This window comes from Erythrobacter sp. S227, from assembly GCF_057364925.1.
Genome location: NZ_CP200280.1, coordinates 2,125,941 through 2,237,778, shown reverse-complemented (window position 1 = coordinate 2,237,778; position 111,838 = coordinate 2,125,941). Strand labels below are relative to the sequence as shown.

Annotated in this window: 117 protein-coding genes and 1 tRNA gene (2 of these 118 only partly in view); 74 read left to right on the top strand and 44 right to left on the bottom strand. The window is 58.7% G+C overall.

The features are described 5' to 3' along the window. Nucleotides 1–1,618, bottom strand: partial view of a [protein-PII] uridylyltransferase gene (locus AC0V6Q_RS10540; protein ID WP_486168336.1) — the 5' portion only. Its footprint begins 1,157 nt before the window's first position; the window shows 1,618 of its 2,775 coding nt (coding positions 1–1,618); the start codon lies at nt 1,616–1,618; its stop codon lies beyond the left edge, outside the window. 33 nt (nt 1,619–1,651) lie between these two features. Further along, entirely contained in the window at nt 1,652–3,373 is a 1,722-nt protein-coding gene (locus AC0V6Q_RS10535; RefSeq protein WP_486168335.1) for a class I adenylate-forming enzyme family protein, read from the bottom strand. 234 nt (nt 3,374–3,607) lie between these two features. Here AC0V6Q_RS10535 and lgt point away from each other — a divergent pair, with 234 nt between their 5' ends. From lgt to AC0V6Q_RS10520, 3 genes are read left to right on the top strand one after another with little or no spacing between them, the layout of a single operon-like run. Further along, complete coding sequence (gene lgt / locus AC0V6Q_RS10530) at nt 3,608–4,543, top strand: prolipoprotein diacylglyceryl transferase (RefSeq protein ID WP_486168334.1); 936 nt, start codon at nt 3,608–3,610, stop codon at nt 4,541–4,543. Then, nucleotides 4,447–6,660, top strand: a complete 2,214-nt coding sequence (locus tag AC0V6Q_RS10525) for a class I SAM-dependent methyltransferase (protein WP_486168333.1) — start codon at nt 4,447–4,449, stop codon at nt 6,658–6,660. The genes lgt and AC0V6Q_RS10525 overlap by 97 nt, the downstream gene beginning before the upstream one ends. Nucleotides 6,661–6,719: 59 nt before the next feature. After that, nucleotides 6,720–7,151 carry a DUF2147 domain-containing protein gene (locus AC0V6Q_RS10520; RefSeq protein ID WP_486168332.1) on the top strand — a complete coding sequence of 144 codons (432 nt, stop codon included), beginning with the start codon at nt 6,720–6,722 and terminating at the stop codon, nt 7,149–7,151. Here the strand turns inward: AC0V6Q_RS10520 and AC0V6Q_RS10515 are convergent. The 3 genes from AC0V6Q_RS10515 to AC0V6Q_RS10505 all read right to left on the bottom strand — a co-directional run bounded on the left by AC0V6Q_RS10515 (nt 7,148) and on the right by AC0V6Q_RS10505 (nt 9,985). Next, complete coding sequence (locus AC0V6Q_RS10515) at nt 7,148–8,686, bottom strand: ABC transporter permease/substrate-binding protein (RefSeq protein ID WP_486168331.1); 1,539 nt, start codon at nt 8,684–8,686, stop codon at nt 7,148–7,150. The genes AC0V6Q_RS10520 and AC0V6Q_RS10515 overlap by 4 nt on opposite strands. Continuing rightward, complete coding sequence (locus AC0V6Q_RS10510) at nt 8,683–9,414, bottom strand: ATP-binding cassette domain-containing protein (protein ID WP_486168330.1); 732 nt, start codon at nt 9,412–9,414, stop codon at nt 8,683–8,685. The genes AC0V6Q_RS10515 and AC0V6Q_RS10510 overlap by 4 nt, the downstream gene beginning before the upstream one ends. Before the next feature lie 103 nt (nt 9,415–9,517). After that, on the bottom strand, nt 9,518–9,985 hold the full coding sequence (locus tag AC0V6Q_RS10505) for a hypothetical protein (protein ID WP_486168329.1): 468 nt from the start codon (nt 9,983–9,985) through the stop codon (nt 9,518–9,520). Between the two features lie 142 nt (nt 9,986–10,127). On the opposite strand from AC0V6Q_RS10505, the gene AC0V6Q_RS10500 reads away from it, so the two are divergent. The 9 genes from AC0V6Q_RS10500 (at nt 10,128) to AC0V6Q_RS10460 (ending at nt 16,565) form a co-directional block, all read left to right on the top strand. Further along, the gene (locus AC0V6Q_RS10500; protein ID WP_486168328.1) at nt 10,128–11,297 is read left to right on the top strand and encodes an isovaleryl-CoA dehydrogenase; all 1,170 of its coding nucleotides are present in this window, start codon (nt 10,128–10,130) and stop codon (nt 11,295–11,297) included. Next, entirely contained in the window at nt 11,294–11,776 is a 483-nt protein-coding gene (locus AC0V6Q_RS10495; RefSeq protein ID WP_486168327.1) for a hypothetical protein, read from the top strand. Before AC0V6Q_RS10500 ends, AC0V6Q_RS10495 begins: the two co-directional genes overlap by 4 nt. Further along, nucleotides 11,773–12,090, top strand: coding sequence for a DUF1330 domain-containing protein (locus tag AC0V6Q_RS10490; protein WP_486168326.1), 318 nt, complete (start codon nt 11,773–11,775; stop codon nt 12,088–12,090). The genes AC0V6Q_RS10495 and AC0V6Q_RS10490 overlap by 4 nt, the downstream gene beginning before the upstream one ends. A 14-nt stretch (nt 12,091–12,104) precedes the next feature. After that, on the top strand, nt 12,105–12,473 hold the full coding sequence (locus tag AC0V6Q_RS10485) for a hypothetical protein (protein ID WP_486168325.1): 369 nt from the start codon (nt 12,105–12,107) through the stop codon (nt 12,471–12,473). Continuing rightward, nucleotides 12,470–12,832, top strand: a complete 363-nt coding sequence (locus AC0V6Q_RS10480; RefSeq protein ID WP_486168324.1) for a hypothetical protein — start codon at nt 12,470–12,472, stop codon at nt 12,830–12,832. Before AC0V6Q_RS10485 ends, AC0V6Q_RS10480 begins: the two co-directional genes overlap by 4 nt. Then, the gene (locus tag AC0V6Q_RS10475; protein WP_486168323.1) at nt 12,829–14,436 is read left to right on the top strand and encodes a carboxyl transferase domain-containing protein; all 1,608 of its coding nucleotides are present in this window, start codon (nt 12,829–12,831) and stop codon (nt 14,434–14,436) included. Before AC0V6Q_RS10480 ends, AC0V6Q_RS10475 begins: the two co-directional genes overlap by 4 nt. Before the next feature lie 38 nt (nt 14,437–14,474). After that, on the top strand, nt 14,475–14,945 hold the full coding sequence (locus AC0V6Q_RS10470; protein WP_486168322.1) for a hypothetical protein: 471 nt from the start codon (nt 14,475–14,477) through the stop codon (nt 14,943–14,945). Between the two features lie 194 nt (nt 14,946–15,139). Further along, nucleotides 15,140–15,769 (top strand): lysophospholipid acyltransferase family protein, encoded by a 630-nt coding sequence (locus AC0V6Q_RS10465; protein ID WP_486168321.1) that lies wholly within the window; start codon nt 15,140–15,142, stop codon nt 15,767–15,769. Nucleotides 15,770–15,923: 154 nt separating this feature from the next. Then, nucleotides 15,924–16,565: a hypothetical protein gene (locus AC0V6Q_RS10460; RefSeq protein ID WP_486168320.1), complete on the top strand. Its 642-nt coding sequence runs from the start codon at nt 15,924–15,926 to the stop codon at nt 16,563–16,565. Between the two features lie 36 nt (nt 16,566–16,601). Here the strand turns inward: AC0V6Q_RS10460 and AC0V6Q_RS10455 are convergent, their stop codons facing one another. The 4 genes from AC0V6Q_RS10455 to AC0V6Q_RS10440 all read right to left on the bottom strand — a co-directional run bounded on the left by AC0V6Q_RS10455 (nt 16,602) and on the right by AC0V6Q_RS10440 (nt 22,360). Next, nucleotides 16,602–17,393: a M50 family metallopeptidase gene (locus tag AC0V6Q_RS10455; protein WP_486168319.1), complete on the bottom strand. Its 792-nt coding sequence runs from the start codon at nt 17,391–17,393 to the stop codon at nt 16,602–16,604. A 3-nt stretch (nt 17,394–17,396) separates the two neighbouring features. Then, nucleotides 17,397–18,602 (bottom strand): AI-2E family transporter, encoded by a 1,206-nt coding sequence (locus AC0V6Q_RS10450; RefSeq protein WP_486168318.1) that lies wholly within the window; start codon nt 18,600–18,602, stop codon nt 17,397–17,399. Between the two features lie 104 nt (nt 18,603–18,706). After that, on the bottom strand, nt 18,707–21,274 hold the full coding sequence (gene gyrB, locus AC0V6Q_RS10445) for a DNA topoisomerase (ATP-hydrolyzing) subunit B (RefSeq protein ID WP_486168317.1): 2,568 nt from the start codon (nt 21,272–21,274) through the stop codon (nt 18,707–18,709). 84 nt (nt 21,275–21,358) lie between these two features. After that, nucleotides 21,359–22,360: a PIG-L family deacetylase gene (locus AC0V6Q_RS10440; protein ID WP_486168316.1), complete on the bottom strand. Its 1,002-nt coding sequence runs from the start codon at nt 22,358–22,360 to the stop codon at nt 21,359–21,361. Between the two features lie 111 nt (nt 22,361–22,471). On the opposite strand from AC0V6Q_RS10440, the gene AC0V6Q_RS10435 reads away from it, so the two are divergent. From AC0V6Q_RS10435 to AC0V6Q_RS10410, 6 genes are all read left to right on the top strand, one after another. After that, a complete protein-coding gene (locus AC0V6Q_RS10435) occupies nt 22,472–24,049 on the top strand; it encodes a class I adenylate-forming enzyme family protein (protein ID WP_486168315.1) in 1,578 nt (525 codons plus the stop codon). Between the two features lie 1,035 nt (nt 24,050–25,084). Beyond that, complete coding sequence (guaA, locus tag AC0V6Q_RS10430) at nt 25,085–26,659, top strand: glutamine-hydrolyzing GMP synthase (RefSeq protein ID WP_486168314.1); 1,575 nt, start codon at nt 25,085–25,087, stop codon at nt 26,657–26,659. Between the two features lie 112 nt (nt 26,660–26,771). Next, the gene (locus tag AC0V6Q_RS10425) at nt 26,772–27,389 is read left to right on the top strand and encodes a YceI family protein (protein ID WP_486168313.1); all 618 of its coding nucleotides are present in this window, start codon (nt 26,772–26,774) and stop codon (nt 27,387–27,389) included. A 9-nt stretch (nt 27,390–27,398) separates the two neighbouring features. Beyond that, entirely contained in the window at nt 27,399–27,926 is a 528-nt protein-coding gene (locus AC0V6Q_RS10420) for a metal-dependent hydrolase (protein ID WP_486168312.1), read from the top strand. Beyond that, on the top strand, nt 27,904–28,611 hold the full coding sequence (locus AC0V6Q_RS10415) for an endonuclease III domain-containing protein (protein WP_486168311.1): 708 nt from the start codon (nt 27,904–27,906) through the stop codon (nt 28,609–28,611). The genes AC0V6Q_RS10420 and AC0V6Q_RS10415 overlap by 23 nt, the downstream gene beginning before the upstream one ends. Before the next feature lie 14 nt (nt 28,612–28,625). Continuing rightward, nucleotides 28,626–29,273, top strand: coding sequence for an endonuclease III domain-containing protein (locus tag AC0V6Q_RS10410; RefSeq protein WP_486168310.1), 648 nt, complete (start codon nt 28,626–28,628; stop codon nt 29,271–29,273). Between the two features lie 15 nt (nt 29,274–29,288). Here the strand turns inward: AC0V6Q_RS10410 and gloA are convergent, their stop codons facing one another. Together gloA and AC0V6Q_RS10400 are read right to left on the bottom strand one after the other, a co-directional pair. Next, nucleotides 29,289–29,777 carry a lactoylglutathione lyase gene (gene gloA / locus AC0V6Q_RS10405; RefSeq protein ID WP_486168309.1) on the bottom strand — a complete coding sequence of 163 codons (489 nt, stop codon included), beginning with the start codon at nt 29,775–29,777 and terminating at the stop codon, nt 29,289–29,291. A 34-nt stretch (nt 29,778–29,811) separates the two neighbouring features. After that, nucleotides 29,812–30,792 (bottom strand): oxidoreductase, encoded by a 981-nt coding sequence (locus AC0V6Q_RS10400; protein WP_486168308.1) that lies wholly within the window; start codon nt 30,790–30,792, stop codon nt 29,812–29,814. 168 nt (nt 30,793–30,960) lie between these two features. Between AC0V6Q_RS10400 and AC0V6Q_RS10395 the strand changes: the two genes are divergently transcribed. Next, nucleotides 30,961–31,935: an NAD(P)H-dependent flavin oxidoreductase gene (locus tag AC0V6Q_RS10395; RefSeq protein ID WP_486168307.1), complete on the top strand. Its 975-nt coding sequence runs from the start codon at nt 30,961–30,963 to the stop codon at nt 31,933–31,935. 144 nt (nt 31,936–32,079) lie between these two features. Here AC0V6Q_RS10395 and AC0V6Q_RS10390 read toward each other — a convergent pair whose 3' ends face one another. From AC0V6Q_RS10390 to AC0V6Q_RS10375, 4 genes are all read right to left on the bottom strand, one after another. Then, complete coding sequence (locus AC0V6Q_RS10390; RefSeq protein WP_486168306.1) at nt 32,080–32,529, bottom strand: hypothetical protein; 450 nt, start codon at nt 32,527–32,529, stop codon at nt 32,080–32,082. Between the two features lie 129 nt (nt 32,530–32,658). After that, nucleotides 32,659–33,204 (bottom strand): DUF4402 domain-containing protein, encoded by a 546-nt coding sequence (locus AC0V6Q_RS10385; protein WP_486168305.1) that lies wholly within the window; start codon nt 33,202–33,204, stop codon nt 32,659–32,661. A gap of 128 nt (nt 33,205–33,332) precedes the next feature. After that, complete coding sequence (locus AC0V6Q_RS10380) at nt 33,333–33,563, bottom strand: zinc-finger domain-containing protein (protein ID WP_486168304.1); 231 nt, start codon at nt 33,561–33,563, stop codon at nt 33,333–33,335. 92 nt (nt 33,564–33,655) lie between these two features. Further along, entirely contained in the window at nt 33,656–34,237 is a 582-nt protein-coding gene (locus tag AC0V6Q_RS10375; protein WP_486168303.1) for a DUF4402 domain-containing protein, read from the bottom strand. Between the two features lie 150 nt (nt 34,238–34,387). On the opposite strand from AC0V6Q_RS10375, the gene AC0V6Q_RS10370 reads away from it, so the two are divergent. The 6 genes from AC0V6Q_RS10370 to AC0V6Q_RS10345 all read left to right on the top strand — a co-directional run bounded on the left by AC0V6Q_RS10370 (nt 34,388) and on the right by AC0V6Q_RS10345 (nt 40,922). Further along, complete coding sequence (locus AC0V6Q_RS10370) at nt 34,388–35,338, top strand: ABC transporter ATP-binding protein (RefSeq protein ID WP_486168302.1); 951 nt, start codon at nt 34,388–34,390, stop codon at nt 35,336–35,338. 11 nt (nt 35,339–35,349) lie between these two features. Continuing rightward, a complete protein-coding gene (locus tag AC0V6Q_RS10365) occupies nt 35,350–36,369 on the top strand; it encodes an MBL fold metallo-hydrolase (RefSeq protein ID WP_486168301.1) in 1,020 nt (339 codons plus the stop codon). Between the two features lie 114 nt (nt 36,370–36,483). Next, complete coding sequence (gene nadB, locus AC0V6Q_RS10360; protein ID WP_486168300.1) at nt 36,484–38,097, top strand: L-aspartate oxidase; 1,614 nt, start codon at nt 36,484–36,486, stop codon at nt 38,095–38,097. Beyond that, nucleotides 38,094–38,837 (top strand): hypothetical protein, encoded by a 744-nt coding sequence (locus tag AC0V6Q_RS10355; RefSeq protein ID WP_486168299.1) that lies wholly within the window; start codon nt 38,094–38,096, stop codon nt 38,835–38,837. Before nadB ends, AC0V6Q_RS10355 begins: the two co-directional genes overlap by 4 nt. A 75-nt stretch (nt 38,838–38,912) precedes the next feature. Beyond that, nucleotides 38,913–39,914, top strand: a complete 1,002-nt coding sequence (locus AC0V6Q_RS10350) for a TraB/GumN family protein (RefSeq protein ID WP_486168298.1) — start codon at nt 38,913–38,915, stop codon at nt 39,912–39,914. Nucleotides 39,915–39,992: 78 nt separating this feature from the next. Then, nucleotides 39,993–40,922, top strand: coding sequence for an alpha/beta fold hydrolase (locus AC0V6Q_RS10345; protein ID WP_486168297.1), 930 nt, complete (start codon nt 39,993–39,995; stop codon nt 40,920–40,922). Here AC0V6Q_RS10345 and AC0V6Q_RS10340 read toward each other — a convergent pair. Beyond that, complete coding sequence (locus AC0V6Q_RS10340) at nt 40,919–41,191, bottom strand: hypothetical protein (protein WP_486168296.1); 273 nt, start codon at nt 41,189–41,191, stop codon at nt 40,919–40,921. The genes AC0V6Q_RS10345 and AC0V6Q_RS10340 overlap by 4 nt on opposite strands. Nucleotides 41,192–41,703: 512 nt before the next feature. Between AC0V6Q_RS10340 and AC0V6Q_RS10335 the strand changes: the two genes are divergently transcribed. From AC0V6Q_RS10335 to AC0V6Q_RS10320, 4 genes are all read left to right on the top strand, one after another. Continuing rightward, nucleotides 41,704–43,725: a ribonucleoside-diphosphate reductase subunit alpha gene (locus AC0V6Q_RS10335; RefSeq protein WP_486168295.1), complete on the top strand. Its 2,022-nt coding sequence runs from the start codon at nt 41,704–41,706 to the stop codon at nt 43,723–43,725. A gap of 156 nt (nt 43,726–43,881) precedes the next feature. After that, on the top strand, nt 43,882–44,241 hold the full coding sequence (locus AC0V6Q_RS10330) for a PilZ domain-containing protein (protein WP_486168294.1): 360 nt from the start codon (nt 43,882–43,884) through the stop codon (nt 44,239–44,241). Nucleotides 44,242–44,321: 80 nt separating this feature from the next. After that, entirely contained in the window at nt 44,322–44,507 is a 186-nt protein-coding gene (locus AC0V6Q_RS10325; protein WP_486168293.1) for a hypothetical protein, read from the top strand. 22 nt (nt 44,508–44,529) lie between these two features. Continuing rightward, nucleotides 44,530–44,817, top strand: coding sequence for a hypothetical protein (locus AC0V6Q_RS10320; protein ID WP_486168292.1), 288 nt, complete (start codon nt 44,530–44,532; stop codon nt 44,815–44,817). A 13-nt stretch (nt 44,818–44,830) separates the two neighbouring features. Here the strand turns inward: AC0V6Q_RS10320 and AC0V6Q_RS10315 are convergent, their stop codons facing one another. From AC0V6Q_RS10315 to AC0V6Q_RS10300, 4 genes are read right to left on the bottom strand one after another with little or no spacing between them, the layout of a single operon-like run. Next, entirely contained in the window at nt 44,831–45,382 is a 552-nt protein-coding gene (locus AC0V6Q_RS10315; protein WP_486168291.1) for a hypothetical protein, read from the bottom strand. A gap of 12 nt (nt 45,383–45,394) precedes the next feature. After that, nucleotides 45,395–46,354, bottom strand: coding sequence for a phosphatidate cytidylyltransferase (locus tag AC0V6Q_RS10310; RefSeq protein ID WP_486168290.1), 960 nt, complete (start codon nt 46,352–46,354; stop codon nt 45,395–45,397). Next, on the bottom strand, nt 46,351–46,989 hold the full coding sequence (locus AC0V6Q_RS10305; RefSeq protein WP_486168289.1) for a lysophospholipid acyltransferase family protein: 639 nt from the start codon (nt 46,987–46,989) through the stop codon (nt 46,351–46,353). The genes AC0V6Q_RS10310 and AC0V6Q_RS10305 overlap by 4 nt, the downstream gene beginning before the upstream one ends. After that, nucleotides 46,986–47,669, bottom strand: a complete 684-nt coding sequence (locus tag AC0V6Q_RS10300; RefSeq protein ID WP_486168288.1) for a CDP-alcohol phosphatidyltransferase family protein — start codon at nt 47,667–47,669, stop codon at nt 46,986–46,988. The genes AC0V6Q_RS10305 and AC0V6Q_RS10300 overlap by 4 nt, the downstream gene beginning before the upstream one ends. A 221-nt stretch (nt 47,670–47,890) precedes the next feature. Between AC0V6Q_RS10300 and AC0V6Q_RS10295 the strand changes: the two genes are divergently transcribed. The 5 genes from AC0V6Q_RS10295 (at nt 47,891) to AC0V6Q_RS10275 (ending at nt 51,466) form a co-directional block, all read left to right on the top strand. Further along, nucleotides 47,891–48,931 (top strand): ribonucleotide-diphosphate reductase subunit beta, encoded by a 1,041-nt coding sequence (locus tag AC0V6Q_RS10295; RefSeq protein WP_486168287.1) that lies wholly within the window; start codon nt 47,891–47,893, stop codon nt 48,929–48,931. 63 nt (nt 48,932–48,994) lie between these two features. Beyond that, complete coding sequence (locus AC0V6Q_RS10290) at nt 48,995–49,948, top strand: DNA cytosine methyltransferase (protein WP_486168286.1); 954 nt, start codon at nt 48,995–48,997, stop codon at nt 49,946–49,948. After that, nucleotides 49,948–50,526 carry an HNH endonuclease gene (locus AC0V6Q_RS10285; protein ID WP_486168285.1) on the top strand — a complete coding sequence of 193 codons (579 nt, stop codon included), beginning with the start codon at nt 49,948–49,950 and terminating at the stop codon, nt 50,524–50,526. Before AC0V6Q_RS10290 ends, AC0V6Q_RS10285 begins: the two co-directional genes overlap by 1 nt. 376 nt (nt 50,527–50,902) lie before the next feature. Further along, nucleotides 50,903–51,157 (top strand): HP1242/YdcH family protein, encoded by a 255-nt coding sequence (locus AC0V6Q_RS10280; RefSeq protein WP_486168284.1) that lies wholly within the window; start codon nt 50,903–50,905, stop codon nt 51,155–51,157. 48 nt (nt 51,158–51,205) lie between these two features. Further along, on the top strand, nt 51,206–51,466 hold the full coding sequence (locus AC0V6Q_RS10275) for a hypothetical protein (RefSeq protein ID WP_486168283.1): 261 nt from the start codon (nt 51,206–51,208) through the stop codon (nt 51,464–51,466). A 21-nt stretch (nt 51,467–51,487) separates the two neighbouring features. Here the strand turns inward: AC0V6Q_RS10275 and AC0V6Q_RS10270 are convergent, their stop codons facing one another. After that, nucleotides 51,488–52,180: a hypothetical protein gene (locus AC0V6Q_RS10270; protein ID WP_486168282.1), complete on the bottom strand. Its 693-nt coding sequence runs from the start codon at nt 52,178–52,180 to the stop codon at nt 51,488–51,490. Nucleotides 52,181–52,260: 80 nt separating this feature from the next. On the opposite strand from AC0V6Q_RS10270, the gene AC0V6Q_RS10265 reads away from it, so the two are divergent. Beyond that, nucleotides 52,261–52,665, top strand: a complete 405-nt coding sequence (locus AC0V6Q_RS10265; protein ID WP_486168281.1) for an HP1242/YdcH family protein — start codon at nt 52,261–52,263, stop codon at nt 52,663–52,665. A gap of 87 nt (nt 52,666–52,752) precedes the next feature. Here the strand turns inward: AC0V6Q_RS10265 and AC0V6Q_RS10260 are convergent, their stop codons facing one another. From AC0V6Q_RS10260 to AC0V6Q_RS10250, 3 genes are all read right to left on the bottom strand, one after another. Continuing rightward, nucleotides 52,753–53,133: a DUF4870 family protein gene (locus tag AC0V6Q_RS10260; protein ID WP_486168280.1), complete on the bottom strand. Its 381-nt coding sequence runs from the start codon at nt 53,131–53,133 to the stop codon at nt 52,753–52,755. 109 nt (nt 53,134–53,242) lie between these two features. Then, nucleotides 53,243–53,806, bottom strand: coding sequence for a hypothetical protein (locus AC0V6Q_RS10255; protein WP_486168279.1), 564 nt, complete (start codon nt 53,804–53,806; stop codon nt 53,243–53,245). Nucleotides 53,807–53,921: 115 nt separating this feature from the next. Continuing rightward, the gene (locus tag AC0V6Q_RS10250; RefSeq protein WP_486168278.1) at nt 53,922–54,266 is read right to left on the bottom strand and encodes a BufA1 family periplasmic bufferin-type metallophore; all 345 of its coding nucleotides are present in this window, start codon (nt 54,264–54,266) and stop codon (nt 53,922–53,924) included. Nucleotides 54,267–54,496: 230 nt separating this feature from the next. Between AC0V6Q_RS10250 and argB the strand changes: the two genes are divergently transcribed. From argB to AC0V6Q_RS10220, 6 genes are all read left to right on the top strand, one after another. After that, complete coding sequence (gene argB, locus AC0V6Q_RS10245) at nt 54,497–55,402, top strand: acetylglutamate kinase (protein ID WP_486168277.1); 906 nt, start codon at nt 54,497–54,499, stop codon at nt 55,400–55,402. Between the two features lie 151 nt (nt 55,403–55,553). Then, the gene (locus AC0V6Q_RS10240) at nt 55,554–55,841 is read left to right on the top strand and encodes a YggT family protein (protein WP_486168276.1); all 288 of its coding nucleotides are present in this window, start codon (nt 55,554–55,556) and stop codon (nt 55,839–55,841) included. Nucleotides 55,842–55,845: 4 nt separating this feature from the next. After that, nucleotides 55,846–56,739: a bifunctional methylenetetrahydrofolate dehydrogenase/methenyltetrahydrofolate cyclohydrolase FolD gene (gene folD, locus AC0V6Q_RS10235; protein ID WP_486168275.1), complete on the top strand. Its 894-nt coding sequence runs from the start codon at nt 55,846–55,848 to the stop codon at nt 56,737–56,739. 27 nt (nt 56,740–56,766) lie between these two features. Next, nucleotides 56,767–57,534, top strand: coding sequence for a hypothetical protein (locus tag AC0V6Q_RS10230; protein WP_486168274.1), 768 nt, complete (start codon nt 56,767–56,769; stop codon nt 57,532–57,534). 15 nt (nt 57,535–57,549) lie between these two features. Continuing rightward, on the top strand, nt 57,550–58,176 hold the full coding sequence (locus AC0V6Q_RS10225; protein ID WP_486169295.1) for a MarC family protein: 627 nt from the start codon (nt 57,550–57,552) through the stop codon (nt 58,174–58,176). Between the two features lie 87 nt (nt 58,177–58,263). Continuing rightward, entirely contained in the window at nt 58,264–59,298 is a 1,035-nt protein-coding gene (locus AC0V6Q_RS10220) for a serine hydrolase domain-containing protein (RefSeq protein ID WP_486168273.1), read from the top strand. A gap of 5 nt (nt 59,299–59,303) precedes the next feature. Here AC0V6Q_RS10220 and AC0V6Q_RS10215 read toward each other — a convergent pair whose 3' ends face one another. Beyond that, nucleotides 59,304–59,915 carry an LON peptidase substrate-binding domain-containing protein gene (locus AC0V6Q_RS10215; RefSeq protein WP_486168272.1) on the bottom strand — a complete coding sequence of 204 codons (612 nt, stop codon included), beginning with the start codon at nt 59,913–59,915 and terminating at the stop codon, nt 59,304–59,306. Between the two features lie 9 nt (nt 59,916–59,924). Then, nucleotides 59,925–60,851, bottom strand: a complete 927-nt coding sequence (locus AC0V6Q_RS10210; RefSeq protein ID WP_486169294.1) for a tetratricopeptide repeat protein — start codon at nt 60,849–60,851, stop codon at nt 59,925–59,927. Between the two features lie 256 nt (nt 60,852–61,107). On the opposite strand from AC0V6Q_RS10210, the gene AC0V6Q_RS10205 reads away from it, so the two are divergent. Both AC0V6Q_RS10205 and AC0V6Q_RS10200 read left to right on the top strand, forming a co-directional pair. Next, nucleotides 61,108–61,182, top strand: a tRNA-Gly gene (locus AC0V6Q_RS10205). A 199-nt stretch (nt 61,183–61,381) separates the two neighbouring features. Further along, nucleotides 61,382–63,535 (top strand): TonB-dependent receptor, encoded by a 2,154-nt coding sequence (locus tag AC0V6Q_RS10200; RefSeq protein WP_486168271.1) that lies wholly within the window; start codon nt 61,382–61,384, stop codon nt 63,533–63,535. 100 nt (nt 63,536–63,635) lie between these two features. On the opposite strand, the gene AC0V6Q_RS10195 is transcribed toward AC0V6Q_RS10200, so the two are convergent. From AC0V6Q_RS10195 to dcd, 3 genes are all read right to left on the bottom strand, one after another. Continuing rightward, a complete protein-coding gene (locus AC0V6Q_RS10195; protein WP_486168270.1) occupies nt 63,636–64,811 on the bottom strand; it encodes a saccharopine dehydrogenase family protein in 1,176 nt (391 codons plus the stop codon). Nucleotides 64,812–65,129: 318 nt separating this feature from the next. Beyond that, complete coding sequence (locus AC0V6Q_RS10190; protein ID WP_486168269.1) at nt 65,130–66,299, bottom strand: hypothetical protein; 1,170 nt, start codon at nt 66,297–66,299, stop codon at nt 65,130–65,132. A 142-nt stretch (nt 66,300–66,441) separates the two neighbouring features. Then, nucleotides 66,442–66,996: a dCTP deaminase gene (dcd, locus tag AC0V6Q_RS10185; protein WP_486168268.1), complete on the bottom strand. Its 555-nt coding sequence runs from the start codon at nt 66,994–66,996 to the stop codon at nt 66,442–66,444. Between dcd and AC0V6Q_RS10180 the strand changes: the two genes are divergently transcribed. After that, the gene (locus tag AC0V6Q_RS10180) at nt 66,995–67,117 is read left to right on the top strand and encodes a hypothetical protein (protein ID WP_486168267.1); all 123 of its coding nucleotides are present in this window, start codon (nt 66,995–66,997) and stop codon (nt 67,115–67,117) included. The two genes, dcd and AC0V6Q_RS10180, sit on opposite strands and share 2 nt — an antisense overlap. A gap of 75 nt (nt 67,118–67,192) precedes the next feature. Continuing rightward, a complete protein-coding gene (locus AC0V6Q_RS10175) occupies nt 67,193–67,831 on the top strand; it encodes a class I SAM-dependent methyltransferase (protein WP_486168266.1) in 639 nt (212 codons plus the stop codon). Between the two features lie 29 nt (nt 67,832–67,860). Here the strand turns inward: AC0V6Q_RS10175 and AC0V6Q_RS10170 are convergent, their stop codons facing one another. Both AC0V6Q_RS10170 and putA read right to left on the bottom strand, forming a co-directional pair. Beyond that, on the bottom strand, nt 67,861–68,400 hold the full coding sequence (locus AC0V6Q_RS10170; protein ID WP_486168265.1) for a hypothetical protein: 540 nt from the start codon (nt 68,398–68,400) through the stop codon (nt 67,861–67,863). A 46-nt stretch (nt 68,401–68,446) separates the two neighbouring features. Beyond that, on the bottom strand, nt 68,447–71,632 hold the full coding sequence (putA, locus tag AC0V6Q_RS10165; protein ID WP_486168264.1) for a bifunctional proline dehydrogenase/L-glutamate gamma-semialdehyde dehydrogenase PutA: 3,186 nt from the start codon (nt 71,630–71,632) through the stop codon (nt 68,447–68,449). 242 nt (nt 71,633–71,874) lie between these two features. Here putA and AC0V6Q_RS10160 point away from each other — a divergent pair, with 242 nt between their 5' ends. Beyond that, a complete protein-coding gene (locus AC0V6Q_RS10160) occupies nt 71,875–72,168 on the top strand; it encodes a YciI family protein (RefSeq protein WP_486168263.1) in 294 nt (97 codons plus the stop codon). Between the two features lie 3 nt (nt 72,169–72,171). On the opposite strand, the gene AC0V6Q_RS10155 is transcribed toward AC0V6Q_RS10160, so the two are convergent. Genes AC0V6Q_RS10155 through AC0V6Q_RS10145 form a run of 3 tightly spaced genes read right to left on the bottom strand, consistent with a single transcriptional unit; the run spans nt 72,172 to nt 75,074 of the window. Continuing rightward, nucleotides 72,172–73,431: a M24 family metallopeptidase gene (locus tag AC0V6Q_RS10155; protein ID WP_486168262.1), complete on the bottom strand. Its 1,260-nt coding sequence runs from the start codon at nt 73,429–73,431 to the stop codon at nt 72,172–72,174. A 10-nt stretch (nt 73,432–73,441) separates the two neighbouring features. Beyond that, nucleotides 73,442–74,317: an S-methyl-5'-thioadenosine phosphorylase gene (mtnP, locus tag AC0V6Q_RS10150; RefSeq protein ID WP_486168261.1), complete on the bottom strand. Its 876-nt coding sequence runs from the start codon at nt 74,315–74,317 to the stop codon at nt 73,442–73,444. Nucleotides 74,318–74,357: 40 nt separating this feature from the next. Then, entirely contained in the window at nt 74,358–75,074 is a 717-nt protein-coding gene (locus tag AC0V6Q_RS10145; RefSeq protein WP_486168260.1) for a glutathione S-transferase family protein, read from the bottom strand. A gap of 190 nt (nt 75,075–75,264) precedes the next feature. Between AC0V6Q_RS10145 and AC0V6Q_RS10140 the strand changes: the two genes are divergently transcribed. The 4 genes from AC0V6Q_RS10140 to AC0V6Q_RS10125 all read left to right on the top strand — a co-directional run bounded on the left by AC0V6Q_RS10140 (nt 75,265) and on the right by AC0V6Q_RS10125 (nt 79,536). Further along, on the top strand, nt 75,265–76,692 hold the full coding sequence (locus tag AC0V6Q_RS10140) for an aldehyde dehydrogenase family protein (protein WP_486168259.1): 1,428 nt from the start codon (nt 75,265–75,267) through the stop codon (nt 76,690–76,692). Between the two features lie 202 nt (nt 76,693–76,894). Next, nucleotides 76,895–77,632 (top strand): M48 family metallopeptidase, encoded by a 738-nt coding sequence (locus tag AC0V6Q_RS10135; RefSeq protein ID WP_486168258.1) that lies wholly within the window; start codon nt 76,895–76,897, stop codon nt 77,630–77,632. A gap of 12 nt (nt 77,633–77,644) precedes the next feature. Continuing rightward, a complete protein-coding gene (locus AC0V6Q_RS10130; protein WP_486168257.1) occupies nt 77,645–79,015 on the top strand; it encodes a phosphotransferase family protein in 1,371 nt (456 codons plus the stop codon). A gap of 164 nt (nt 79,016–79,179) precedes the next feature. Continuing rightward, a complete protein-coding gene (locus tag AC0V6Q_RS10125; RefSeq protein WP_486168256.1) occupies nt 79,180–79,536 on the top strand; it encodes a hypothetical protein in 357 nt (118 codons plus the stop codon). Here the strand turns inward: AC0V6Q_RS10125 and AC0V6Q_RS10120 are convergent. The 7 genes from AC0V6Q_RS10120 to AC0V6Q_RS10090 all read right to left on the bottom strand — a co-directional run bounded on the left by AC0V6Q_RS10120 (nt 79,533) and on the right by AC0V6Q_RS10090 (nt 85,952). Then, nucleotides 79,533–80,495: a bile acid:sodium symporter family protein gene (locus AC0V6Q_RS10120; protein ID WP_486168255.1), complete on the bottom strand. Its 963-nt coding sequence runs from the start codon at nt 80,493–80,495 to the stop codon at nt 79,533–79,535. The genes AC0V6Q_RS10125 and AC0V6Q_RS10120 overlap by 4 nt on opposite strands. A gap of 32 nt (nt 80,496–80,527) precedes the next feature. Further along, the gene (locus tag AC0V6Q_RS10115; protein WP_486168254.1) at nt 80,528–81,289 is read right to left on the bottom strand and encodes a sigma-70 family RNA polymerase sigma factor; all 762 of its coding nucleotides are present in this window, start codon (nt 81,287–81,289) and stop codon (nt 80,528–80,530) included. Next, entirely contained in the window at nt 81,286–83,397 is a 2,112-nt protein-coding gene (locus AC0V6Q_RS10110; protein WP_486169293.1) for a flagellar biosynthesis protein FlhA, read from the bottom strand. Before AC0V6Q_RS10110 ends, AC0V6Q_RS10115 begins: the two co-directional genes overlap by 4 nt. Nucleotides 83,398–83,456: 59 nt before the next feature. After that, complete coding sequence (locus tag AC0V6Q_RS10105) at nt 83,457–84,512, bottom strand: transglycosylase SLT domain-containing protein (RefSeq protein WP_486168253.1); 1,056 nt, start codon at nt 84,510–84,512, stop codon at nt 83,457–83,459. An 81-nt stretch (nt 84,513–84,593) separates the two neighbouring features. After that, nucleotides 84,594–84,983, bottom strand: a complete 390-nt coding sequence (locus tag AC0V6Q_RS10100; protein WP_486168252.1) for a flagellar protein FlgN — start codon at nt 84,981–84,983, stop codon at nt 84,594–84,596. Beyond that, nucleotides 84,983–85,303, bottom strand: coding sequence for a flagellar biosynthesis anti-sigma factor FlgM (gene flgM / locus AC0V6Q_RS10095; RefSeq protein WP_486168251.1), 321 nt, complete (start codon nt 85,301–85,303; stop codon nt 84,983–84,985). The genes AC0V6Q_RS10100 and flgM overlap by 1 nt, the downstream gene beginning before the upstream one ends. 88 nt (nt 85,304–85,391) lie before the next feature. Further along, entirely contained in the window at nt 85,392–85,952 is a 561-nt protein-coding gene (locus tag AC0V6Q_RS10090; protein ID WP_486168250.1) for a flagella basal body P-ring formation protein FlgA, read from the bottom strand. Nucleotides 85,953–86,180: 228 nt separating this feature from the next. Here AC0V6Q_RS10090 and AC0V6Q_RS10085 point away from each other — a divergent pair, with 228 nt between their 5' ends. Further along, a complete protein-coding gene (locus tag AC0V6Q_RS10085) occupies nt 86,181–87,317 on the top strand; it encodes a GGDEF domain-containing protein (RefSeq protein ID WP_486168249.1) in 1,137 nt (378 codons plus the stop codon). Between the two features lie 82 nt (nt 87,318–87,399). On the opposite strand, the gene AC0V6Q_RS10080 is transcribed toward AC0V6Q_RS10085, so the two are convergent. Then, nucleotides 87,400–87,846: a hypothetical protein gene (locus tag AC0V6Q_RS10080; RefSeq protein WP_486168248.1), complete on the bottom strand. Its 447-nt coding sequence runs from the start codon at nt 87,844–87,846 to the stop codon at nt 87,400–87,402. Next, nucleotides 87,843–88,523 (bottom strand): MotA/TolQ/ExbB proton channel family protein, encoded by a 681-nt coding sequence (locus AC0V6Q_RS10075; protein ID WP_486168247.1) that lies wholly within the window; start codon nt 88,521–88,523, stop codon nt 87,843–87,845. The genes AC0V6Q_RS10080 and AC0V6Q_RS10075 overlap by 4 nt, the downstream gene beginning before the upstream one ends. A gap of 249 nt (nt 88,524–88,772) precedes the next feature. Here AC0V6Q_RS10075 and flgB point away from each other — a divergent pair, with 249 nt between their 5' ends. The 15 genes from flgB to AC0V6Q_RS10000 are packed head-to-tail and all read left to right on the top strand — an operon-like array spanning nt 88,773 to nt 102,108. Continuing rightward, the gene (gene flgB, locus AC0V6Q_RS10070) at nt 88,773–89,129 is read left to right on the top strand and encodes a flagellar basal body rod protein FlgB (RefSeq protein WP_486168246.1); all 357 of its coding nucleotides are present in this window, start codon (nt 88,773–88,775) and stop codon (nt 89,127–89,129) included. A gap of 2 nt (nt 89,130–89,131) precedes the next feature. Beyond that, the gene (gene flgC / locus AC0V6Q_RS10065; protein WP_486168245.1) at nt 89,132–89,542 is read left to right on the top strand and encodes a flagellar basal body rod protein FlgC; all 411 of its coding nucleotides are present in this window, start codon (nt 89,132–89,134) and stop codon (nt 89,540–89,542) included. 2 nt (nt 89,543–89,544) lie between these two features. Beyond that, on the top strand, nt 89,545–89,937 hold the full coding sequence (locus tag AC0V6Q_RS10060; protein ID WP_486168244.1) for a flagellar hook assembly protein FlgD: 393 nt from the start codon (nt 89,545–89,547) through the stop codon (nt 89,935–89,937). Between the two features lie 30 nt (nt 89,938–89,967). Continuing rightward, nucleotides 89,968–90,780 carry a flagellar hook-basal body complex protein gene (locus tag AC0V6Q_RS10055; RefSeq protein WP_486168243.1) on the top strand — a complete coding sequence of 271 codons (813 nt, stop codon included), beginning with the start codon at nt 89,968–89,970 and terminating at the stop codon, nt 90,778–90,780. Between the two features lie 22 nt (nt 90,781–90,802). After that, nucleotides 90,803–91,564 carry a flagellar basal body rod protein FlgF gene (locus AC0V6Q_RS10050; protein ID WP_486168242.1) on the top strand — a complete coding sequence of 254 codons (762 nt, stop codon included), beginning with the start codon at nt 90,803–90,805 and terminating at the stop codon, nt 91,562–91,564. An 18-nt stretch (nt 91,565–91,582) separates the two neighbouring features. Then, nucleotides 91,583–92,374, top strand: coding sequence for a flagellar basal-body rod protein FlgG (gene flgG / locus AC0V6Q_RS10045; protein ID WP_486168241.1), 792 nt, complete (start codon nt 91,583–91,585; stop codon nt 92,372–92,374). Between the two features lie 15 nt (nt 92,375–92,389). Beyond that, the gene (locus tag AC0V6Q_RS10040) at nt 92,390–93,085 is read left to right on the top strand and encodes a flagellar basal body L-ring protein FlgH (RefSeq protein ID WP_486168240.1); all 696 of its coding nucleotides are present in this window, start codon (nt 92,390–92,392) and stop codon (nt 93,083–93,085) included. Between the two features lie 15 nt (nt 93,086–93,100). Next, a complete protein-coding gene (locus AC0V6Q_RS10035; RefSeq protein WP_486168239.1) occupies nt 93,101–94,204 on the top strand; it encodes a flagellar basal body P-ring protein FlgI in 1,104 nt (367 codons plus the stop codon). Continuing rightward, on the top strand, nt 94,201–94,500 hold the full coding sequence (locus AC0V6Q_RS10030; RefSeq protein WP_486168238.1) for a rod-binding protein: 300 nt from the start codon (nt 94,201–94,203) through the stop codon (nt 94,498–94,500). The genes AC0V6Q_RS10035 and AC0V6Q_RS10030 overlap by 4 nt, the downstream gene beginning before the upstream one ends. Then, complete coding sequence (locus AC0V6Q_RS10025; protein ID WP_486168237.1) at nt 94,500–95,858, top strand: flagellar hook-associated protein FlgK; 1,359 nt, start codon at nt 94,500–94,502, stop codon at nt 95,856–95,858. The genes AC0V6Q_RS10030 and AC0V6Q_RS10025 overlap by 1 nt, the downstream gene beginning before the upstream one ends. Then, the gene (locus AC0V6Q_RS10020) at nt 95,858–96,775 is read left to right on the top strand and encodes a flagellin N-terminal helical domain-containing protein (protein ID WP_486168236.1); all 918 of its coding nucleotides are present in this window, start codon (nt 95,858–95,860) and stop codon (nt 96,773–96,775) included. The genes AC0V6Q_RS10025 and AC0V6Q_RS10020 overlap by 1 nt, the downstream gene beginning before the upstream one ends. A 50-nt stretch (nt 96,776–96,825) precedes the next feature. Beyond that, nucleotides 96,826–97,689, top strand: a complete 864-nt coding sequence (gene motA, locus AC0V6Q_RS10015) for a flagellar motor stator protein MotA (protein WP_486168235.1) — start codon at nt 96,826–96,828, stop codon at nt 97,687–97,689. 14 nt (nt 97,690–97,703) lie between these two features. After that, nucleotides 97,704–98,642, top strand: coding sequence for a flagellar motor protein MotB (locus AC0V6Q_RS10010; RefSeq protein ID WP_486168234.1), 939 nt, complete (start codon nt 97,704–97,706; stop codon nt 98,640–98,642). A gap of 50 nt (nt 98,643–98,692) precedes the next feature. Continuing rightward, nucleotides 98,693–101,293, top strand: coding sequence for an HAD family hydrolase (locus AC0V6Q_RS10005; protein ID WP_486168233.1), 2,601 nt, complete (start codon nt 98,693–98,695; stop codon nt 101,291–101,293). Next, on the top strand, nt 101,290–102,108 hold the full coding sequence (locus tag AC0V6Q_RS10000) for a class I SAM-dependent methyltransferase (protein ID WP_486168232.1): 819 nt from the start codon (nt 101,290–101,292) through the stop codon (nt 102,106–102,108). The genes AC0V6Q_RS10005 and AC0V6Q_RS10000 overlap by 4 nt, the downstream gene beginning before the upstream one ends. 124 nt (nt 102,109–102,232) lie before the next feature. On the opposite strand, the gene AC0V6Q_RS09995 is transcribed toward AC0V6Q_RS10000, so the two are convergent. Further along, entirely contained in the window at nt 102,233–103,051 is an 819-nt protein-coding gene (locus AC0V6Q_RS09995; RefSeq protein WP_486168231.1) for a flagellin N-terminal helical domain-containing protein, read from the bottom strand. Between the two features lie 466 nt (nt 103,052–103,517). On the opposite strand from AC0V6Q_RS09995, the gene AC0V6Q_RS09990 reads away from it, so the two are divergent. From AC0V6Q_RS09990 to AC0V6Q_RS09955, 8 genes are all read left to right on the top strand, one after another. Next, nucleotides 103,518–104,837, top strand: coding sequence for a sigma-54 interaction domain-containing protein (locus AC0V6Q_RS09990; RefSeq protein ID WP_486168230.1), 1,320 nt, complete (start codon nt 103,518–103,520; stop codon nt 104,835–104,837). Then, nucleotides 104,834–105,220 carry a flagellar hook-basal body complex protein FliE gene (gene fliE, locus AC0V6Q_RS09985; RefSeq protein ID WP_486168229.1) on the top strand — a complete coding sequence of 129 codons (387 nt, stop codon included), beginning with the start codon at nt 104,834–104,836 and terminating at the stop codon, nt 105,218–105,220. Before AC0V6Q_RS09990 ends, fliE begins: the two co-directional genes overlap by 4 nt. 14 nt (nt 105,221–105,234) lie before the next feature. Further along, nucleotides 105,235–107,022, top strand: coding sequence for a flagellar basal-body MS-ring/collar protein FliF (gene fliF / locus AC0V6Q_RS09980; protein WP_486169292.1), 1,788 nt, complete (start codon nt 105,235–105,237; stop codon nt 107,020–107,022). Then, nucleotides 107,022–108,071 (top strand): flagellar motor switch protein FliG, encoded by a 1,050-nt coding sequence (locus AC0V6Q_RS09975; RefSeq protein ID WP_486168228.1) that lies wholly within the window; start codon nt 107,022–107,024, stop codon nt 108,069–108,071. The genes fliF and AC0V6Q_RS09975 overlap by 1 nt, the downstream gene beginning before the upstream one ends. After that, nucleotides 108,055–108,882, top strand: coding sequence for a FliH/SctL family protein (locus AC0V6Q_RS09970; protein ID WP_486168227.1), 828 nt, complete (start codon nt 108,055–108,057; stop codon nt 108,880–108,882). Before AC0V6Q_RS09975 ends, AC0V6Q_RS09970 begins: the two co-directional genes overlap by 17 nt. A gap of 10 nt (nt 108,883–108,892) precedes the next feature. Beyond that, entirely contained in the window at nt 108,893–110,260 is a 1,368-nt protein-coding gene (locus AC0V6Q_RS09965; protein ID WP_486168226.1) for a FliI/YscN family ATPase, read from the top strand. Next, nucleotides 110,253–110,714: a hypothetical protein gene (locus tag AC0V6Q_RS09960; protein ID WP_486168225.1), complete on the top strand. Its 462-nt coding sequence runs from the start codon at nt 110,253–110,255 to the stop codon at nt 110,712–110,714. Before AC0V6Q_RS09965 ends, AC0V6Q_RS09960 begins: the two co-directional genes overlap by 8 nt. A gap of 93 nt (nt 110,715–110,807) precedes the next feature. Then, nucleotides 110,808–111,838: the 5' portion of a hypothetical protein gene (locus AC0V6Q_RS09955; protein WP_486168224.1), read on the top strand. 862 nt of this gene lie beyond the right edge of the window; 1,031 of the gene's 1,893 nt are visible here — the first part of the coding sequence; it begins with the start codon at nt 110,808–110,810; the stop codon falls past the right edge of the window.

The following is a 111,838-nucleotide window of genomic DNA, read 5'->3' as shown; positions in this document are numbered from 1 at the left end:
GGAGCAGCACCGCCACATAAAGCGCACGGCGCGAGCCCACCTTGTGGATCTGTTTGGTGGCGCGCGGGTGATCGGCTTTCAACTGGCCGCGCTCGATTTGGCTGAGAAGGCCAATCGCGCGGATGGTGTGTTCATCCACGGTATAGTGGTGATACATGTCGAACTGCATTTGCGCGTTCACACGGCCAAAATCAGGCACGAACCGGCCAAACACACCCGCTTCATTCATCCATCTCAGAGCGCTTTCGGGGTCTTTGCGTCCACAAAGCACATCGAGGAACATCGCATTGGCGCGCGGGTCCGATTTGACGTCCTTGTCGATCAGTTTTGCATCACGGTTCGCCTGCCGCATGGTCTCCGGGTGAATTTCAACCCCTTGATCCTCTGCGATCTTGAAGATTTCGATCAGGCGAACCGGATCTTCGATAAACCATTGGTCGCTCGGCGCTTTGATCTTGCCTGCATGGATGCGGTAGCCTTTGTGCATGCGCGGCTTTGAGGACCATCCGGCGAAGAAGCCTTTGGCAACGCGCTTCCTGGCAAGTTTCGCGTCCAGTTGTGACAGGAAAACACCGGTCAGGTGGCCGACCCGTTTCGCTTGCAAGAAGTAGTATTGCATGAAGCGTTCGACCGCGCTTTTGCCGGGGCGGTCGGCGAAATTCATGGCGGTCGCAACCTGGCGTTGAAGATCAAAGGTCAACCGGTCTTCGGCCCGCCCCGTGATGGAATGCATGTGGCAGCGCACCGCCAGCAAGAACCCTTCAGCGCGGCGAAAGCTGCGATATTCGCTCTTGGTGAAAAGCCCGCCATCGACCAGCTGCGATGCGCTTTCCACCCGGTGCACAAATTTGCCAATCCAATAGAGCGTTTGCAGATCGCGAAGGCCGCCTTTGCCCTCTTTGATGTTAGGCTCCACCACATAGCGGCTGTCGCCCATACGTTTGTGGCGGGCGTTGCGTTCTGCCAGTTTCTCGGTGTGGAATTGTTGTTCGTTTCCGCGAACCACATCGGCCCAGAACCGGTCACGCAATTCCTCGTAAAGCTCTTTGTCCCCCCAGATCAAGCGCGCTTCAAGCAGAGCGGTGCGGATCGTCAGATCCTCTTTCGCCATGCGCATCGTGTCGTTGATCGTGCGGCTGGAATGGCCAACCTTCAGCCCCAGATCCCACAGGAGATAAAGCATCGCCTCGATCACCTGTTCGCACCAGGGCGAGCGTTTCAGCGGTGTGATAAAGGCAAGATCGATATCGGAATGCGGCGCCATCTCTGCCCGGCCGTATCCGCCAACCGCCAGAACCGAGAGGCGCTCTGCCGTGCTGCGATTGGCAACGGGGAAGACGTAAGAGACGACATAATCATGGATGACGCGGATCAGTTGATCGGTCAGAAAGGCGTAGCCAAGCGTGATCTCATGCCCTGCCGAGGGCTTTTCTTTAAGCCGCGTTTCAAGCTCGGCGTGCCCCGCTTCCAGAGCTTGCTTTAGCTCGGCCAATATATGCGGCCGGGCCAAATCGCGGTGTTCGTCAACGAGCTGATCGAGAGCAGCGGCAAGCGCGCGCCGATCGAGGATTGCACGTTGACGCGGGACGCGCCGACTGGCTTCAGCCCAGTAGGTCATGGCGCGTCCCCCACATCACAAGATGCGGACGTATCAGGCAGCAGCGGCGACCTGTTCGGTGTAGTGCGCGCGCAGGGTTTTCTTGTCGATTTTCTGCGTACCAAGGCGTGGGAGTGCTTCATCGACTACCCAGATATGCTCTTCCAAGGGAACCTTGAAGGGGGCAATGTTGGAAAGCAGGAATTCGCGAAGCTGCGCAGCGCTGATCGGATCGCGGCCTTCTTTGACGTTGAAGACGCAGGCGGGCACTTCGCCCATGCGTTCATCCGGCAGGCCAAAGACCGAACATTCGGCAATATCGCTATGCGCGTAAATCGCGTCTTCGACCTCGATACAGGTGATGTTTTCACCGCCGCGGATGATGATGTCCTTCTTGCGGTCGACGATATAAAGATAGCCGTCTTCATCGACATAGCCGAGGTCACCCGTTCGGAAATACTGGTCGTCGGTGAAGGCAGCTGCAGTTGCCTCTTCATTGCGCCAATAGCCGCGGAAATTGGCAACCGAGCGGATGCAAACCTCGCCAATGCCGCCTTGCGCGACAGGATTGCCATCGTCGTCAAGGATCGCAAGATCCACCAGCGGCTTGGACGCTTTGCCGGTTGAATTGGGCTTTGCGAGATAGTTTTCGTTGAAGTTCCCGCAGCCCACCGCATTGGTTTCGGTAAGGCCGTAGCCCAGAAGCGGAAAGCCGCCAGGCAAAGCTTCTTTGATGCGGGTGACGTGCTCCACCGGACGCGGCGCACCGCCAGCGGCAAAGCTCTTACATGCGCTCAGGTCATAGTCCTTAAGGTCGGGATGTGTCGCAATCTCATAGCTCATAAGAGGTACACCTACGAAATAGGTGACCTTTTCTGCGTCCATCAACTGGATCGCGTGGAGCGCATCCCATTTGGGCATCAGGACGAGCTTGCGCGCAATTGCATAGGATTGCAGGAACAGCGGAATAGCGCCGGTCACATGGAACAGCGGCACAGCAACCAAAGCACATGGCTGCGCGCTCATGTCTTCGCCTCTACCTTCCATAAGGACCTTGGCCATCGCGCTTTGGGCGACGTAATTCATAACGCCGGACACAACGCCGCGATGGTCAGAATAGGCGCCTTTGGAATTGCCGGTCGAACCCGATGTATAAAGGATGGTGGCAAGGTCATCCGGGCCGATTTGGCCCAGCATTGCCATCGCAGCCGATGCCTCAAAGCTTTCCGGTGCGCGCCACACATTGGCAAGACCTTCGTGCGGAGCATTGTGATCCATCATCACCAGCTTTGCCGAGTGATCGGTGCCCTCAAGCCGCTTTGCCCGGCCTGCATCGGCAAGAACGATTTTGCACTCTGCCAGACGGATGCCGTAAGCAAGCTCGTCGCCTGACCAAAAGCCATTGAGCAAGGTCACACAGCCGCCCGCCATAGCGATGCCCATGTAGGCGATCATCCAATTGGCCGAGTTGCGCGCCGCAATCCCGATCCGGTCGCCTTTTTCAACGCCGTGGTCTTTCGCAAGGCTTTCCGCAACGCAAACAGCGGCCTGATAGGTCTCGCCAAAGGTCAGCCGCAATTCGCCATCGACTATAAACGGCACATCTTTGTGTTCGTTACAAAAGTGCGCGAAATAATGCGCCAAGGACGGCGGAGCGGTCGTGAACGCAGGGATTTGCGTACCCTCACGATCAATCGGCGTGGTGTGAAATGGCTGACCTTCTTTGGTCAGCTCGATCATGATTGCGTCCAGGGCATTGTCCAGCTCGGTGGCCATGCGAATTTCTCTCCTCACTTCGCTCCTTTGACAGAAGCGTTACTCGATCCCGCCTATTTGTCGATTCGTTATCGACCGGGCAATAGGCCATATGGCGCAAATGCCACGATGTTCGACCAAGGTGATTGCCGGGGCGTTCGGCAAAGCCCTTTGCGCGCAGCCACAGGCTGTGCCAATAGCGTCGGAAACATCGTGTCGTGGCCGACACGCACACAGCTTTAAGAGGTTCCCTTCGTGCTGTCACTACTTGCTGCAAGCAGCGTTCTAAATCTTGCTGCCGTGAGCAGCGCTGCCGCCGATCCGATTTATTGGTCTGACCTCGGCATGCGCCCCTATCTCTTCGAAATCGGCTCGTTCCAGCTGCGCTATTATTCGCTCGCCTATCTGATCGGCGTAATCTTTGCATATTGGCATACGTCCAAAGCGATCAAGACACCCGGCGCGCCCATGGCGCAGCGTCATGCGGATGATCTGTTCTTCTACTGCACGCTCGGTGTGATCCTTGGCGGGCGGCTTGGATATGCGGCATTTTATACCGGCGGCGATACGGTCGAGCCGAGCCTCTTCACCGACTTCTCTGGAGATGGCTTTGTTAGCTGGAAGCTGCTGCGCATGTGGGATGGCGGCATGAGTTTTCATGGCGGCGTGCTCGGCGTGCTTGCGGCAATCGCATGGGTGACATGGCGCGATAAGTTGAACTTCCTGCGTGTCTTTGACTACGTCGTTGTCAGTATCCCGATGGGTATGCTGCTTGGCCGCCTTGCCAATTTCAACAATGGTGAATTGTGGGGCCGGGCAGCCGATGTACCATGGGCGATGGTGTTCCCGGACGCACGCGCAGGCGAAATCGCGCGCCACCCAAGCCAGCTTTATCAAGCCGGGCTCGAAGGCCTGCTCCTGCTTGTCGTCCTGATGCTGCTTTTCTGGAAAACACGCGCACGTTTTCGCCCCGGTCTTTTGGTGGGTGTTTTCACTTTCGGAATGGGCTGCGCGCGGTTCTTCAACGAATTTTTCCGGCAACCTGACGAACAATTGGCTGACTTGGTGGCACAAACTGGTTTATCCATGGGTCAATGGCTAAGCATTCCCATGATACTGACCGGATTGATTGTCGTGATTTACGCCCTGACGAGGGAGCCGGTGGGCTCGGGGGCGAAGGCGGCGGCCTGAACGGGTTGGGGGTTATTACCCTGCGCACCGCGCGCGCAGCGACCCTTCGATTGATCGAGCCGGACGGCAGCATGGCAGTTGTCCTGACCAAGGCGCCTGTTGCCCCCGTCGCACCTGCGCCACAGGCGAAACCGGATGCGGACAGCGCTTCATCCGTAGAAGCGGCTGCTCTGGTAAAAGCCCTCAAAGAGGAAGAAGACGCCCGGATCGCCGAAGAAAAGGCGCAGGCGAAGGCGGACGCCGAGAAGAAGGCGAAGGCCGAGGCGGCGCAAAAGGCCAAGGAAGAGGCCGAGGCTAAGGCCGAAGCAGAGGCCGAAGAACGGGCTAGGGCCGAGAAAGAGCGTAAGGCGAAAGAGGCCGCTGAGGCAAAAGCACGCGAACTCGCCGAGGCAAAAGCGCGCCAGGAAGCCGAAGAAAAAGCGCTCGCGGAGGCTGAAAAGAAGGCTCAGCAAGAGGCTGCGCGCAAGGCAAAAGCCGAAGCGGAAGCCCGCGCCAAAGCTGAGGCAGAAGAAAAGGCCCGCAAAGAGGCGGAAGCCAAAGCAAAGGCCGAGGCCAAGAAGAAGGCTGAAGCCGAAGCAAAGGCCAAAGCAGAAGCAAAGGCCAAAGCAGAAGCAGAGCGCAAAGCCAAGGAAGCAGCGGCCGCCAAGGCCAAAGCCGAGGCAGAAGCGGCTCGTAAAGCCAAAGAAGAAGCCGAGGCGAAAGCGAAAGCGGCAGCAGAGGCCAAAGCCAAGCGCGAAGCCGAGAAGAAGGCGAAGCTGGAGGCTGAAAAAAGGGCAAAGGCTGAGGCTGCTGCCAAAGCCAAGGCCGAGGCAGAAGCGAAGAAGAAGCGCGAGGCAGAGGAAAAAGCGAAGCGTGAGGCTGAAGAAAAAGCGCGGCTAGAAGCGGAGAAGAAGGCCAAAGCTGAGGCCGAGCGCAAAGCTAAGGAAGAAGCAGAAGCCAAGGCCAAAGCGGACGCGGCGGCCAAAAAGAAAGCCGAGGCCGAAGCCCGCAAGAAAGCGCGCGCAGAGCAAAAGGCCAAAGAGAAAGCACGCGAGAAAGCCCAAGCCAAGGAGCTTGCCGAGGCGGCAGAGAAGGCCAAAAATCTTGGGGCAACCTTCCGCCGCCTGATCCGCGAAACCGGACCGATCAGCCTTGCGCACTACATGGCCGAAAGCAACGCGCGCTATTACACCAGCCGCGATCCTCTGGGCGAGGAAGGCGATTTCATCACTGCACCCGAAGTCAGCCAGATGTTCGGTGAGCTTATCGGTCTTTGGTTTGCCGATCTCTGGGTCAAAATGGGCGCGCGCAAACATATACATTACGTTGAGCTTGGCCCGGGCCGCGGCACGCTTTCAAAAGATGCTCTGCGAACCGCGGCGCGCTATGATTTTGCGCCTGTCGTGCACTTTGTCGAAACATCGCCAGCGCTTCGCAAAATCCAGAAGGAGGCGTTCCCGGACGTCATCCATCACGATGATATGTCCACTCTACCCGATGATGCGCCTTTGTTGATCGTGGGCAATGAATTTTTCGACGCGCTGCCGATCCACCAGCTGATCCGCTCTGCCAATGGCTGGCACGAACGAATGGTTGGTCTTGATGGCGATGACTTTGTTTTCGTTGCCGGCGATAAACCGATGGATGCGATCGTCCCCAAAGGCTGGAGAAGCGCAAGTCAGGGCACCATGATCGAGACAAGCGCGGCGGCATCAACCCTGATGGGCGAGATCGCCACACGGTTGAAAAATCAGGGCGGGGCTGCGCTGATCATCGATTACGGCCCGTTCGAGGCGCGTTCGGGTTCAACCCTTCAGGCATTGAAATCGCACGAGAAGGTCGATGTGTTCGACTATCCCGGACAAGCCGACCTCACGGCCCACGTCGATTTTGAAATGCTCAAAGATGTGGCTGATGCCCAAGGCGCCGATGTGATGGGCGTTGAAATGCAGGGCGAATGGTTGAGGAAAATGGGCATCGATGTGCGCATGGAAGCTCTCCAGCGACAAAACCCGGGCGAAGCGGACAAGATCAAACGGCAATACGACCGCCTTGTCGGTGACGGCGAGATGGGCCTGTTGTTCAAAGTGCTTGGCGTTTGCGGGCGAAGATGGCCCGACGGCGTTGGTTTTGATTGATCGGGGGTAACTTTCGCAGGTCCTTGCGCGAACCCTAAATGACCCTCAGGAGAAATTGCATGGCCCAGCGCTTGATTTTGTCACTTTCAATGGCCGGAGCCGCCTTGCTCGCTCTTCCTGCACAGGCTTTGGCGGCCGATTCCATTGCTGGCCGCTGGATCACCGAAGACCGCGATGCCGTGGTTGAGATCAAGCAATGCGGCAATGTGACTTGCGGCCGGATCGCGCGTTTCCTGATCACGCCTCCTGACGGCGCGGACCAGCGCGACATCAACAATCCCGATGCAAACTTGCGCAAACGCAAGCTTTTGGGCCTGCCGATCCTAACCCAGTTTCGCGAAGATGGCAGCAAATGGCGCGGGCGAATCTATGATCCCAACAACGGGAAGAGCTACCGTTCGGTTATTGAGCGAAAAGGTGCCAACACCATCGAGGTGAGCGGCTGCATCGGACCGTTTTGCCAGACTCAAACCTGGCGCCGCGCGCGTTAGAGCCCGATCTTTTTCGCCAGTTCTTCAGCCGCTTCTTTCGGGCTAAGCTTGCCCTCACCCTCACGGTCCACGGCGTAGTTCGCCTCTCGCATTGCCTCGACGGAAATCGCTCCGATTAAGGGCTGAAGCGCGGCGGCAATTTCTGCATCATCAGCGATGCGCGGGCTCATCATCAGCATGGCATCATAGCTGGGCAGGGCTTCGCGCGGGTCTTCGAGCACCACCAGATTGTCCGCCGCAATCCGCCCGTCTGATGTGTAGGCGCTGATCGCGTCGGCCTCGCCGGATTTCAGCGCATTGTACATGAAGGTGGGTGAGAAATTGCGGGTCTCGCCCACGCGCAGGCCGTATGCCTCGCGCACCGCGATCCATTCGGGCCGCTCGAAAAATTCAGGGTCCCCGCCAAGGGTCAGCTGCGGCGCGACCGCGACCATGTCCTCTAGGCTGGTGATGCCCAGTTCCGCCGAACGATCAGCACGCATCGCAAAGGCATAAGCGTTCTCGAACCCAAGCCGCCCGAGCACGCGCACGCCGGTGTTTTCGCGCTCCCATCCGACGATGGTTTCATACATCACCTCGCGCCCCGGATTGTCGGTGCGCTCCAGCTCATTGGTCCAGATCGTACCGGTGTAATCGACCGAGATATCGATGTTGGAGGAGGCAACCGCGCTGTGCACGACGGCGGACCCCAAACCATCGCGGTAAGCGACTTGGTAGCCCGCTTTTTCCAGCTGCGCGCCGATCAATTGGGCTAGGATATATTGCTCTGAAAACTGTTTCGAGGCGATGATGATGGTGTCGTCATCCTCCCCGCCGCCTTGCGCAAACAGCGCCGCACCAAGACCAAGCGCGACCGCCGCAAGGCCTGCGCCCCATTGCCATTTGCGCCGGTTGGCAATGCCATTTTCGATCATGCCCAAAAGCGCATCGACGACCAAGGCAAGCCCCGCGCTCGCGATACAACCTGCCACCACCAGCGCCCAGTTCTGGGTTTGAAGTCCGGCAAAGATCGGATCGCCAAGGCTGGGTTGTCCGATAGTGGTCGAGAGCGTTGCTGCGCCAATGGTCCAAACGCTAGCCGTGCGGATGCCTGCCATCACGAAGGGCGCGGCAAGAGGCGCTTCGACAAGGCGCAGTTTTTGCGTGGCTGTCATGCCAACCCCGTCGGCGGCTTCGAGCACTTGCGGGTCGAGATTGGCCTGCGCTGTGACGGCGTTTCGAAGGATTGGCAGCAAGGCGTAAAGCGCAAGAGCCAGCAATGCGGGTAGGAAGCCGAGCGTCGGGAGGTCTTCTCCAAAGACTGCTCTGAGACTTAGCAATATCGGGAAGAACAGGGCCAGCAAGGCCAGCGCTGGAATGGTCTGAACAAGGCTCGCGAAGCCGAGGGCAAAACGCGATACGGTTTGAGACCGGCTGGCCCACACGGCGAGCGGCAATGCCACCAAAATGCCAAGCCCAATCGCGCTTGCAGCAAGCACAATGTGGCTGGCAAACTTGTCGCCAAGGCCAAGCAGAATGTCGAAGATCTCGCTCACGCTGGACCCGCTTTTTGGGGCGCATCTTCCATATGCGCCAAGCGTTCGGCTTGTTCCCGGGGCACCGCGACCAACCCTTGCGCAATCTCTCCGCCATCGCCTTTCAGAAGAGCGCGGGGGCTTTCGTCTGCGACCAAAGCGCCGCTGTCCATCACCAGAACCCGGTCCGCCAAAAGCAGCGCTTCTGCCATGTCGTGTGTGACCATAATGGTGGTGAGACCAAGCTTTGCGTGAAGCTCGCGCACTTTCTCGCCCAAGGCATCACGCGTAATGGGATCGAGCGCCCCAAAGGGTTCGTCCATGATCAGCAGTTCGGGGTCATTCGCGAGTGCCCGCGCAACGCCAACGCGCTGACGCTGACCACCTGAAAGCTCATCCGGCATCCGGCTGGCCATATCAGGCTCAAGCTCGACCAGTTCGAGCAATTGCGTGATCCGCTCTGCAGGCAAAGTCTCACCCGCAAGGCGTGGCCCGATTGCGATGTTCTCGCCCACGGTGAAATGGGGGAAGAGACCGATCCCCTGGAACACGTAGCCCACCCGGCGGCGCAGTTTCGCCTGGGGCAGGGTCGTCACGTCATCGTCGCCAAACAGCACCCGGCCACCGGTAGGCTCGACCAGCGTATTGACCATCTTCAGAAGTGTTGATTTGCCGGACCCCGATGACCCGACAAGCGCCACAAAACTGCCCGCCGCAATATCGCAGGTGACACCGCCCACAGCGATCACATCGCCATAGTGCCGCTCTGCCGCTTCAAAGCGGATAAGCGCTTCGCCCGCGCTGTGATCGGATGCGTCTGTTTGGATGGCCTGCCCCTAACCCTGTCCGAGCTCAGCTGCTCTCGCTAACGTCTTCGTCCGCAGGTGGCGGCGTGTAGGTAATGGGCTTGATCTCGACCCGCTTGCCACTGGCGCTTGTCACGATGATCGACCCGTCTTTGTCCGGCCGGCCCGCCGACCAGCACCGTCCTTGTCCAGCATCAGGCGAAAAACACACGGAACCATCGGGACGCCGTTCCCAATCGCCCGTGTCCATCGCAGTACCATTGCGAAAATCGCGGTAGCGCCCGCCGGTATCGAGGAAGGTCGTCTGCACCGACCCGTCACTGCCAACGCTAAGCCAACCGGTATCCGCCATCAGCATCGGTTCTGCCGGTGTTTCACTTGCCGCAGCAGTGCTTTCGCCCTGCTCTTCGGCTGCCTCCGCATCGCCCGAACCATCCTCGGCTGGCGCACAAGCGGCAAGAGCCAGAATGCCAAGGGGAGCGAGAAGGCGGATGGGGGTAAAACGTAAAGCCATGATGAGACCAGCCTAGAGCGCAAATCGTCTCAGGCCAAGCGCTGTGCTACGATCCGCATGGAAGCGCGTCACATCATTGGCCTTTGCCAACAAGATTGCTAATGCGCGCAACAAATGAACATGTCTGTCTGAGAGAGCACTGATGCGAGCTACCCCTGATTTCGATTTCCAACTGGGCGAAAGCGCCGAGATGATCCGCGAAAGCGTCGGCCGTTTTGTCGATGAACAGCTGATGCCGCTGGGCGATAAAATCGACCGCGAGGATTATTTTCCTCGCGATGAAGTGTGGAAGGCCATGGGCGATCTTGGGATGCACGGGATCACCGTGGACGAGGAAGATGGCGGGCTTGGCCTCGGCTATATCGAACACGTGATCGCGGTCGAGGAAGTCGCGCGCGCGAGTGCTTCGCTTTCGCTATCTTACGGCGCGCACTCCAACCTTTGCATCAACCAGATCCGCCGCTGGGCGAATCCCGAGCAGAAGGCGAAGTACCTCCCCAAGCTGATCAGCGGGGAGCACGTGGGCAGCCTCGCCATGTCAGAAGCAGGCGCAGGCTCGGACGTTGTGTCGATGAAGCTCAAAGCCGAGGCGGTGCAAGGCGGCTACGTACTCAACGGCACCAAGTTCTGGATCACCAATGCGTCGGAAGCCGACACTCTGGTAGTCTATGCCAAAACCGACGGCGCGGCGGGTTCGCGCGGGATTACAGCGTTTCTCATCGAGAAAGACATGCCCGGCTTCTCCATCGGTCAGAAAATCGACAAAGTCGGCATGCGCGGCTCTCCCACGGCAGAGCTCGTCTTCGACAATTGCGAAGTGCCCGAGGAAAACATCATGGGTCCGCTGAACGGCGGCGTGGGCGTGCTGATGAGCGGTCTTGATTATGAGCGCGTGGTGCTCGCAGGGCTTTCCATCGGCATCATGCAAGCCTGCCTCGACACCGTCATTCCCTACGTGCGCGAGCGCAAGCAATTCGGCAAACCTATCGGCAGCTTCCAGCTGATGCAGGGCAAGATCGCCGATATGTACGTCGCGCTGCAAACCGCGCGCGCTTACGTCTATGCCGTCGCCAAAGCGTGCGACGCGAACCAGACCACCCGCTTCGATGCGGCTGGCGCGATCCTCTATGCGAGCGAAAATTCGTTCAAGGTTGCAGCCGAAGCTGTCCAAGCACTGGGCGGCGCAGGCTACACCACCGATTGGCCGGTGGAACGCTACATGCGCGATGCAAAACTGCTCGATATTGGCGCTGGGACCAATGAGATCCGCCGGATGCTGATCGGGCGCGAATTGATTGGGGCTGGGGGGTGATGTGGTTCTGGAGAAAAAAGTCGAGGCAAGAAACAGCGGCGTCTCCAACTTTCAAAATTGCGATCGAGCCAGACGACTATCATGCACAACACGTTGGCCACACGTCTGATGGACGGCTGTTTTTCCTAACCACGCCATTTGTCCCGGCACTTTCCGAGGAATCCGGGTGCGAGTATGTGGCTCTCTACATCTTTTCATCAGAGGGTGTTCTTGAGGAAGCTAGAATCGACTCGTTCGGACCGCGTGCAACAATGGACAAAGGGGGGCGAGAGGCGCTTTTGAAGAAGCGACTACAAGAGATAGGTGGAACTCCGGCAAGGATTGAGATTGCGCCCTTTTCGCATCTTCATGAAGGCAAGGAATTTGGGCTGGTTTATCGAGAGGCTGAAGATGAAGACGATTTGCCAGCCGTTGAAGCCCAACCGGGTAACTACATGGCCTTCTTTGAGCCTTGGGACAGCGGAGAATACGATACATGAGCGCACCCGTTTACATGATTAGCCGCATGACCATTCATGACCGTGCGCAATACGATAAGTATGAAGAGCGCTTCATGGAAATCTTCGAGAAATTCGAAGGCAAAATGCTCAGCGTCGATGAAGAACCGCAGGTCGTCGCTGGTGAGTGGAACGCCACCCGCAGCGTCCTGATGGAATTTCCCGACAAGCCCAAGCTCTTTGCTTGGCTGACCTCGCCCGAATATCAGGAAATCGGCAAATTCCGCGATGCTGGCAGCACGGCTGAGGCGATTATCGTCAAGGGGCTTGAGCCCGGCGATATTCCCGGAACGTAAGGCCCGCCCGCCTGATGCCAACTATTGCGAAAATCATCTGGTCGCTGGGATTTGTCATCGGGACGATTACCCATTCGCTTGACCTGTTTCACCTGGGGTGGCTGCCCTATGATTTCAGGCCCTTGCCGTGGAACATCTACTGGACTTCGCTGACCTTCCTGGACCCGTTGGCGGTTTTGCTCATCTGGGCGCGCGAGCGTTGGGGTGTGTGGTTGGGGCTAGCCATTATGGCCTCCAACGTCTTGGTGAATGGCTACACTTACGTCATCGGCTATGAAGAGTTCCTGTTCGGCCTAACGCTACAGACCCTGTTCGCCGCATTTGTATTTTTCGCGAGCTGGGAGCATTGGAGGGCCTCAAAGGAGGGGGATGAGCTGGCATGATGGGAATGTCGATCTGGCTTTGGTTGTCCGCTGCGGTGATGGTGCTTACTGCCATCGCTCACTCCACGGGCGGCGCCACTTCGGTACTCGGGCCAATCTTGTCGCAGGGTAATCCGCATCCCGACATGGAGATTGCCCCCGCGCTTCTCGGCTATCTCTGGCATGCCGTGTCCGCCTTTATGATCCTGAGCGCTGTAGCAATCGTCTGGCCGGAAACCCCGCGCGGCCTCATCATAGTGATCGGATTGTTCTGGATCACCCTTGGCCTCGCCGATATTGCGACGTCTCATTTCAAACACCCCGGCTGGATCCCGATGGGAATTGCCGGCATTCTTGCCTTGATAGGGGCCTATCGATGACCGCACCTGTTCTCACCACAAAGCTTGATAGCGAAGCGCCCGAGGCCAAAGCCCGCGCGCAGCACAACAAAGCTCTTGCCAATGACCTGCGTGAGGCGGTGGCTAAGGCATCCCTTGGCGGGCCGGAGCGTAGCCGCGAGCGCCATGTCTCGCGTGGCAAGCTGCTGCCCCGTGAGCGGGTGGAGCGCTTGCTTGATCCGGGCTCTCCCTTTCTCGAAATCGGCCAGCTTGCCGCCAATGACATGTATGAGGGCGACGTGAACGCGGCCTCCATCATTTGCGGCATCGGGCGGGTTTCGGGGCGCCAGGTGATGATCGTTTGCAATGATGCGACGGTGAAGGGCGGCACTTACTATCCGATGACGGTGAAGAAGCACCTTCGCGCGCAAGAGATTGCGATGGAGAATCGCCTGCCGTGCATCTATCTGGTCGATAGCGGCGGGGCGAACCTGCCGCATCAGGCCGAGGTCTTCCCCGACCGCGATCACTTTGGGCGCATCTTCTTCAATCAGGCGAATATGTCGGCGCTTGGCATTCCGCAGATCGCCTGTGTGATGGGCTCTTGTACGGCTGGCGGAGCCTATGTGCCTGCCATGTCCGATGAGACGGTGATTGTGAGGAACCAAGGCACCATCTTCCTCGCTGGCCCTCCGCTGGTGAAGGCCGCGACTGGCGAGGAAATCACTGCCGAAGACCTTGGCGGGGGCGACCTCCATGCCAAGAAATCCGGCGTGGTCGATCACCTCGCCGAGAATGACGAACACGCGCTGACCATTGTGCGCGATATTGTCTCTCAGCTTGGCACGAACACCGGGGCTGCGAAAGACATTGCCCTCAAAGACCCGCGCCCGCCCAAGTTTGATGCGGATGACCTTTATGCAATCGTGCCCGACGATGTGCGCGCGCCTTACGATGTGAAAGAGGTGATTGCGCGGCTGGTCGATGGCAGCGAGTTCCACGAATTCAAGGCGCATTACGGCTCGACGCTGGTGTGCGGCTTTGCGCATATCTGGGGGATGCCGGTCGGGATTATCGCCAACAACGGCGTGCTGTTCTCAGAGAGCGCCCAAAAAGGCGCGCACTTTATCGAGCTTGCGTGTCAACGGCGCATCCCGCTCCTTTTCCTGCAAAATATCAGCGGCTTTATGGTCGGCGGTAAATATGAGGCAGAGGGCATAGCCAAGCACGGCGCAAAGCTGGTCACAGCCGTTGCCACTGCCACGGTGCCCAAGATCACCGTGGTCATCGGCGGCAGCTTTGGCGCAGGGAACTACGGCATGGCGGGCCGCGCCTACTCCCCGCGCTTCCTCTTCACCTGGCCCAACGCGCGCATCTCGGTGATGGGCGGAGAGCAAGCGGCATCCGTGCTAGCTACCGTCCACCGCGACGCCGACAAATGGAGCGAGGAAGAGGCCGAGGCCTTCAAAGCCCCGATCCGCCAGAAGTACGAGGACGAAGGCAACCCCTATTACGCCACCGCAAGGCTGTGGGACGACGGGGTGATTGATCCGGTGCAGACGCGCGATGTGTTGGGGCTGGCCTTTGCTGCGACGCTTCAGGCTCCGATTGCTGAGCGGCCCGCGTTTGGTGTGTTTAGGATGTGATGATGATTTTGGAATTCGAGCGAGGCGATCGAATTCAAGTGACTCAGTCATGGCAACTTGACGAGTTGCTTGATGAGTTGGACTCGAAGACCAACTCGTTCTTTATTCTGACAGCGCCCAACGGGCATTTCTTGCAGGCAGCGATTGGCGGCAAAGGGCACATCATAGAGAAGCAATTGGGTTCGCTTTCAAAGCATTATCGTGCGACGCGGAATGGTCGATACGACCGATTCTCGCTTGATGATGTGAAAGCGGCGGGACGTGGCTTCTACGAGGATCAATCAGGCGATGCGGGCGTCGATTGGGAAGAATGCGATCTGAAGCAGGACGGCCAACCTCTCAGCACGGACGATCTCGCGTATTTTGTGCAAACTTATGGTGATAACCGTGCTGCTAGATTGATGTGGTACCAAAGGCGTTTCGAGAACATAATGGTTCTCCTGCTGGCCCTTGGCCTCTTGATCGCAGTTGTTCTCGGCATTGCGTCAAAATTCTCCTCGTCACCCTGAACTAAATTGGCCTTAGGCCGTCTTCGACTCCAGGGTCCATCTCAGCCACAATTTCTGAGCTAGCCCGTGAAATGGATCCTGAAACAAGTTCAGGATGACGGGCAGGTGCGCAGGTGCTCAACCACGCCGATTAAATCCCTCTCGCATTCCGCTACGTAACTGCTAGTCATGTGTAAGGGACGAGAGAGAACGCTTTGAAACACAACGAAACCCGCAATGTCGGTCTGCTGTCGCGGATCGTGAACCGGATCATTCTGTTTATCTACTGGCTCAAAGGCTGGCGCATCGTGGAGCGCTTTCCCACCGAGGTGAAGAAATGCGTCATCGCGGGCGCGCCGCACACCTCCAACTGGGACTTTGTCTTCTTCGCGGGCGCTACCAAGGAAGAAAAAGTGCAACCCAACTTCATGGGAAAGCACACGCTTTTCAAAGGCATGATGCGCAATTTCATGCTCGACATGGGCGGTATCGGTGTGGATCGAAGCAAAGCAGCGGGCACGATCGAGCAATTGAAAGACGAATACGACGCGCGCGATGAGCTTAACCTGGTGATCGCCTGCGAGGGCACTCGCAAGTCTGACGGCAAGTGGAAATCTGGCTTTTACAACATCGCCAAAGCTGCAGGCGTGCCCATCGTTCTGGCCTATGCCGACAATGACAAGCGCACCATCGGATTTAGCCAACCCATAATGCCAACGGGCAATTACGGCGAAGACCTGCTCAAAATCGCGGAATGGTTCCGCTCCAAAATACCCGATTTGGAACGGTATAAGGTGTTGGAGCAACAGGCAAAAGACATCATCGCGGGCAAAAACGAGTTCTAGCACGCAAAGGGCTGGAACCAGGGCGGCGCTCGGCCTTTTTATATAGTGCCCGGTGAAGCTTCATGCCGCGTCGCACCAATTTTGTGAACTTATGCCTTTATCCTTGCGCACAGCCTCCCTATCTACGTCTCCAGTCAGGAGACCCGCCCAAGTCATGCCGATGACCGAAGAAACCCGAAAGAAAGAGCGCCATCGTATAGCGAGCATGGTGCTCGACCTTGTCAAAGAGCGCGGGGTGGAAATCTCCTATGCCGTCGCTCTTTCCGAAAGCGGCCTTTCGCGCAGCCGGTTTGAATGGGTTTTTGAAGATTATGACGACCTCTTCGATGCGGTCGCTGCCGTCTGGCTCGCCCCGCATATGCAGGTGATGGAAGAAGTGCTCGCCACCGACCTTCCCCCCATTCGCAAGATGTATGAGTTCTTCCGTCGTCGCTTTGTGATCTCTCAGGCTCGCTGGCGTGATGACGCCGAGTTCTTCACCATGATCTGCGAGATGGGCGCCGCCAATTTTGAACGGGTGCGTTCCTACGTGGACCTCGCCGACCACTATTTGTGCGAGCTTATCGTTCAGGCGCAGGCCGAGGGGTATTTCTCGGGGCTTTCCATCGATGAGACTTTATCGCTCATCAATCAGATGATCACGCCATACACCTTGCCGGATTCGCTGATTTATCTGGGTGACAAGCTCACCGAAGACAAGCTTGCCCGCATCATCGATACGATCTTTATCGGACTGTCCGCCGAAACGGGTGACGAGGCGAAGGGGTTGAACACCATTCGCGTTGCGGCCACTTAACGCTGACTGTTTGCCTCGGGCTTACTTATCGCGGCGCTACTTGTCTCGGTCCGGTGTACGCTTGAATTGCAATACATTGGCCGGAAGCTTTTGCTGATTGGTGAGGCGGCGTTTGTCGTTAAGCGCATATTTGAGGCTCGCCCCGACCGTGCCTGCCGATACAGCAAGGATAACCGCAGCCCACACCCAATGGGGAAGCCACAAGGCCGCCTCGATCTGGCCGGTGTCAGACAGGATAGTCTCCCCGCCAATGACGACCTGTTCGGTGAAGAAATAGCGGTAATCGCTAAACATGCTCATCGCGCCAAGCACGCCAAGGAACTGGAGCGTGAAACGGTTGATGCCGGGCGATGCTTTCCATGCGATTACGGCCAGAACCAGTGCAATCAGCGGCAGAACCGCAAATCCCGTGACCGAGCGCACATAGAGGATGACAGAGGCGAAAATGGCAATCGATGTGCCCCATAATACGGGCCGCCAAAGCTTCTTGTGCGCGCTTGCGACAATCAATCCTGCGCCGACAAATGTGGGGGCAAGCGGTCCACCTGCGGCAATCGCTGCTCGCAGGAAAGGCGAGGCGTCGCCCGCAACCCGGCTTTGTGCGACGCCTGAGCCATTGGCATAAATCACGAGGTTATCAAAGCTCTGCCCCATCGCGATGGCGGTGAGGCCATGACCCATCTCGTGAAACCAGGTGGTGAGAATGACGAAGGGGTAGACGAGATAATTGCCAAACGGCAGCGATGGCAGTGCCAGAACGATGAAGGCGGCCAAAATCAGGCGGCCAACCTCTTCGGCCTGACTTCCCGGTTCCACCATCGAGCGCATGACCTATCCTCCCTGCGCCGCAGCGGTATGGTCCGGGTGCATTTCGGATTCGGCTAGACGCTCGATCGCGTCGATCTCTTCATCGGTGCGTGCCCTGCCATCCGGCCCCACGCGCATGCGATAACGCGCAGCGGCTTCTTCGTCTTCGGCGCGTTGTTCCTGGAAGATCGACCAGCTGGCAAGGAACATGCCTGCGACCAGTGGACCCAGAACAATGCCGGAAAAACCCGCAAGCGAGATGCCGCCAAGGGTGGTGAGCAGGACGATCCAGTCGGGGATACCTGTGTCGCGGCCAACCAATATCGGGCGAAGGACATTGTCCACGCTCGAGATGATGATGAGCCCTGCGCCAAGGACAAAGATGCCCTCCCAAACCTGATCGGCAAGGATGAGCCATATCCCTGCAGGCGCCCACACAAGCGCAGTGCCCACCGCCGGGATGAGCGCAAGGATCGCCATAAGGACGCCGAGCAATAGGGCAGAGGGTACACCGGCAATGGCAAGGATAATGCCGCCGATTGTACCTTGGACAATTCCAACGACGCCCGACCCTTTGATCACAGCCCGCACAACGCCCAGAAACCGGTCCGACAAGCGGTCAGCAATTGCCCGTTCGATAGGAGCGGAGTGGAGGATGGTTTCGCCAATGCGTGCCCCATCGCGAAGGAGGAAAAAGAGCACGTAAAGCCCGATGCCGAAGCTCAGGAGAAAGCCCAAAGCCCCGCTCCCGATGGAGAGCGCCTGACTTGCGATAATCCCTGCGCTTTCACCAAGGACACCCTGCAGGCGGTCTTGCATTGCGGAAAGGTCGGAAAATCCGTTCTCGGCTGCAAACTTCTTCACGCCCTCAGGCAGCATGGCGTAGGTATTATTCACCCAGGCCACGAAATCGATCGGCTCGGCCTGAAGCCTGTTCACAAGCTTGATCGCTTCATTGGCGACCAGTGACCCGATCCACAGAGCGGGGAGAAGAACGGCGACAAAGATAATCAAAAGCGACAGGATAGCTGCCGGATTGCGTCTCCCCCGCGTCTTCACCAGAGACCACTTGTAGAGCGGCTGGAACATGATCGCAGCCAGAGTGGCCCACATAAGCGGGCCAATAAAGGGCCATGAGACCCATACCAGAAGGATCGAAACCGCGGCCAGAATGAGCAGAAAGCTCCAGTGTTCGAGCGCGGAGGTATCGTGGGGTTCAACTTTGGACATACGCGCAAGATGTCGGGACAAATGGTCCAAACATCAAGAGGCAAGACGCATACGCCGTTACAGCGGGATGGTCATTTCACTGCCCGATCGGGCGATTTTCGCGATCAGACGTCGAGATTGGCAACGCTGAGCGCATTTTCCTGAATAAACTCGCGGCGCGGTTCGACCACATCACCCATCAGCCTTGTGAAGATTTCGTCGGTGACATCAGCGTCTTCGACCTTCACCTGCAACAGCACACGGTTTTCAGGATCGAGCGTTGTCTCCCAAAGCTGTTCCGGGTTCATTTCGCCCAGACCTTTGTAGCGGGCGATGGAAAGACCCTTGCGGCCCGCAGCAAGAACAGCGCCGAGCAATTGGCTTGGCAAAGAGATCGCATCCTCTGCAAGAACAGCGGGTTCGTCGCCTGCCCCGTCGCCTGCGTCATCGTCCGCTTCATCGCCCGAGGGTGCCTCAACTTCTGCTTCATCCGCATCGCCTTTCACAAGGCGAACAGCGTGCGCGTAAGTGTCGGCCTGATCAGCGGCAATGGAATGCAGTTTTTGCGCTTCTGTGCTGATAAGGAAGCGGCCTTCGATTTCGTGCACATCGGTGACGCCGCGCCATATGCGCGAGAATTGGACCGTACCGCTTTCGAGCACTTTCGCGCTCCACTTGGCGTCCTGATCGCCTGCCTCAAGTCTTGCAGCAGTGGTTTCAAGCGCCTTTGCCCGGTTGGCATCGCTCAAGGCCGGATCGAGCGCGCCCGAAAGCGCCATCTGCTCGATAATCTCGCTGTTATAACGGCGCGGGACGAAAGCGATCATGTTCTTGAGGCGCAGTGCCCCGTCTACGAGCGCGCGCAGATCATCGCCCGAGCGAGCACCGCCGGATGTCTCCAGGATGCGACCTTGCAGGCCTGCATCCACGAGATAGCGGTCGAGCGCACCTTCGTCCTTGAGATAAACCTCGCTTTTGCCCTTGGCGACTTTGAACAATGGCGGCTGAGCGATGAAGAGGTGCCCGGCTTTTACGATCTCCGGCATCTGGCGATGGAAGAAGGTGAGCAGAAGCGTGCGGATGTGCGCGCCGTCGACGTCAGCGTCGGTCATGATCACGATCTTGTGATAGCGCAGTTTCTCGATGTCGAATTCATCGCGAATGCCGGTGCCCATCGCCTGGATCAGGGTGCCGACTTCTTTGGAAGAGATGATCCGGTCAAATCGCGCGCGCTCGACGTTGAGGATCTTACCTTTAAGCGGCAGGATCGCCTGATACTGGCTGTCGCGCCCGCCTTTGGCAGAGCCACCAGCCGAATCACCCTCGACCAGGAAGATTTCGGCTTTTGTCGCGTCACGCTCGCGGCAATCGGAAAGTTTTCCGGGCAGCGAGGCGACGCTCATCGCGCCCTTGCGGCTCATCTCGCGGGCGCGTTTGGCCGCTTCGCGTGCCGCAGCTGCGTCGATGATCTTTTGGATGATCGCTTTGGCTTCATTGGGGTTTTCCTCCAGCCACTCGTTCATCTTCTCGCCCATAAGCGATTGGAGCGGTTGGCGAACTTCGGAGGAAACCAGTTTGTCCTTGGTCTGCGAGGAGAATTTGGGATCGGGCAGCTTCACGCTGACAATTGCGGTCAATCCTTCGCGCATGTCCTCGCCCGAAAGCGAGACTTTGGCTTTGCCCAGCATCCCTGAACGCTCTGCATAGTTGTTGAGCGTGCTGGTCAGCGCTGCGCGGAAGGCCGCCAAATGCGTGCCGCCGTCGCGCTGGGGAATGTTGTTGGTGAAGCACAGGACGTTTTCGTAATAGCTGTCGTTCCATTCCAGAGCGACATCGATGCCGATGCCTTCTTTCTCCGCCGAGACCGAGATCGGTTCAGGGATGAGGGCGTCCTTGTTGCGGTCGAGATATTTGACGAAAGCCGCAATCCCGCCTTCGTAGTAGAGATCGTGTTCAATCGGCTCTTCATGGCGCAGGTCGCGCAAAAGAATTCGGACACCGGAATTGAGGAAGGCAAGCTCGCGGTAGCGGTGCTCCAGCTTGTCAAAATCGTATTCGGTCACGTTTTTGAACGTGTCGTTTGAATGGTGGAAGGTGACCCGCGTGCCTTTTTTAAAGCCATTATCGTCCGGGTTCTGATCCACCTTGGGCGCATCACCCAGAATCTCAAGGCTATTCACCGCATCGCCGTGCTCAAAACGCATCCAGTGCTCTTTGCCATCGCGCCAGATTTTCAGCTCGAGCCATTCCGACAGTGCGTTGACCACGGACACGCCCACGCCGTGCAGGCCGCCGGAAACTTTATAGGCGTTGTCATCGGAGGTGTTTTCAAACTTACCGCCCGCGTGAAGCTGGGTCATGATGACCTCTGCGGCGGAGACGCCCTCTTCCTTGTGCATGCCAACAGGAATGCCGCGGCCATTGTCTTCGACAGAGACGCTGCCATCGGGGTTCAATTCGATCAGAACAAGGTCACAGTGTCCCGCGAGCGCCTCATCGATGGCGTTATCGGAAACCTCGAACACCATGTGGTGAAGGCCAGAGCCATCATCGGTATCGCCGATATACATGCCGGGGCGTTTGCGCACGGCGTCCAAGCCCTTGAGGACTTTGATAGAATCGGCGCCATATTCGCCCTGTTGCTTTTCAGGCTGCGAGGGATTTGCGGGCTGGTTTGCAGAAGTTTCTTCCATACCCAATATATAGGCATTCCGGCAGCGAAACCCAAGCTGTGGAGGCTCCTGATCCGAGCTTTTCCCCGACCTTGCTGAGAGGTCCTAACGTTCGCGGGCAAAGGCGAGGCGAAACGGGACCCTCCCGCGCCAGACACGCTCATGCAAAGTGCCCGCAAGGACCCGGCGGACGGGCGCTGGAAACTGGCTTTCATAGCAATCCACCGCAGCGATTGTGGCGTCGAGATCGGGCAGTTCATAAGCGATTTGGTCTGTGACCAGGGAAGGGTGAAGGCGCGCCCATCCGTCAAATCCGTCAAGCGCATCTTCCTCTGTATCGCCGCTGGATGGGAAGGCTGCGTAGAGCAGGTCAGGGCGTTCCGGCCCCATGACTTGCACCACTTGCGTTACGGCGTTGCTGATAATCCGGTGATCGGCATGTCCATATCCGCCATCCGGGCCCCAGGTCATGACAACTGTCGGTTGATGCAGGGCGATGAGCCCGGAGATCCGCTCGCCCATATCCTGCATCTGGCCTTGAGTGTTGCGCGCTTCGCCAGCGAGCGTCCCGTCGCCAAAGCGCCAGAAGATCGGCTCTTCAAGTCCGAGCGCAAAGGCCGCGCAGCGCGCTTCGTTTTCGCGCAATGCGCCCAGCTCCGGGCCTTTTTCTAGGCCGCTATAGCCGGGACCTGCATCACCGCTTGTGGCAAACACCAAAGTGACCTCGCCCTTCTCGCGGGCAATGCGCGCGAGGATGGGGGCAAGGATGACTTCATCATCGGGGTGAGCAAGGACGGCGAGTACAGACGGCACATCGGGATCGATCGGCGCGGCGTCGTTTTGTAGCAAAGTGTCAGGCTGGCCGGGCTGCGCCTGATCGGGCCGCGGTTGATCGGGCCGCTGTTGATCGGGTCCGGATCGATTGCGCGGCCTTTGGTTTGGCAAGATACGTGTGACGACTTGCCCGTCTTCAAGGACCTCTTCTTGCGGCGCGGTTACCTGTTCCTCTTCGCTTTGCGCGAGGGAAGGCATACTCACGGTCAAGGCAAGGCAAGTGCCCAGCGTCATAGCCAAGGTGCGCTTTGCTAAGTGCTTCGAGGTCGCCATTCGTGTCTCCTTGCGCGTCTTTTTGCGCCAATCAGGTAAAGAAATGGCCACCAAGCCGTTTCTTGTCAGATCCTCTTGCTGATCGGCGTTTGCGCCGTATTGTTCTGCGCCATGATCGCAAACGACGCAAAGCAAGCCATTTCCGCAGCCCTGAACGAACCCTTCGGTTCTTTTGCAGATATTTTGAGAGCGTGGTCACAGGCGCAGCCCGATGCCATCGCGATGGTAGATGACATGCGCGATGTGGCCTGGGCCGAACTTATCGGCGAGGTTGAACGACTGGCGGCAAGGCTGGTCGAAACAGGGCTGGAACGCGGGCAATCGGTCGCCATTCTGGGCACCAGCACGGTCAATTATGCGCTCGTCTTCCTTGCAGCGGTGCGCGCGGGCGGGGTGGCAGCGCCGCTCACCACCAGTGCCTCGCCCGAGCAGCTCGAAGGGATGGCCAGGGATTCAGGCGCACGCCACCTGTTTGTTGACGCAGGCAAAGCCGCCGAGCTTGGTCCTGATTTCATGTCGGACCTCATCCGTGTGCCATTGGAGTCGATCGACACTTGGATGGCGCCTCCGGGAAGCACTGCGCCTGCTTTTGAACCTGAGCCCGGCGATCCGTTCAATATCATCTATTCATCCGGCACGACCGGCATTCCCAAAGGCATCGTTCATTCGCACCAGATGCGTTGGCTGCAATTTGCATCCACCGCTGTTTCCTATCTCGACGCCGGATTGCCGGTGCGAACGCTTACCTCAACGCCGCTCTATTCGAACACGACGATGGTGGGTTTCCTGCCTGCGCTTCTTGCGGGCGGCACAATGCGGGTCATGGGCAAGTTTGATTGCGGACGCTGGCTGGCCCATGCAGCCGACGACAAGACCACGCTCACCATGCTGGTTCCGGTCCAGTATCAGCGGTTGATGGATTATCCCGGTTTCGACGAGCATGATCTCTCTTCGCTCGTCCTCAAATATTGCACCTCCGCGCCGTTTTCAGCTGAACTCAAACGCGAGGTGTTGAGCCGGATGCCGGGCGGCCTGGTCGAGATTTATTCCATGACCGAGGGCGGCGTTGTGTGCCTGCTGCAAGCGCACGAATTTCCCGACAAGCTGCATACTGTCGGAAGGCCTGCACCCGGAAGCGAGATGAAAGTTCTCGATGATGAAGATAACGAATTGCCGCCGGGCACTCCGGGCACTCCGGGCAATCTTATCGGGCGATCTCAAACTATGATGAGCGGCTATAAAAACCGCCCCGACAAAACCGTTGAAGCGCAATATGTCGATGCCGATGGGGGCGTCTGGATGCGTATGGGCGATATCGGCCGCGTCGATGCAGAGGGCTTTGTTGAGCTGGTGGGCCGCGCTAAAGACATGATCATTTCGGGCGGTTTCAACATCTATCCATCCGATCTCGAAGCAGAGCTTGAGCGCGAGGATGACGTAGTCGAGGCGGCCGTCGTCGGCATTGCGTCGCGGGCATGGGGCGAGACACCGGTCGGCTTTATCGTCGTGGGAGAGGGAGCGCGCGAAGTGGAAGCGATCCTTGCAAGCGTCAATGCGCGCCTAGGCAAGACGCAGCGGCTGTCGGCGCTCTACGCGATTGATGAAATGCCGAGGAGCCATATCGGAAAGCTTTTGAAAACCGAGCTTCGCGAATTGGCGCTCCTCAATGCAGATGGAACGGCTGCGTAGCAGATATTCAAGCGCCGGGTCGCCGTTTCAATCGGGCGACCCGGCCCTCAAATCTTACACGATCAGCGCGTTGAGCGTCGCACCGCTTAGGACGAGTGCGGCGACCATTGCGAGCGTGTGCTGAGTAAAGCTACGCATTTTTTGGTTCCTGTGGCGGGGGTTGGAGAGGGAGAGGGCCCGCCACTCGCGCAATATATAGTGCATGGTGTGAAATTTTGTAACACCGACCTCGATTGGAATACCTACACACTGTGATAGATTTTCTGAGCCGTCAGATCAGGTCTTCGCGCGTTCGCCCACACGCCCGCCCGCACACAAAGTGTTGAGACGCGGCCACCATTGGGAGAGGGAGAGAGTGGTGGCCGCGTCTCGCTAACTGCGCAAGCCGCAAAGCATTTACCTCGTCGATCATCGGGCCTGCGATCCCGGAACCTCTTGAGAAGCTCCACCAGGCAATGACCAACCGACGCGAAAGACAGCCGCAGCGAGGGGAGCGCTGCCGAGTGCATATTGGACTTTGTTGGGCGGGGCGCTGGAAGTCGCCGGGCCCGTCGCAAAGTGCACTCAATTGGCTGCCAGCCTGCGGCGGGCAGATATGATGGATCTGGTTCGGGGAAACACATTGATCCATCGGTAGCGCCCGGCCAGTTTGGAGAGAGAAGAGTCCGGCTCGGTGTCGCTGACGGCTAAATGGCGTTCGATTGCATGAAACTCAAATGACAAAATGCGCAATGTGGTTGCAAAAGATGCAACAAATGTGTCGAGGTCTCGCGGTATTATGTTGCGCTGCACAAAATTCTTGCTCAGCAAAAATCCTCAAAAAGAGGTTGTCACGCTGCCTTAATGCTGCGCCGCAAAAACTCACTGCGCAGGCGCAGCAAAAGCGATAGTTGTTTCGAATTTCTCACCAATGCTCATCGGTCCTGCCTCCGCGTCCAATCCAACATCATTCTTGGCGCCTTTGCCTCATAGAATTGGCATTGCTTGCAGTGCCCGCTGGACAGTTGGCGCTGCGCTGCCGTAACGGGTGCGCGCATGGAACAAGAGCATCTCCCAGATTCGATCCTTATCGTCGATTTCGGCAGCCAGGTAACCCAGCTCATTGCGCGCCGCGTGCGCGAGGCGGGGGTCTATTCCGAAATCGCGCCCTTCAGCATGGCGGAAGAAGCGTTCCGCCGCTTGAACCCCAAAGGCATCATCCTCTCGGGCGGCCCCGCAAGCGTATGCGATGATGGCAGTCCTCGCGTGCCCCAAAGCTTCTTTGAAGCGGGTGTTCCGATCCTGGGCATTTGCTATGGCCAGCAGGTGATGAGCCACCAATTGGGCGGCGAAGTGCGCCCGGGTCACGAAACCGGAGAGGGCGGCGAATTTGGCCGTGCTTACCTGACTGTCACCAAAGAATGCGCGCTTTTCGACGGCCTTTGGAAAGAGGGCGAGCGCCATCAGGTCTGGATGAGCCACGGCGACAAGGTGACGCAATTTGCCGAGGGTTTCGAGATTGTCGCCACCTCGGACGGCGCGCCATTTGCGGTGATCGCGGACGAGAAACGCAAGTTCTACGGCACACAGTTCCACCCCGAAGTCGTCCACACGCCCGACGGTGGCAAGCTGCTTGCCAATTTTGTGCGCCATGTCTGCGGCCTGACGGGCGACTGGACCATGGCAGAATTCCGCAAGACCAAGATCGAGGAAATCCGCGCACAGGTCGGTTCGGGCCGCGTCATCTGCGGACTTTCAGGCGGTGTGGATTCAGCGGTCGCAGCGGTCCTGATCCATGAAGCAATCGGCGACCAGCTTACCTGTGTTTATGTGGACCACGGCCTCATGCGCCTTAACGAGACAGAGCAAGTCGTCTCGCTTTTTCGCGACCACTACAACATCCCGCTTGTCGCCGTGGATGCCGAGGAAACCTTCTTGGCTGGGCTTGCCGGCGTCAACGACCCTGAGAAAAAGCGCAAATTTATAGGCGGCGCATTCATCGACCTGTTCGAGGCAGAAGCCAAGAAAGTCGGCGGCGCTGATTTCCTCGCGCAAGGCACGCTCTATCCCGACGTGATCGAGAGCGTCAGCTTTACCGGCGGGCCATCGGTCACGATCAAGAGCCACCACAATGTCGGCGGGCTTCCAGAGCGCATGAACATGCAGCTCGTCGAGCCCTTGCGCGAGCTTTTCAAAGACGAAGTGCGCGATCTGGGCCGTGAGCTTGGCCTTCCCGAAGCATTCGTCGGGCGCCATCCGTTCCCCGGCCCCGGCCTAGCCATCCGCATTCCGGGCGAAGTCACCAAGGAACGCTGCGATATCCTGCGCAAGGCCGACGCGATCTACCTCGAAGAGATCCGCAATGCCGGACTTTACGATGCGATCTGGCAGGCTTTCGCGGTCCTTCTACCGGTCAAGACCGTTGGCGTGATGGGCGATGGCCGCACCTATGACAGCGTCTGCGGCCTTCGCGCGGTGACCAGCACAGACGGCATGACGGCCGATGTGTATCCGTTTGATGCAAGCTTCCTTACAGGGGTTGCAACGCGCATCGTCAATGAAGTGCAAGGCATCAACCGCGTGGTCTATGACTATACGTCAAAGCCTCCCGGTACGATTGAGTGGGAGTAATCCTGCGTCAATCGAGTTTTCTTGCAACTGTGAGCGGCTTTGTGCGTTTTTGTGATCGCGGCAAACTTGATAAGTGAACGCTCAACAATCTTGAAACCAAAGGACCGATCCCATGCTCCGCTCATTTAAGAATGCCAGCCTTGCAGCTGTTGCTACCTTTGCTCTTGCTGCCTGCGCGCAAGCACCCGCTGAAGCGCCATCGGTTACGGGGACGCAATGGACCGTCGATAGTGCCGCGTCCGAGCTCTCTTATGTGTCGATCAAACAGGGCGAAATCGCTGAAGCCAACACGTTTGAAAATGTCAGCGGTTCAGTCACCGCTGAAGGCGCAGCGACAATCGAGATCGACTTGGCCTCCGTCTCCACCGGCGTCGACATTCGCGACGAGCGTATGCGCGACATCTTCTTTGTGGTTGCCAATAATCCGAAGGCGACGGTCACGGCCCAAATTGACCCCGCCGCTTTTGAGGCGCTGGGCGTCGGCGAAAGCGCGGACACCACTCTGGATGGCACATTGTCGCTAACCGGCGTTGAAGCCCCTTTTCAAGCCGAGGTTAGCGTCACGCGCGCGGGCCCTGACCGGATTATCGCTGTGACCGACAAGCCGGTGATCATCGATGCGGGCCGGTTCGAGCTCACCGATGAATTGGCACAATTACAACAGCTCGCCGGGCTTGCATCCATCACGCCGGCGGTGCCTGTGACTTTCTCGATTGCCTTTGAACGCTAGGCGGTCCGTTTGCCGACCGTTTTTACCCACGCCATCGTTCCGCTTGCTCTTGCCGTAGCGGCCGGGCGGGTCCGCGTATCTCCCAAGCTTGCGGTGGTTGGTGCAGTCCTCGCCGTGCTGCCCGATGCTGACGTTGTCGGTTTCAGGCTAGGTATAGACTACGCTCATGAATGGGGTCATCGCGGCGCAACCCATTCAATTGTCTTTGCGGCCCTTTGTGCAGCCGTCATCACAGCGCTTTGGAAAGAAGCGCGAAGTATCACCGCCTTTGCATTCCTGACCCTGTCCATGGCGAGCCATGGTTTACTCGATACTTTGACCAATGGCGGATTGGGCGCTGCGCTGTTTTGGCCAATTGACAATGCACGGATATTTGCGCCTGAAACGCCCATCCTGGTGTCGCCGATAGGGCGGAGTTTCTTTTCTTCGCGAGGCATGGACACTCTGGTGTCCGAGATCTGGTGGATTTGGATCCCTTGCGCCTTGATTGCTGTCGCAGGGTGGGGAGCGCGGCGTGCAATTCGATCTGGGACCTGACAGTCGAACCGATATTTTGCGCCGCAGCCAAGACGCGCTGATCACGCGTTTTGGGCGGATCATCCGTCCGCCTGAAAAACGTCGCAGCCCCGAGTGGGTGCTGGTCCACGGAGTGATCGGTGCGCAGACCAAGACCGCTGCCTCCAACGCTTCGACTGATGGTTTGTTGGCCGACATCGGTTCGTGGGAGGCGGTTGCTGAGCTTTCGGAAGAGGTTCTGGAAGAGCGGCTTCAGCGCCAGAGTTTCCCGAGCGTGGCGGCCAAGAGGCTGAAGGCGTGCTTGCAGGCAATCATCGCGCAGCGTGGCAGCGTCACACTTGGCCACCTCTCCAACCTGCCTTTGGAAGAAGCGATGGCGTGGCTTGAAACCCTCCCGGGCGTGGCGCGCAAGAACTCCGCAGGCGTGATGAATGCAAGCAGTTTTGATCGCAAAGCCATGGTGATCGACGGTCATCACCGCCGGATTATGCAGCGCATGGGGGTGGTGCCTCCCAAGGCTGACACTGCGAAAACCTATGACGCGCTGATGCCGATTGTACCGGAGGAATGGTCTGCGGCCGATATGGATGAGCACCATCTGCTCCTCAAGAAACTGGGTCAGACCTTTTGCCGACCGCGCGCACCCCAATGCGATGGCTGCCCGGTGCGCGAAGATTGCGCGACGGGAACCAGAGCGGACCGCTAAGCGCTCTATTCGATATGCTGAACCAAGATCAGGTCGAAGAGGTTTACCGTAAGCTCGCAGACGCCATGCCGGGGCGAACAAAAAATGCGAAGGGCCCCAAGGGCCAACCCGATGCCTTCCGCTCGTGCATTTCCTGTATGCTCTCCGCGCAGTCGCTTGACCGCAATACGGCGGCAGCGACCAAAGCACTGTTCAAGCTGGCAAAAACACCGCAAGCGATGCTCGCGCTGGATGATGATGCGATCCGCGAAGCGATCAAGCCTTGCGGGCTCTACAACAACAAGACGAAGAGCATCCGCAAGTTCTGCACCAGCCTTATCGAAGAGCACGGCGGCGTGGTGCCGGACACGCGCGAGGGGCTGATGAGCCTTCCCGGTATCGGGCGAAAATGCGCAGACATCGTGATGAGTTTCACCTTCGGTCACGACACAATAGCGGTCGACACCCATGTGCACCGGGTCTGTAATCGCATTGGCCTCACCGATGCCAAAACGGCCGATAAAACCGCTCAGCAGCTTGAGGAACGCTCGCCGGAGTGGGCGATGCGCGATGGGCATTTCTGGCTCATACAGTTCGGCAAACGCGTGTGCCGTGCGCGCATTCCAAAATGCGATATCTGTGTGGTGAACGATGTGTGCGAAACCGGGCCTATCGAGCGGTGATCTCGAAAGGGCCGACTACATCCCCGCCATCATCTTTGCGCTGAGGATTTCGACCCAGTAACCATCGGGGTCCTTGATGAAAGCGATGTGCTTCATGGCGCCGTCTTCCGGGCGTTTCTGGTATTCGATATCGTTTGCATCAAAATGCGCGATGGCGGCGTCAAAGTCCGGCACGTCCAGGGCAATATGACCAAAGCCGCGCGGTTCTGAATTGCCGTCGTGATAGACCGCGCCCTCTTCCTCTTCGGTGCCCCAATTGTGGGTGAGTTCGAGCACGCCCTGGCGCGAGAAGACATATTGCATGGCCTCTTTGGGGTCTTGCGGCACCTCGTCTTTTTGTTGCGTGAAGCCGAGGAAATAGAGCGAAAACTCGCCCATCTCCACGTCCACTTTGCGAAGGAGCGTCATGCCCAGAACGCCGCAATAAAACGCAAGGCTCGCGTTCGGGTCCTTGATCCGCAACATGGTGTGATTGAGGGTAAAGCCGTGGGGGTTGGAGGTCATTCTTGATCCTTGGTCTTTGAAGGTAAACCGGCGCTTAGACCGGAAAGGTCACGCCGGTGAACTCTTCCGATTTTTGCCAGAGGCTTTGCGCGAGTTCTTCTTCGCGGATGTGCGGATACACGCCTGAGCCAGCGGGCGTATCGTCGTCCGCCATCGCCCCGATATTGCAATTTTCGCAGTAAACGCCGCCCATAGCGTCTAGCAGGGGAGAGACGGCACACCACACGCTGGTTGAGGCGCCTTCTTCGGTGGATTTGAAGGCTTCATGCGTGTTGCCTTCATCATCATACCAACCCATCGCGCGCTGCTCCTCCATCGTCAGGTGGCGTTGCAGCGGGGTTGCGATGCCGCCGGGATGGACCGCAAAGGCGCGCACACCATGGGGCTTGCCCAGCTTATCGAGGTGCAGCGCGAACAAGGCATTTGCGCTTTTCGCCGCGCCATAGGCAGGCCATTTCTCATATTCGCGCCGCATCCAATTGAGATCGTCCAGATCAAGGCCGTTCAAACGGTGCCCGATGGACGATAGGCACACCACCCGCGCGCTGTCGGCTGCGAGGAGCAAGGGCCAAAGCCGGGCGGTGAGCTGAAAATGCCCGAGATGATTGGTCGCAAACTGCATCTCGAACCCGCGCGCATCACGCATCAGCGGGCTTGCCATGATCGCGGCGTTGTTGATCAGGATGTCGAGGCCGGCCCATTCTTTCGCCACAGCTTCGGCGAAAGCATCAATCGAGGCAGGCTCCGACAGATCGAGCGGCAGGATTGTGATAGACCCGTCCATCTCGGCCAGCACCTCTTGCGCCTGCTCCGGCCGCCGTGCCCCGACGATCACATCAGCGCCCGCGCCTGCCAGCGCGCGCACGGTCTCGGTCCCGATCCCGGAATAGCCGCCAGTCACCAGCACGCGTTTGCCCGAAAGGTCGATGCCCTCCACCACCTCGCGCGCGGTCGAGCGATAGCCAAAAGGCGAGTCGATGGGGGACTGATCGCTGGGGGAATTTGGTGAAGGCATGTGTGTCTCTTTCAAACTTGGGGAAGCTGCGCAAAAACCACGCAACTCTCGGCTGACGCTACGGCGCGCGGCGTCCGGTTTCCTCCTGGTAAAAAGGAGCCTTGCGCTGCAGTCTATATTCGGCTCTTTTCCGAGGCAAATCAGAAACCATCTGGGAAGGATTACGCGATGAAAACCGCCATCACTGAAATGTTCGGTATCGAGCACCCGATTATTCAAGGCGGCATGCACTATGTCGGGTTTGCAGAAATGGCAGCGGCCGTCTCCAATGCCGGCGGGCTTGGTATCATCACCGGCCTCACGCAGAAAACACCCGCCGATCTCGCCAATGAAATCGCTCGCTGCAAGGATATGACCGACAAGCCGTTTGGCGTGAACATCACGATCCTGCCGACGCTGACCCCGCCTGATTATCCCGGCATTGTGAAAGCCGTGATCGAAGGCGGTGTGAAAGTGGTCGAGACCGCCGGGCGCAATCCGGTTGAACTTCTCCCACCGCTGAAAGATGCAGGGATCAAGGTGATCCACAAATGCACCAGCGTGCGCCACTCTCTGAAAGCGCAGGACATTGGCTGCGATGCGGTGAGCGTTGATGGCTTTGAATGCGGCGGACACCCGGGCGAAGACGATGTGCCGAACTTCATCCTTCTGCCGCGCGCCGCCGATGAGCTCGATATTCCGTTCGTTTCCTCGGGCGGCATGGCCGACGGGCGCAGCCTTGTGGCGTCGCTTGCCATGGGCGCGCAGGGCATGAATATGGGCACCCGCTTTATCGCCACCAAAGAAGCGCCGGTTCACGAGAATGTTAAGAAGGCGATTGTTGAAGCAAGCGAACTGGACACCCGCCTCGTCATGCGCCCGCTTCGCAATACCGAGCGCGTGCTCAATAATGCGGGCGTTGAGCGTTTGCTCCAGAAGGAAAAAGAGCTCGGCGATGCCCTGACCATTCAGGACATTTTGCCAGAGGTTGCAGGGGTTTATCCGTCGATCATGCAGGAAGGCGAGATGGACAAGGGCGCGTGGTCATGCGGCATGGTCGCTGGCCTCATCAACGACATCCCGACCTGTAAGGAACTGATCGACGGCATTATGAGCGATGCCGAAAAGATCCTTGCCCGCATGAATGCAATGCAGGCGGCCTGAACCGGCTTTAAAATGCAAAAACACATTCGGGCGAGCCAGAGTCGTTCCGGCAAAGGCTCGCCCGAATTGTTTGCGCTTTCGCGTTATTTTACCTGATCTGTGAAGATCAACTCTTCGAAGAGCAAACCTGCTCCCCGTAATGGATCAGAGCTGGTCTTCGTCCACGCGGGTGTAGGGCACGAACTGGTCGAACTGCACGCCGCCGGTGAAAAACCCGCTGAACCGGTCAACCGTTGTGATGAAGTCCAGACGGCACAGCTGGGTACTGCCAAATCGACGGATCACGAGAATATCATCGTCGCCAATGTCGCCCGGATCGCGGGTGCGTTGGACATAGATTGTGTTACCACGGCCATAGACATAGGCCGTGTTTTCGATGGTCTGCATGCGGGTGCTGCGAAAGTCGTTGATGCAATCGCGCGGTTCGCCGGCAACACGGCCCTCAAGCAGGCGGGCAAGCTTTTCCTCACCCTTGGTCATCTCTTCGGCTGCGTCCTCGGGAGCATCTTCAGCGATCGTTGGTGAAGCGCCAAGAAGCGCAAGAGCGGCAAACCCGGATGATAGGACCAGCTTCGGTGCAAATATTCGAATCATAACAAACTCCTACAGACCCTTATATACACTATGCGCGGCAATCGCTGAACACGGGCTGACTGGAGAGTTTGGCCGATGAGTGTGGTCTGGAAGTTTGGAAAGGCGCGGCATTACAGCTGCGCGTGGGCGTCACTCATATTCGAGCGTGACCGCAAATTCGCCTTCATAGGTGCCAGGCACCGCGTTCGCAGGCACTTGCAGGCGGCCCGCGATTGTGAAGGAGAAAAACCCGTCAGGGTTTGCGATCCGAAAACGGCGAGGGTTGGTGTTGATGATGATCGGAGGCTGGCTGCCGATCAAAAGCGTATCCATCAGCATCGTTTCCGTGCCGCCATTGCGGGTCAGGATGTATGAGTTTGCATCCACATTGATCAGAACGGTCTGGTTAAACTGGCCATAGCCCCAGAAACGCGCTGGACGTTGGGTTCCCTCGATCTGGGTGACACCGCCATTGGTGACGACGGTTCCGGCAGAATCCATCACAACCTCGCCCGGCGTGTTACCGGGCACGATATCTCCGAAATCGAGGTCAAACTGTTTGACGAAACTGAGCGGGGTAACGAGAAACGCCTGCGCATCCGCCGATTCAGCTTCCTGTGCAGCCGCACTGGCAGGCATCAGCCACAGCCCGAGCGCTGCGCCCAGAAGTCCGATCAATTTCTTCAAGTTACTCATCAATTAGTGCCTAACCGCTTCCAACGGTCGTGCCCTAAACAAAGTCCCTTAATTTTCCTTGAAATTTGCCGTCGCTCAAAGGAGAAATTCTACCGAAATCACCGGAGTGCGAGGCGGTTTTCCGGCTGTTAACCCGGTTCCTGCGTATCGGCAGGACCACCGCGCAAGACAAAGCGCCGGTCGCAATAGCCGCAATCGACAAAACCGCTTTCGCCAATTTCCATATAGACAAGCGGATGGCCAAGAGCGGCAGGACGATAACCCTTGCCGCTGCGAATCGAGCTTGCCCCGTCGCAGCTCACACGGCGGGTATCGACTTTGATGGTTTCCGGGATCATTTCTTGTGCCGTGTTGCTCATGGGAAGACCGGTTAATCCGGCCCTTCGACAAATTCAACTGCGTTTGCATCGGGAGCGGCCAAATCGAGGCGGCCACAGGCCTCAGCCATAAACTATTGGTAGTCGATCCGGATATCGAAAGTCCCGGTGTAAACGCCTGGCTGTTGGTTGGCGTTGACGTTCAGCGTGCCTCCGACCCGGAAAATAAAAGTCCCGTCAAAGGTGTTAATCCTGAAGCGTTCCCAATTGGGGTTTGAGTTCACCGGGTTGAGCGTTGCCCCGCCATTGATCGTGATATCTGTGACCGTCATATCGTCGCCGGGGCCCGTCAATGTGATGGTCCGACCAATCGGACGCCTCACACGAATGCGCTGGTTGGGCTGTCCAAGCCCTGCAAAGGTCGCAGGCTGGCATTCCTGCGTGTGCACAACGCCGCCAGTGGTAATGCAGGTGGTCACCGGGTCAGCAGACAAAACAACTGTTCCCCCGGTCGTAACGAGAAGATCGCCGAAATCCATGTCGGAAAGCTTCACCAGCGACAATGGATCAAGAAGAACCGCTCGCGTATCGACATTGCTTGTGGTTTGGGCATGGGCAGGGCTCCCCAGAAGCCACACAGCGCACAGCGCCGCGAGCAGTTTGCTCGGGGAAAGGGCGTTGAAGCCCTTTTGCTTATGATCATTCCCTGTTTTCACGGTGTTGGCGTTTAAGCAGCTTGTGTGTCGAGGTGCTGACCAAACAACCTTAACGCAGGCTTCATGTTTGGGGCCCTTCATTGCTCTTCCCATGCTCTTCCGATTCAAGGGCCCTTGCGTCCGCGTGCCTTGCGGCTATGGCTGAGCCCCATGACACCGCCTGCTATTCGTATCGACAATATCGCCAAACGCTATGCACCGCCCAAAGGCGCAAGCGGGCCGGATGCAGAAGGAAAACTGGCGCTCAAAGGCGTCAGCTTTGACGTGCCCCAAGGCTCGATCTTCGGGCTGCTTGGTCCCAATGGCGCGGGTAAGTCGACACTGATCAATATTCTCGCCGGCCTCGTTAACAAGACCAGCGGCAGCGCCGAAATCTGGGGCTTTGATATTGACACCCAGCGCCGCAATGCGAGCCGCGCAATCGGGATTGTCCCGCAAGAGATCGTCTTCGATCCGTTCTTTACACCTTACGAGGTGCTAGAAAACCAGGGCGGATTTTATGGCATTGGCGCAAAGGATCGCCGCAGCGAGGAATTGCTCGAAGCGGTGCGACTGGGTGACAAACGCAATGCCTATGCGCGTACGCTTTCCGGGGGCATGAAGCGGCGCTTGCTGGTGGCCAAAGCGATGGTGCATTCGCCGCCCATTCTGGTTCTTGATGAGCCAACGGCGGGGGTTGATGTCGAACTGCGCCGCCAGCTTTGGGATTTGGTGAAAGAGCTCAACGATGAGGGCGTCACTATTGTGCTGACCACGCACTATCTCGAGGAAGCCGAGGAGCTGTGTGACGAGATCGCCATCATCAACCACGGTGAGTTGATCGCGCACAAACCCACAGCCGACCTAATCAATATGGCGCGTGAGAAAATCGTTGCGGTGACCCTTGCCGATGATCTTGCGCAGGCGCCACACCATGAGGCGTTCAGCAAGGTCGAACTGGCAGGCGAGCGCGGGGTCGAGGTGACCTATGACAAAGACAAACTCAATGCAGGGCAGGTTCTGGGCATTTTACAGGAACAGGGCCTGACAGTTGAAGATGTGACAACGAGAGAGGCGGACCTTGAAGATGTGTTCGTGCAGTTGACCGGGTCTGGCAATTAGGAGGTAAAGCGATGCGCGGACCATTGATGGCATTGGTATTGATTGCCCTTGTCAGCTGTGGCGCTGACGAGAGTACGGGCGAAACTAAGCGCGAAACTACGGGCGAAATTGGGGCGTCTGGTAATGTCTTTAATAGCTCTGTGCCTCGCGGTGGACAGATTCGGGACTGCCCCACTGAAGGCGCTGCGCTTCAGGTTCTGGGAAGCGGCGGGCCAATCGCAGAAGGCGGGGCGGCGGCGCGCGCGGGGACATCCTATCTCCTCTGGATTGATGGCGAAGCGCGGCTTTTGATCGACGCAGGCTCAGGCAGCTTTCTTCGTTTTGCGCAGGCTGGCGGTTCGATTGCGACATTGGACGCGGTCGTCCTTACCCACCTTCACGCCGATCACGCAGGCGATTTGATCGACATACTGAATTCCGGCGGGTTTGAAGGGCGCACGCAGGCACTTCCCGTTATCGGGCCGGATGCAGCGCCGCGTTTTCCCGGAACCAGTGAGTTTCTTGCGCGCCTTATGTCCAAGGAAGAGGGCGCGTTTGCGTACAATGGCGGATTTCTTGACGGGACAGAGAACAAGCCGCTGATCGAGGCCCGCGATATCGCAACCGGCGAAGGGGCAGGCGATCCGGCTGGCCTTGATGTCTCCAACGACTATTCGGTCATGGCGCATCCTGTGCACCACGGCCCGGTCCCATCCTTGGGCTTTGCCATTGAAATCGGCGGCAAGAGCGTAGTGATCACAGGCGATCAAAGCTTTTTGAGCGAGCGGTTCCTTGCCGACCTTTCCGATAGCGCGCCCACCATTTTGTTCGCGCACCATGTCATCAACGGCGAAGAGGGGCAGCCGCGCGGGCTTCACCGAACGCCCGAACAGATCGGAGAACTGGCGTCAGCTCTGGCTCCTGAGAGTTTGGTGCTGACCCACAATATGCAGCGCTCGCTTAATCGACTGGAAGAGGGCCTTACAGCCATAGCAAAGCACTACGACGGGCCGGTGAGGGTCGCGGACGATCTGCATTGCTACGCGCTTTAGGACGCCTGCGGCTCTTTCCAGAACGCCTGTGGCTCTTTTCAGAACGCCTGTGGCTATTTCCAGAGCGCGCGAAACTCTTGCCACACATTCCCCTTCGCGCCATTGCGTGTCCCCATGGCAGATCACAGCGACACACAAGATGCGCCGACAAGTGCGTATGACGTCATCATCATTGGTTCGGGCGCAGCCGGCCTTACCGCCGCGCTCGAGCTTGCGACGCGGCTGCGCGTGCTTGTCCTGGCGAAGGGATCGCTGACCGGCGGATCGACCGCCTGGGCGCAAGGCGGCATTGCAGCGGTGCTGGATGCTGGCGATACGTTTGACAATCACGTGCGCGATACGATGGTCGCGGGCGCTGGCCTGAATGATCGCGAGGCGGTTGAATTCGTGATCGAGCGCGCGCCTGACAGCATTGACCGTCTGGTTGAGCTGGGCGTGCCCTTCAACAAGGATTCAGGAGATCTGCATCTGACACGCGAAGGCGGGCATTCCCACCGCCGCATTGTTCATGTCGACGATGCAACCGGCTGGGCGGTGCAGTCTGCGCTTTTGAAAGCGGCCGAAGCCAATCCCAACATCACCATGCTTGGCGGGCGCACCGCGATTGATCTCATCACTGATCGCCACCGTGAGCAATATTCGGGCGCTGGCCATGTCTGGGGCGTTTATGCCCTCAATGAAGAGTCAGGCCGGGTCGAGCGCCACCTTGCGCGCGCCACTATTCTAGCGGCGGGCGGGGCAGGCCGCGTTTATCAATTTTCGACCGCGCCGCGCGGCGCAACAGGCGACGGCATCGCGATGGCATGGCGCGCAGGCTCGCGTGTCTCCAACATGGAGATGATGCAGTTCCACCCCACGTGCCTGTATAATCTCGAGGTCAAAAACTTCCTCATCACAGAGGCCGTTCGCGGTGAGGGCGGAAGGCTCCTCCACCCGGAAACCGGTCACCGCTTTATGGCCGATTATGATGCAGAACGCATGGAGCTTGCCCCGCGCGATGTCGTGGCCCGCGCGATCGATGACCAGATCAAGCGCTTTGGCCTCGACTACGTCCATCTCGATATCAGCCACCAGCCGCCCGAATTCGTGCGCGAGCATTTCCCGACCATCCATGAAAAGCTGATGGGTCTTGGCATCGATATGACCAAGGATCCGATCCCCGTGGTTCCGGCCCAGCATTACACCTGCGGCGGGATTGTGGTGGATTTGCACGCGCGCACCGATTTGCCCGGCCTTTGGGCAGCGGGTGAATGCACCGAAAGCGGCCTTCACGGCGCGAATCGTTTGGCCTCCAATTCGCTGCTGGAATGCTTTGTCTTTGGCGAAGCGGCGGCGGCCGATATCCTTTCCCAATGGGATGAATTGCCAAAGCCACCGACAATCCTGCCGTGGGATGAAAGCCGCGTGTCGGATTCCGACGAGCAGGTTGTGATCAAGCAGAACTGGACCGAAATCCGCCGCTTTATGTGGAACTATGTCGGGATTGTGCGCACCACCAAGCGCCTTGAACGCGCCGCCAACCGCATCGCTTTGCTTCGCCAGGAGGTTGAGGAATATTACGGCAGTTTTGTCGTGACCACCGACCTGATCGAGCTCAGGAACCTGCTCCAGTCAGCAGAGCTGATCGTGCGGTCGGCTCTCACCCGCAAGGAAAGCCGGGGGCTTCACTATACGCTCGATTATCCCGAGCTCAAAACGAGCGTGCGCGATACCGTGTTGGTGCCATGAACCTGATCAAAGCCCTTTTCGCCGCGTTTTGTGCCAGCGTTCTGGCATTGGCCAGCCCTGCATACGCATCGCCCGACAGCTTCATCGACATTCACGAAGAACCCGTCGGGATGAGCGCGACGCATCTGTTTCTCTTGCGCACATCGACCGATAACCTTGGCTATTACGAAGCTTTGCGCGCCGAGATATTCCTGGTTGTGCAGGACCTTCAATCGGGCGAGGAAGAGGTGATTGTCATCGACAAGTTCGTGCATTCATCGGACTATTCCGATGATGGCGAGCTTACCGGTTATTCGATCAAACGCGACGCCGGAATTGAACCGGTCGACCCCGCCAGTGTCCTGCGGGCGCGCGGCGCATTGCCATGGGTGGCGATCCATCGACCGACGGGTTTTGCAGCGCTCGCCACAATCACCATGGGCGGACAGGCGGTTGAAGTGCAGATTGGCGGTAACACGCCGCTTCGCCTTTCGCGCGAAGCCATTCAGGCAAAACTGACTCGCATGGGCCGCTTTATGGCAGACAATGTGGCCGATCATCCCCGCTCTTCATCCATGACCACAAAACAGCATTTTGAAGGGCGCGAGGTGACCGCTGCGCAGTGCCATTCTGCCGAATTGCTCGACTATTGGATGCTTGGCCAGAGGAACCGCCCGCATTTGCTGCGGGTCCACTGCGCCTATGATGAGGATAGCGAGACAACATCGGTTGTGATGCCGTTGCCTGCCGTTGAGCGGTAAGTGGTCGCAACGCCGAGCCTAGCCCAAAAGCCTCGTTCACCTGCGAGCCAGCGGTCTTACGCTATTGGCGTCCTCATGAACCGGCTCACTCTCACTTTCGGCATTGCCCTGTGCCTGCCATGCTCAGCCGCGATCTCGGCTCAGGATGAGGCAGGGCTTACCCAAGACGCATCCCAAGACGCCTCCCAAAACGTGGCTGCAAACTCCATCGTCGTCACAGCGCAGCGTTCCGGCGCGCCGATGTGGACGATAGATACCGATACCGGCACCGTCATCCTTGTCGGTGAAATCCGCGCTGTGCCCAAGGCAACGCCGTGGTTTCCCGACCGGTTGGAGGAAGCCACCAAAGAAGCAGATCGCGTGATCCTTCGCGCGGCCCCCAAATTCTCTCCCGGCGATGCCTTCCGGCTGATTTTCAGCGGGGGCAAGTTCACCAAACTGCCCGATAAAACCGTCGCAGCCGAATATCTCAGCACCGGGCAGCGCGCCCGGCTCGCCGCGCTCGAGGCCGAATATGACATCGATTATGACCGCCGCTCTTTCCTGATGACGAGCTTTGACCTGCTCGCGCGCAGGCTCGATTTTGATGACGACACGGTCAAGGATGCGACCGACATCGTGAAGAAGGCTGCGAACAGGGCCGACGTGCCGATCACCCGGCCGCAGCGGTTCCGGGGCGAAGACCTGCTCGACAATCTCGCTGACGCACCTCCGGCCAGTCACATCCCTTGTCTCGAAGCGGCAATGGGCGCGACCGAGGCAGGGCAGGCCATTATCGAAAAGCGCGGCGATGACTGGCGCAGCTTTGATATCCCGGCCGTGATGGAAAACCCGCTGGAAATCGCGCTTGGCCGCTGTTGGCCATGGGCCGATGACGAGCTTGGCGATGAAATCCGCAGCCAATGGGTGAGCATGATCTCCGACGCCTCCGAGCAGACCGGCGTTACATTGGCCGTGGTCCCTTTGCGCGTTCTGGCAGAGCAGGACGGCGTGCTCGATCAACTTGAGGCACAAGACTTCCTTATCGGGGGCCCCGACTGGCGCCCCAAAGCCGATGTGGTGTCGCCTCAAGGCTAGACCTTGCCCGTGCAGCGCTTGTCTGCACCCGGTCTGCAATGTAGGTCCTCGAAAACAACCTAAGGAACTCGCTCGCCCATGCCCACAATCACCACGCCCAACACCGGTATCGAACTCTTTTTCGAAGACCATGGCGATCCCTCGCACGAGGCGATCCTGCTGGTCATGGGTCTGGGCGCGCAGATGACCTTGTGGCCCGATGAGCTGGTCGAGGCGCTTGTGGGGCACGGCTTTCGTGTCATTCGCTATGACAACCGCGACATCGGCCTTTCGCAGAAGTTTGAAGGGGCAAAGGCACCGAGCCCTGCGTGGCAAGTGATCCGTAAGAAGATCGGCTGGCCCGCCAAAGTGCCTTACACACTTCGGGACATGGCCGATGATGCGGTGGGACTTTTGACCGCGATGGAAATTGAAAAAGCGCATGTTGTAGGGGCCAGCATGGGCGGGATGATCGCGCAGCTTGTGGGCATTCATCATCCCGGGCGTTTGCACTCGCTGACCTCGATCATGTCGACCACGGGTAATGGATCGCTTCCGATGGCGGACAAATCCGCGATGGAAGCGCTGGTCGCCCCGCTCAAGTCTCTGGATGAAGAGGACCTTGTGGCGCATGGCCTTAACATTGCGCGCAGCATCGGATCGCCCGGCTATCCTTCGGACCCCGAACGTGTGCGCGAGCGGACGCTTAAATCGGTGAGGCGCAGCGTCTATCCTCCCGGCCTCCCGCGTCAGCTGGCCGCGATCATTGACGATGGTTGCAGGCGATCACGCCTCGCCAGCGTGTCCGCGCCCACACTTGTGCTCCATGGTGAAGGCGATCCGCTGGTCAAGCTTGAGGGCGGTCAGGACACGGCAAAGCATATTCCGGGCGCAAAGCTTGTGACGATCCCTGGCTGGGGCCACGATTTGCCGATTGAATTGATCGAACCTTTGGCAGGACACGTGGCAGACCACGCGCGCTCCGTCAGAGGCAACGCGATCAGCGAAAAGGCTGCGCAGCCGGCTTAATCGGGCCCGGTTTCCAGGCTCCTTGGGGCATCGGCTTCCATCTTCTTGCGGTGGTTGTGGATCACGGGGTGGGCAAATCCCCACCACAGCGTGTTCCAGATGGCCGAAGAGACCCAGAAATTGCGGTCTGTCACATAGGGTATTTCGGGAATCGGCAAGAACGGGATCCAGCTCGCGCAGGAGATCACGAACCATACCACGCTCAAAATATCGATCGCACGCTCGTGCCGGTCGGCAAATTCGATCAACCTTGTCAGTGCTGCGTCCATTTTCAGAGCCCCGCTTTAAATCCCGCAACAATATTGCCCGATTGAGTGCAAAAGATTCAACGATTGATTCACATGATTCAATCACCAAATTTTTCTTCACAGATTCAATTTGGGGCTTGCGCAACTGACGACTCAAGCTTTGAGCACGCGTCGCTGCACTGCAACATAGATGTTTGGTCGGCTTTCGCGCGAATTCATGGTTAATTGCCCGTTGACCCGATTCCACGGATGATTCATCATCTAGGGGTTCGGTTCGCATGGGACCCCCAAATTGTTGTGTGCTTCTTTCGGCTCTTCCTTAGCGATGAAGGGCGAAACAGGGGAAGATTCGCTCAATTCAGGGGTTCTGACGTTCGGACTGGTAGGAAATTGGGTGCTTTGCCTTGTGCGTATCCTCACGGAAAAAACGGGCAAAAGCTGTCGATGAATATGTTTGGAACAGAATCGGAACAAAGGTGCTATTGTCCAAGGACAGGCCCAACCGATTCGAAGTGACGTAAAATGGGGCGACAATGGAATTTAAAGCAGGCGAAGACGTGCTCAGCGAAACCGATACCGGTGACGTCACGGGGACCGAAGAAAAGGCGCAAAAGGCAGTGACAATGGAAAAGGCGGACAAAGGCAGCGATGCGCTGGTCGCAGAGAAAAGCGCAGAGGCGCTCGGCAATGCGGTTGCCGAAGCGGCAAAAGCGGCTGCCGAGGAGCAAACGACGCCTGACAGCAAGAAGGTGAATGATCGCCGTTTCGACGTACAGATCGATGAAAGCCGCGATGCAAACCTGACCGAGTTCGGCAAGGAAACGCTGACCGACCGCTATTTGCTGCCCGGTGAGAAATACCAGGACCTGTTTGCCCGTGTCGCGGACGCTTATGCCGATGACGCAGAGCACGCACAGCGCCTGTATGACTACATCTCGAAACTGTGGTTCATGCCGGCAACCCCCGTCCTTTCAAACGGCGGTACAGCACGCGGTCTTCCGATCTCCTGCTATCTGAACTCCGTGTCAGACAGCCTCGATGGCATTGTTGGCACCTGGAACGAGAATGTTTGGCTGGCCTCCAAAGGCGGCGGCATTGGCACCTATTGGGGCAATGTGCGCGGCATTGGCGAGCCGGTTGGCCTCAACGGCAAGACCAGCGGCATCATCCCGTTTGTGCGGGTCATGGACAGCCTAACCCTCGCGATTTCGCAAGGGTCGCTGCGCCGTGGTTCTGCTGCGTGTTATCTGGATGTGTCGCACCCCGAGATCGAGGAATTCCTCGAAATCCGCAAACCCTCAGGCGACTTCAACCGCAAGGCGCTCAACCTTCACCACGGCGTTCTTCTTACCGATGAATTTATGGAAGCGGTGCGTGATGGCTCCGAGTTTGAGCTCAAATCACCCAAAACCGGCGATGTGCGCGGTACGGTTGATGCCCGCTCGCTGTTCCAGAAGCTGGTCGAAACGCGCCTCGCAACAGGCGAGCCTTACATCGTGTTCAGCGACACGGTGAACCGCATGATGCCAAAGCACCACCGCGAGCTTGGCCTGAAGGTCTCGACCTCGAACCTGTGTTCGGAAATCACTCTGCCAACCGGCATTGACCACCTTGGCAATGACCGTACCGCTGTGTGCTGCCTCTCATCGCTCAACCTTGAGAAATGGGACGAGTGGAACGGCGACAAGCAGTTCATCGAAGATGTGATGCGCATGCTCGACAATGTCCTTCAGGATTATATCGACCGCGCACCCGATGAAATGGCACGCGCACGCTATTCGGCTGAGCGTGAGCGTTCGGTTGGTCTGGGCGTCATGGGCTTCCACTCCTTCCTGCAGCAAAAAGGCCTTGGTTTCGAGAGCGCGATGGCGAAGGCCATGAACCTCAAGATGTTCAAGCATATTCAAGCCAAAGCCTCCGAAGCCTCAATGCTTCTTGCACAAGAGCGTGGACCTTGCCCGGATGCGGCCGACATGGGCGCGATGGAGCGGTTCTCCTGCAAAATGGCAATCGCGCCGACCGCGTCGATTTCGATCATTTGTGGCGGCACGTCAGCTTGTATCGAGCCGATCCCGGCCAACATCTACACCCACAAGACGCTTTCGGGCTCCTTCATCGTCAAGAACCCGTATCTTGAAAAACTGCTCGACAAGAAGAGCAAGAACTCGACCAATGTGTGGAACTCGATCCTTGAAAAAGGCGGCTCGGTTCAGCACCTCGATTTCCTTTCCGAAGAGGAAAAGGCGAGCTTCAAAACCAGCTTCGAAATCGATCAGCGCTGGCTGCTCGAATTCGCAGCCGACCGTGCGCCTTACATCGATCAGGCGCAGTCGCTGAACCTCTTTATCCCGGCTGACGTCGATAAATGGGACCTCATGATGCTCCACTTCCAGGCGTGGGAGAAAGGCATCAAATCGCTCTATTATCTCCGGTCGAAATCGGTCCAGCGCGCAGGCTTTGCCGGCGGCGTCGAGGCGGACAACACGGCGGATGCGGCCAAGTTCGAGCTTAGCGCAGAGCAAACCGACTATGAGGAATGCTTGAGCTGTCAATAACCGGCTGAGCCGGCGAAGTCCTTCGCTAAGGATAATCACAATACAGAGCCCCGGCAGTCCAGAACTGTTCCGGGGCTCAATTGTATCTGCGCCCCCGAATTTCATCAGAATTGCAAGTTTACTTAACTTTAAAAATGTCAGCCTATTGTACCTGCCATGCGTACTCGTCAGGCCAATCGTAAATTGATCTCCTTGCCAGGCAGGTTTTCGACCGGCCTTGGTGAGCCACAGGATGTTATCTTGCGCGACCTTTCATGTGGAGGTTGCCGGTTCGAGCACGGCGCGCAAAAAATCCTGCCGGGCGCACCCATGCAAATATACGTCGGGCAAACAGGCCCGCACCGCGCCATTGTCCGATGGGTGCAGGACGGCGAAGTTGGCCTCGCCTTTGCAAAACCGCTGTCCGAACAGCAGTTTCAATCCTTTCAGACGACGCATATTCCCGACAGCGCCGATGCAACGCCCAATGCCGCGTTTGAGGAACCAGGCAAGATGACGCCGCAGCGTTTCTGTTGAGCGCCTGCTCCTCTTAAGCGCGCTCTCGCGCTTCTTCCCGAAATATGTCATCCTTGCCCCAGACGGCAAAGGAACAGACTATGGCACCGGAAATCTGGATCGGGATCGGCGGTACAATCTTGCTGCTCGGTTTTATTATCAATGGCGTTCGCCTGTCGCGCGGACCCGAAGGTCATGCTGCGAACGCTGGCCGACTTCACACGGTGGTTGGTGGGATTGCGCTTCCCTTTATGTGGCTGGCGGTCGTAGCAGCTGCCAGCATGTAAGCCGCTATCCAGAGCATCCGCTATGAAAACACGCCGCATTCTTGTCGCCCTGATGCTCGCTTTCGCTGTTTCAGCCTGCGCAAGCCAGATTGATGCAGGGGTCAGCACGGACCCGGAGACGCCCGGTTTCCTGTGGGGCCTTTGGCACGGGTTTATCTTCCCGTGGAGCTTTATCGGATCGCTGTTCAACCCCGATATCGCCGTTTATGCGGTCCCCAATAAGGGCGGCTGGTACGACTTCGGCTTCTTCCTTGGCGTGACCGTACTGGGCGGGGGCAGCTTTTTTGGCTCCAAAGGGCGCCGCGATTGAGGGCGATTAGCGCTCAGAACCCCATCGCGCTCCAATAGATCGCGTAAAATCCCGTCCATCCTGCTGCGAATGCGATCCAGACCCGGCGTTTGCCGAAACGCGCGATCATGCGCGGGCCGATTTCCCCTGCGATGACCGCGACAAGAACAAAGCGCGGCAGCCGGGCAAGGATCGAGGCAAAGGCGAACCACGCCAGCATCCCCGAGCTTTGCAAAGATGACCCTATTCCCGCGGCATAGGCGTAAATCTTGTAGGGAACGCCCGAGAAGCTGCCGACAAACATGCCAAGCGCCCCGTTGGTTTGCCAATCGATCAGGACTTCATCGACAAACGTTGCGTCAATGGCGGGGAGCATGATCAGGAAATCGCGCACACCGCTTGGCGCGATGCTGGCTGCGGCATAGACGAAACACCCGCCAAGGGCGGCGAAAAGGGCCGCGATGCCAGCGCCGGTTATGGCCTTGCGCGTTCCTGCTTTGACGCCCAGCGCCATGACCGCAACATCGGCGACGACAAAGAAGACAATAGCCTCGGCAAGAGCCCAAAGCGCGATGATCAAAAGCAAGAGTGAGGTCCTTTAGGGAACAAAGAAATAGTGGACGAGATGGAAGAAGACGGGCGCTGAAAAGCTCACCGAATCCATCCGGTCAAGTGCGCCGCCGTGACCCTCTATCATAGTACCCCAATCCTTGGCGCCCAATGACCGCTTGACCGCTGAAAGCACAAGGCCCCCGGCAAATCCGGCCAGCACGATGGTAAGTGCAAGAAGCGCCGCCTCCCATGGGGCAAACGGCGTGATCCAGAAGAGCGCTGCGCCGATGGCGGCGGCGGATAACCCTCCGCCGATAAGGCCCTCCCATGTTTTGGCCGGGCTGACCCGCGGTGCGACCTTGTGTTTGCCGAAAAGCTTCCCGAACACATATTGTAGCACGTCCGAGAGCTGCACGACCGTAATCAGGAAGAAAAGCAGCAGGAAGTTGTCGCTGTATCCCGGAATGTCGAGCAGGAGGAGCGCGGGCGCGTGGCTGATGCAATAGACGCCCAGCATCATGCCCCATTGGATCTTTGCAGAACGTGCAAGGAAGTCTGTCGTCTCGCCTTTCAACACCGCGAGGAGCGGCAGGAGCAGGAAGGCCCAAACCGGGATCAGGATCGAGAAAAGCGACTGCCAATCGGAGTAGATCAGCCAATATTGTAGCGGGATAAAGAGGTAGAACGCGGCAACGGTCGCGGTGTGATCTTCTGCCCTTGTCGGGGTGATCGAGAGAAATTCGCGCAGCACAAAGAAGCTGGTGAGCGCAAACAGGACCACCGTCACACCTTTGCCAAAGACAAAGGCGACCGCGAAAATCGCGATCATAAACCACCAGGCTTTGATCCGCTGATTGAGGTTGGCGACCGTTGCAATGCCGCCCTCGCTTTGCACGCGCTTTGACAGGACAAAGCCGATGGAGGATGCCACCAAAAGCAGTGCGAAAACGCCGCCGAACAAGGTCGCCATGGTCGGGTCGATGGTAAGGTTTAGCTGTGGCATCATGCGTCCTCTCCTGCCCCATTCTTTTCAGCAAGTGTCAGGATTGCTTTTTGCGCCCGTTCAAGAAACGCTGACTTTTCCTCGCCATTTTTTAGGCTGATGGGCTCGCCAAAATGCGCAGCCGAGCTGATCGGGGCAGGCAGGATTGCGCCCTTTGGGTAGGCACGTGCGAGATTGGTGAGATAAACCGGCACAAGCTCAGCGTCGGGAAAGTCCTTCGCAAGATGATACAGCCCTGCCTTGAAGCTACCGGGAAGCGCCTCTGCGCGCCTCGTCCCCTCAGGGAAGATGATCAGCGATTCCCCGCTTTCGAGCACTTCGCGAAGCGGGGCGAGCGGGTCTTTACTGCGTGTTGTTCCTTTGGCACGCTCGACCAGCACCGCGTTCAGCACTTTGAGCGCAACAAAACGCTGCACCGGCCCTCCGCCCCAATAATCGGCAGCGGCCACGGGGTGCGTGGTCTCGCGCAAATAGCTAGGCAGCGCGCCGCACAGGATGATCGTGTCCATGTGGCTGGCATGGTTGGCGAAGTATATGCGCTGTGTGGTCGCAGGCTCGCACCCGCTCCACCGCGCCTGGCCCCCGACGAGGAAACGCGCAGCCCCGAACAGGGCCTCACCCACCAGACGCGCGATCATTTGCCCGCCTCCTTAGCCCGCATCAGATTGGCGATGCGGTGCAAGCGGATCGCGCAGGTGATCGCTGCGCCCAATATGATGAGCCATAAAGCGCCTGTCATGACGACCGGCCCTGCCAGGACGAAATCCGCGACCACGCTCGACGGCCAGAAGAAGGTCACAATCGCGGCCAAGGTGAGCACAAACATGCGGTGCTGTTTAGCCATGGGCCCGACAAAATCCTGCTCGAAGCCGAGCGCCCCGCCAAGCGCGCGAATGTAAGCGGTGCCAAAGGCAAGGACCGTCGCGCCATAGCCCAGTTCGGGCATGCCGACGGCATATCCCGCCCCGATCAGCAGCAGTGCATCTTCCGCCCGGTCAGGCGCCTCGTTATAGAGCGCGCCGGTGGCCGAAGACTTGCCTTCCTCCACCGCAACCAATCCATCGAGCATATTGGCCAGCAGCCGCAGCTGTATCCCGAGCGCCCCGCCAAGCCAAAGCCACTCGCTGGCCTTGCCATCTGCCGCCAGCCAAAAGCACCAGGCCCCTGCCGCTGCAAAGAAAATTCCGATCACCGAAATGGCATTGGGAGTAAGCCCAATCGCGGCCAGACCCTTCGCCAACGCCTTGGCCCACCCCGCACTGCGCGTGGCCAATGGCCGCCTGTTCTTCACCGCCTCTTGCGGCGTCTCTTGTGTCATTTGAGTGCGATCCCTGCCCGTCCTGTAAGAGGCCAAGCTAGGCACCTACCGGGACACCGCCAAGAAATTTCTACGCAAAGTCCCTCGGCCCGCCCCCGATGCGACTCGGCTCGACTCAGAATTTGCACGGTTTATCCCCACCGAATCATCTACCCTTGCCTGTCGGAACGAAGCTGGTTCACCTATATAGGTCAGCCAACTCGAAAACAGGATCACACAACATGTCGTTGCTCGAAGCCCGTAACACCTACAAGCCGTTCGAATACCCATGGGCCTACGAGTTCTGGAAACGTCAACAACAGATCCACTGGATGCCCGAAGAAGTGCCTCTGGGCGAGGACTGCCGCGACTGGGCGCAGAACATCACCGAGCATGAGCGCAATCTGCTCACGCAAATCTTCCGTTTCTTCACCCAGGCCGATGTCGAGGTGCAGGATTGCTATCACGACAAATATGGCCGCGTGTTCAAGCCGACCGAGATCAAGATGATGCTCGCCGCCTTCTCCAATATGGAGACGGTGCACATCGCGGCATATTCGCACCTGCTCGACACCATCGGCATGCCCGAAAGCGAGTACAGCGCCTTCCTCGAATATGAGGAAATGGCCGACAAGCACAATTACATGCACCAGTTCAGCGTCGACACCGACGAAGACATCGCCCGCACGCTCGCCATGTTCGGCGGCTTCACCGAAGGGCTGCAGCTGTTTGCATCCTTCGCCATGCTGATGAACTTCCCGCGCTTCAACAAGATGAAGGGCATGGGCCAGATCGTTTCGTGGTCGGTCCGCGACGAGACGCTGCACTGCGAAGGCATCATCAAGATGTTCCACACCTTCTGCGAAGAGCGCGACTGCCTGACCAAGGCGGTGAAGGAAGACATCATCGACATCTGTCAAAAGACGGTGCGCCTCGAAGATGCGTTTATCGATCTCGCGTTCGAAATGGGCCCGGTCGAGGGCATGACCGCGAAAGACATCAAGAAGTACATCCGCTACATCGCCGACTGGCGTCTGGGCCAATTGAAGCTGCAACCGATCTACATGATCGACGAGCACCCGCTTCCCTGGCTCAGCCCGCTTCTGAACGGTGTCGAGCACGCCAACTTCTTCGAAGCGCGCGCAACCGAATATTCCAAAGGCGCAACCAAAGGCGACTGGAACACCGTCTGGTCCAGCTTCGACAATCGCCAAAAGGCGAAAGTTGCAAACGAGGAAGAGGTTGTCAGCGACGGCCCGGATATGTTTGAAGCGGCGGAGTGATTTGCGGCACCCTTGACGAGAACGTAATAAGAACATAGGCCTGCGGTAACGAGGGAGTATCGCATGCATTCAATCGAATTTTGCGCGGGAGCTGGTGGTCAAGCCTTAGGCCTTGAACAAGCTGGCTTTCGTCACGAGGCTCTTGTCGAAATTGAGTCTGATTTTGCCCAAACTTTGAAGCTCAACCGTCCCGCCTGGGACGTTAGAGCTGCTGATATGGTCGATTTTGATGGCGGGGCATTCCGAGGTGTTGATCTGCTTGCAGCGGGATTGCCATGCCCGCCATTCTCTGTTGCCGGCAAACAATTGGGCGAAAAGGATGAGCGTAATCTTTTCCCTTCGGCCATTCGCCTTGCTGATGAAATCAAGCCAAGAGCAATAATGATCGAGAATGTGCGCGGGTTCTTATCTGCTGTTTTCGAGGACTACCGTGGCCAACTCAAAGGACAGCTCTCGAAGCTTGGCTATCATGTTGATTGGCGGCTATTGAATGCCTCAGACTTTGGTGTCCCACAGCTTCGTCCTCGTGTTGTCATTCTAGCCCTGCGCAAAGACTTTGCTGATCACTTTGAGTGGCCGTCGGCGCTGCCAAACAACCCATTGACAGTCGGGCAATGCTTGCAAGACTTGATGGACGAAAACGGTTGGAAAGGCGCTCGGGAATGGGCAGCGAGGGCTAATGACATTGCCCCTACGCTTGTGGGCGGCTCCAAGAAACATGGGGGACCTGATCTCGGTCCAACGCGAGCGAGACGCGCATGGGCGACACTTGGCGTCGAAGGGAAAAGCCTAGCTAACGCGGCTCCCGAAACGGATTTTGTAGGAATGCCCCGACTTACCTTGCGAATGACAGCGCGTTTGCAAGGGTTTCCAGATGATTGGAAGTTTTTTGGGACAAAAACCACGCGCTACAGGCAGATTGGCAACGCTTTCCCGCCGCCAGTCGCTAAGGCGGTGGCGTTACAGGTTCAAGCGGCACTCAATTCTGCGAGTCATCGAACGGTAATCGCGGCTTAATGGGTGCTCGGGATAAACTGCGCGATTACTTCCTGTCGAATATCGGCAAGATCCTCGACAGTGAACAACTTCGTGAGGCTTCGGGAGGAATTAGTGAGTGGGCGCGCCGCATTCGTGAGCTTCGCAATGAAGAAGGTTTTCAGATCCTCACTCACAATGATCGATCCGATCTGAAGCCGGGGCAATATCTGCTGCTCACTGCAAAGCCAGAGCCTGCGTTTGAGCGAGGAATATCAAAGGAAACCCGTGCAATCGTGCTGGATCGTAATGGCTTCACCTGCCAGATGTGCGGCGCGGGTGCGGGAGAGCCTCACCCGTTTGATCCTTCACGAAAGACGCGGCTCCATCTTGGCCATGTCATCGATAAATCTATGGGTGGAACCGATGATCCAAGTAATCTTAGGGCGGTCTGCTCGATTTGTAACGAAGGAGCATCCAATATCACACCCGATAGGCCAAGTGTAATGAAGCTTAAAGCTCAACTGCGAAAGGCTCGGGCTGACGACCAACTGGAGCTCCTACGATTTCTAAGTCAAAAGTTCCCAGCCCAAGCCAAGAAGCTTCTTGAAGGCGACTAACCGGATCTATTCCCAACAAAATGCAGTTGGCTGCGCATCCGCCTCCTGGCCTACATCAGATTCCACCTCCAACAGGCGCGGCTATTGGCCACCGCAATTCATTCGCCCAAACACCCGCCCCACCCCACCCCACCGGCCTTTCCTACAGGCCCCCGTGCGCGCTAGATCCTGTGACATGACGTGCCTCCTGAACTCCTGCTTTTTGCCCGCTGGAACAGGCACATCAGGCGGCAAAAAAGTTTTTGCCCCTGAACAGTGTGTCAAGTGTGTCAAAACCCTCGTTTAATCATGGCTTTTCATAGATTTGATCCAAATCAATTCCCCCGCTCCTGCGGCCGTCTAGAACACTCCCGTAACCTCAAGGGAGACGCCTTAAATGTCACAGCATACACCCAACGAACTGACCGAAATCTTCAAGCGCGACCGTGATCTTGTCACCCAGCTTAAAGGCACCGATGGCCACTTTGCGCGGCTTGCAGATGAATATCACGAGGTGAACCGGCAGGTGCACCGGATCGAGGCGGAGACCGAGGCGGCGAGCGACGAGCGGTTTGAAACGCTCAAGAAACAGCGCCTCTCGCTGCTCGACCAGCTCACCACCATCGTGAGCGCAGCGCGCCCGGCGGCTTGAGCCCGCTCGCGGTGCCACCCATCACACAGACCGTTCAGGAGAACCCCCATGTCCCCATTGAAAGCTACCATGCCTGCTCTTGCAATCTTTACCCTCTCTCTGGCTGCTTGCGCGCAGGAGGAAGAGGAGAAGACCTACGAGGTCGGCGTTGAAGATGTGAGCGGCGGCGAATTGCAGGTCGCCGATCCCAAGCCCGGCGACGTTCAGGTCAACCTGCCTCAAACCCCGATGAAGAATGTCCCTGCGCAAACGCAGGATGCCGCGGAAGGGGAAACTGAGGAAGCGGAAGCCGGGGAAGCGCCGCAATAGTCGCTGTCATGGCCTTGGGGGTTACCCGCCCTCGTGACCCCAAGCAGGCGGGGGCGCTTCGACTTCTTTGCTCAAGTCAAACTCCACCCGGAACAGGCGCGGCTCCGGGGCCCCGCCTTCGAGAGTGCGTTTGAGCTGATAGACGAATTTTGCGTCCTCGCTGCCTGCGGGATCTACCTCTACCGACCAGACATTGGTCACCGAAGCGTCGTAGCCCTGGGCTTTGAACATATCGATGCTGAACTGGTCGACCGGAAAGCTCTGCATGGTCCCGGTGCCTTCTTCGAGCGTGTCGCCGCCATACATGGTAAGCTCGTCGCTTTCGCCGTCCTTGTGGCGATGGTCATGTTTCAGGCGCAGGCCGACTGGCGTCTCGCCCCGGCCACTCTTGTGCGGCACCGCAAGGCGGGTGATCAACCATGTGCGCGAGCGGTCCCACTCGCCGTCGATCTCGACGTGAAAAGGCACCGCGATGCGGTCTGGCGAACACTGCGATACGTGCATGACCATGGCCGCGCCCGCGAAGTCAGCGTCTGCCTCGTCCTCGCTTGCCAATTGTCCGGCATAGGCCTTGCCACAATGGGTCGAAAGCGCAGCGAAGAAGGCGTCCTGCGGGCTCTCTTGCGCGTCTGCTTGCGGCGCATCGGGTGAGCAAGCTGCAAGCAGGAGAACAGGTGCAACTACAGGGGCGAAGGTTTTGGAGATGCCAGTCATGCCCAGCACGCTAGCGCCTGTGCACGAAGATGTCGCGGGCCTTTCCTTCAGCTTCCCCTGCGAACAAGGGTTTCGCGCGCTTGATCCAAGTCAATGTGATGGCGGCCGTGTTGACGCATATCCCGGACAAGATTTGCAAACAGGAGCCTATCATCATGTCTGCCGATACGCCGCACGAGCTGCATGAGTTTTTCGGCCGCCTTCCGTCAAAGCATCCGAGCGCACCAACGCTCGCCGAAGAGTTTCCGCATGATGCAGGCACGCTCACACGGCTCAAGCTGACCGATAACCACTTTTGCAGCCTGTCCGAGCGCTATCACGCCCTGAACCGGTCGATCCACAGGATCGAGGCCGAGGTGGAGAGCACATCGGATGTCTACCTTACGCAGCTGAAGAAACAGCGTTTGCTTTTGCTGGATAAGATCGCGCTCATCGTCGAGGAAGCCGAGCGCGAGTGGGCCCCTGCAATGGAGCCCGCACCCTGACGATGCCACTTATGAGAGTGACGCCAGGCGCCGTCTTAAACGGGTGCGTCACTCTCGCCAAAGCGGGTGCTTAACGGATATGACCGATTAGAAAAGGAGCGTTTGCGGATCAGGCATAGGCTCTTGTTTTTGCGCCTTGATGAGGCTCATAACGCTGCGAACACCGACCCAGACCGCGATCAGCGGCATAAGCAGGAAGCCGATCAGAACCACTGACAGGACGCCTGCAATGATGAAGCCCAGGAAGCCGAACCAGAAGGTGCGGATCAGGTATGAGAAGTGCGAGGCGGTCCAGTCGCCCTTGCTTTCGCCGGACCAGACATGGGCCAAGACAATCCCCACAAGGCCGGTGATCCCGGTCACGAAGCTGGCAAGGAAGCACAGCGAGATGATGGTGGGCTGGTTGAAGTCAAAGCCGCCGCTTGGGCCGACTTCTCTGTTGGTGTCTGTTGTCGTTGGCTCGGTCACGGAAGATCCCCCTTTATGGCCGCGTGTTCGACTGGGGAGACTAAGCATTGTACCGGGTAGGGCAAGCCCTTCCTCTACAATCGCCTGTGGACCCCAAGGCGCGAACCAGTCATTCGCACCAGTCTTTCGGCGCATCTCCCCACCCGTTTGGCGAGGCGAGGCTGGCTTCGATCATGATGTCGGCCAGTTCTTCGTGCGAGCCGTCTGCCGCAATCCGGCGCGCTTCGCGAAGCTCTCTTCCGAACTGATCGCGGGGCGGGTCATCTGCGCCGTCCCACTCGAAGGGGCCATCGTTCAACCATTGGTGCAGCCGCGCCCGCGCTGCGTTGGCAAGCGCGCTTTCCGTCTCGCAAGCGCCGTCGATTTCGGGTGCATCAAACCCGGTCAGTCGAATGCGCCGCCGGTCGCTGCCAAACCCGATATGGACGGTGTCGCCGTCGACAACGCATGCCTTTTGGCGGGCCCCTTCGCCGCATAGGGCAAAACCTGTCTCAACCCTGACGTGTCCCTGTTCCTGCGTGACCGGCTTTATGACAAACCACCACAAGCCCATCACGATGAGCGCAAGGATTGGCACGCGCCACAAAAGCCACCAGCTGGACAGCCCCGTTCGGGCGGGCGAGCGCGGCGACGCTGGTCGGCGAAAACGGGGGCGAGGGGGTTTGCGAGCCATTTGAGAGACAAGCTAGCAGGCGCGCTTCTCAAGAAAAGTATCTTTGACCGCGCGCATAAGAAAAGCCGCCCGGCGCGAACCGGGCGGCTTTCCAAAAAACGTTGAGGCTAAGTGCTTAGCCGATGTTTGTGGTTTCTTCGAGCGAGCCGAAAGAACCGTCAGGACGCTCTGTGCTCTCGCAAGAGCCAGCATCGACATAGGTCCATGCATTGCCTTGATAGTCGATTACAGACGTTCCGGCACAGCTTGTGCCCGGGCCAGCTGCGCAGTCATTTTTGCCGGCGAGCGAAACGCCAAAGCACTTCTCTTTTTCACCAGCGCCTGCATCAGCAAGAGCCGCTTCTTCGGTGTTTGCGCCTGCTTGTGCAGCTTCTGGCGCATCAGCTGCGCCCGAACATGCAGCAGCAAGACCAGCGGCCGCTGCAAGAGCGATCGAACCGTTAAGACGACTTGTATTCATGATAATCCTCCATCCACTTTCGAAAAAGGGCACGAGACCTGAGCCCCTATTCATCCCTTGATTCGGATGGAAACAGTATTCGGTTACAAAGGGAAGGGGAAAATTCGTAAAACCTCCGAACCGAGCCCGCAAAAGAAACGTTCCATCGACTTCTTTCCTAGAGCACGCATAACCGCTAAGCGCCTCGCGATGCAGGAAATCATCCTGAGCGAAAATAGCGAGATCCAACCATGGCCAAAACCAACGGCCCAAATGCGGCCCCTGACCTTGCAAAGGCTGAAGTGCTCATCGAGGCCCTGCCCTATTTTCAGCGTTATGCAGGGCGCACCTTTGTGGTGAAATATGGCGGCCATGCGATGGGAGAGCCCCAGGCGGCGCGTGATTTTGCCGAAGATATTGTATTGCTGAAAGCGGTCGGGATTAATCCGGTGGTCGTCCATGGCGGCGGCCCGCAAATCGGCGATATGCTTTCCCGCCTCGGAGTAGAGAGCACTTTTGTCGATGGCCTGCGCGTCACCGATGAGGCAACCGCAAAGATTGCGGAAATGGTTCTGTCCGGCGCGATCAATAAAGAGCTGGTTGGTTGGCTCAGCAGTGCAGGCGGCAAGGCGATTGGTATATCGGGCAAGGACGGAGGTCTTGTCTCTGCCCGGAAAGTCAGCCGTACGACAAAGGACCCCGAAAGCCTGATCGAAAAGGCGGTGGACCTTGGTTTTGTGGGGGAGCCTGACCATGTGGACACATCGGTCATCGACACCGCGGTTGCCGCAGGCATGATCCCTGTGATCGCGCCCATTGCGGGCGGCGAAGATGGTGCGACCTACAACATCAATGCCGACACAATGGCAGGTGCGATCGCCGCAGCTTTGGGAGCGGCGCGGCTGTTCCTTTTGACCGATGTGCCGGGCGTTCTTGATGCCAATGGCGAGCTTTTGAGCGACCTTGATCCTTCCGATGTCGCCCGTTTGCGCCGCCAGGGCGTGATCAAAGGCGGCATGGTGCCCAAGCTTGAAACCTGTGTCACGGCGGTCAACTCCGGATGCGAGGCTGCGGTTGTGCTCGACGGCCGGGTGCCTCACGCAATGTTGCTTGAATTCTTCACCGCAAGGGGGGCAGGCACACTGGTGCATGCCTAGATCAGCGGCTAAAGGCGCGTTTGAAAACAGCTTCAGGCTGGAAAAAGGCGTATTAGTCGGGTAATACGCCATCTAAGGGACTCACACTGGCGGCCTAGCGGGCTTTGTCTGCTTTGCTTGCCCGCCAAACGACAAGGTAATTGAAAACCCCATGCCCACACTAATTGATACGCTTATCCAGATCGTTTCGTTGCTGGTGAATGTTTTTGTCATGCTCGTGATCGTGCAATTCGTGATCGGGCTTTTGTTCGCTTTCAACGTGGTCAACAATTCGAACCAGTTTCTGATGCAGATCTACGAATCGGTGAATCGCCTGATGGACCCGATCTTGCGGCCCGTGCGCAATATCATGCCGCAAACAGGCGCGCTTGATCTGTCGCCGCTTGTTGTGATTGTGGGCGCTCAGATCCTGCTCATCGTTCTCAATTCACTGCGTTAATACCATGAGCGCTACACGAATCGACGGGAAAGCCTTCGCTGCCACTTTGCGCGAACGGGTCGGCGGTCATGCGCTTGGCTTTGCAAAGGCGGCAGGGCGCAAACCCGGTCTTGCTGTGGTTCTGGTGGGCGATGACCCCGCAAGCCAGGTTTATGTGGGCTCCAAAGGCAAAGCCACAGTGGCTGCCAATATGGAGAGCTTTGAGCATCGCTTGCCCGATGACACGAGCGAAGAGGCGCTGCTTGCGCTGATCAATCAACTCAACAATGACGATGCTGTGGACGGCATTCTCGTACAGCTACCATTGCCAAGCCACCTGGATGAACAATCCATCATCGCCTCGATCAGCCCGGACAAGGATGTCGATGGTTTTCACGTCATCAACGCAGGACGCCTGTCGGTCGGTCAATCGGGCTTTGTGCCATGTACGCCGCTTGGCTGCATGATGCTTTTGACGGATCGTCTGGGCGATCTTTCCGGTCTCGATGCGGTTGTCATTGGCCGCTCCAACATTGTCGGAAAGCCTATGGCCCAGCTTCTTCTGGATGCGAACGCCACTGTCACCATCGCCCACAGCCGCACCAAGGATCTGGCCAGCGTCGTTAAGCGCGCAGACATTGTCGTTGCCGCAGTGGGTCGGCCCAATATGGTTGGTAAAGACTGGCTCAAACCTGGCGCAACCGTCATCGATGTTGGCATCAACCGCTTGCCGCCTGAACCTGGCAAGGACAAAGGCAAGCTTGTGGGCGATGTCGCCTATGACGAGGCGAGCGAGGTTGCAGGGGCAATCACACCTGTTCCGGGCGGTGTTGGGCCGATGACAATTGCGGTTCTCTTACGGAACACTTTGGTCGCGGCCTATCGCAATGCCGGGCTAGAGGTGCCAGAGGGTATCTGAGCAGCCAGTATTATTGGAGAGGCCTTAATGAAGCGCGTTTTGACCTATGGCCTTGTCGGTGTTCTGGCCGTTTCCCTATCGGCTTGCTCATCAAGAGCGCCGCGTGGGCCATCTAACACGGTGATCGAACGCGTTTTGGCAAAGGCACCCGGCGAGGCCAAGCCAAGCGACATTGTCGCAACCGAGATCGCGTATGCCAGAACCGCGAAAGAGCAAGGCTTTGCTGCGGCTGCGCTTGCTTACGCGGCTCCTGGTGCGCAAATCCACCTTCGCGGCGGCGTTGTGCCGATTGAAGTGATTGCACAGGGGCTGGAAGAGGCTGGCGTGGAAACCCAATGGGGCCCGCGCGTCGTTGTCAAAAGCTGTGATGGTTCTCTTGCGCTTAGCCAGGGGCGCTTTGTCGATGGCGAAGGCAAGGTTGGCAATTATGTCACCACCTGGGTGCGCCAGAGCGACGGCAGTTTCAAATGGACCTATGATGCAGCGGGTCTCGATGATCCTCAGCCGCCGCCACGCCCTGACTTTGAAGATGGCGATATCGTGGTGACAGCGATTGATCTGGTGCAAGGCCTTGTTGCGTCATGCCCGCGCGGAGGCGAAACTGTGCCTCCCGCACCTGCTGTTCCTGCAGGGGAAGGCGGCGCTTCGGCTATGCAAGTCTCGCGCGACGGGACACTTCGCTGGCGCTGGGAGCACCGCGCCGACAACCTCAAATATGTGACCGCCGACTATTATTTCGAAGGCGAATGGGTCACTGCGATCGAAGAAACACTTGCATCTGCTCCCAATGAATGATGAGGGGCAACCATGTTGCCTGAACTCTTCATCTCTGCCTTTATCACACTGTTTGTGGTGATTGATCCGCCCGGCTGCGCGCCGATTTACGCGGGCCTTACGAAAAAAGCGACGCCAGCGCAGGCGCGCAATATGGCGCTGCGCGCGACGATGATCGCTGCCGTGATCTTGCTCATTTTTGCCTTCTTTGGTGAGGGCTTGCTTGGTGCGCTGCATATCGAACTCGATAGCTTCCGGATCGCAGGCGGAATGATGCTGTTCTGGATCGCTTTTGAGATGGTGTTCGAAAAACGCACCAAACGCCGCGAGGAGCGCGCTGACAAGGTCAACGCTGATCCTGAGGTCGAGGATGTGTCGGTCTTCCCCATGGCAATGCCCATGCTTGCAGGGCCCGGCGCGATTGCTGCGATCATGCTGCTCATGAACGAGGCGGAGACGGCGGCTGAAACCATCGAGGTCTTCGCAGCGCTTGGGTGCGTTTTGCTCCTGACCGCGCTTGCTCTAGTCGCAGCGGGTCCCCTAATCCGCTTGCTCGGCGACAAAGTCGAAGCGGTCATCACCCGGCTTCTGGGTGTCCTGCTCGCAGCACTTGCCGCTCAATATGTAATCGACGGGATCAAGGGCAATTTCGGAATAGTTTAACGTTCATCTTTCGTTTTAGCTCCATCAGATAGCCTTCACTAGATCATAGGAGTTTGGATGCGGATTGTGCGACTGTATGGCGCTTTTGTGGCAATATTTTGCATGGCGATGCCGGTCGCTGCACAGCCGATCCCTGACCTCACCCTTGCCGAATTGGAAAACCGGATTGAACTTGGCGATCTTGGTAAAATCCGGGCGCTGGCCCTCGAGGTGGGCGGGAAGGTCCTTTATCGAAAGCGCTTCGGCAAGGGCGAAATCGGCGATAGGGTCGATATCAAATCGGCAGGCAAGTCGATCACCGCCCTGGCTGTTGCCGCGGCTATTGCAGATGGCGATTTGGAAAGCGTGCAGCTCCGCGTATGGCCCTATCTCGGGTCAGAACGGGGCGCGCCTTTTGACGCGATTACTGTGCTTGATCTCTTGGCCATGTCTTCTGCGCTTGATTGCAATGATTGGGATCGGCGGTCTCCCGGACAAGAAGAACGCATGTATCGCACGCGTGTTTGGCGCGATTTTGCGCTCGCCTTGTCGGCCCGCGAGTTTACTCGTGATGCGCGCGGTATCGGCCCGTTTTCCTATTGCACCGCAGGAGTGTTTCTCCTTGGACAAGTGGTAGAGAAAGCGGTTGGCGAACGTTTTGACCTTTATGTTCAACGCCGCCTCTTCGATCCCTTGGGAATTGATGGCGCGGACTGGCGGACTTCGAAAAGTGGCGAGATTCAATCCGGCGGTCAATTGACCATTTCAGATGAGGCCTTGATCAAAATCGGAAGAATGATGCTCGATGAAGGCAAATGGGAGGGGCAGGAAATCCTTCCCGGAGCTTTGCTGCGTAAGGTTCTAAGTCCAGTCCACAAGGTGGGTGAACATGTTCAATACGGCCATCTGTGGTGGTTCTCAGCTATCCGCTCACAGCGCGGGTTTGAAGGAGCCGCCATGATGAAGGGCAATGGCGGCAATATCGTTGCCCTTGTGCCGAGCATGGACGCGGTTCTGGTGGTTCAATCAGAGAGCTACAATCGTAAGGAAGCAGAACGCAATTCCTTCATAGCGCTGACAACTATGCTCAGAATTCTCCCGCCCCCTTCAGATATTACCCAAGCGGTCAGCGTAGACGAATAGCGACCCTATTGCAGCGTGGTGATCTCGTCGATGCCGTCGCTGCGGCCAAAGAATTGCATCAACTGGACCAAAAGCTCGCACCTCTCGGTAAGCGAATTGGCTTCGAGCAATGCCTGCTTTGACGCTGGATCGAAGGGCGCGATCTGTGACATGCCGTTGATAAGCGATTGATCGTCCAGACGTTTCACCGAATCCCAGTCGACGCTGTACCCTTGTGCATCGGCGAATTCGCGCGCTTCCTGTTCGAAGCCGCCGCGCTGTGGGAAGCTGAGCGTCTCGTTTTCATCGTCCTCGATGAGTTCGGCCTCGACCTGGCGAAAGGCGCTGGCGACATCCATCTCGTGCAAAACCTTGAAGCGTGATTGCCCTTCGAGGATGATATTGTAGCGGCCATCTTCCATCGCTTCGATCTCGCCAATGCGTCCGACACAGCCGATGGAATAGAGCGGCGCGCCATCAATCGGGCGCTGCGGCTGGATCATGCCGATGCGCCGGTCGCGCACGAGCGCATCACCGACAAGCGCGCGGTATCGCGGCTCGAAAATATGCAGCGGCAATTGCAGGGCGGGGAACAGAACCGCGCCGGTAAGGGGGAAGATCGAGAGGCGAGTGGACATAGGGGCCAATTATCCGAACAGGATCTTTGACAGGCGGCGGCGGGTTGTCACCACCCATTCGTCTTCAAGGCCGGTTGCCTCAAAAATCTTGAGCAGCTTCTCGCGCGCCGCGCCTTCGTTCCACTCGCGGTCCTTTTCGACCATGGCAAGCAGGGTGTCTGCCGCATCATCGCGCGCGCCTGCTGCAAAGGCGGCTTCGGCGAACGCCATTTGCGCGTCCATATCATCGCGATTGGCGCTGGCCGCTTGTCGCAGGCCGGAAAGCTCGTCGTCATCGACAGAATTTGCCGCCAGTTCCAACGCGCTTTTCGCTGCAGCAATCGCCGGGTCACCTGCAAGTGCGGGATCGGCCTCGACGCTGGCCAGCACCTGAGCGGCTTCTTCGGTCTGGCCCATGGCGATCATCGCCTTGATCAGCCCTGCGGGCGCTGCTGCATTGTCGCCTGCAAATTCGGCCACCTGGGCAAAGATGCTGGCTGCGCGCTGGGGATCGCCTTCGGTAAGCGCTGCCTCGCCCATAGCGATAAACTGCGCAATTTCTTCTGGCGATGGACCCTTTGGCGCTCCATCTGCTGCGCCTGCCTCAATCGGCAGTTGGCCAAGAAGCTGATCGATCATTTGCGACAGCTGAGCCTCGGTGCGCGCTTTCGTCAGGTCGGCGACCGGCTGTCCCTGAAACAAGGCATAGACCGTAGGGATGGATTGGACCTGAAACTGGCCTGCGATGAATTTCTCTTCATCGACATTGATCTTTGCGAGCACCACCCCTTTGTCAGCATAATCGGCCGCAACCTTCTCGATCACCGGGGTCAGCGCTTTGCACGGGCCGCACCATTCTGCCCAGAAATCGACGATGACAAGTTTCGTCATACTGGGCTCGACTACTTCCTTGCGGAAACGGTCGACGGCTTTTTGTTCTTCGATGTTGAGTCCCATGCTGGCCAAGGGGATGCTCCTGTTTTGTAATCGCGTGCCGGAAACGAGAAGGCGCGCGGCTGGGTGATTCTTGCCCCTTATGTGGGACGTTTTGCGGCCTTGTGAAGGTCGCGGACGCTGCTGGCTAGACGGCTAATCGAATATGAGGGCGATTTATCGCGTTTTTAGGGTTGCGGGCTTGTACGCCCGCTGCTAATCGCGCCGCCACCCCGACAGAGAAGTGTGGTTTCCCATCTTTCTGTTGAAGCGTCAGTGAGCGGGCGTAGCTCAGGGGTAGAGCACAACCTTGCCAAGGTTGGGGTCGGGCGTTCGAATCGCCTCGCCCGCTCCATTTTCCAAAAAACGGACCCGAGCTTTGCGTGCGGCGCTTTTGCCGCTGCCAATCGGCGTGTCCATTTTGCCGCACGCTGAAAAACCTTCCCAAAGCATAAGCATTCACAGCATTTTGGGCTGGACGCGGCGCGGCGATGCCGTCATTAACGCTTCCAATGATATAGTGTAACATCTCATTGAAGGCTGATACGACCCCCATGAAGAACCTGACCTCTCCCCTCGCGGTTGCAACTGTCCTTTCATTCGCTTTGACCGCCGCGCCTGCGCTCGCGGAAACTAGTGGCGAGGGCGAAGCTGCGACTAATCGTCCGCTTTCGCCTGCTATTATCAATATTGGCAGCAACATCATTGTCTCGGCAGAAGGCCTCGAAGAGCTCGATTTTATCGCGGGGCAGGACGCGCTTGACGAGGACGAGATTCAGGAAAACCTCGACGGCCAGATTGGCGAGGTTCTTGATAAGCTTCCCGGTGTTTCCGCCACCAGCTTTACGCCCGGTGCCTCGCGCCCGATCCTGCGCGGGCAGGACGGCGAGCGCGTTCGGGTTATGGTTGACGGGCTTGGCACGGCTGATGTGGCGAACACTTCGGCTGATCACGCGACGTCGATTGATCCGCTGACGGTCAAGCGTATCGAAGTTCTGCGCGGTCCCGCCGCCCTGCTTTACGGCAGTCAGGCATTGGGCGGCGTCGTCAATGTGCAGGACCGCCGCATTCCCACCGAAGTTCCCGAAGACGGCTTGCGGCTCGATGCGCTGACCGCGTTTGACACGGTGAGCAACCTTCGCAGCGGCGGTGCCTCGCTTGATGTTGCCCTTGGCGACATGTTCGTGGTTCACGTCGATGGTTCCTATCGTGAGACCGATGATCTGGAGATTCCGGGCTTTCAGCTCACCGATGATTTGCGCGCTGACCTTCTCGCCGATGCTGCCGAAGAAGAGGAAGAAGGCGAATTGGAAGAAGCCGACGAGCTGCGCGAAGCGGCCGCGCAAGAAGGCTTCCTTCCTAACAGCGCAACCGAAACCTACACTTTTAACGGCGGCCTTGGCGTTATCCTTGGCGACACGACCTTTGGCGCGTCGGCTGGGTATTACGACACATTCTATGGCATCGTCGGCAACCCCGAAGGCGGCCATCACCACGGTGAAGAAGGCGAAGGTGGCGAAGAGGAAGAGGGCGAGGAGGAAGAGACAGTCTCCATCGGTCTTGAACAATGGCGCTTTGACTTCAGAGGCGACATCGCTCTTGGCGGTGGGTTCGCGGACCGGTTGAAGGTGCGCGCGGGCTATTCCGACTACACCCACACCGAATTTGAGGGCACGGAAGTTGGCACGGTTTTCGAAACCGAAACTTTCGAAGCGCGCGCAGAGCTTATCCAGTCGGGCGGGGGTGTGATCGGCGTTCAATTTACCTCGCGTGATTTTGAAGCGGTGGGCGAAGAGGCCTTTGTCGCGCCCAACGAAACAACGCAGCTTGCGCTTTTCACTGTGCAGGAAATCGACCTTGGCGGCGTTCAGATCGAGGCGGCCGGCCGGTATGAGCGGGTTGAGGTTGAATCCGATACAGTTGGCGTAGAGCGCGATTTTGACCTGTTCTCCGGCGCGGTTTCGGTTGTCTCCGAACTCCAGGATGATCTGGGCCGCATTGGTGTCACTTTGTCGCGTTCCGAGCGTGCGCCTGCGGGCGAAGAGCTGTTTGCCAATGGCCCGCATATCGCAACGCAAGCCTTCGAGATTGGCGATCCCGATCTGGGCATTGAAAGCGCATGGGGCTTGGAGGCGTTCACCCGCATCAATGTGGGCGGTGCTGCGATCAATCTGGCTGCCTTTTATCAAAAGTTCGACGACTACATCTTCCTCAATCCAACGGGCGAGGAAGAGGATGATTTGCCTGTGTTCGAATTCCTCCAGTCTGATGCCCAGTTCTACGGGTTTGAGGCGGATGCGACCGTTCCTCTGGTGGAAAGCGACGCCTTTGATCTGACGGCGGACCTTCGTGCGTCTTACGTCAAAGCCAACCTTTCCGGCACACGCGGCGGCGATGTTCCGCGTATTCCGCCGCTTAGCCTCCTTGGCGCGCTTGAGGCGGATGTGGACGCCTTCAACGTGCGCGGCGAAGTGCAATATACCGACGGCAAGTCAGGCACCGAGGGTCTCGAAACAGCGACCGACAATTTCACTTTCGTCAATCTCTACCTCTCCTGGCGTCCGCTTGAGAACAATCAGAACGTCGTCCTGCAATTGGCGGGCGAAAACCTGTTTGATGCAACCGGGCGTCGCCACTCCAGCTTTACCAAGGATTTCGTCACGCTTCCGGGCCGCAATATCCGGGTGAGCGCACGGGTTAGCTTCTAATCCGCCCTGTAGGAAAGCCGTGCGCATACGAAAAGGGGCCTGCCGATCCGATCGGCGGGCCCCTTTTGCTTTGTCTCAGATGCCTCGAACAATTCGCCAATTAATTCTCGGCAGCAAACTGGATCTCTGCGTGTTCTTGCAGGCGATCGACCAGCGCTTCGCCGAGGAACGAACCCGGTGTGCCAATGCCGCCTTCGGCATCGCTGTGAAGCAGGGCAATGCCGGTTTCGGTCAGCATCCGGCTGGTTGAGCCGTAGCCTGGATCATACTTGCCTTTGACACCAAAGTGCAGGTTTTCGCCATCAGGTCCCTCCGCCACGAACAATACATCGTAAAAACCGTTCTCGCGCTCTTCTGCGCTCGGCCCTTCGCCCGGTTTGGGCGGTTTTGCGCCGAACGGGTTTTTCATCATCTCAACCGCGGCCTCGGCCATTTTCTTGCCCGCTTCTCCCGGGCTGGTCAGCATCATTTCATCGTACTGGAAGTCTTCGCCATAAGGGTGGCCCAGAAGGAAGTTGGTGCGGTGCACGTTCTTCGTGTTGATCGGGGCCATCACAAAAGGCGCCGCCCATTTGTCGAGGTCCGCCTCATACATAGGCACCATGCCGGTGGGCTGGCTTGCCCCTTTGAACCCTTCTGCCAGAGCAAACGGATCGCGCAGCACGTTGATGACACCGGGGTTTTTGGCCGCCGCTTTCATCGTTGCGCCAAGGCTTGCCGCGGTTCCGCCGGAAAATGTACCAGCCATCGCCCGCACACGCCCGCGAATTTTCTTGGCAGGCGCGCCAAAGCGTTCCTTCGCGACCTTTTGCGTCATCAAAACGCCAAGGTCGAAGGGGATGGAATCGAACCCGCTTGAGAAACAGATGCGCGCACCCGACGCCTTGGCCGCTTCGCCATGCTCGGCGATCTTTTCGGCCATCCACGCAGGCTCTCCGCAAAGGTCGGCATAATCGGTGCCGGTTTTCACACAGGCCGCGACCAGCTTGTCGCCATACATCTGGTATGGGCCAACGGTGGTGAGGACGACTTTGGTGCGCTTGCACATCGCTTCAAGGTCAGCCGGGTCATCGGCATTGGCAACCACCAAAGGCGTGTCGGCAGGCGCTCCGATTTCGTCGCGCACCGCCTCGAGCTTGTCCTGCGAACGGCCCGCCATTGCCCATTTGGGCGCGTCATCGCGGCTGCCGTAGTGTTGGTCGAGATATTCGGCGACCAAGCGTCCGGTGTATCCGGTTGCGCCATAGACGATGATGTCAAACTCGGTATCGCTCATGTGGGTTCTCCTTGAATCTGTTTCATCACCTAGGCGGTTGTGCCCGATTTGCCACCTTTTAGAGGCGCGTTTTTTGCCGGATGAGCCGGTTCTGCGAATTGTGCCCCGTGCATCCTATTAGACACATGTGTCTCATAGGATCGATGCGAAATTCTCTAAACCACTGATATAAATGGACTTAACCTCTTAACCCTATGAGACACTTTGCCATAAAAATTTGACGCCCGAGGATCGGTGCACGAGCGCCGCAGGCAGATGTAACGCCGCAAAGCGATGTAGGAAAATCCCGTCCTTCAGCTGCGGACGCGGGCCATTCGATCAGTCAAACGGGTCGAAGCCGATACCGATCAATGCCAGCCCGCGCGGCATGTGGCTGGTGGCGTTTGGGTCAATTTGTGAAAACGCAATCATGTGCTCAAGCTCGAAACGCATTTCCATCGCCTTTTCAGGCGAGGGAGGAACTTGAAAGAAATAGAGCCGTCCTTTCGGGCCATCCAACTGGATGCGCCGCAACTGCACCTTATCCTCGTTGATATAGACGCACAGCTTGTCTTCCTGCTCGTCAGCGACGAAGCGTTCGATTGCCACAAAGCCGAGCATAGGGCCGTGATAATTGCGAGTGATGTCGAGGGTTGCCGTGGGGCTGAGGCTCCACCTGTGGACAGGCTCTGCCCTCTGTAAATCGCCCCAACCGGTTCCCGAAAACGGCTCGTCAGCGTTCCAGCGCAGAAAACCGCTTTCATCTATACCAAGCGGGGTGATCTTTGGCTTCGGTTTGATTTTCTGTTCAGAAATCTTGTGCAGGACGTAATCATACAGCTCCAGGTCGAGCGCATTCATCCGCTCGATTGTGTTCACCAGTTCGTCACTCAAATCCATTTGCGAGCGGTAAGAGCGGTTCTTTCCCAATTCAGGCGGTGTGCTGGCAAAGCCGAAATGCTCCGCCAGATTGTGAATGAATTCATCAAGCTCTTCTGTGACGCCCACCACACAGCACTTGTCGATATGCGCTTTCGCTTTGCGCAAACTGTCTGCGTCGGGCGGTGTTTCAGCGCCAACTGGTTGGCCTGCACCATACATGCTTACCTGATAGTTTGACGCGATGAATGCGCATTCTGGCGAATTGATGAATCCCTCGATCGAAAGATTACGCTCACGAATAAAGTTGTACGCTGGGTCAATGTCCGGCGCTTTCATCATGTGCCAATAATGTGAAATCACCCGCTGCACGGGGTTTCTCAAGAGCCCGATAATCTCAAAACCATTATGCGGGCCGAAAAAATCTGTGATCGTTTGCTCAAAGTGGCCGCGAACAAATCTTGCGTTTTCAATGTGCTCAAAGCTCATGGTTTTGAGCTCGTCCCAGACGGACGCATCATACAACACTTCACGTTCGTGGAAGAAGTTTTGCAGGTAATTGTTTACCGTCGTGCCGCCGGTTTTCATGATGTGGGGGAAGATGATCTTGGGCGACTGATAAATGTCCATACCTATCGTTATCTCTTCTTATCCCGCCTGCTTGTGCATACTACATGATACGCTGTATCTTGTGACGCACGCGACCATTTGAGAGAACAGGGTTAGTATTTCCTAGAGGTACTTACAACTTCATCTTTGTAACGTCGCGAGTTTACAGCCGCGGCAGCGTCACGCCGCGCTGGCCCATATATTTGCCTGCCCGGTCGGCATAGGTGACCTCTGGCCGTTCGTTGCCTTTAAGGAACAGGAACTGGCACGCGCCTTCATTGGCGTAGATTTTCGCAGGCAGCGGCGTCGTGTTGGAAAATTCCAGCGTCACGTGACCTTCCCAGCCCGGCTCGAGCGGGGTCACATTCACGATGATCCCGCAGCGCGCATAGGTGCTTTTGCCAAGGCAGATGACCAGCACGTCTTCGGGGATGCGAAAATACTCGACCGTTCGTGCCAAGGCAAAGGAGTTGGGCGGGATGATGCAGACATCGGTTTCCCGGTCGACAAGGCTTTCAGCGTCAAAGCTCTTGGGATCGACCGTTGCCGAGTTCACATTGGTGAAAATCTTGAATTCAGGCGCGACCCGCGCATCATAGCCAAACGAGCTGAGCCCGTAGGAAATCACACCCTCGCGGCGCTGGGCCTCGACGAAGGGCTCGATCATGCCCTGATTTTGCGCCGCGTCGCGAATCCATTTGTCTGATAAAATTGCCATGGGAGGATTGATTCCGGAAGGCGGCGGACACGGCAAGGCGGGCAGCGCACTTATCCGGATGAGTCTGTCCGACGGGCGCACGCTGCATCATGTCGATTGCGCCTTCACAGGCGCTTTTTAACAGTCCATTGCACGGTCCAAGACACAGGTGCTACCGCTTGGCACGACCCAAAATCGACGAGGAAACACACAAGGCATGACTGGCAATATCAGCGCAAAATCGGTCGCTCGCGGTACGCGGCGCGGCACTGCGCGGCTTACTGGCAAGCTGCTTGGATCCTTTGGCGTGTTTTTGCAGGGCGCGATTGAAAACCCCGGCATGGTGGGCGCTCTTTTCCCGTCTTCCAAAGCCACGGTTCAAGGCATGCTGCAATTGGTTGATTGGAAGGCTTGCAAGGTCGTTGTCGAATATGGACCTGGCATCGGCACCTTTACGCGGCCCATTCTCGAGCTTTTGCCAGCAGATGCGCGGCTTATCGCGATTGATACCAACGCCCACTTCATCGACCATCTGGATGAGACCATAAACGACCCTCGTTTTTCGGCCGTTCTGGGATCAGCAGCCGATGTCGAGACGATCGTGGAGCGAGCGGGTTTCGGCAAGGCTGATATCGTGATCTCGGGGCTACCGTTTTCCGGCTTGCCCGATGATCTTGCCAGACAAATCGTAGAGGCCAGTTACCGCGTGCTCAAACCGGGCGGGGGATTTCTGACCTATCAATACCGCCTGATCGCGCGCCGTTTGACCGAGGCGGTGTTTGACCGGGTGGATAAAAAGGTGACCTGGCGAAACATGCCCCCAAACAACCTCACTTGGGGTTGGAAAGCAGCCTGAGGCTGCGGGGCTGGAAAGCAGCCGGAAGCCTACTTGATCCGCGCAGCACCGAGCTCCGGGTTAAGCCCGGTGATATGGTTCAGCCATCTCTTGGGGCGTCGCAGCATGTTGCTGGGATACTCTACCTTTAGTCCCAAAATCTTTGCCATCTCGCCCACAAAGTGGATGCAATTGCGTGCCCCCAGGCTGTAGCGTTCGCCCGGCTCATCCCGCCATTTGCGCACTTCCTCGACGATCCGGCGATATTGCTCATCGGTCAGCGTCATCGAGAAATGGCGGTTGGTTTTGCGGATATATTTGTCCTTCTCGACATAGACCATATGCTCGGTCCACCCGCTTAAAATGGCAGCAGTCGAGCTTTTCGCAGAGAAGCCGTAATTCTCTTTGATCACGCGCCCGTCCGCCTCCAGCGTGCCGTCAAGCACGATGAATGTGTGGGGGTAGCGCCCGAAAACGGAGCCGTTGAAGGAATGGAAATGGATCTCCACCGCCGCCATGGCCGCGCCGCTTGAAAGCAGCGCAAACAGAGCGAGCAGCGGGGCCAGGATTTGAGTAAGTGCGCGCGTCATGTCGTGGGCTTTTATCGCGTCAATTCTCAATGCTTGCAAGACGGGTTTACAAGCTTGCCAAAAGGGTCGCATTGCCGCCTGCCGCCGTTGTGTCGGTGCAGGTCACCCGCTCTGTTGCAAAGCGTAGCAAATAATGCGGCCCGCCCGCCTTGGGACCAGTGCCCGACAGGCCCTCGCCGCCAAACGGCTGGCTTTCGACAATCGCGCCGATCTGGTTGCGGTTGATATACATATTGCCGACCCGTGCATGGGCCTGAACAAAGCGGTGGGTGGCCTCGATCCGGCTGTGCAGGCCAAGGGTGAGGCCGTATCCGGTCGCGTTTATGTCCTGAATGACGCGGGGCAAATCCTTCCCCTTGAACCGCACGATGTGGAGGATGGGGCCAAAATTCTCGCGCTTGAGATCAAGGATAGAGCCGATCTCCATGATGGCAGGCGCAACAAAACATCCCTTGGCGGCAAATTCGCCCAATTCACGCTTCCACACTGTCACGCCCGAAGATTCGCGGCGCGCGATATGGCGCTCCAGTGCGGCCTGCGCGTCGCGGTCAATCACTGGTCCCACGTCGGTCGCAAGATCGCTGGGATCGCCAATGGTCAGCGCATCAAACCCGCCCCGGATCATTGTGATCATGTCATCGGCGATGTCGTCCTGAAGATACAGCACGCGAAGCGCCGAACACCGCTGCCCCGCGCTCTGGAAGGACGAGGCAAGCACATCGCGCACCACCTGTTCCGGCAGTGCGGATGAATCGACGATCATCGCGTTTTGTCCGCCCGTCTCTGCGATCAGGGTGGCAATCGGTCCGTCGCGCGCGGCAAGGGTGCGGTTGATCGCCTGGGCGGTTTCGGTTGACCCTGTAAACGCAACGCCGGCAAGGCGCGGGTCGCTGGTAATCATTTGCCCGACATCGCCCGCGCCCGGAAGCAATTGCAGCGCCTCTGGCGGAATGCCCGCCTCATGGCACAGTTTCACCGCAAGGGCTGCGATCAGCGGGGTTTGTTCAGCAGGCTTTGCGATCACCGCATTACCAGCGGCGAGCGCTGCCGAGGCCATGCCGGTGAAGATGGCGAGCGGGAAATTCCACGGCGAGATTGTCGCAAACACGCCGCGCCCGTGAAGGCTTAAGACGTTGTCCTCACCCGTTGGTCCGGGAAGCTGGATCGGGGTTTCAAACTGCCGCCGCGCTTCGCCTGCGTAATAGCGCAGGAAATCGACTGCTTCGCGAAGTTCGGCGACCCCATCAAGCAGGGTCTTGCCCGCTTCGCGCTGACACAGGGACAGGAATTCCGGCGTGTGCGCCTCGAACAGATCGGCCGCTTCTTCCAAGAGGAGCGCGCGTTTGTCCCCGCCTAGCGCATCCCAACCTGGCTGAATCTCCACCGCCTGTGCAAAGGCTGCATCCACCTCTTCAGCGGTGCTGTCGCGCCTCGTGCCGACTTCTACCGACAGGTCATGCGGCATGGTGATCGGAGCGATTTCGCCTGCGTCCTCGGCAGGGAAAGTCGGCTCTGCGTGCCATTGCAGCTGAGCCAGTTCTGAAAGCTTATGCTCCAGCGGCTTCAGCACGAGGGGATCGGACAGATCGATGCCAGCGCTATTCAGCCTTGCGCCCAGAATATCTTCGGGCAGCAATATCACAGGATTGCGCAAGGTTGTACGCCGTTCCAACTCTTCCATCGGATCGCGCACCAGATCTTCGGCGGCAAATTCGGCATCGCCCATGCGGTTGACGAAGCTGGTGTTCGCCCCGTTTTCAAGCAGACGTCGCACAAGATAGGCGAGCAGTTCCTTATGCCCGCCAACAGGGGCATAAATCCGCACCGGAGTGCGGTTATTGCCCTCTAATTTGGAAAGCGCCTGATACAGCTCTTCGCCCATGCCATGGAGGCGTTGAAATTCGAAAGGCTTATATTTTGGGTGGCCTGCCGCTTCGCTACTTGAGGCCGGGATGCGAGCAAGCTCTTTTATCACCGCCACAGAATTGGCGTTGTGCGTCGCAAAGGCGGGGTAGATCACATCGTCATGCTCGAACAATCGCACCGCGCAGGCGAGGTAGGACACATCGGTTGCAACCTTGCGGGTGAAGACGGGATAGTCGCTAAATCCGCCGACCTGAGAAAGCTTTATCTCCGCATCCCAATAGGCCCCTTTGACAAGGCGTACGAACAGTTTGCGGCCATGGCGTCGGGCCAGTTTGGCGATCCAGTCGCACAAGGGAACGCCGCGTTTCTGATAGGCCTGAATTGCGAGACCAAAGCCTTCCCAAGCGGTGTCATCAGCGCGCCGGAACAGCGCGTCATCCGCCATCAGCTCCTCGATAATATCAAGGGATAGCTCGAGGCGTTCGGCCTCTTCTGCGTCAATCGTGAAATGGATGTTGGCATCACGCGCCTTGGCGGCCAGATCGCGCACGATGGGCACAATGTCGCGGCGCGCCTGATCTGCATGAAGATAGCTGTATTTGGGATGCAATGCCGACAGCTTGACCGAAATGCCCGGCGATGTCCCAATGCTGCCCGAAGCCTCGGTCGAAAGCCGATCAATTGCGCGTTCGTAGGATGCGCGGTATTTTTCTGCATCGGCAAAGGTCATCGCCGCCTCGCCCAGCATGTCAAAGCTGTGGGTGATGCCTTTGGCGCGTTCTGGGCCTGCGCGTTTCAGCGCCTCGTCCATATCGCGGCCAAACACGAATTGACCGCCCAGAATGCGCATCGCCTGCAAGGTGGCGGTGCGGACCACGGGTTCACCCAGACGGTTAACTGCGCGTTTCAGGGTGGAGCCCATGCCGCGTTGCTGCGCTTCGGGTTGTTCCAACACTTCGCCCGTCATCATCAGCGAGAATGTCGCAGCATTCACAAAGGTGGAGGAGCTTTCGCCCAGATGCTCGCCCCAATCGATATCGCCGATCTTGTCGCGAATAAGTGCATCGGCGGTCGCATTGTCAGGCACACGAAGGAGCGCTTCGGCCAAACACATCAGCGCAATGCCTTCTTCTGTGTCGAGGCCGTATTGCTGAAGAAATGCGTCGATGCCGCTGGCTTTGTGCGCGCGCGCACCTTCGATCAATTTGACCGATAGGTCAGCGGCTTGCGGCATCACCTTTCGGGCAGGCGCGGCCTGTTTCAACCGTTCGCGAATGCACGCTTCTTCTTCCTCGCGATAGGCACGGCGAAGATCGCTTCGATCGAGGAATTGAATTGATGATGATACCCGGTCGGTGGTGTTCATGAGGTAAGCTAACCCTCTCCCCTATGATTCGCGAGGGCTGAGCCCTGCTTCGCCTGTGCCCCCGTCACATCCGACAATCAAGCGGGGACGATCATGGTGTTGTTGAGCACGGTCAGTTCGGGGGCCAGTTCGGGGGCATGTTCGGGGCGCAGTTGAGCGCACATTTGAAGTGCCTGTTGAAGGTGGCGAGATGTGTGATAATGGCCTGACTGACCGCGTAACCCCCTTTCGGAGAAACCCGCATGGCCTTGTTCTGCTTTTATTGCCGCGATGGCGAAGACAGCGAAACTCTGCGCGCAATGCATCTGAAAGAGCAGCGCAAGCATATGGCGGAGCATTCCGACAATTATCTCGCCGCAGGGCCGCTGACCAACAAGCAGGGCGAATTTGTCGGATCGCTCTTGATCATCGAGGCTGATGATGAAGCATCGGCGCGCGAGATGGTCAATGATGACCCCTATGTCACCGGCGGAGTGTGGCAGTCGATCCGCGTCGACAAATTCGAGCCAGTGAAAGGCCGCTGGAAAGACCGGTAAGGCCTACAGGTTCATGGGGTTCTCGATAGAGATCGAGCGTTCGGAAAACAGTCTGGGTCCGGCGTCCGTTATGTAGATGCAATCTTCGGATCGCACGCCGAATTTGCCCGGCAAATAGATGCCCGGCTCGTTCGAGAAACACATGCCAGCGGCAATCGGGGTCTCGTTACCGCGCACCACGAACTGGTCTTCGTGGATGTCCATGCCGATGCCATGGCCGGTGCGGTGGGAAAGGCCGGGGGTTGCGTAATCCGGGCCAAAGCCTTGGGCCTCGTAATAGGCGCGAACCGCATCATCAATCGCGCCAAAGGTGCCGCCAATTTGCGCCATCTCCATGACGATATCCTGACCTTTGCGCACAATGTTCCAGACGCGGGTTTGCTCGGCATTGGCCTCCCCATGGACCCATGTGCGCGAGATATCGGATTTGTACCCATGCACATCGGCCCCGCAGTCCATCAGGATGACTTCGCCGTCTGCCACCTCATAGACTTTCTTGGAGCCATGAGGATAGGCGCTCGCCTCTCCCACTTGCGCCGAGGAGAAGGTGGGCCGTGCGCCAAGCGAACGGGTTACCTCGCTCATCATCGCTCCGATTTCGCTGCCGAGCATGCCTGATTGAACCTGAGGGTAAACCGCACGATACGCCGCTATGGTGATGTCGCTTGCTGCCTGCATCAGTGCGATTTCCTGAGCGCTCTTGATCTGGCGCAGGGCCGATACGATTGGGGTTGCCGAAACGACCTCGCGCCCGCCGCCGTCTTTCTGCAAGCCCTCGGTCACAAAGTGGCGGACCGTGCGCTCAAGCCCGATGGAGCGCTCGCTTGGCTGACCTTCGAATACGCCTGCGATCAATGCGGTGGGGCTTTCATGCTCGTCCCATGTGCGCACTTCCATCGGCATGACCATAAGCTCTGCCAATTTGCTCGCTTCGAACGCAGGGGTGATGACAACGGGGTCGCTGTCTGCGGGGATCACCAGCGCGGTCAACCGGCTCCCGCGTCCCCAGCCAAGCCCCGAGAAATACATCATCGAAGAGCCTGCCTCGACGACAATTCCGGCCATGTTCTGGGCCTGCATCATGCCTTGCGCCCCCGAAATGCGCGCGGCGCGTTCTTCATTGGTGATCGGTGGCGGGATGATAATGGCGTCCGATCCCGGCGGATCGCTCGCAGCCTTCGCCGTGCCCGCCACGCCATAAGGTACAGCACCCGCTGCAACACCCAGCGCTCCATATTGCAAAATGTCACGCCGGGTCGTCATAACCGATTTCCTATTTTGATGTGAGCACTCGCCCCGCCACCGCATCAAGCTTTGTCAAAAGCGCGGGATCTCGTTCTTCGGGGGCGGTGATGATGGCTGTGTCGAGGCAGGTGTCGATGGGGGAGGCTTTGCGCGTTTTGGGCAGGGCCTTGATGAAATTCAGCACCGCTTTTCGTGCCAAAGCGCCATTGGCCTTCATCTGCTTGAGCACTGCGGCAACGTCCACCGCCCCTTCTTCCTCGTGCCAGCAATCGTAGTCGGTCGCCATGCCGATAAGGGCGTAGGGAAGCTCTGCCTCGCGGGCCAATTTCGCCTCTGGCATGGCGGTCATGCCGATGATGTCTGCGCCCCATGCCCGGTACATATGGCTCTCTGCGCGGGTCGAAAATTGCGGGCCTTCCATCGCCAGATAGGTTGCGCCGGTTGCCACTTTGCCCTTTGCCGCGGTCACCGCTTTCGCCGCCATTTCGGACAGGCGCGGGCATACCGGATCGGCCATCGAGACATGCGCCACGCATCCACTGGTGAAGAAGCTGGAAGCGCGGGTCCTGGTGTTATCAATAAACTGCTCAGCAATCGCAAAGCGGCCCGGTTCGATTTCTTCGCGAAGGGAACCAACCGCGCTTATGGCCAGAATGTCGGTGCAGCCTGCACGCTTCAACGCGTCGATATTTGCCCGTGAATTGAGCTCGCTCGGAGATACAGGATGCCCCCGTCCATGACGCGGGAGAAAGCGCACTTGCACATCATCAATGCGCCCGAACAGGATTTCATCAGACGGATCGCCCCAAGGGGTTTCGAGCGCTAGCCATTGCTTGTCCTCGATCCCCTCGATGTCATACAGACCCGAGCCTCCGATGATCCCGATGCACCAGTTTTTGGCCATTGTGTTTGGGCGTTTCCCTTTTGAGTTTGTGAAACCGGCTTTAGGTCAGTTTTACGCGCTCGGGCAAGGCTTTGCGGATAAAGCCTTCTGACTTGGCGAAGGGACCGGCGATGGAAGGCCGCTTTGTCATGTGCTCATAATGCGAAGCGAGCGCCGGATAATCGCCAAGCGGAATATCCGCGACGAGCGCGACCTGCATCATGCACGCCGTAACCGCGATATCGGCAATGGAAAGCGTGTCTTCGACAAAGAATTCGTGCCCTTCAAGCTGACCGTTCAAATAGGCAAGGATCGGCGGAAATTCATTCGCCCATGTCTCGCGCGCCTTGGCGATATCGGGCTCTTTGCCCTGGATGAGCGAGAAGAACACGGGCCTGAAAATGCCAAGGCCGCCCGCCATCGCCAGCGTGGTGTCAGCATATTCCTCGATCATGAGCGCGCGGCCATGGCCATAGGCGCTTTTGCCGTAAAGCGTGGGCTCTGGATGCTTGCGTTCGATGTAGGCGCACATGGCTGAGCTATCCGCGATCGTGCCTGCCTCGCCCTCTTCCGAGACGCTGCGGTCGCGCAGGACCGGAATGCGGCGCATGGGGGAGATTTCCTTGAACCAGTCCGGCATCGGCATGATGCTCACCGCTTCAAAATCAAACTCGACGCCTTTCTCGATGCAGACCGCCATTGCCTTGCGCGCAAAAGGCGAAACGGGGCTGCCATAGATCACAAGATCGTTTGCAGTATTGGTCGAGGGGGCGGTCATTCGATTATCTCCCAAAAAGTCGAGCTACAGATAGCGCGCGCCCGGCCAATCGCAACGAACGACACGCACCTTTGATAAGGCTCTTCCTAGGGTATTGGGGCCCACCCGTTGCATTTGGCAATTGATTTTTGCCAGCAATGCGCCAACTTGTGTCTCAAGCAAAAGACTGAGTCATTTGACGGAGAGAGAAATGGTCACCCAATACAAAAACCTCATCAATGGTGAGATGGTCGAAACCGGCGAATGGCTGGACGTTGTAAACCCGGCAAATGAGCAAGTGATCGGTCAGGTTCCGGCTTGCGGCGCAGAAGAGCTCGACCGTGCCGTCGCCGCAGCGCGCGCCGCGTTCAAGACCTGGAAAAACACCAGCCACGAAGAGCGCCAAGCTGCCTGTCTCGCGATCTCGGCTGCGATCAAGGACAATTCCGATGAGCTGTTCCGCCTTTTGACCGCAGAGCAGGGCAAGCCCCATGCACAAGCACAAGGCGAGATTGCGGGCGCGGCTGGCATTTCCAAGGCGCAATCGACGCTCAAACTTGAAGATGTGATCAGCGAAGATTCTGACCAGCGCCTCTCGCGCACCCGCCGCGTGCCGGTGGGCGTTGTCGGCGGCATTGTGCCGTGGAACTTCCCGTTGATGATGGCGATCCAGAAGATCGTGCCTGCGCTGATGAGCGGCTGTACGATTGTGTTGAAACCTTCGCCCTTCACCCCGCTCACCACGCTTCGTGTGGCAGAGCTGATCGCGGACAAGGTGCCTGCTGGCACTGTCAATATTATCACCGGTGAAGACGCGCTGGGCCCGATGATCACCAGCCACCCTGACATCGACAAGATCACCTTCACCGGCTCGACCGCGACAGGTAAAAAGATCATGGAAGGGGCCTCTTCCGACCTTAAGCGCATCACGCTTGAACTTGGCGGCAACGATGCTTCAATCGTGCTGCCTGATGCCGATCCCAAGAAGGTTGCCGAGCAGCTTTTCTGGTCATCTTTCCAGAACGCAGGCCAGGTCTGCATCGCGGCCAAGCGCGTCTACATCCACGAAGACATCTATGACGAGTTGTCAGCAGCCATCGCCGAATATGCAGCGCAAGTGAAAGTGGGCGACGGGTCAGAGCAAGGCACCGGCGTTGGCCCGATCCAGAACAAAAAGCAGTATGAGCGCGTGCTCGAGCTCATCGAGGATGCCAAGGACAATGGCTACAAATTCCTGACCGGCGGGGACAAAGACCCATCGGGCACGGGTTACTATGTGCCGATCACCATCCTCGACAATCCGCCAGAAGATGCGCGCATCGTTGCCGAAGAACAGTTCGGTCCGGTAATGCCCTTGATGAAGTTTTCCACCGAAGAAGAAGTCATCGAACGGGCCAACAACTCCGAATACGGCCTTGCGGGCGCGGTCTGGACGGCAGACACCGACAAGGGTGTCGAGATCGCCGAGAAGCTGGAAACCGGCACGGTTTGGGTCAATGAATTCATGCACTTGTCACCATTTGCGCCCTTTGGCGGCCACAAGCAATCGGGCTTTGGCGCTGAATATGGCCTCGATGGGATGAAGGAATTCACCTATCCTCAAGTGATTACTGTCAAGAAAGACAATGTAGTCGCCTAAATTTGGGTGACCGCTTAAGTTTTGGCTCAACTTAGGATATACAAGACGTCTGGAGACGGGGCCTAGCGCGACATAGGCTCCGTCTCTTCTATTTGGGTCTCTTTTGATCCCTGAAGGCATCAGTTTGTAGTGGAGATAAGCAATGGATCGTTCGGACAAGTCAATTTCACACAAAGCAGTTTCCAGGCGTGACTTTACCGCCATGGCGGCGTTGCTTGGCGGGATAAGCCTTGCGGGCCCTGCAAGCGCTCAAAGCCTTGGCAATATCATGGGTTCGGCAAAGAAGGTCATCGACGCCGCGAGCTATTCCGATGCGGAGATGAAAGTCTTCTTCGACCAGATGAGCAACGATATGGATTCCAAAAATCCGGTTGCAGGCCCCGACGATCCCTACGGCCAGCGTTTGGCCGCGCTTAGCCAGGGGCTCGACAATTATGACGGGCTCGACCTTGATATCAAAGCGTATCTGGTGAGCGATGTGAACGCCTTTGCGATGGCGAACGGCACGATCCGCATTTTTGCAGGGCTCATGGACCAGTTCACCGATGACGAAGTGCGTTATGTGATCGGCCACGAGATCGGCCACGTTCAGCGCGAACACACCAAGAAGCGGATGCAAGGCGCGCTCCAACGCGAGGCGGCATTAAGCGTTGCAGGCACAGCGGACAGCAAGATCAACGCTATTGCGGGCTCGGAGCTCGGCAAATTCTTCGGCGACGTGATCAGCGCGCAGCACAGCCAGAAGCACGAACGCCAGGCGGACGATTACGCTTTCGAATTTATGCAGGACAAAGGCTACGACGCGCAGGCCTGCGTGACCGCGCTCGAAAAGCTCGAGGCGATGAGCGGCGGTAGCGGCGGCGGCGGACTTGCCGCGTGGACCAGCACCCACCCAAGCCCCAAGGCGCGTGCCAAGCGGATGCGCAAAAAGCTCGACTAGGAAGTCGATCGTTTGGGAGACACATCGACCGATCAGCTGCTCGAAGGCCTCGCCCGGGTTTGCGCCCGAGCGGGGCTTGATGAACCGGCCCACCTTACGCGGCTGACGGGCGGTGCCACCATGGAAAGCTGGCGCTTTGAAGCAGGCGCGGGCGCTTATGTCTTGCGCCGCGCGCCCAGCCTTGAATTTATGGAAGGCCGCCCCTTCGGGCACGCCACCGAAGCGGCCGTAATCCGCGCGGCAAAAGCTGCCGGCGTGACGGCCCCTGTGGTTGTGGCCGAACTCGTTCCAGAGGACGGCATCGGCTCTGGCTTTATTATGCAGGCGCTTCCCGGCACGCCCAATCCCAAGGAAATCCTGGAAGGCCCCGACCCTGATCGGTTGATCGCCGAATGCGCGGCAAATCTCGCTAAAATTCACACTCTTTGCGTTGAGGATGTGCCTGATGAAGTGCCGGTGATGGATTACCGTGCGGCCATCGCAGAGCTGAAATCACAGTTCGAGGAAGCAGGCGGCGACCGTCCGATCATCGCGCTGGGCCTGAAATGGATGGAGGACAATTGTCCTGCACCTTGTGACCCTGTCCTGATCCATGGCGACTATCGCATGGGCAATCTGCTCGTGGATCAGGAAGGCTGGCTGACAGGTGTCCTCGATTGGGAGCTTGCGCATTTGGGCGACCCGCATGAGGACTTGGCCTTCGGCTGTATGGCTGTGTGGCGCTTCCACCGATATGATCGGCAGGCATTGGGGCTGGGCTCACTGACGGATTATTTCGCAGCCTATGAAGCGGAAAGCGGGCGCAAAGTGGACGCCAAGCGCTTCCGTTACTGGCTGATCCACCGCACCGTGTGGTGGGCATTGGGCTGCCTGCGCATGGCCAAAATCTGGCGTTCTGGCGAAGACCGAATGCTGGAGCGGGTGGTGATTTCAAGGCGGACCAGCGAGCAGGAATTGGACCTGCTGATGCTGCTTGAGGAGGATGCGCTGGAGGAGGAGCGGGTAAAAAAGGTCGAAGTGCCAGAGATGCCAAGCCATGCAGGCGAGGCGACCGATGGCGAATTGGCGCTTGCGATCTACGAATGGCTTGGCACGGTGAAGCACCGGTTTGAGGGACATGATAAGTTTCAATATGCGGTCGCTCGCAATGCCCTTGGTATGATTTCGCGCTACAATCCGGCGGGCATTGCTGCCTATGAAAACGCTGATTTGGCGCAGCGTATCTCGAGCGGACAAGCGAGCCTTGCCGACAATGGCCTTTTGGGAGAACTGCGCGAGGCGATCCTTGCCGCGATCACGCAGGACGTTCCCAAGTATCCAGCTCTCGCCGCTGCACGGGAGCGTTGGACCAAGTCCGTCACCCCAGCGAAGGCTGGGGTCTAGAGCGAACAAGTTTGGTGCGCGCAGCCCTGGATCCCAGCTTTCGCTGGGATGACGAAGCAGCAGTGAATGACGAAGGAAGCTTACCCCACGTGCATTCTCTTAGCGGGCTGTTAGATTCTCGGTTAGTGGAGTGATAGAATGAAAAAATCGAAACGAGGGCAACGTTGATCTTCAAGCGCTACTTGGCTTTCACGTTACTTTTGGCTCCTGCAGTCGGTTTGGTAATTCTGCTTCGCTCGATCGGTGCTAGCGCTGATCTTGCGCTTGCATTGGCGTTTGTGCCGGTGCTTGCGATGTTCGTTTGGAACGCTCGACAATCACAAGATCGTTTTCATGGGATGGCTGTCCCCACTCTTAGTTTGCTTTTCTTTATCGGCTTGATGGGCGCGGTCATCGAAAGAGACGGAACAGTCTATACCTATTTGAAAGGCATTGGCCTTTTTGGCGTTTTCGTTAGCCTGCTCTGGGTGATGTCGCTCTTGCTAGGTCTTTGGGGGTCGAAGAAGCATCCGCTTTCCTAACCCTTCCGTCGCCACCAGCTCGCCAGAATGCTCCCGATCAACACGTGCCACACGGCTGAAATTGCGGCTGGTACGGGCGCGAGGGCGGCCTGAGTGGCGCTTGCAAATTGTGCTTGGAAGGCGGGGGTTTTGGCAAGGCCTGAGCCGAGCCCCGAATTCTGCATCCCCACTTCGATAGAAATGGTGCGCGCTTCCTGCACGCCGAGGCCCAACATCCTTGCCAAAGCATAGCCAAGCGTAAAACCAATCGTATGGAGCAGCAATGTCGCGAGCAAAAGGACGCCTGCATGCTCGGCAATCTGGGCCTTTGCCCCGCCGACAATGCCTCCCACAATCAGGATCACCAGCACCACCGCGATCAATGGCAGGAATGTGCTCACCCGCTCGGCAACGCTTGGGAACAGGCGGTTGAGAAGGCTCCCCAAAAGCACAGGTACGAGCACAATCGCGACCATGTTCCTCAGTAAATTCCAGCGGTCGATCTCGACATAGGTGCCTGCCAATTCTCCGGAAAGCAGCGGGGTGAGCGCAATAGCGGCAAAGGTCGAAACCATGGTCATCGCCACCGACAAAGCGACATTGCCGCGTGCAAGATAAGCGACGATGTTCGACGCAGTCCCGCCGGGGCAACAGGCGACAAGGATAAGGCCGACCGCCAGCCCCTCTTCAAGGCCCAGTCCCCATGCAATGCCAAATCCGGCAAGCGGCATCACCGCAAACTGCAAGGCGACGCCAGCGACCAAGGCCTTGGGAAGCTGCGTCAACCGCCGATAGTCCTCAAAACTCAGCGTCAGCCCCATTGCCAGCATGATGAGCCCCAGCGCGACCGATAAAAGCGGCTGTCCGGCCACGCGGATGCTCCCATCGGTCATCCACGTCATGCTGGGCGGATACACCCAAGCCAGAGCCACGCCGATCAGGGTGAGCAGGGCAAAGTTATTGGTCAGTCGTGCGAGCAAAAAGGCCTCCCGTTGGTGGCCCTCTATCCGCTTTAGGTGGCTGCGTCAGCCTCCAACACCTTGCGCAAATCCTTCAGCGCCTTGGCCCGCAGCTGGTGTACTCGTGGCACCGAAACCTCCAACACCTCGGCGATCTCGGTCAGGTTCAGCTCCTCGACAAAGAACAATTGCAAGACCAGCATCAACCGCTCTGGCAACTGCCTCATCGCAGCGATCAGGCGTTCGCGGTCTTCCTGGCCTGAGAGTATGTCGAAAGGGTCGGGGTCTGCGCTTGCGAAGGCGGCGTTGCTTTCGTCATAGGCGTCGCTGATCGATGTGAGGGTGACGGCGCTGGCCTCAATTTCCAGCAATTCTGTATCGCTGATGCCAAGCGCCTTGGCGACAGCCTCGCGGGTGGGCTCTATGCCGTGCAGGGCCTTAAATTCCTCGACCACCTCATTCAGCCGCGCGCGCTTCTTCCTCGCTGTGCGGGTGTCGTGCATCTGCTTGCGGATGAGGTCGAACATCGCCCCGCGCACGCGGATCTTGGCATAGGCGGCAAAGCCGTCTTCGGTTGGCCCATCGTGCCGCCGCGCACATTCGGTGAGAGCGACAATGCCGGATTGGACAAGGTCCTCGACCTCCATCCCGTCGCGGCCAGAGCCATAGATATGCCACGCCGCGCGGTGGACCAGAGGCAGGAAGCGGCGCACACGGTCATCCACCTCCTCGCGGCTGGCGGAGGTGTAAGCGACCGCACCATAGGCCGCTTTTCCATTGGCTAGCGAGCCAAATCCTGAGACATCGTGCTTCATGCTGACACGCCTTGTGGCACAGCGGCCTGAGCATCCGTTTCAGCAGTGGGTGCGGGAAGTCCCGTAGGCGCGGGCGGCGCGGTGTCATTGCCGATTACGCCCACAACTTCGACCGGCTGGGTGGGCGGCAGTTCGTTGATTGAAAGCACCAGCGCTCTTGCCGCGCGTTGTTTGAGGAGCCCCGCAACCGCGCGGCGGGCAGGGGGTTGGACGATCATGGCGATGGGGCCGCCCGCGTCCTTGATCGCGGCGTTCACACGCTCCACGATAAGGCCTGCGCAATCGGGTTCGATCATCGGCTGGCCGCTGGACGGGTCGATCATCCCCCCGATAATCGCGCTCTCCAGACCCGCTTCGAGTGTGACCACTTTCAGCCGTTCTTGCGGGGAAACGACCCGCGCCACAAGCCGTGCGCCAAGGTCCGCTCGCACGGTGTCGATCAGAGCGTTGAACTCCTGCGTCGTTTGAAGCGCCAGAGCGAGGCTGGTGAACAGCGGTTGCGGGTGATTGAGCCCGATCCCGTCTGCGATCAGCGCGCGAAGGATACGGGTGAGGGCCGCCAGAGTGAGCGGGTCGGGGTGAACCGCATCTATCAGGGCAGGGGCGCGGGCTTTGAGATCCTCGATAATCGCGCTGACTTCGGACGGGCCGAGCAGTTGATAGCTCTGGGTGAGCAATTCCTGATTGGCGTGGGTCGCGATCACGGTGCTGGCGTCAACGCACATGAACCCTTCGGCCGTGGCAAGATCGCGCGCAGACGGGTCGATCCACAGGGCGGGGCAATCAAAGCTGGGATCTCTGGTGTATTCGCCGTTGATGCCCAGCCCTGAATAGGGCGGCGTGGCGCGCACCTCGCCTGTGTCGATGGCAAGGAGTTTGCCCGCCCTGACAGAGCCGCTTGCGATCACCAGCCCGCCCAGCTTCACCGCATAATCATTCGCGCCCGCCTCCAGAGTGTCGCGGATGCGAAACTGGGGCAAGACAAAGCCAAGCTCGCGCGATAGCTGCTTGCGAATGCCGGTGATGCGTTTGAGCAGGGGCGCGTCTTTTGCCTCATCGACCAGGTGGACCAGCCCATATCCCAGCTCAAGAGTGACCAGCGTCTGGTCCGATACTTCGGTGATATCGATCTTGTCGGGGGAGGGAGCTTCGACCACCTCTTCCTCGACCACAGGTGTGTTCGCTTTTTTGTAAAGGCCCCACCACAATCCGCCCGCAATCGCTGCGGCTGGCAGGAAGATCAGTTGAGGCATGGCGGGCACAGTGCCGATGGCGGCAAGGATACCAGCAACCGGTAACCACCCGCGCGGGTCAGCAAACTGCCCGCCGATCTGGCCCGACAAATCGCGTTTATCGGCAACGCGGGTCACAATCGCTGCAGCGGCAATCGACAGCAGCAGCCCCGGCACCTGCGCCACCAAGGCATCGCCCACGGCCAATGTGATATAAAGCTCACCTGCTTCGGATGCCGAAAGCCCGTGGCTGATCATGCCAAGCGCAAAGCCTGCGATAATGTTGACGCCAAGGATCAGAAGCGCGGCAATTGCATCGCCCTTCACGAATTTCGAAGCGCCATCCATCGAGCCGTAAAAATCGGCCTCGATCGTGACCTCGCGGCGGCGTTCGCGCGCTTCATCGGCGGTGATAAGGCCAGCGGCAATGTCGGCATCAATCGCCATTTGCTTGCCTGGCAAAGCGTCGAGAACAAACCTTGCGGAGACCTCTGACACACGGCCTGCGCCTTTGGTGATGACGATCATATTGATGATCAAAAGGATGCAGAACACGAACAGGCCAACCGCAAAATTGCCGCCGACAAGAAACTGGCCAAAGCTCTGGATGATCTCGCCAGCGGCCGCGCCCCCTTCGTGTCCGTTCACCAGCACGATGCGGGTGGAGGCGACATTGAGCGCGAGCCGCAAAAGCGTTGCGAACAAGAGGACGGTGGGGAAGGACGAGAAATCGAGCGGCGCGCGCGCGTTCAGGGCCACCATCAACACCGCCACCGCAATCGCGATGTTGAAGACAAAGAAGATGTCGAGCAGCAGCGGCGGGATCGGCAGCACCAAAAGCACAAACAGCCCGAAAATACCCACCGGCAATGCCATGGCCGCAGGGGCTGATCGCAAACGCTCGATCCACGAGGTTCTGGAGAAGGGTTCCAAGATCAAAATCCAAGCGCTTTCAATTGTTCATAGGCCCGCGCGACCTGGTCCTGTGTCGCTTTGCTCGACCCATCTCCTCCGGCCTCGCCAAAGGTGGATCGCAACATGTTGGAAATCGGCTGCTGGCTTCCGGGCCGCGCAAGTTCGAGCGGCGGGCTTGCGGCAATCGTCGGGCGGTTTCTGCCTGTGATCACAGGGGGCGATTGTGGCCCGAAGACGCGCTCGTCCGCGATCAGATAAGGGGGGCGTTGGGACGAAGCAGGTGCGGCGATTTGCGGCGGGTTCAACGCTGCAATGGCGTAATTGTCGGGGAGCGATTGCGGCGCATTGGCGCGCGCGCGTTCAAGTTTGCCTGACAGATAATCCATCACCCCTTGCAAAGAGCGGGGGGCGCCATTGGTTTCGTAGAAGACGGGGCGATTGGCGGCGGCTGGCCTCCGGAAAAGCTGGGATGCGTTTGCTTGCGGATTGTCTTCGAGGGCCGACAGGAAACGCCCCGCCCCGCCTGCGCCAAGGAAGTGGGCAAGGTAGAGCTCGCTGTGATCAGGCTGGCGACCAAGGATCGGGGCCAGATGCGCGCGGTTATCTTCGGCAAGGCCCGCTGCCATAAGCGATGCAATCTGGGGGTCATTGCGAAGGTCAAGGATCGCCCGCCGTGTCCCCGGGTCCGCCACATAGGCAGCGCCATCACCGGCCGTCCTGATTTGCGACGAGACATTGCCAAGGCCAAAGCGGTCGCCGTGGCGCTGCATCGTCTCTAGCCATGTGCTTTCGATGAACTGAAAGAGCCCGGTCGCAGAGGATGTGCGGGCCTTGGCCGACGGGTCCATCGCGCTTTCGACCTGAGCTTGCGCGATCAGAAAGTCGAAATCGATCCCTGTCTGGCGCGCCGCGCTGGCGATGGCGCTTTCGACTGAAACAGGGCCGTTCGCGCGCGAACCCGAGGCCGCCGCGGCTTGCGGGATTTGACGCGAGGCCTCAGTCCTTTCTCCAAAGGTGCGCTGCGCTGTTTCGAACGCAGGTCTGGCTGCGGAAGGAATGGAAGGGGGCTGTGACACGGGGCCGCTCTTTCGTCTCTTTCTGGTATGGTTAACGTCCAGAAAGATAGAGCAAGCATCGTGCCAGAAGCGGGCGCGGGCCTAGCGGTTTTGCGGGTGGGCGGTGTAAGCGTGCCGCCCCGCGCGGTCTGCTCCAAGGGCATCGAGCCGGCCTGAAACATTGGCGGCCAAAAGGTTGCGCACCCTCCGGTTTACGTCGTTCAGCGACTTGGCGGTTTCGACCAGAGCGCGCGCTTCTGCGTCAATCACGCCTGCATCAATCCGTGCAAGTCGCCCGCACAGATCGTCCTTTTCACGGGTCACCGCGTTAAGCGCATCGGCTTCCAGTGTGGCAAGCGCTTGCCGCTCTTCTTGCAGGACGGCAATCATTTGCCGCAAATTGCCGTGCAGCTCTTGCCGGTCCATGCCGGGTTTTTGCGCGTCCGGCTTGGCACCGTGAGGCGCCAGGTGACTGTGCGAATGCATGGTCATTATTCGATCTCGAACTTCAATTGTGCCGCGATCATCGCATCGGCGATTTTGGCGGGCACAAGCGGATAGCTTCCATCGCGCAAGGCATCACGGATTTGCGCCACACGGTCGGTGTCGACCGGCGGGCCGCTTTGGGTTGGCGCTGCGATCTCGACCGCCACGCCCGAACCCTTGGGCGAACCTGCAGCCACACCACCAGCGCCCGGTGCGCCAACGTCAGAGAGCGCATCAGGTGCGGCCCTGCCCTTGGCGCGGTCAGCAGCAGAGGCCGGGCTTACGCCCGAAATTGACTGCAATCTGTTTATTTCGAAAGAGGACATAAAGCGTCTCCCGGTGGTTGTTCATGGCTTATGACGGCCCCCGCGTGGACAGTTTAAGGGCGTAAGCGGAAAATTTTTGACGTGCCTCTCAACCGGTCGGGATCACGGCAAGGCCGGGGCGTTCGATGCGTGCGCGAATGGCATCGGCGCGGGCCTGTGTACGCACAGCAATCCAGTCGCCGATAGCGCCATCTTCCATCGCTTCTGCGCTTTGCTGAACGGTAAACCCCCGCCCCCGTACAAGCACGGTAATGGGGTCGCCGCGGGCCACCACCTTGGCGGTTTCGGCGGCGGCTGCGACGGCGTTTGTAGCGATGAAAATGCGCCAGCCCTCGGCGCTATCGCGCGAGATCGGGCAATCCACCTTTACGATGGTTTGCGCCCGGCCGTGCCATTTCACATCGAGCGGCGTTTGGCAGGCGGCAAGCTTTAACCGGCGGTCAGCCGGCAGGCGCGCGCCCCCCAGCTCGCCAATGCCCGAGCCGGTAAACTGCTCGACCGCCCGGTCAATTTCGACCGGATCGATATAGCTTTCGCCGCGGGCATCCTGAGCAGAAGCGAGGGCGGCAAAAAGGGGCAGGCTCGCAATCACAAAAGCGGTGGTCATAAGCCGTATTTCAAGCCGCTGGGCGGCCATTCTCTTGGTCATCGCATGTCCTTTCGGTTGCAAGCGGGCTGAAACACCCGCGCCTTCCTGGCTGCAAAGCCTGTGCCAAAAGGTCTGCGTATCAACACGTAAGGCGGGCTCTGTTCGGCTCGATTGCGGTCCTGCCTGTCTTGCTAGGGGAAAGCCGCAGTATCGGTTTCAGGTACAGCTTAAGCCTCGCGCGATATCACGGCCTGCAACAACAAAAACGGATCGCAAAAGGAATATCGAATGAGCGCAGCGTCGCCAAAAAAACCTCACCGGAACAGGGCGATAGACGGCGCCAAGCCCGGAGGAAATTCGGGCGCAGCTGCGGACGAGGTTGAGGCGGGTGGTCAAGGTGCCGGCAAAAGAAATCGGGCGAGAGAAGGCCGCGAGGAATTGATGCAGCGGGTCACGCAATTCGTAATGAAGCACGATATCGCGTTGACCGGATCAAACCTCGCCACAATCGTTGCGGGCCTTTCGGGCTCTGACGCTGGACTGGCCCGTATCTTTGCAACCCGCGAGATTTCGGGCGAGCCCATTTCGCAAAGCTGGCTTAGCGAGGTGGGCAAGATGCGCTCGCGCGAGGACGAACGCAAAGATGCCCTTGAAGGCCTGCTCGACAAGGTGGAGAACTCGCTCTCCAAATTTGCAGAGACCACGAAAACGGCACGCTCGCAGACAAGCGAACATCGCGGTGTAATTGATGCCCAGATCATCGAACTCGAAAAGACAGCGGGCGCCGAACCTTCGGCCAACGGAATTGATCGTCTGGTCGGTTTGTCGCGCGTAATGCTCGAGCGGATTGTGCAGGTCGAAGAGGCGATGAAGAAAAGCCAGGCGGAAACCGCCGAGCTTAAGGAAAACCTCGCAGAAGCGCGAGCACAGGCCGATGTTGACCACCTCACCCGCCTGCCCAATCGCCGGGCGTTTGAACGGCAACTGGAAGTGGCGGCGAAGCGCGCGGAAGATAAGAAGGAACGCTTGTCGCTCGGATTTTGCGATGTCGATCATTTCAAGAAGATCAATGACACCCATGGCCACGATGCAGGCGACAGGGTGCTGGTCGCGATCGCCAACACCCTTAAAAGGCACGCGGGCAAGCATTTGTTTGCAGCGCGCCACGGCGGGGAAGAATTCGTCGTCCTGTTTCCGGGATTGAACGCGCAGGATGCATCGGATCGCCTTGACCAGATCCGCATTGACCTGTCCTCGCGCCAGATGGTCAACCGCGACAATGGCAAATCCTTTGGCCGGATCACGTTTTCTGCAGGCGTAAGCGAGGTCAAAAATCCGGATGACAGACGCGGCGCTTTGACCCGCGCAGATGCGGCTTTGTACGAAGCGAAAGAGGCGGGCCGCGACCGGGTTCTGATCGGTTAGGCGGCTCGATCCGTTAGTCGGCACCACTAAGGCGGTTGGGATGGTTCTGGTCCCTTCCGCCTTCGTTCATTTGCGGGTGGTGTTAGCGGCCTGTCCCGGGTTCATCATAGGCAAGGCTTGCGTAAAGGTCGCTTTCACCGCCCTTGGTGATGATGACCCTGACCGGAACACCCGATTGCGCCACGCTTGCGGCCATCATTTGGGCATTGTCCCATATGAGGTCTTTGTCATCGCCGCTATGCCGGGCGATTATGGTCAGAGTTGCGCGGTGGTCCGCCGGTTGTTCGGCAAGCCACTGCGCCAGGCTTGGGCCGCGCGAAGTGGGCCGGAAAAGTGCCTGTGAGGCAGCAATATGTGAGGGTGCGACAAAGGTTGAGCGTTCCGGGCTTTCACCGGTCTCGCTGCTTGTGTTGACCAAAGCGGTGAGCGTCACCAGAAACAGGATCAACGATAAGTCGGCCAGCACCAGCTGCCATCCGTTGCCGCCCTTGCTACCCTTGCCTCTGCCAATCACAGCCCGCCCGATCATGCCGCACCGCGCACGCTCTCAAGCGTGGGCGTGGTGTGCGACGGGGCCCTTCGCCCATCGGTCAGCTCGCCCTCGAACCATTCAAGCAGCTGGCTTCGCTCGGCTTCTTCACGATCTGCGCGACGTTCAATCGCGCGAGCGAGAGGGTAAAATATAAGGTTGGCGCTGAGCACTCCGTAGAGCGAGGACAGCACTGCGCCTGCAACGCTTGCCATGACGATATCCGCCGCGCTCGCTTTCAGATCCGGCATAAGCTGTGTGATGGCAAACAGGGTGCCCACAAGGCCGAAAACCGGCGCCAGTTCGCCAGCGGTTTCATAAACACGGGTGGCCGCAACGCTTCGGATATCGCGTTGCAGTCTTTGTGTGCGGGCAAGTTTGAGCATGGCCTCGATAGAGCCGCTGCGGATATAGGTGTTGAGCAGTTTCGTGGTAGCATCGTCTGGCGGATCAACCGGATTTGCGCCCAGATGGCCCAGCCTGTTGAATTCGCCAATGTTGCGCGCAAGCGCTGCTCTGGTCGCGTCTGCATCAAATCCGCTCCGGCCAAGCCTGAATGCCGCTGTTAGAGCGGTTGCCACATCTTGCCCACCTTCGCGGGCATAGGTCGCGAGCACCGTCCCGATCAGGACAATCCCCAGCGCCATCGGGTCCAGCAGGGCGGTAACCTCGTTCATGGTGGTCTTGGCTCCCTACTGAAGGGGCTAGTGGCCCAGATACAGTGTTAACAGAGCCAAGGACGGTCAATCGCGTTTGAAATTAAGCCTTCAAGCCATTTTGGGCAGGAGCTTGCCGAGTCCCCTGCAAACGCTTGCCGTTTTGCGCCTTTGGGACCGGCAAACGCCCGCAAATTGTCGCAAATCCGGGGTTTGGCACGCTTGGTGCAAAACAAGGCTCACACGAGTTTGCCCCAAGCAGGAGGCTTGATGATGAGCGACAAAATCTTCGGAATACACGGCGCAGCGCTTGAACTGCGCTCGCAGCGTATGCGGGTGATCGCGTCCAATATCGCCAATGCGGCAACGCCCGGATACAAGGCGCGCGACGTCGATTTTGACGCAGGGCTCAAGGCCAAGCTTGCCCAAGACACGCGCAGTCCTTCTGCGCCAGCGGAGCCCGATCTTCTCTATCGCCAAAACGCCATGCCCTCGCTTGACGGCAACACGGTCGAGCTTGGCCGCGAACAGATCGCCTTTGCTGAAAACGCGCTTGCCTATTCGGCCACGCTCGAATTTGTGAAGGGCAAGGTCAACACCATCACAAGAGCTCTGAAAGGAGAATAGTGATGTCTGACAGCCGCCCACCCACCCTGTTCAGCCTCGCCGAAGGGGCCATGTCTGCCCAGCTTGTTCGGATAAATGCCGCGACCTCGAACCTTGCCAACGCCAATGCGGTGTCTGGTTCTGAAGAGGACGCCTACCGCCCGATCCGCGCGGTGTTCGAAACAGAGCTCGACAAGGTGTCGGGCATTGCGACCGTCACTTCGACCCGCTTGGTGCGCACCGATGCGCGGCCCGAAGAACGCTACGACCCGACCAATGCTCTCGCCAATGAAGAGGGCAAGGTTTGGGATGCGCCCGTCGATGAGACCGCCGAAATGGTCGAGATCATGGAAAGCGCGCGCCAGTACCAGAACATGGTGCAGGCGCTGCAAACCGCCAAACAGCTCATGATGGATACCTTGAGGAGCAACTGACAATGACCACCGTTTCGACCAGTCAGCCCGCCGGGCTAAATGAAGCGCTCAACCGGATCAATGCGCCCGGATCAATCGTCCAGCAAAGCGCGGCGGCGCAGCTGGGCTCTGCCGATTTTCTGCGATTGATGACGGCACAATTGGCCAATCAGGACCCGTTGGAGCCGCAAAGCAATGAGCAGATGCTGGCCCAGCTGGCGCAGTTTTCAGCGCTTGAATCAAACCTCGAAGGCAACAACCGGCTCGATGATATTTCAGCCAAACTTGATGCATTGATCGAGGCCCAAACCGCCGCTGCCGAGGCTGCGACACAGGCGGCCGAAGCTGCCGCAGCAGCAGCGCAAGCGGCCAATAATGCGGCGTTCAATCCTTCAGGCACTCAAACCATCATCTAACCCATTCCCCTTTTGTAAAAGGAAACCCCCATGTCTTTCTTCACCTCGCTTAGCGGCATGAAAAACTCGCAAACCGACCTTGCTGTGATCTCCCACAATATCGCGAACGCAGAGACAACCGGCTTCAAGAAAAGCAACACCGCCTTTGCCGATATCGTTGCAACCGGCGGCAGTACCGATCCGCGTTTGACGCCCGGTATCGGGTCTTCTGTACAAAGCATCACACAGGATTTCGCGCTTGGCTCGCTCGTCCAGACCGGGCGCGGGCTTGATGTCGCGATCAGCGGCGATGGCTTCCTTGCAACGTCCAGCCCCACAACCGGCGAGCTCACTTTTACGCGCAACGGCGCGCTTGAGGTTTTGGCCAATGGTTCGCTTGTCGATACCAGCGGCGACATAGTTCAGGGTTTCCCCGTCGATGCCAACGGCGTCCCCACTTCTACGGTGCCAGCCTCAATTGCCATTCCGACCGCCAATGGAGCAGGCGCAGGGCTCTCCAATGTCTCGATCAACCAGCAAGGCGTGGTGAGCGCCTCTTTCTCGGACGGCACCAGCGAGCCCATCGCACAGGTCGCGCTTGCCTCCTTCCCGGCGACGGGCGGCCTTCGCTCGATCGGGCAGACAAAATGGGAAGCGACCGCGAGTTCAGGAATTGCGCAATATGGCAATCCGGGTGAAGGCAGCTTTGGCGCTATTCGCAACGGCACTCTTGAACGCTCCAACGTGGATCTGGCCGAGGAGATGGTTGGCCTTTTGACCGCTCAGCGTAATTTTCAGGCCAACGCGAGGGCGCTCGATACCGCGACCGCGATCTCTCAGGTCGTCCTGAACCTTCAGAGCTAATCCAGAAGTCGGGAGGTAAGCCATGGATCGCCTGATCTACACCGCCATGACCGGCATGGACGCGGCAATGAACCGCCAGCGTATGACCGCGAACAATCTAGCCAACGCAAACACGCCGGGCTTTCGTCAGGAGGTGTTTTCGGTGACCCCTGCCACTGTCACAGACCGGTCGCGGGGCAATGCGCTGGGGCTGGAGGCGCGGGCGATGGCGCGCGGATTTGTCCGCAATGCCGATATGGCGCAAGGCAGCGTGAACCCCACCGGCCAGCCACTGGATATTGCGGTGAAGGGTGATGGTCTGATCGCGTTTCAGGCTCCCGATGGGGGCGAGGTGTATTCGCGCCGCGGCGATATGCGGGTCTCAGCGTCGGGTGTTCTCGAAAATGGTGAGGGGCTTCCGGTCCTTGGCGAGACGGGCGCGCCCATCACGGTTCCTGCTGGTTTTCAGATCAGGATTGCAGATGATGGTTCGGTGCTTGGCGCTGATCCTGCGGCGCCTGATCAGCCGGCTGCTGCCTTTGACAAGATCAAGCTGGTTTCCGCCGAGGGAAGCCCGCTGGCCAAGGGGGTGGACAGCTTTCTCAAAGTGCCGGGCGGAGGCGCACTGCCAGGGGACCCCACTGCCAGCGTGACGCCGGGCGCGCTTGAACAATCCAACGTCAACACCGCCGAGGCGCTGGTCGATATGATCGACGCCCAGCGCGCCTTTGAACAGCGCGCGCGGATTATCCAGACCGCTGGCGAGCTCGACGAATCCAGCTCCAGCCTTCTCAGCATCCGCTAATTTTCAGGATATCAGACCATGCCAACTTCCGCCCTCCACGTCGCCAAAACCGGCCTTGAAGCGCAAGACGCGCGGATGCGGGTGATCGCCAACAATCTGGCGAATATCGGCACCTCCGGGTTCAAACGCGACCGGGTGGATTTTGCGACGCTCGCCTATCAGGAAAAGCGGGTCGCAGGGCAGCAATCGACCAACCAGACCGCCTTTGCCGTGGGGCTTAACCTTGGCACCGGGGTGCAGGTCATGGGCACCAGCCGCATCAACAGCCAGGGCACTTTGAACCAGACCGGCAACACTCTGGATGTGGCGATGGACGGGCCGGGGTTCTTTCAGGTGGAGATCCCGCCCAATGGCCAGATCGGATATACCAGAGCGGGCAATTTTAACCTGTCAGCACAGGGCAATCTTGTGACCGCGCAAGGGTTTCAATTGAATCCGCCCATTCAGGTGCCTCAAGGCGCGCGTAGTATCCAAATTGCGCCCGATGGCACGGTGAGCGCAACGCAGGACGGACAGGCAGCCCCCGTCCAGCTGGGCCAGCTTCAGGTGGCGAACTTTATCAATCCGGCAGGCTTGCAAGCGATTGGCGACAACTTCCTTGTTGAAACGGCTGCCAGTGGTCCTGCGGATGTGGGCGCGGCGGGCACATTCGGGCGCGGGAATATCCGCCAGGGAATGCTCGAAGGGTCCAACGTCAACGTGGTCGAAGAGCTGGTCGAGATGATCGAGGCCCAGCGCGCCTATGAGATCAATTCCCGCATGGTCAGCGCCGTCGACGAGATGCTGCGCAACGCCAATCAGACACTTTAACCAGAGGCATTTTCCATGGCATTCACTGGGCAGGTTTCTCGCGTTTCTATCATCGGGCTTTGCGCGGTTTCGCTGGCTGGTTGCATGACCGCCGGTTCCAAGCGCGAGGCAGGCTTCTATGCCCCGCCGCCGCCCCCAATGGCGACTGCCCAGATGGCGGGCGGTGATATGGGCACCAAAGGCGCGATTTATCAGGCGAGCCAGGGCTACGCCCCTCTTGTTGTGGGGACCCGTGCCCGCACGCTTGGCGATATGTTGACGATCACTCTGGTCGAAAGCACCAGCACTTCCAAAAGCACCAATAGCGCAACCGACCGCGATGGCAGCATCGGGTTAATCCCGCCCACGGCTGGTCCGCTCGCCTTCCTCAATCCCAATGCAATCGCCAGTAACGGACAAACCTCGTTTGCCGGCAATGGCAGCGCCTCGCAGCAAAGCCAGTTGAACGGGCTCGTCTCTGTCACCATCGCGGCGATCTATCCCAATGGCACGGCCGAGGTTGTGGGCGAGAAACAGATGGCTTTGAGCCAGGGCGATGAATGGGTGCAGTTCGCAGGGCGTATTCGCCTCGTTGATATTGATAGCGACAACACGCTGCCCTCCTCGCGGGTTGCCAATGCGCGGATCATCTACACCGGCAAGGGCGCTGTTCAACAGGCAAGCCGCCCCGGCTGGCTCCAACGCTTTTTCAGCCGCATTTCACCGTTCTAAAGGAGGACAGACGCGATGCTTCTCACCCGAATTTGTGTCACCATGTTCGCCGCCCTTCTGGCTCTGGTGCCAGCGGACGCCCATGCAGAACGGATCAGGGATCTGGGCCAGTTCGAGGGGCTTCGTGCCAACCAGCTGACAGGGTACGGCATTGTCGTGGGCCTTCAGGGCACCGGCGATGACAACCTTGAATATGTGCGCGAGGCCATGCGCGGGGTTTCGGGCCGGTTGGGACTGCAATTGCCGCCCGGCGTCAGCCCTAACTTACGCAATGCGGCCGCCGTTATCATCACCGCAGAACTGCCCGCCTTTTCAAAGCCGGGACAACGCATCGACATCACCGTCTCCACCCTGGGCCAGGCGCGCTCCCTTCGCGGGGGCGCGCTTGTGCTCGCGCCGCTTTATGGGGCCGATGGCCAGATTTATGCGATGGCACAGGGCAATGTCGCTGTGGGTGGTCTGGGCGTTTCGGGGCGCGACGGATCACAGGTTTCCGTCAATGTCTCAACCGTTGGCCGGATTGCCGATGGGGCCACGGTTGAAAAAGGCGTTGCGACCGGTTTCGATCGCGAAGGCACGCTTCGTTTCAACTTGCATCAGGCCGATTTCCTGACCGCTGCGCGCGTGCGTGATGCGGTGAATGGGATGTTTCCCGGCATGGCGAAAGTCGCCGACGGGGTGAGCATTGAACTCACGCTTCCTTTTGGCAATGACGAACGCTCCGCAGCGCTCGCCGCGATCGAGATGCTGCCCGTGACGCCTGCGCCAGTGGCTGCCAAAGTCATCATCAATTCGCGCACCGGCACGGTTGTCATCAACGAAGCGGTGCGCTTGGCCCCTGCTGCGATCAGTCACGGCAAGCTTGTCATCCGGATTGATGAAAACCCCACTGTGGTGCAGCCCGAACCTTTCGCCAATGGCGAGACGGCCATCGAAGAGGACACCGAGATCACAATCGAGGAGGCCGATAGCCGGGTGGCATTGTTCCCGGGAGCCGCCAACCTCAACGAGATCGTCGATGCTCTCAATCTGCTCGGCGTTCAGGCGTCTGATCTGGTGGTTATCCTTGAAAGCATGAAGCAGGCGGGCGCTCTTCAGGCCGAAATGGTGATCTTGTGATCGGCCCGCTTGGACCAGTGGCGGCCACAAAGCCCGAACCCCTCACCCCCCAGCAGCAAGAGCTGCGCGAGGCGGCGCAAGGGTTTGAGGCTATCATGATCCGCAAGTTTCTGGAGGCCGCGCGCGAGACGCCGTTTACCGAGGACACCCCCCTCACCGGAGGCGGGATGAAACAGTATAAGACCATGCGCGATGAACACTTTGCCGACATCGCTGTGTCAAATGGCGGCTTAGGGTTTGCACGGAGTATCGAGGAACAGCTTGCTCAATTCGTCTCCGTTAAACCGGCTGGGTAATGCCTATTGATCTCATCTCCATCGGCCAATCAGGGGCCCGAGCCGCGCGCGCCAGCATCGAGGTGACCGCGCAAAACATCGCCAATGCGGCCAATCCCGATTACGTCCGGCGATCCTTGCAACTGGAAGAGTTTGTCGGTTCTGCCGTCATCGACTTTTCTACGAGCGACGCGCTTTCGGGCGTGCGCATAGGCGGGATAGTCCGGCCTGATAACCAGCTTCTCCAATCAAGGGCGCGCGATAGTCTGGCCGATGTCCAGCGCGCCGACACCGATATCGCAGCGCTGCGGGATGCAGAGCTCGGGATCGAGCAATCGGGGCTGTTCAGGGGTCTTATCCAGTTTGAAGCCGCGCTGACCCTGCTGGAAAGCGACCCGACCGATCCTGCCCTTCGCAAAGGTGCGGTGGAAACGGCGCGCCAGCTTTCGGTGACATTCCAATCTGCGCAAACCGGCATCACCAATGCGCGTGATCTGGCGCAGGACGCGGTCGGCGTCGGGACCAATCAGACAAATGCGGCGGCGACCGAGCTTGCTAGGATCAACCGCGAGCTTGTGAATGTAAGACCCGGATCTGCGTCTCAGGCAAACCTGTTTGATGCGCGCGATGCCGCTTTGCGCGATATCTCGGAAGAATTCAGCCTCGCCGTCGAGTTTGACGAACGCGGCGCGGCCACCGTTCGGCTTGTGACAACCCCAGCGCCTGCGGGCGAGGTGGGGCCTGTGCTGGTCGATGGGCCGACTTCGAACACGGTCACTTCCACCATTGCCGCCGATGGCACCGCTTCGTTTGAGCTGGATGGCTTGACTTTCACACCGGTTAGCGGCGCGCAGGCCGGGCGGGTGTCTGCTCTCAATGACTTGAGGGACAGGGCGGAAACGCTGGATGCGATTGCATTGTCCACCATCACCCGCGCCAATACGGCGCAGGCTAATGGAGCCGCGCTTGACGGTACGCCGGGACAGCCGCTGTTCGCTGGAACCAATGCCAGCGACATCGAGATGGTTCTCACCAGCGGCGATCAATTGGCGCTTGCCCCCTTGGGTTCACCTGCGGGCAGCCGCGACACAACCAATCTCTCGGCCCTTGTCGCAGCGATCGGGGCAGAAGACGGGCCGATTGCCGAAACGGATCGCATGCTCCTGTCGCTTTCCAGCCGCATTTCGGGCCTTGATACCACGCGAGAGGGATTGTCGATTATCGCGGGCAGCGCGGCGGCAGAATTGCTCACCGAAACGGGCGTTGACCTTGATGAAGAGGCCGCGGCTCTCATCCGTTTGCAGCAGGCTTTTGAAGCGAACAGCCGCGTCATTCAGGTCGCGAACGATATCTTCGACACCATATTGGGGCTGAACTGATGAGTTTTGTCAGCAATTCAACCGGCGCTTTTTATGAGCGGTCTTTGGGTCAATTGGCGACTTTGCGGGAAAGTGCTGAGAGTTTCCAAACCCAAATCGCAACCGGTGTGCGGATCCAGCGCGGGTCAGAAGACCCCGTCGCCGCATCGCGCCTGCGTCAACTCACCCGATTGGAAGTGCGCGGGGGCACCGAAGAAGAAAACGCCGCGCGCCTGCGTCAGGATCTCGAAGAGACGTCCAACCAGATCACCGGCGTGGTCGAACTGATCCAGCGCGCGCGAGAACTTGCTGTGCAAGCCGCCAGCGACACACAAGGCGAAAACGGGCGCGCGGCGATTGCTGACGAGCTGCAGCAGATGGCTGATGAAATGTTCACCCGCTCCAATGCAATTTCGATTACCGGTGCGCCCTTGTTCGCTGGAACCGCGGGCGCGCCTGCCTTCACCCGTGCCCCCGATGGCACCGTGACCTATGCCGGCAATGGACAGGTAGGCACCGTACCGGTTGCGCCTGGCACCCAAATCGAGCGCGGAATTACTGGCGATCAATTGTTCGAGTTTGACGTCAACGGCACATCGACCAGCAGTTTTGAAGTGTTCAGCCAATTGGCAAGCGATCTGCGCGGGGGATCAGCCGATCCGCAAGCCGCCGCGCAAAACGCTCTGGCGGGCATTGACGAGGCATTGAACGCGGCCAACCGCAACCAGACCATTGTCGGCACACGGGCCGCATGGGTCGAGGCGATCGAAGACGACAATGCCGAGCGCGGGATCAATATCGCCGAAAAACGCTCGGAGATTGGCGACACCAATCTCGCCGATGTGATCGTTCGCTTGCAGCAGACCCTGACGGCTCTGGAAGCGAGCCAAACCACTTTCACCCGGGTCAGCAATCTTACGCTCTTCAACGCGATCTGATGCGCGCCGTCCTTTGGGTCGGTGCGGCGTAAAAGAAGGATACCACCACAGTGTTTGCAGGGATTGGCATCGTTGTTCTGATCGTCATGGTTTTTGGCGGCTATACGCTGGCAGGCGGCGCAATGGGGCCGATCCTCAAGGCGTTGCCGCTTGAGATGATGATGATCGGGGGGGCTGCGATTGGCGCGACCCTGATCGGCAATTCCATGCATGAACTCAAATTGCTGGGCGGCGGGTTCGGCAAGGTTTTCAAAGGGCCGCAATACTCCGATCAGGACCATATCGATGCGATTGCGCTCACATCCAAGTTGATGAAACTGCTGCGTTCCGAAGGTGCGGTCGCGCTTGAATCGCATGTAACAGACCCGTCGACATCTGCCATTTTCAGCGAATATCCCAAACTGCAAAACGATCCGGTCATTGCGAACCTTATCTGTGATCCGCTTACCCTTATGGTTGTCTCTTCGGGCACGCTTGATACCAATGCGGTTGAAGATGTGATCGACAATGCGATCAAGACGCAGGCCCATGAATTGGAAGAGCCCCAGCACGCGATCCAGGGGCTTGCCGATGCTTTCCCGGCTCTGGGGATTGTCGCGGCGGTTTTGGGCGTGATCAAAACCATGGGCTCGATTAACGAACCGCCAGAGGTCCTGGGCGGAATGATCGGCGGCGCTCTTGTGGGAACGTTCCTCGGGATTTTCCTCGCCTATGGTTTGGCCGGTCCCATGGCGAGCCGGGTGAAGCAGGTCATCACCCATGACATGCAAATCTATCACTCGATCAAGCAGGTGATCGTGGCGAGCCTTCACGGCCACCCACAGCCGCTCGTGCTTGAGGCCGCGCGCTCCGGCCTGCCGCCTGCGCACCGGCCAAAGCTCACCGACCTCCTCGATATGATGCGTGGCAAATAGAGAGGGTAAGCAAGATGGCCGAGGATGGCGCTCCAGCAGGGGAAGCCCTTGCCCCGATAATCGTCAAGAAGATCACGATCGAAGAAGGCGGCCACCATGGCGGCGCTTGGAAAGTTGCCTATGCCGACTTTGTAACCGCGATGATGGCGTTCTTCCTGCTCTTGTGGCTGCTTGGCGCGACGGAGGAAAACCAGCGCAAGGGGATCGCGGACTATTTCTCTCCCACGCTAGTCAAAACACGCCAGCAATCGGCTGGTTCTGCCGAAGGGTTGCTGGGCGGCAGCTCGCTAACCGATGTCGACAATTACCCCAATGCGATGGGGCAAACTGGTACGCGCACGATCACTGTGCCGCGCGGCAAATCGGGAGGTCCCAAGGAAGGCGGTTTTGAAGGTCAGTTTGACGAAAAGAAGCTTGCCGAGATCAAGCAAGAGATCATGGAAGAGATTCTCAAAGATAAGGGGCTCGAAAAATACGCGAAACAAGTCAAAGTGCTGCGCGCAGCCGACGGCATACGGATTGACCTGGTCGATGATGCCGATTTTTCGATGTTTGCGCTTGGCACGACGATCCTGACGCCAGAGGCGCGCCGGATTATCGAGGTGATCGGCAAGATTGTCGCGAATGAGACAAAGCCGCTGATCTTGCGCGGACATACCGATTCCCTGCCCTACCGAAGCGGGATCGAGGCCAACAATTGGTCGCTTTCCGCAGGGCGGGCCGAGGCCACGCGCCAACAGCTTATCCGAAGCGGTATTCCCGAAGCGCGCTTTGCCCGGATCGAAGGGGTGGCCGAAACCGAGCCCCTGATAGCGGACAATCCGGCCGATCCGCGCAACCGGCGTATCTCCTTGCTGCTACTTGATGCAGCGCCAGATGCGCGGCGCAGAGGCGCAAGGGGTCCGCAAATGACCTTAAGCGAAACTGCGCAAGGCGACGCTTCCACACCGTAAACCACGAGCATTTACCTCTCGCATCTGCCACCCATTGGGAGACCCGAGAGATGCCACAAACCACGCCTGCGCCTAAATCCCCCGCGACCAAACCCGCGCTGAATTCATCGCCAGCAACGCCCAGCCATGCGATCCTTCCGCATGAATTGCCTGCAGCGCTCGATCGGGCTGGCGAGGGGATTAAAGTCCTTTCCCTCGATTGCTTCGACACGCTTCTCTGGCGCGATTGCCATGCACCAACGGACCTGTTTCCGGCGCTTCCGCAGCTGTCTATCGGACAGCGGATCATGGGCGAACAAATGGCCCGCAAAGCCGAAGGAGCCTTGCGGCAGCGCACGGAAATCGGGATCGAAGCGATCTACGAACACGCCATGCCAGGCGCAGATGAGGCGGCGCGTTCGAAGGCTGTCACGAGCGAACTGGACATTGAGGCGCGCCATTGTTTTGCCTTTGCCCCGACGGTTGAATTGATGCGCGAGGCCAAGGCGCGGGGGCACAAGGTCGTCATCGTTTCGGACACCTATTTGAGCACACGGCAACTCCATCAGCTTATCGAACGGTCTGCGGGCACCGATGTGGCGGGGCTTATCGACCGGGTGTTTGTGTCGTCAGAGGCGGGTATCTCCAAATCGCAGGGGCTTTTGCAAAAAGTGCTTAAGACCCTTAAAGTCGCGCCTTCCCAAGTGCTCCATATCGGAGACAACCGCACCGCCGATTTTGAAGCATCGCGCGCGCTCGGCGTGCCTGCCTTGCATCTTGTCCAATTCAGCGAGACCGCGACTCAGCGCCTGAGACTGGAGCGTGCTTGCCAGCAATTGGCGGGCGATCCCAAAGACCAAAGACCCGGCGAAGCGCCCGGGCTCATGCCGCATCGCAGCGTGCTGGCCTGTGAAGAACCCAAAGCAACCGGGCGAGAGGCGGCATTGGGGCTGACCGTTCTGGGCCCTGTGTTTCACGCGTTTGATCAATGGCTTCGTGCAGAAGCAGCCGCCCTACAAAAAGCGCGTGGTGGGCGGGTCCACTGGCTCTTTATGCTACGCGACGGGCATTTGCCGCATATCGTGCATGAAGCGGGCGGCGCGGCTGAAAACACCGCATTGGTTGAGATCAGCCGGTTTGTCTCCATCGCCGCATCGCTCACAACCAAAGAGGCATACACCAGGTATTTTGCGACCGAATTGGGGCGCAAACCCTCAACGCTCGCGCGTCAAATGCTGTTTACCAAAGACGAGATCACCCGGATTGTGGGCGCGGACTCGACCGAGGAGCAAATGATTGAGGGCAGCAGCAGGCTCGCCGAAGAACTCAAGAAGGGGCAGCGGCAGAAAATCGTCCGGCGCCGCGCACGTGAACGGGCAGACCGCTTGGTCGCGCATGTGCGGGCCCGCGTAAATCCGGATCCCGGTGACACGCTTATGCTGGTTGATCTTGGCTATAATGGTTCGGCGCAAACCCATGTCGATGCGCTTCTGGCCGAGGCGTTCGATTGCCATGTCGCGGGCCGCTATCTGATCCTTCGCGAGCTTGCCGCAACAGGCCTTGATAAGCGCGGGCTTATTGATGAGCGCCAGTATGATCTGGAGCTGATCGATGCATTATGCGGCAATGTTGCCGTTATCGAACAGCTGGCCACATGCGAGCTGGGATCGGTCAGGGATTTCACCGATGAAGGCGAGCCGATCCGCGAAGAAATCGGTGTCAAAGGCGCGCAAAGCGAAGTGCGTGACAAGGTGCAGGCAGGCGTCCTGCGCTATGTGAAAGCGGCCAATGCGCATCCGGCAATCCGGCAAGAATGGCAGCACAAGGCCCGCGCTTTGTGCACAGGCGCATTGGGAGTGCTTTCGCGTTTCATGTTCCTGCCCCAGGCGAGCGAGTTGGAAGTGCTCAAAGCGTTTGAACATGATGTCAATCTTGGCTCTCAGCGCATGGTGCCCTTGTTCGACAAAGACCTTGCGAAAGAGAGCCTGAGGCGGCGCGGCCTGTTCTATATGAAAGGTTCGCAGCGCATGTTCCTGCCTGCCGAGCTTGAAGGTGAAGACATCCACTCCAAGCTATCGCTTATGGTGCAAAAACGCTTCGGTCTTGGCCTTACCTATAGCGATACAGGCCAGGCCCCGATCGCCATTCCCGCCTTTTTCATGAGCGCAAATGACAGCGCGCAGGGCATTGTTCACGCGCATCCCACCCATGAAGGGTTTTATAGCGCGCGGTTGCCGATCCCTGCCGGGGTTCAGACCATCGCATTGGGAGTTGGCTCTGTTTTCGAGTGGTTTGAGCTTGGCACAATCTGCATCTCAAGAATCGAGACATTGAAAGGCACAGGCGGCAATGAAGACCGCATCGAAGAGATTGGCGCGCAATTTGACGGTCTGAAGACTCATGCGCCCGGCATATTGGAATGCACCGGGACGGCGGCATTTCTGCTGGTCAAGCCGCCGAAGGCCAGTGATGTAAGGGCCAGTGATGTAAGGGCCAGTGATGTAAGGGGCAGTGATGTAAGGGGCAGTGATGGGAAGGGTGGTCCAATCTCGCAGCTCCAAATGATCGAAATTGTTATGCGCCCTCTTATTCGCCGAAAAACCGACACGCGCAGCGCAGCACCGGTTGCTCCTCAAGCTTTGCCTCTGGCGCGCGAGGAGGCCGCGGCATGAGCGAGCTTTTGATCCATTCCATGTCCGAGTTTTCGAGCCTGATCCTGCCGTGCCTTGACCATGCCAAGGTCAGGGACATTGCCGAGATCGGCAGCGAATTTGGCGGTATGTCCAAGCTTCTGGCCGAGCATACCGGCAATGCGGGCGGAACGCTCACCTGCATTGATCCCGAGCCTGCGGACGGTTTTGCCGATTGGGCCAAGGCGCAAGGCAATGTGAAGCATATCGCCAAACCTTCGCTTGATGCTTTGAATGACGGGGTCGAGCCGGTCGATGCGTGGTTCGTTGATGGCGATCACAATTACTACACCGTCTATCACGAGCTGACCGCGATTGACGCTGTGCAGCGCGAGGCCGGAAAGCCTTTGCTTGCTTTCATGCATGACGTGTCCTGGCCGTGTGCGCGGCGCGATTTCTATTATGCCCCTGACCGTGTGCCGCCCGGTTGGCGTCACCCGCACAGCTATGATCACGGCGTTCGTCTTGGCGAAGATGGCGTGCTCGCCGGGCGCGGCCTTCGCGGCATGGGCTCTTTTGCGGTCGCTTTGCAGGCCGGTGGAGCCCGCAATGGCGTGCTGACGGCGGTTGAGGATTTCCTGAAAGAAGCCGACACCGATGAGCGCCCCCTCTTTTATGTCCATGTGCCAGCGGTTCTGGGGCTCGGCGTCATTTTTGACGCCAATGCCGAATGGTCGGGTGCGGTGGCGGAATTCCTGCTGCCCTTCCACGCCAACCCCTTGATCGCGCGGCTGGAAGAAAACCGTTTGCGCAATTGGCTCGAAGTGGTCGATTGGCAGGACAAGGCAGCTTCCTAACGCGATGCATTCCGGGCGCTGGCCCGCTCTTTTGCCCCCTTAGCAACACGAAAAACCCGGAGCTCTTGCGAGAGCCCCGGGTTTCCTTGCCACCCCGGTGGGGAGCTTTGTGTCAGCTCTTGCCTTATCGCAGGAGCGACAGGACGTTCTGCTGCGACTGGTTCGCCTGAGAGAGCATCGCGGTTGAGGCCTGCCCAAGAATCTGGGCCTTGGCCAATGCGGTTGTCTCCTGGCTGAAGTCGGTGTCCTCGATCCGCGACCTTGCATCGGCGAGGTTGGTCGAGGTTGTGGTCAGATTGTTGATCGCACTTTCAAGCCGGTTTTGACCCGCACCCAGCGATGACCGCGTCGTGTTCACCGCTTGCAGGCCTGCATCAACGTTTGTGATCGCGGTCGCGGCGTTTGCAGCAGAGCTCACATCAAGGCCGGCTGCGTCGAGGTTGGTGTTGTCAATCGCGGTGCTGGTCAGCGTGATCGAACGGCCTGCGTCAATCTGGATGTTTACAGATACATCGCTGCCGCTGGTGGTGCTGAAGACAGATACGCCGTTAAACTCGGTGTTCGTCAGAATATCGTCGATCTGTGCGGCCAGTTCGGTGACTTCGGTGTCGAGGAAGCCGCGATCGACGTCATCAAGCGTGCCGTTCTGCGATTGGACGGCGAGTTCGCGAACACGCTGAAGCATGTTGGAAACTTCTTCCAATGAGCCTTCGGCCGTTTGCGCAAGGGCGATACCGTCTGACGCGTTTCGCACACCCTGGTTAAGAGCGCGAATGTCGCTGGTGAAGCCGGTTGCGATCGAAAGGCCGGCGGCGTCGTCGGCGGCGCTGTTGATGCGGCTGCCGGTGGACAAACGCTCCATCGATTTGCCGAGCATTTCATTGGCTTCAGCGCTAGCGTTCGATGCGCGCAGGGCGGAGATGTTTGTATTGATTACGGACATGGGTCTTACTCCCGTTTTCCAAGTGCATGTGGTTGGAACAGAGCAGCCTGATGCCGCACCTGTCGAAGCTAAGACCGGACGGTCATGAAAATGTTTAAGTCAAAAAGTGAGATGCCCTCTGTCGAAGGGCCCGTTTTGCCGATGAAACGGGAGGGAGTTTGCCGCTTTTTGCCGCAGGGCAACGCCCGGCTTCTTGATATTTGCAAAGTTTGATCGGCGCCCTCACACGCGCGCACCTGTGCTTTTCCAATGACTTGGAGGCAAAACAGTAGAGTTCCCTAAGTGCGCCTACGGGTGCTTAAATTTGCTCTATCTTGTCCGCCCGGGCGGCAAATCCTTTCCACCAGCAATCAAGCGGTCAAAACCCGAAGAAGGTGGAATAATGCAGGCTCACAAAAGCAGCCTTTTATCAAATTGTGGGGGGTCACCGCAGGCAGCGCATTGTGCGAGGCCCGGCCACGCAAGCTTGATTGATCCGACTTTGCCGTTGCTTGCGCAAAGCTGGCTGCAGGACCGGCTGGTTCTGAGCGATGTTGGTGGCAATGGCGCAAGGGGCCGGTTTGAAAACTCTGCCCCTGGCGAAGCCGCAGCGCGCGCCCGGAATGACCGGATCGCGATTGATCTGTGCAAGGTGGCAGCAGGAGACACGCCTGCCGTCACCCGGATCAGCGATGGCAAGATCAGCCTTCGTTACAATGATGCATCCCTTGACGAAGCGGGCGCGGCGTTGATCGCCAGCGCCTCGCATGGGGGTTGGCCGATTGCCCGCGATACGCAGAGCCTCGCGCTCCTCACCTTGAGCGAGCGGATCGCGGCCAGCGATATTCCGGTTCTCCTCGAAGGGCCAACGGGCACAGGCAAGGAAGTCTTTGCCCGCTTTGTCCATAAATTGAGCAAGCGCGGCGCCATCAACGGGGGCGGTCCATTCGTTGCGGTCAATTGCGCAGCCATGCCCGAAGCGATGCTGGAAGGCCTGTTGTTCGGCCACCGCAAGGGCGCGTTCACTGGCGCAGGCGAGGCGCGCGAAGGGCTGTTTCGCGCAGCGGATGGCGGCACCTTATTGCTCGACGAGATCGGCGAAATGCCGCTGGTGCTCCAGGCGAAACTCCTGCGCACGCTTCAGGAAGGCGAGGTGCTTCCCCTTGGCGCGACCAAGCCGGTCAAGGTGGATGTGCGGATCGTTGCCGCCACAAATCGCACCTTGTCACATGAAGTCACTGCCGGACGCTTTCGCGAAGACCTCTATTACAGGCTCAACGTTTTTCCCCTGATCCTGCCTGCTTTGAACGAGCGTGTGGGCGATATTGCGCCCTTGGCCTTTGGCATGGTGCTGCGCCATGGCGCACAGCGCGCTTTGCCAAGCTGGGTGTCCAGCGCTGCGATTGCGCGGCTTGAGGCGCATGATTGGCCGGGTAATGTGCGCGAGTTGGAAAATGTGATCCGCCGCGCGATCCTGCTTGCTGGCGATGGAGCAGTGATCGAGGGCGAGCATATCCTTTTCGATCAGGCCCCTGCCAATCCCCGCCCGCTTGTCGCCAGCGCGCCGGGAGCCGAGGCCACGGCGATTAACTCCGGCACAGCGCCCGCGCCCGCTCCTGCCAGCCGCGCATCGCTTTCCGATGTGGCGTTCCAGTCCGAAGCGCAGGCAATCTTGCGCGCGTTGGATGCGCATGGCGGGCACCGCGCCAAAACCGCGGCAAGCCTTGGCATATCCGAGCGCACGCTGCGTTATCGCCTCGCCTCCATGCGCGAGAACGGGCTTTTGCAAACGGGAGCTGTGGCATGAAGGTCGGGGGTCCAATGGGCGGTACGACTGGCGGCCTCCAGCAGGTGATGGCTTTGCGGCAGGAAATCCTCGCCCGCAGTCAGGCGCTTCAAGAGGTGCGCGGGACAAGTGTTCAGGGTACCGGTGATGTGGGCAAGACATCTACCGGCGCGACAGGACAGGTCGCCGGTTTTGCCGACACGCTGCAAAACGCGATGCAGGATGTCAGCGCTGTTCAAAAACGCTCCTCCGATATGCAGGCCGCCTACGAACGCGGCGAGGTCACCGATGTCGCAAAGGTCATGCTCGCGCGGCAAGAGGCAGGCGTTGCTTTTGAAGCGACCATTCAGGTGCGCAACAAACTGCTCTCTGCCTATCAAGACATCTTGCGGATGGGGAGCTGAGCTAGGTGGCTGAGATGAATGTCCCTGTTCCTGCGCAAGGTGCGATACCCGTTGGCGACCCCGCAATGGGTGGTCCGGCGGCTGGCGCAAATGGCTGGCCAGCGCAATTGAGCGCTTTCACCAGCCAACCTGCTTTCAAGCGCGCGCTGCCCGGCCTTATCGGCCTCGGGGCGGTTGCGGCGATAGGAGCGGTGTATCTGGCGATTTCCAAGCCGCCCCAGCGCATCTTGTATTCCAGTCTTAATGACACCGAGCGCGCGCAGGTTGTGCAACTGCTCGAAGCGGGCGGGATTGGCTATAACATTGATCCCAACACCGGCATTCTGACGGTTGCCGAAACCGATCTGCAGCCTGCCAAAATGCTCCTTGCAGGAGAGGGCGGAATTGCCGCGCCTTTGGGGGCAAGTGAGATGCTCGATTCCATCCCCTTGGGTTCGAGCCGGACGCTTGAGGGCGAACGATTGAGGCTTGCGCGCGAGCGCGAGCTGACCCTTACCATTCGCGAGATTGACGCGGTGGAAAGCGTGCGCGTGCATCTGGCGACGCCGGAACGCTCGGTCTTCGTGCGCGAGAACAATCCGCCCAGCGCCAGTGTGATGTTGCGCCTCGCCAGTGGCCGTTCGCTTGCCCAAAGCCAGGTCGAGGCGATCGTCAATCTCGTCTCAGGCTCGGTCCCCGGCATGACGCCTGACAATGTGCGCGTGGTCGATCAGAACGGGCGTTTGCTTTCCGCTGTGCGCGCAGACACCCTCGACGGATTGCTGCTTCAGCGCGAATTTGAAGCCAAGCTGCAAGAGCAGGTTTCAAGCCTTCTTACCCCGCTTTTGGGAGAGGGAAATTTCTCCAGCCAGGTGCAGGCCGAACTGGTGCGCGAGGAAGTGACCTCGGCGCGCGAAACCTATGATCAGGAAGGCGCGGTCCGTTCTGAAAGCGAGCGCAATTCTTCCCGGATCGCGCAGGTCGGACCGGGCGGGATTCCTGGCGCTGCAACCAACACGCCGCCCGATGATCCCGAGCTTGTCGAAGGGCCGCCCGACCCCGAGGCGCAGGCAGGCGCGGACGCGCAAACCCCGCGCGACACCGAAAGCGCGTTTCAGCGCAATTACGAGCTTGGCCGCGAAGTGGCGGTGACTTCCGCGCGGCCCGGCGGGCTTGTGAAACTTTCGGTCGCGATTGCGGTAAGCGAGACGGCGTTGGAGGCCGCGGCCCCGATGACGGCAGAGCAATTGCAGACTTTGGTGAGCGCCGCCGTTGGCGCAGATGATGCGCGCGGCGATCAGGTCGAGGTGGTCGTTGGCGCGTTTGACAGCACCGAAATGCCCGTGCCCGCATTTTATGAGCAATCCTGGTTTGCGCAGGTTCTGCGAATTGTTGCAGCCCTTATCGCGGTGCTTCTGGTCCTGCTTCTGGCTGTGCGCCCTCTGATCAAGGCGGTCAAAGGCCCCGATGATGAGAAGGACAAAAAGGGCAAGAAAGCGAAGAAGGATAAGGGCGACGGTGATGCCGCGCTTGAAGATGGCACCGGGGACGATGGCGAAGAGGACGATGTTTCGGACCCGGGCGCAGAAGGCGGTGAGAGCGCACAGGATCAGGGCGCGAAAGCCATTGCAGGCGAGGTTCTTGTCGAGGTCGAAGGCGCTGAGCTTACACCGGAAGAGATGTTCAACCAGCGCATCGAAACCGCCCGTCAGCTGGCTCTGGCACAGCCCGAGCGCGCCGTTGAAGTGCTTAAACGCATGATCGACGAGCCTGAAGAGCCGTCTGAAGAGATCGCCGCAGAAGCCGGGAAGGAGGCATCGTAATGGAAGATGATGATGCCGGACGCGAAGACGGCGAACTGCTCGATGCAGCGCCGCGGCCAATCCTCACCCGCGTTCAGCGCGTGGCCATTTTCCTGATGTTGCTCGACGACGAAGAGGCAGCGGCGCTTATGGCGCGGATGGAGCCCGACGAGCTTGAGCTGATCGGGGCGACCATGCTCGAAGTGGGCGAGATCAAGCGCGAGATGATGAACGAAGCGCTTGAGGATTTCGTGAGCGAAAGCAAGAGCGACCGCATGCCTGTGCCCGACCGCAAGGTGCAGGTGCGCGAAATGATGGAGCGTTCGCTCGGGCCGACCAAGGCCGAAAGCATGATGCTCAAACTTGATCCTGATCCGGGTCCGCGCAGTCTTGAAATGGCGCGCTGGCTTGCGCCTTCGGTTCTGCTCAAACTGGTCGAGGATGAACATCCGCAAGTCATCGCAGCGCTCCTGCTTATGCTTGAGCCTGAACCGGCCGCAGAAGTCTTGTCCAGCCTGCCTGCTCCGATCCAGTCGGTGGTGGTGGAAAAGGTCGCCACTATGGGCCCGGTGTCCCAGCAAGCAATTGATATGATTGACAAGCTTTTGTCACAGCGCATCGGGGCAAACTTTGGTCCAGCAGCCCTTACGATTGGCGGGGCGAAGGATGCAGCGGCGCTTATCAATGCAGGCGCGGGCGATCTCAAAGGCACCGTCCTGCCCGCCATTGCCCAGCGCAATGCGCCATTGGCAGAGCGTATCGAAGAGGAGCTCTTCACCTTTGAAATGCTGCTTGAACTCGACGCCAAGACGATGGGCCGCATCCTTCGCGATGTCGACAATGATGCGCTTATCGATGCGCTCAAGGGCATAGAGGAAGCCAGCCGCGATGTGTTCTTCCGCTGCATGTCCTCGCGCGCTGCCGATGGCATCAAGGACGAGATCGAGATGCGTCAGCGTCTGAGCAAGAAGGACGTTGAAGAGGCACAGCGCAAGATCGTGCAGCTCGCCCGCCAACTGGCCGAGCAAGGCGAGATTGACCTTGGAGGCGGTGATGGCGAATTCATCTGATTGGCTGACCGAGCTTCTCGAGCGCCCCTTGTCCGATGCCACGGACAATGCCCCTTCACCGCTCGGCTGGCTCTCCGATTTCGGGGCCACGCAAGAGGCCGGTTTTGTCGAAGGGATGCCGTTTGGCAGGAGGCCTGTCACAGAGCCCGAGGCGATCCGTGATGTGGACACTGTTCCGGAACCCTCTGCGCCTGTGCCAGCGGAAATATCGGACGCAGATACCGGCGATGCGCTCGAAGATATCTTGCGCAAGGCCCTTTCGCGAAACGGAGCGGCGGAGGGCGGCGATCAGCCCGCTGAGGCAACCCCGGAAGCCGAACCCGAACCCGAACCCGAACCTCAACCAGACCCTGTTGCCGAAGCCTTCGCGAAAGGCGAGGAGGCCGGGCGACAGGCGGCGCTGGCCGAGCACGAGGCATTGACCGCGCAAAAGCTGGGCCTGCGTCAAACCTTCCGCGCCCTTGATCAAGCGGCCATGGACGCGCTTGCCGCCGAACTTGCCGAGACGGTCATTGCCCTGTGTTCGCAGGCCCTCTCTGACTTTGTGCCGAGCCCTGATGCGTTGAAGGCGCGGTGCCTTGAGGCGGCGAACAGGCTGGGATCGGGGGCAGAGGGGGCGACCCTCTACCTTCATCCCGATGACCTTGCCTTGATCGGGGAAGATGAACTGGGCTCCTCGAAAATCATAGGCGATCCTTTGGCTGAACGCGGCGGTCTCAGATTTGAAACCGTGGACGGCTCAGTCAGCGACAGGCCGTCCGACTGGCGCCGCGCGATTGCAGCGGCAATCCGCGGCGAAGGCTCGGGTTAGGCACGCAAATATGCTCGCAGAACTTCAGATCGAACTTGCCCGCCACCGCGCTGCCCGGGTGGAGGTTGGACCTGTCTTGTCGGGCAACGTTGTCGCCTGCGACGGGGGCCTGATCGAGGTGTCGGGCCTTGCGCTTCCGATCGGTTCATTGGGCGCGATTGCAGGCAATGACCGGTCACTAGACAGCCACGAAGCCTTGGCCGAGGTGATCGGCTTTCGCAGCGGACATTCGCTGATGATGCTGCTTGGCGATACGCAAATGTTGCGCCCGCAATCGGCGGTGCGCGCGGTGGGAATGCCGGGAATGGTGCGGGTGGGCGAAGCCTTGCTGGGCCGCGCGGTTGATGGTCTGGGAGAGCCGATAGACGGCGGGCCGCCGCTCGACCTTGCGCAAAGCTGGCCGCTTGGCGGCAAGCGTGAAGGCGCTCTTGAACGCGCTCCTGTCACCCAGCCGTTTGATTGCGGCGTGCGTGCGATCAACGCTTTGGCGACCATGGGGCGCGGTCAGCGTGTCGGCGTGATTGCAGGTTCGGGCGTTGGCAAATCGGTGTTGCTCGACACGATTGCAGGCGAGGCCGAGGCCGACATCACAGTGGTTGCAATGATCGGGGAGCGGGCGCGCGAGGTTTCCGATTTTGTCATGCGGCATATGACCGATGCACGGCGCGGGCGCATGGTCGTGGTCGCGGTCCCCGCCGATCACGCGCCCAATCTGCGACTTCGCGCCGCGCAATATGCAAGCTCTATTGCGGAGTATTTTCGCGCGTCTGGCAAAAGCGTGATGCTTGTTCTCGATAGCCTTACCCGCGTTGCCCATGCAGCGCGCGAACTTGCGCTTCTTCTGGGAGAGCCGGGAGCAGCGCGCGGTTATCCGCCCTCGGCTCTTGCAGCGATAACGCGGCTGGTGGAGCGGGCGGGCAATTCTGCGGCCTCGGGGGGATCGATCACAGGGGTCTATACCGTGCTTGCCGATGGCGATGATATGAACGATCCGGTCGTCGATACAGCGCGCGCGATCCTTGACGGGCATATCCTGCTTTCTCGTGATCTGGCGCAGCGCGGCCACTATCCTGCGATTGATGTCCCCGCATCGCTTAGCCGGGTGATGGACGGCGTGGTGTCAGCCGAAATTGTCGAGGCGGCAAGGGGCCTTCGGTCCCTTATTGCGGCGCGCGAAGACAATCGCGATCTGGTCATGATGGGCGCGTATCGCGCAGGCTCCGACCCGGCATTGGACCGCGCGCTTGAACACGCACGCGCGATTGACGGTTTCTTGACCCAGGGCCGGGGCGAGGCCTTCGGGCTTCAGGAAAGCCTGGCCGCGCTGCTTGCCCTGACCGAGCAAACCCAAACCGTAAGCGCCCCTCGACATGGGTGAGGACAAGCGGCTCAAGATCGCCAAAAGGCAATTGGCGCTGGCCCAGATTGCGAGGCGCGAGGCGCGTTTTGCTTTGGCCAATGCTTTGGCTGAAGAGGAGCGCAGCGGGCAGATCCATGCCCGGGCACAGGACCTTTTGAGCGAATATGCAAAGCGCGTGATCGAGAGCGATACCGCATCATTAAGCCAGACATTGCAGGCCAATCTGGCCTTTGTCCGCTCGCTTCAGGTGATGGCTGATGATGCCCAAGGTGCGCATAAGGATGCAAGCGATCAGGCGCAGTGGCAAATGCGCGCGCTTGCTGCGGCAGAAACGCGAATGGACGCGCATGAAAGCCAGGTGGGCGAGGAAAAGCGCGCTCTGGCTGACCTTAAATCCCGGCGCGAGGTTCCACCTGAACTGACGGGCGCAGCGGGACTGGCACGCAAGTTGCAGAAACGATCATCACAATAACCATCGAAGGGGTGAGGCAGGCGCTGACGCGTGCTTGCCAAGCCTGATGGTCAACTTTGATCGTTCGTAACGCCAGCCCCGAGGACAAATGCCTTGATCTCTTTGCCATCCGATTTCACCGCCGCGCCCGTTCTCCCTTCGCCCGGAATTGCTCCCAAGGAGTTGATTGGAAATGCCAATTTCCCGCAGCTGCTCGGAGGGTTTCAGGCGGGTACGGCGAATGCACAAGAGGTGTCAGCGCGGGTGAAGACCGGCCTTGATGCAGGCAAAGGCGCAGGCCCCGCCTCGCTGGTCAAAGGACAGCACCCTGCCCCTCAGCTTTCCGGCAATCTGCTTCCCGGATCCGGCACCGCATTGCCGCTTGACCAGAATTTGGTGCCCGAGGATGGGAAGGGTTTCAAGATAGAAGCCGGTGAGGCTTTGGAAACAGCGGATCAGGCGCAGTTCGACTTGAGTGCGCCTTATGCAGTAGCAGTCGAAACGGCGTTTGCAGCGCAGCTAGCGACTCAGCCAAGACCCGAGGAATCTATCATCGGGCGAGATTCGCCCGCGCTTGGTCCGGTTGAAGTCACAAGACCGGATGGCGCCGCCGCCGCGCCGGCCGCAAGCGAGCTTGCGAGAGTGCGTGATGGTTTTGCCTCGCCGCAGGGTGAACCCGGAGGCGTGCGCGACAAAAGCCCCGATCTGGGCACCATATCCACACGGATGGCTCCCCAGGCGGATGCGCCCTTGACGGGTTCCGCAGTGAGGACACAGCGCACCGATCCGCTCTTGCCCCAGGCGATGACACCGCAAACAGAAGGCCCGCGCACCACTCCAGAGCAAAGCCCCGCCCAAAACCCCGCTCAGCCCCTTACGCAAACTCTCAGTCCAGAGCGCTTGGGAACGGTTGCCGGGGGTGAACGATCCCCAGAGCGAGAACCAGATGCGACACGCGGCGGCGGCGACGCAACGCCCTCAGCCAATCCGAAGGAGCAGGTCCAAGCGGTCGTCAGTCCCGTGGCCCCGGCACAGATTGCCAACAAGCCAATCGAGGACGCAGATCGGCCATCACGCGTTTTTCTTGCCGCTGGCCAAGTGGTCCAGTCCCAAGCGCTCCCCAGCCGCTCTATGCCGGGCAATGA

Coding starts and splice junctions, on each gene's coding strand:
- fliF (WP_486169292.1), top strand. CDS start 105,235: ATGAATGTCCCTGTTCCTGCGCAAGGTGCGATACCCGTTGGCGACCCC.
- flgC (WP_486168245.1), top strand. CDS start 89,132: ATGTCTGACAGCCGCCCACCCACCCTGTTCAGCCTCGCCGAAGGGGCC.
- AC0V6Q_RS10485 (WP_486168325.1), top strand. CDS start 12,105: ATGCCAACTATTGCGAAAATCATCTGGTCGCTGGGATTTGTCATCGGG.
- AC0V6Q_RS10100 (WP_486168252.1), bottom strand. CDS start 84,983: ATGACCATGCATTCGCACAGTCACCTGGCGCCTCACGGTGCCAAGCCG.
- AC0V6Q_RS10025 (WP_486168237.1), top strand. CDS start 94,500: ATGCCTATTGATCTCATCTCCATCGGCCAATCAGGGGCCCGAGCCGCG.
- AC0V6Q_RS10075 (WP_486168247.1), bottom strand. CDS start 88,523: ATGAACGAGGTTACCGCCCTGCTGGACCCGATGGCGCTGGGGATTGTC.
- AC0V6Q_RS10115 (WP_486168254.1), bottom strand. CDS start 81,289: ATGAAGCACGATGTCTCAGGATTTGGCTCGCTAGCCAATGGAAAAGCG.
- nadB (WP_486168300.1), top strand. CDS start 36,484: ATGGCAGATCACAGCGACACACAAGATGCGCCGACAAGTGCGTATGAC.
- AC0V6Q_RS10240 (WP_486168276.1), top strand. CDS start 55,554: ATGCCCACACTAATTGATACGCTTATCCAGATCGTTTCGTTGCTGGTG.
- AC0V6Q_RS10400 (WP_486168308.1), bottom strand. CDS start 30,792: ATGCCTTCACCAAATTCCCCCAGCGATCAGTCCCCCATCGACTCGCCT.
- AC0V6Q_RS10290 (WP_486168286.1), top strand. CDS start 48,995: ATGCATTCAATCGAATTTTGCGCGGGAGCTGGTGGTCAAGCCTTAGGC.
- AC0V6Q_RS10325 (WP_486168293.1), top strand. CDS start 44,322: ATGGCACCGGAAATCTGGATCGGGATCGGCGGTACAATCTTGCTGCTC.
- AC0V6Q_RS10440 (WP_486168316.1), bottom strand. CDS start 22,360: ATGGCGACCTCGAAGCACTTAGCAAAGCGCACCTTGGCTATGACGCTG.
- AC0V6Q_RS10055 (WP_486168243.1), top strand. CDS start 89,968: ATGTCTTTCTTCACCTCGCTTAGCGGCATGAAAAACTCGCAAACCGAC.
- AC0V6Q_RS10160 (WP_486168263.1), top strand. CDS start 71,875: ATGGCCTTGTTCTGCTTTTATTGCCGCGATGGCGAAGACAGCGAAACT.
- AC0V6Q_RS09960 (WP_486168225.1), top strand. CDS start 110,253: ATGGGTGAGGACAAGCGGCTCAAGATCGCCAAAAGGCAATTGGCGCTG.
- gyrB (WP_486168317.1), bottom strand. CDS start 21,274: ATGGAAGAAACTTCTGCAAACCAGCCCGCAAATCCCTCGCAGCCTGAA.
- AC0V6Q_RS10525 (WP_486168333.1), top strand. CDS start 4,447: ATGGCTAAGCATTCCCATGATACTGACCGGATTGATTGTCGTGATTTA.
- AC0V6Q_RS10090 (WP_486168250.1), bottom strand. CDS start 85,952: ATGACCAAGAGAATGGCCGCCCAGCGGCTTGAAATACGGCTTATGACC.
- AC0V6Q_RS10500 (WP_486168328.1), top strand. CDS start 10,128: ATGCGAGCTACCCCTGATTTCGATTTCCAACTGGGCGAAAGCGCCGAG.
- fliE (WP_486168229.1), top strand. CDS start 104,834: ATGAAGGTCGGGGGTCCAATGGGCGGTACGACTGGCGGCCTCCAGCAG.
- AC0V6Q_RS10395 (WP_486168307.1), top strand. CDS start 30,961: ATGAAAACCGCCATCACTGAAATGTTCGGTATCGAGCACCCGATTATT.
- mtnP (WP_486168261.1), bottom strand. CDS start 74,317: ATGGCCAAAAACTGGTGCATCGGGATCATCGGAGGCTCGGGTCTGTAT.
- AC0V6Q_RS10195 (WP_486168270.1), bottom strand. CDS start 64,811: ATGAGCGATACCGAGTTTGACATCATCGTCTATGGCGCAACCGGATAC.
- AC0V6Q_RS10535 (WP_486168335.1), bottom strand. CDS start 3,373: ATGGCCACCGAGCTGGACAATGCCCTGGACGCAATCATGATCGAGCTG.
- folD (WP_486168275.1), top strand. CDS start 55,846: ATGAGCGCTACACGAATCGACGGGAAAGCCTTCGCTGCCACTTTGCGC.
- AC0V6Q_RS10145 (WP_486168260.1), bottom strand. CDS start 75,074: ATGACCGCCCCCTCGACCAATACTGCAAACGATCTTGTGATCTATGGC.
- AC0V6Q_RS10250 (WP_486168278.1), bottom strand. CDS start 54,266: ATGAATACAAGTCGTCTTAACGGTTCGATCGCTCTTGCAGCGGCCGCT.
- AC0V6Q_RS10385 (WP_486168305.1), bottom strand. CDS start 33,204: ATGAGTAACTTGAAGAAATTGATCGGACTTCTGGGCGCAGCGCTCGGG.
- AC0V6Q_RS10085 (WP_486168249.1), top strand. CDS start 86,181: ATGAGCGCAGCGTCGCCAAAAAAACCTCACCGGAACAGGGCGATAGAC.
- AC0V6Q_RS10060 (WP_486168244.1), top strand. CDS start 89,545: ATGACCACCGTTTCGACCAGTCAGCCCGCCGGGCTAAATGAAGCGCTC.
- AC0V6Q_RS10280 (WP_486168284.1), top strand. CDS start 50,903: ATGTCACAGCATACACCCAACGAACTGACCGAAATCTTCAAGCGCGAC.
- AC0V6Q_RS10370 (WP_486168302.1), top strand. CDS start 34,388: ATGACACCGCCTGCTATTCGTATCGACAATATCGCCAAACGCTATGCA.
- argB (WP_486168277.1), top strand. CDS start 54,497: ATGGCCAAAACCAACGGCCCAAATGCGGCCCCTGACCTTGCAAAGGCT.
- dcd (WP_486168268.1), bottom strand. CDS start 66,996: ATGGCAATTTTATCAGACAAATGGATTCGCGACGCGGCGCAAAATCAG.
- flgG (WP_486168241.1), top strand. CDS start 91,583: ATGCCAACTTCCGCCCTCCACGTCGCCAAAACCGGCCTTGAAGCGCAA.
- AC0V6Q_RS10275 (WP_486168283.1), top strand. CDS start 51,206: ATGTCCCCATTGAAAGCTACCATGCCTGCTCTTGCAATCTTTACCCTC.
- flgM (WP_486168251.1), bottom strand. CDS start 85,303: ATGTCCTCTTTCGAAATAAACAGATTGCAGTCAATTTCGGGCGTAAGC.
- AC0V6Q_RS10295 (WP_486168287.1), top strand. CDS start 47,891: ATGTCGTTGCTCGAAGCCCGTAACACCTACAAGCCGTTCGAATACCCA.
- AC0V6Q_RS10200 (WP_486168271.1), top strand. CDS start 61,382: ATGAAGAACCTGACCTCTCCCCTCGCGGTTGCAACTGTCCTTTCATTC.
- AC0V6Q_RS10435 (WP_486168315.1), top strand. CDS start 22,472: ATGATCGCAAACGACGCAAAGCAAGCCATTTCCGCAGCCCTGAACGAA.
- AC0V6Q_RS10450 (WP_486168318.1), bottom strand. CDS start 18,602: ATGTCCAAAGTTGAACCCCACGATACCTCCGCGCTCGAACACTGGAGC.
- AC0V6Q_RS10110 (WP_486169293.1), bottom strand. CDS start 83,397: ATGGCATTGCCGGTGGGTATTTTCGGGCTGTTTGTGCTTTTGGTGCTG.
- AC0V6Q_RS10230 (WP_486168274.1), top strand. CDS start 56,767: ATGAAGCGCGTTTTGACCTATGGCCTTGTCGGTGTTCTGGCCGTTTCC.
- AC0V6Q_RS10050 (WP_486168242.1), top strand. CDS start 90,803: ATGGATCGCCTGATCTACACCGCCATGACCGGCATGGACGCGGCAATG.
- putA (WP_486168264.1), bottom strand. CDS start 71,632: ATGAACACCACCGACCGGGTATCATCATCAATTCAATTCCTCGATCGA.
- AC0V6Q_RS10355 (WP_486168299.1), top strand. CDS start 38,094: ATGAACCTGATCAAAGCCCTTTTCGCCGCGTTTTGTGCCAGCGTTCTG.
- AC0V6Q_RS10180 (WP_486168267.1), top strand. CDS start 66,995: ATGGGAGGATTGATTCCGGAAGGCGGCGGACACGGCAAGGCGGGCAGC.
- AC0V6Q_RS10020 (WP_486168236.1), top strand. CDS start 95,858: ATGAGTTTTGTCAGCAATTCAACCGGCGCTTTTTATGAGCGGTCTTTG.
- AC0V6Q_RS10380 (WP_486168304.1), bottom strand. CDS start 33,563: ATGAGCAACACGGCACAAGAAATGATCCCGGAAACCATCAAAGTCGAT.
- AC0V6Q_RS10005 (WP_486168233.1), top strand. CDS start 98,693: ATGCCACAAACCACGCCTGCGCCTAAATCCCCCGCGACCAAACCCGCG.
- AC0V6Q_RS10175 (WP_486168266.1), top strand. CDS start 67,193: ATGACTGGCAATATCAGCGCAAAATCGGTCGCTCGCGGTACGCGGCGC.
- AC0V6Q_RS10340 (WP_486168296.1), bottom strand. CDS start 41,191: ATGGACGCAGCACTGACAAGGTTGATCGAATTTGCCGACCGGCACGAG.
- AC0V6Q_RS10345 (WP_486168297.1), top strand. CDS start 39,993: ATGCCCACAATCACCACGCCCAACACCGGTATCGAACTCTTTTTCGAA.
- AC0V6Q_RS10080 (WP_486168248.1), bottom strand. CDS start 87,846: ATGATCGGGCGGGCTGTGATTGGCAGAGGCAAGGGTAGCAAGGGCGGC.
- AC0V6Q_RS10335 (WP_486168295.1), top strand. CDS start 41,704: ATGGAATTTAAAGCAGGCGAAGACGTGCTCAGCGAAACCGATACCGGT.
- AC0V6Q_RS10310 (WP_486168290.1), bottom strand. CDS start 46,354: ATGATGCCACAGCTAAACCTTACCATCGACCCGACCATGGCGACCTTG.
- AC0V6Q_RS10425 (WP_486168313.1), top strand. CDS start 26,772: ATGCTCCGCTCATTTAAGAATGCCAGCCTTGCAGCTGTTGCTACCTTT.
- AC0V6Q_RS10365 (WP_486168301.1), top strand. CDS start 35,350: ATGCGCGGACCATTGATGGCATTGGTATTGATTGCCCTTGTCAGCTGT.
- AC0V6Q_RS10040 (WP_486168240.1), top strand. CDS start 92,390: ATGGCATTCACTGGGCAGGTTTCTCGCGTTTCTATCATCGGGCTTTGC.
- AC0V6Q_RS10410 (WP_486168310.1), top strand. CDS start 28,626: ATGCTGAACCAAGATCAGGTCGAAGAGGTTTACCGTAAGCTCGCAGAC.
- AC0V6Q_RS10155 (WP_486168262.1), bottom strand. CDS start 73,431: ATGACGACCCGGCGTGACATTTTGCAATATGGAGCGCTGGGTGTTGCA.
- AC0V6Q_RS10140 (WP_486168259.1), top strand. CDS start 75,265: ATGGTCACCCAATACAAAAACCTCATCAATGGTGAGATGGTCGAAACC.
- AC0V6Q_RS10475 (WP_486168323.1), top strand. CDS start 12,829: ATGACCGCACCTGTTCTCACCACAAAGCTTGATAGCGAAGCGCCCGAG.
- gloA (WP_486168309.1), bottom strand. CDS start 29,777: ATGACCTCCAACCCCCACGGCTTTACCCTCAATCACACCATGTTGCGG.
- AC0V6Q_RS10455 (WP_486168319.1), bottom strand. CDS start 17,393: ATGCGCTCGATGGTGGAACCGGGAAGTCAGGCCGAAGAGGTTGGCCGC.
- AC0V6Q_RS09970 (WP_486168227.1), top strand. CDS start 108,055: ATGGCGAATTCATCTGATTGGCTGACCGAGCTTCTCGAGCGCCCCTTG.
- AC0V6Q_RS10300 (WP_486168288.1), bottom strand. CDS start 47,669: ATGACACAAGAGACGCCGCAAGAGGCGGTGAAGAACAGGCGGCCATTG.
- AC0V6Q_RS10460 (WP_486168320.1), top strand. CDS start 15,924: ATGCCGATGACCGAAGAAACCCGAAAGAAAGAGCGCCATCGTATAGCG.
- AC0V6Q_RS10000 (WP_486168232.1), top strand. CDS start 101,290: ATGAGCGAGCTTTTGATCCATTCCATGTCCGAGTTTTCGAGCCTGATC.
- AC0V6Q_RS09975 (WP_486168228.1), top strand. CDS start 107,022: ATGGAAGATGATGATGCCGGACGCGAAGACGGCGAACTGCTCGATGCA.
- AC0V6Q_RS10505 (WP_486168329.1), bottom strand. CDS start 9,985: ATGGCTTTACGTTTTACCCCCATCCGCCTTCTCGCTCCCCTTGGCATT.
- AC0V6Q_RS10255 (WP_486168279.1), bottom strand. CDS start 53,806: ATGGCTCGCAAACCCCCTCGCCCCCGTTTTCGCCGACCAGCGTCGCCG.
- AC0V6Q_RS09995 (WP_486168231.1), bottom strand. CDS start 103,051: ATGTCCGTAATCAATACAAACATCTCCGCCCTGCGCGCATCGAACGCT.
- AC0V6Q_RS10035 (WP_486168239.1), top strand. CDS start 93,101: ATGCTTCTCACCCGAATTTGTGTCACCATGTTCGCCGCCCTTCTGGCT.
- AC0V6Q_RS10285 (WP_486168285.1), top strand. CDS start 49,948: ATGGGTGCTCGGGATAAACTGCGCGATTACTTCCTGTCGAATATCGGC.
- AC0V6Q_RS10490 (WP_486168326.1), top strand. CDS start 11,773: ATGAGCGCACCCGTTTACATGATTAGCCGCATGACCATTCATGACCGT.
- guaA (WP_486168314.1), top strand. CDS start 25,085: ATGGAACAAGAGCATCTCCCAGATTCGATCCTTATCGTCGATTTCGGC.
- AC0V6Q_RS10170 (WP_486168265.1), bottom strand. CDS start 68,400: ATGACGCGCGCACTTACTCAAATCCTGGCCCCGCTGCTCGCTCTGTTT.
- AC0V6Q_RS09965 (WP_486168226.1), top strand. CDS start 108,893: ATGCTCGCAGAACTTCAGATCGAACTTGCCCGCCACCGCGCTGCCCGG.
- AC0V6Q_RS10480 (WP_486168324.1), top strand. CDS start 12,470: ATGATGGGAATGTCGATCTGGCTTTGGTTGTCCGCTGCGGTGATGGTG.
- AC0V6Q_RS10190 (WP_486168269.1), bottom strand. CDS start 66,299: ATGGACATTTATCAGTCGCCCAAGATCATCTTCCCCCACATCATGAAA.
- flgB (WP_486168246.1), top strand. CDS start 88,773: ATGATGAGCGACAAAATCTTCGGAATACACGGCGCAGCGCTTGAACTG.
- AC0V6Q_RS10390 (WP_486168306.1), bottom strand. CDS start 32,529: ATGATTCGAATATTTGCACCGAAGCTGGTCCTATCATCCGGGTTTGCC.
- AC0V6Q_RS10320 (WP_486168292.1), top strand. CDS start 44,530: ATGAAAACACGCCGCATTCTTGTCGCCCTGATGCTCGCTTTCGCTGTT.
- AC0V6Q_RS10270 (WP_486168282.1), bottom strand. CDS start 52,180: ATGACTGGCATCTCCAAAACCTTCGCCCCTGTAGTTGCACCTGTTCTC.
- AC0V6Q_RS10135 (WP_486168258.1), top strand. CDS start 76,895: ATGGCGGCGTTGCTTGGCGGGATAAGCCTTGCGGGCCCTGCAAGCGCT.
- AC0V6Q_RS10520 (WP_486168332.1), top strand. CDS start 6,720: ATGGCCCAGCGCTTGATTTTGTCACTTTCAATGGCCGGAGCCGCCTTG.
- AC0V6Q_RS10330 (WP_486168294.1), top strand. CDS start 43,882: ATGCGTACTCGTCAGGCCAATCGTAAATTGATCTCCTTGCCAGGCAGG.
- AC0V6Q_RS10215 (WP_486168272.1), bottom strand. CDS start 59,915: ATGTCCACTCGCCTCTCGATCTTCCCCCTTACCGGCGCGGTTCTGTTC.
- AC0V6Q_RS10010 (WP_486168234.1), top strand. CDS start 97,704: ATGGCCGAGGATGGCGCTCCAGCAGGGGAAGCCCTTGCCCCGATAATC.
- AC0V6Q_RS10210 (WP_486169294.1), bottom strand. CDS start 60,851: ATGGGACTCAACATCGAAGAACAAAAAGCCGTCGACCGTTTCCGCAAG.
- AC0V6Q_RS10350 (WP_486168298.1), top strand. CDS start 38,913: ATGAACCGGCTCACTCTCACTTTCGGCATTGCCCTGTGCCTGCCATGC.
- AC0V6Q_RS10305 (WP_486168289.1), bottom strand. CDS start 46,989: ATGATCGCGCGTCTGGTGGGTGAGGCCCTGTTCGGGGCTGCGCGTTTC.